We start from the raw sequence: 112,338 nt of genomic DNA, 5'->3' as shown, positions 1-112,338 counted from the left end.
GCGGCCGACGCCGACCCCACGGTGCGAGACCGGTTGTATCGGGCACGGGACCTCGCTGCCGGCCTCGATCCCTACCTCGCCCAGTGCACGACGCCGGAATCGGCTGCGCTGGCCGATCTCGCACACCGAACACGTGAGATCAACTGGGATGCAGAGCCTTCCGGAGGCCGACTGGAGCAGGAAATGCTGTCGGGACATGTCGAAGGTCAACTGCTGAAGTTCCTGGTGCATCTCGCCGGTGCCCACAGGGTGCTCGAGATCGGGATGTTCACCGGGTACTCGGCGCTGGCGATGGCCGAGGCGGTGCCGGATGACGGCACTGTCGTGGCATGCGAGGTCGATCCCGGTGCTGCCCGCTATGCGCGGGAGTGCTTTGATGCATCCCCGGTGGGCCACAAGATCACCATCGAACTGGCGCCGGCGTTGGACACACTGCGGCGCATGGAGAACGCCGGCGCGGCGGCGTTCGACTTCGTGTTCATCGACGCGGACAAGGCCGGCTACCTCAACTACGTGGAGTTCCTCATCGAGAGCACGTTGCTCACGCCGAGGGCGGTGATCGCGGTCGACAACACCCTGATGCAGGGCGAGCCCTACAAGCAGGATGGCACGCGGACGGAGAACGGGGCCGCGATCGCCACATTCAACGCCGCGCTCACCTACGATCCGCGCGTCGAGCAGGTGCTGTTGCCCCTACGCGACGGTGTCACCCTGATCCGGCGGGCACCGGATCGATCAACGTGACCGCCGTTGCGCCCGTGGCGGTTTCCAGTTCGGCCGCGGAGGTGCAGCACCCCCGTCGCAGCGATGCGGGAAAGACCTGCGCAACGCTGCTTGCTCTGCTCGCCACCCTGCCGATCGATCTCGCTCTGGTAGGTCTCGCGCTCCTGCGTCGAGTGCCGGATCCGGCCGGGACTGCGGGCGACGGGCGGACCGTGCTGATCAGTGGCGGCAAGATGACCAAGGCGCTGCAGTTGGCGAGGGCCTTCCATGTCGCCGGGCACCGGGTGGTTCTGATCGAATCGGCGAAGTACCGCCTCACCGGTCACCGTTTCTCCCGGGCGGTGGACGCGTTCCACTGCGTGCCCGAGCCCACTGCGAGCGGATACGCCGAAGCGCTGCTCGACATCGTCCGGCGCGAGCGCGTCGACGTGTTCGTCCCGGTTTCGAGTCCGGCGGCGAGCCTGCACGATGCCCGCGCCCGACGACTGCTCGACGGCGTCTGCGAGGTGGTGCACGCCGACGAAGACATGGTCCGCATGATGGATGACAAGGCTGCGTTCTCGAAAGCCGCTGGCGCCCTGGGCCTGCGGGTGCCCGACTGGCGGCGGATCACCGATCCGCAGCAGGTGGCGGACTTCGACTTCCCCGACGGGCGCAGCTACATCCTGAAGCGGATCGCGTACAACCCGGTGGGGCGCCTGGACCTGACGAGGCTGTCCGCCGAGACTCCGACGAAGAACGCCGAATTCGCCCGTGCGCTGCCCATCTCGGACAGCGATCCGTGGATTCTGCAGGAGTACATCGAGGGCCAGGAGTACTGCACCCACGGGACCGTCAGGTGCGGCAGGCTGCAGGTGTACGGCTGCTGTGAGTCCTCGGCCTCGCAACTGAACTACGCGATGCTGGACAAGCCCGAAATACTCTCGTGGGTGGAGCATTTCGTCGGCGAGGTGGGCGTCACCGGACAGGTCTCCCTGGACTTCATCGAAGCCGCCGACGGCCACGTCTACGCCATCGAGTGCAATCCGCGCACCCACTCGGCGATCACCATGTTCGACAACCACCGGCAGGTCGCGGCGGCCTACCTCGATGACGGCCATCCCATGGTCACGCCGCGGCCCGGCGCCCGCCCGACATATTGGATCTACCAGGAACTCTGGCGGCTGCTGACCCAGCCGGGACGCCGCCGCCACAGGCTGGCGACGATTCTGCGAGGGAAGGACGCGATCTTCACCTGGTGGGATCCGTTGCCCTACCTCATGGTTCACCATGTGCAGATCCCGGTCCTGCTTCTGGGCAATCTACGCAGACGCCGTGGGTGGACCAAGATCGACTTCAACATCGGCAAGCTCGTCGAAGAAGGCGGGGACTAGATGGCGTCGATTCTGCACCTGGTCGGATCTCCGGTGGACGACTTCCACGCCGAACTGTCGCGACTGTACGCGGGCGCGTGCATCGAGGCCCTCTCCGCGCGCACCTCACACACCATGCATGTCGCCTACGTCTCTCCGGACGGGACGTGGCGGTTCCCTGCCGATCTCCGCACCGAGTCGCTGTCAGCAGCAGTCCGGATGACGGCGTCGGAGGCGATCAACCATCTGGGTGTGCTCGGCATCGACGCGGTGGTACCGCAGATGTTCTGCCTGCCCGGAATGACGACCTACCGCGCGCTGTTCGACTTTCTCGGTATCCGATACCTGGGCAACCCGCCGGACGTGATGGCGATCGCGGCCGACAAGGCCAAAACCAGGGCGGTGGTGGCCGCCGCCGGCGTGGCGGTACCCGCCGGGGCGGTGGTGCACCCCGGTGACGACCTGCCGCTGCCGCTGCCGGTCGTCGTGAAACCGGTCGCCGCGGACAACTCCGTCGGGGTGTCGCTCGTCCGGGAACCCGCGGAGTACAAGGCCGCCCTCGACGCCGCCGCCGCGCACAGCGGCGCCGCACTCGTCGAGTCCTACGTGGAACTGGGTCGAGAAGTACGGTGCGGCATCGTGGTCCGCGACGGGGAGATGGTGTGCCTGCCGCTGGAGGAGTACGCGGTCAACCCGGACACCAAACCGATCCGCGGCCGCGACGACAAGTTGGCCCGCGACGGCGCCGGGGAGCTGTATCTGGTTGCCAAGGACGATTCCCGGGCGTGGATCGTCGTCGACGACGAAGCCCTCACCCAGCGGGTGTGGGCGGCGGCCCGGGAGTGTCACATCGCGCTCGGCTGCCGGCACTACAGTCTGTTCGACTTCCGCATCGACCCCGACGGCCGACCCTGGTTCCTGGAGGCAGGGCTGTACTGCTCCTTCGCACCCAGCAGTGTCGTCGCCGTGATGGCCGCAGCCACCGGGATGGGCGTCGCCGACCTCTTTGAACTGGTCCTGGCCGAACTGGGACGGGAGACGCCATGCCTGACATCACCACGATGACTCCAACGGGGGTGCGCATCAACGACTTCCGGGTCGGAGCGCTCGACGAACACGCGGTGGCCGACCTGCGGCGATTGCTGGCCGAACACGGCGTCGTCGTGATGCCGTCACAGGACATCGACGACCGGCGGTTCCTGGAGTTCCTCCGCAGCTTCGGCCCGACGATGTTCACCGTCGGCGAGACGCCGGTCCCCGGATTTCCCGAGCTCAACGTCATCAGCAATGTCGGGCGGACCACGCCGCCGCGATCGACGTTCCACACCGACACCAGCTATGTGCGGAAACCGCCGAGCTACACCGCATTACGGGCCGTCCACGTCCCCGCCCGCGGCGGACACACCCTGTTCACCAACCAGTACACCGCGTACGAGACGTTGCCGGCTGACTTTCGTGACGACCTCGCGGGACGTCACATCACCCACGTGGTCACCGGCCTGGATCTGGGCGCAGACGACGAGACGTCGGCGGTGCATCCGATTGTCCGCGTGCACCCCATCTCGCGGCGCAGATATCTCTACCTCTCCGCGCCCGGCCGTTGTGCACAGGTGAGCGGCATGTCCGCGGAGCAGGCCGGCGTCACCATTGCCCGACTGTTCGAACACTGCACGCACCATGACAACGTCCTGCGCCACGCCTGGGCCCCGGGTGACGTCGTCATGTGGGACAACCGCTGTGTGCTGCACCGCGCCGATCATGACGGCGTCGTCGGTGACCGGGTCTTTCATCGCGGCATGGTCGTTGAGCAGCAATAGCGGGCGCTTCGTCGAAGTCGCCAGTCCTAGAGTGCTTCCCACGTGCCCGGGACCACCATGACCGGCCGCTCGGCCTTGTGCAGTGTGGCCATCGCGACGCTGCCCAGCATGACCTCCCGTGCCATCGAGCGCCCCCGTGATCCCACGACGATCACCGCCGCATCCCGGTCGGCGGCACAGACGATCAGCGCGTCCGCGACGGCATGCGCCCGCAATCCGCGACCCCGTTCGACCCGCAGACGGGTGACCTTCCGGCCGCCCAGGATGTCGGCTTCCACGGGCGGCGGGTCGGTGTCGGTGTCGGTGTCGACGGAGACCAGCAACACGTCGCGCTCCGGGAACAGTCGCGCGGCCGCCGTGAACGCTGCCTCTGCGCCGGGCGAGCCATCCCATCCGACCACCAGCGGCCCGTTCGAGAGGGCGGCGTGCTCCGCGGCCAGCATCGGATGGGGGACGACGACCATCGGGCGTGCGCTGTAGTGCACCACCAGGTCAGACACGCTGCCCAACACCGCATGGGTGCCACCGAGGCCGCGGGAACCGACCACGACGAGGTCGGCATCCACCTCCTCGGCGGCCTGGGCGATCCGCCAGCCCTCCCCGCCCCAGGTCCGTTTCAGCAGCGCCTGCGCGTCCCACCCGGCGGCGCCGGCCAACGTCACGCCCATGGCCACCACCCTCTGGGCCTCGTGCTCACCATCCCGCTCGATCATCGCGACCAGGTCGTCGAGATCCCGGGCGCGGGCGCGTAACCGTCGGCGGACCTTGTCACTGGCGAACGGCGGTACCCACAGATAGGTGACCAGGGCGTGCGCCCCCGGGAACAGCAGCCCCCCTGCTTCGATCGCGGACCCCGATTCGGGTGAGCCGTCGTAACCCATGATCAGGCGGAGCGTCATCGCCGACCTCCTCGACCGTCGATATCGTGAATGATCCTCAGCGTCAATGGTCCTCGGAGTTGCGGGCCACTATCACCGGGATCATTGCCGAGTGCACGACAGCCCGGGCCACCGAACCGAGCAGCATGCCGGTGAAGCCGCCGCGGCCGTGGCTGCCCACGACGATGAGCTGAGCGTTCTGAGCTGCTTCGAGCAGTCGCGGCGCCGGTCGGTCACTGACCACGATCTTGTGGACGGTGACATCGGGGTACCGGTCGTGCCATCCGCCGAGCCGTTCGGAGAGCAGCTCCTGCTCCTGCTCCTCGACATTGCGCCACTCGATCGGCGCGAAGTCCGTCGGTGGAAAGCCCAGAGAACCCATGTCGGTCCACCCGTGCACCGCGACCAGGTCCACTCCGCGCCGGGATGCTTCGTCGAAGGCGATCTCGGTGGCCAGTTCCGAGGCGGGTGACCCGTCGATGCCCACCACCACCGGCGCCGATGCAAGGGGGGTGGGATCGGCATCGTGGATCACCGCGATCGGGCAATGCGCGTGGTGAACCAGGCCGGCGCTGACCGAGCCGAGGAGCGTGCCGGCAACCCCGTCATCGCCGCGGCGGCCCACGACGACCATGGTGGCGGACCTGGACAGGTCGACAAGTGCCGGGATGGTCGGCTTGTGCACCACCTCGGTCGTCACTGACGAGGCCCGGCCAGGTGCCACGGCGTCGACGGCGATCTTGTGAGCCTGTTCGAGGATCCGGGCGGCCTGCTCTTCCTGCATCTGGGAGTAGACCGCCGCCGGGAACGGCGACCACCCCTGCGCGACATAGGTCAGTGGGGCGACGACGTGCACCACCTTGAGCGACGCGCTGTGCATGTCAGCGTCGTGGGCAGCCCACAGGACCGCCGCGGTTGATGAGGGTGAACCGTCCACAGCGACGACGATCCCGCTTTTCTGGGCCATATCGCTGACGTTAGGCAGCGGCGGTCGACACCAGTAGGGGCGTTGGTCCTCAACTCGGGGGCGACGGCGGATCGTGGATGGCACGATGGCGATCTACGGTGGTCCGACGATGAACACACCAGGGAAGGCGGTCGGGTGAACCTCCGCGACGACGATCAATCGGCCGCATCCCGGGATGAACAGGAACCCGACTACCGCTTCACGCTGGCGAACGAGCGGACCTTCCTGGCGTGGATCCGCACCGCGCTGGCGCTGATCGCAGGCGGTATCGCCGTGGTGCAGTTCGTCCCGTCCTTCGGGATACCCGGAGTGCGGCACGGCCTCAGCGTCGTGCTGACGGCCGGGGGCGGACTGTTGGCTGCGCTGGCGGTGCGGCGTTGGCAGCGCGTGCAGACCGCGATGCGGCGCGAAGAGGACCTGCCGACCACGTATGTGCCGCTGCTTCTGGGCGGTGCCATCTTCGCCATCACCGTCGTGGTTCTCGTGATTCTGGTCGTCTGGCCGCCGGGTGGGCGGTGAGGTGTCCCGCCGTGAGCCGTGGAAGCCCGGTCTTCAACCCGAACGCACCCTGTTGTCCTGGGAGAGAACCGCATTCGGTTTCTTGGTCGGCGGCGCCCTTGTACTGCTGCGGGAACACGGACCGCTGGGGCCTGGACGGACGGCGCTTGCGCTGACCGCGACGCTGCTCGCGTTGCTCGTCCTCGCGCTGGGTTACCGGCGATCGCACCACATCAGAGACAGCCCGGTGGTCGCGGGACGAACGGTCATGTCCGCCCCGCGCACCGAGGTCCTGCTGATCGGTGGTGTCACGATCGCGTTCGCCACCGCGATCGTCGTCGTGCTGCTGTACTCCGTGATTCTGGGCTAGCGCACGAGACCCAACTTCTCGGCCTGCTCGAAAGTGTCGTCGACAAGGACCACGGTCCGCTCGGAGCGGTCGATCATCGAGGCGGCGATGGAGGAGCGGTACCCGGAGGCGCAGTGCACCCACACCTCGCCGGCGGGCACCTGGTCGATACGCTCCGCGACCTCGTGCAGGGGGATGTTGAGCGCGCCCGGGATGTGGCCGTCGTCGAACTCGCCACTCTGCCGGACGTCGAGCACAGCGGGTCGGCCGGCGTCGAGTGCCTCGGCGAGATCAGCGAAGTCCGCGACACGATAGGACCGCAACGGCCGTCCGGCCGCGAGCGTGTGGATCTCTCCGACAGCGGATCCTGTCACGTTGTCGACACCGATGCGCACGAGTTCGCGTCGCGCATCGGCGATCTGGTCGACATCCGCGCCGATGAGGGTCAGCGGCGAACCCCACGAGTACAGCCAGCCGAGGTAGGTGACGAAGGACTCCGACAGCTCGAAAGCGACGGTGCCACCGAGGTGTCCGGCCGCAAACGCGGTGCGCTGACGCAGGTCCACCACCCACTCCCCGGCGTCGATACGCCGCCGCAGCTCGTCGGGATCGACCGGTTCCGGCAGTGACAGATCAACCGGGTCAGGTCCCTCGGAGTTGATGACGCCCATGTGCGCGTAGTACGCGGGGTAGGCCGATAGCCCGGCGATCAGCTCGTCGACGTAGCTCTGTTCGTCCTGGGTCAGGGCGGGATTGTCCTGGCGCTGTTCGGCAATGGTGGACGAGTCGCCGCTGGCGGGGGTCGCCGAGCAGAAGCTGCCGAACCCGTGTGTCGGATAGACCGGGGTGTCATCGGGCAGTTCGGCGGCGAGTCGGCGCACCGAGTGGAACTGTGCATGCGTGAGCGCCTCGGTGTGCTCGGTGCCGAGGAGGTCGGTGCGCCCGGTCGTCCCGTGCAACATCGATCCGCCGGTGAATGCGCCGACCACGTTGTCGCCGGCGTCGCGAAGCACATAGCTGACGTGATGGTGGGTGTGACCGGGGGTGTGCATGACCTGCAGTCGAACTGGGCCGGCATCGATGACGTCGCCGTCGACGACGGCACGCCGTCGGTAGCCCACCTCGTCACCGGCGGGCACCACGTACTCGGCGTCGGCGCTCCGGGAGAGCTCGAGGCCGCCGGTCACGTAGTCATTGTGGATGTGTGTCTCCAGCACGTGGGTGATCTTCACCCCCCGCTCGCGGGCGAGGTCGACCACGCGGTCGATGTCGCGTTGCGGATCGATCACGACGGCGATCCCGTCGGCACTGATCAGGTAGCTGCGATCTCCGAGCCCGCTCGTCTCGATGATGGCCACATCGATGTCGCTCCTGTGGTCCGGCACTGTCATCAGCGGTCGGCCCCCAGCGAGTCGAGCGCCGCCCGCAGCTTGGCCGCGGCTTCTTCGGCAACCTCACGAACACCGGGCTCATCGGAGAGTTGGACCATCACCTGAGGATCCATCGCGTCGACGATCACCGCGTCGCCGCCGGCGGTGGTGTCGGCGCGCACGGCGACGTTGCAGGGCAGCAGCAGGCCGATCTGACGGTCGGCGTTCACCGCTCGGTGGGCCAGCGGCGGGTTACAGGCGCCGAGGATCAGGTAGTCCTCGATGTCCTCGCCGAGCTTGGCCTTCAGCGTGGCCTTCATGTCGATCTCGGTCAGCACCCCAAAACCTTGATCCGCCAATGCTTTGCGGGTGCGATCAACAGCGTCTTCGAACGTGGTGTGCAACGTCGTGGACAATGCGTAACTCATGATTTCCTCCTGGTTGTCTGATCAGGCAAGTGCCATGAACAATTTCTCCAGCTCGGCTTCGGTCATCGGTTGCTTACCGTCGTGGGACTCGCCGGTAAGGCATTCCCGCATGCCGGTCGCGACGATCTTGAAGCCGGCCCGGTCCAGCGCGCGCGACACCGCAGCCAGCTGCGTGACGACGTCCTTGCACTCGCGGCCCTGTTCGATCATCGAGATCACTCCGGCCAGCTGGCCCTGGGCCCTGCGAAGCCTGTTGAGCACCGCGGCGATTGCGTCCTCGTCTCCGACCATGGTTGTGTCTCCTCTCTCCGACAGTAGGACCATGGTACCCGTGGGGGTATTCCCGATCGTCCTCATGCGGCCGCCGTTCCAGCGGTGCGGGCGCCGGTGAGGCGACGCAGCGGACAGCGGGCGTAACGCGTGCAGACGAACGTCATCACGGCGGATACCGCGGTGAGCGCCGCGGCGACGAGTCCGACGCTCGGGTGGATCTCCTGGGCCAGGATCACCGAGGACATGGCCAGCACGAACCAGCCGAACGCCTTCCGTAACACCTCGGGGTCGACCTTCGCGGTCAGGCGGGATCCGAGCAGTGCGCCCGCCACGGCGGCGGCGGTCACCGCGAGCGCGACCGTCCAGTTGATCTGGACGCTCGACAGGTATCCGCCCAGACCGGCGAAGGACTTCATGGCGATGACGATGAGCGACGTGCCGACCGCGATCGGCATCGGCAGCCCGCCGAGCAGCGCGAGAGCGGGCACGACCAGGAATCCACCGCCGGCGCCGACCAATCCGGTCACCAAACCGACGATGAGTCCCTCTGCGACGATCTTGGGGACCGGCAAGCGGTGCGATCCTTCGGTGACCTCGACGTTCTTCCGCCCGCGGAGCATCGCGACGGCGGTCGCGACCATCATCACGGCGAAACCGATGAGCAGGACGGTGCCCGGGATGAAGCGCGCCAGTAGACCGCCGCCGAAGGCGCCGGCCATGCCCGCACCGCCGAAGATCAGACCGGTGCGCCACTGCACACGACCGGCCCGTGCGTGCGAGATCGCGCCGATCGCGCTGGTGACGCCGACGACCAGCAGCGAGGTTGCGATGGCCTGTTTGGCGTCCATGCCTGCGACATAGGCCAACAGTGGGACGGTCAGGATCGACCCTCCGCCGCCGAGCAATCCGAGTGCAATGCCGACGAATACGGCAAGGCCGATGGTGAGCGCGATCATGTCGATCAGCTCGCTTTACCCGGGGCGGTCGTGCTGCCGACGAGTTGGGAGACGATCGTGTCGGCGTCGCAGGCCGCGCCGCGGTTGTACGGCAACTTCGACAGCATCATGCCCATCGCGCAGGTGTTGGACAGCGCTGCGAACGTCAGTCCGCCGCCGATCGCCCCGGCCACCCATTTGAGTTTGGGTGCGGCGACACTGCCCAGGATGGCGCTGAGCACGATCGACCCGGCGACCAGACGGACCTGGCGTTCGAGATCCCAGCGTTGCGGGCCGCGGTTGACCGCGAACCCGCGGGATTCCCAGGCGGTGATGCCGCCGTCGAGGATGTGCACATTGGTCAGTCCGGCGTGGCGCAGCGTCTCCTCGGCCTGGCCGGCACGTTGGCCCGAGCGGCAGACCAGGACGACATCTTCGTCGAGGTGCTTGATGATCTCGTCGCGGTGCTCCCGCAGCAGGTCCAGCGGCACGTTGTAGGCGCCGGCGATGTGTGCGGTCTCGAACTCGCCGGGGGTTCGGACGTCGAGCACCCGTGGCGGTGCAGCGGAATCGAGTAGCTCGCTGAGGTTCTGCGAATCGATGGTGGCAGGTGCGGCCATGTCGAGGTCCTTTCGGGGTGGCGTTTCGGCCATAGTGACCGATACCAGGGGGGGTATGTGCTGGCTCCATGATATGCATACCCCTGGGGGTAAACGCAAGCAGGAATATTTATACCCCCGGGGGTACTTGACATACCCACAGGGGTATAGGCACGATGACAGCATCCCCCGCCGAACGAAAGGGCCACCGACATGAAATTCATCCAGTACTACTTGGACTGCCTGTCCCATGCGTCGTACTTGATCGCCGACGAAAAGACCGGACGTGCAATCGTTGTCGATCCCCAGCGCGACGTGGGCGAGTATCTCTCCGACGCCCGGGAGTTCGGTCTCTCGATCGAACTGGTCGTCGAGACCCACTTCCACGCCGACTTCCTGTCCGGCCATCTGGAACTGGCCGAGGCCACCGGCGCCAAGATCGTGTACTCCTCGGTCGCCGAGACCGAGTTCGAGTCGATGGGCGTCGCCGATGGTGAACGCTATTCGCTGGGCGAGGTGACGCTGGAGTTCCGCCACACCCCGGGACACACGCCCGAATCGATGAGCATCGTGGTGTACGAGCACGCCGACGACGAGGTGCCCTACGGCGTGCTGACCGGCGACGCGCTCTTCATCGGCGATGTCGGTCGCCCCGACCTGCTGGCCTCGATCGGCTTCACGCGCGAGGAGCTGGCCGAGAAGCTCTACGACTCGCTGCACAACAAGCTGATGACGCTGCCCGACGCCACTCGCGTGTACCCGGCGCACGGCGCGGGCTCGGCGTGCGGCAAGAACCTGTCGACCGATCTGTGGTCGACGATGGGGGAGCAGAAGGAGACCAACTACGCGTTGCGTGCGCCCGACAAGGCGACGTTCATGAACCTGGTCACCGAAGGTCAGCCGCCGGCGCCGAGTTACTTCGTCTACGACGCGATCCTCAACCGCAAAGACCGCGAACTGCTGGACCAGACCAAGATGCCGACCGCGATGACCTACGAGCAGGTGCTCGAAGCGATCGAGGGTGGCGCGGTTCTGGTGGACGGGCGCGGCCCGGAGGAATTTGCGTTGGGGCACCTGCGCCAGGCGATCAACATCGGTCTGGAGGGCCGCTACGCCGAGTTCGCCGGGTCGGTGCTGCGCTCCGACGTCGACGTCGTGCTGTTCACCGAGCCGGGTCAGGAACTGGAAGGCAAGAACCGGCTCGCCCGGATCGGTTTCGACCGGGTCATCGGCTACCTCGACAAGCCCTTCGAGGTGATGTTCGCCCACCGCGACGACGTGCAGATCGCATCCCGGTTGACGGCCAAGGCGTTCGACCAGCGCGCGTCAGAGCTCGCTGATCTGCAGATCGTCGACGTGCGCAACCCGGGTGAGGTCGAAGCCGGCACCATCCCGGGTGCGATCGCCATCCCCGTCGGCCAGCTGCCGACCCGGCTGGGCGAGCTGGATCCCGCCAAGCCCACGGTGGTGTACTGCGCCGGCGGGTACCGGTCCTCGGTGGCGGCGAGCCTGCTGCGGCAGAACGGATTCGTCGATGTCAGCGACATCCTGGGTGGCTTCGGCGCCTGGGACGACGCCCACCAGAGTGCCTGAGCGGCTGAGGAACCGACCATCGTGAACACGAGACATCAGATCCTCATCGTCGGCGGCGGCAGTGCCGGAATCTCGGTTGCCGCCCGGCTGCTCCGCAAAGGCCACTCCGACGTCGCCGTGATCGAGCCGTCCGACATGCACTACTACCAGCCGCTGTGGACGCTGGTCGGCGGCGGTCAGGCACAGGCGTCGACGACCGCACGGTCGGAGGCGTCGGTGATGCCCAAGGGGGCGACCTGGATCAGGAATGCCGCCGCGACCGTCGATCCCGACAACAACACGGTCACGTGCACCGACGGCGCGACCTACTCCTACGACGTGCTCGTCGTCTGTCCCGGGATCCAGTTGGACTGGAACCGCACCGAGGGCTTGCAGGACGCTCTCGGCACGGACGGTGTGTCCTCGAACTACCGGTACGACCTGGCGCCGCGCACGTGGGAGCACATTCGCGACCTGCGTTCGGGCAGTGCGGTGTTCATGATGCCTTCGGGTCCGATCAAGTGTGCCGGAGCGCCGCAGAAGATCGCGTACCTGGCCAGCGACTACTGGCGGTCCCAAGGAGTGCTCGACGACATCGACGTACACCTGGTGGTGCCGACACCCCGGCTGTTCGGCATCCCGGCGATCGCCGACAGCCTCGACGTCGTCGCAGCGGACTACGGAATCACGGTGCACACCAACGCCGAGGTGACCTCTGTCGACGCGGCGTCGCACAAGGTCGGTGTGACCGGAGTCGGCGAGGGCGGACCCGGCACCATGCTGTCCTATGACGTGCTCCATGCCGTGCCACGTCAGTCCGCGCCGGACTGGATCAAGTCGAGCGTGCTCTCGACCGGGGACGGGGGTGGCTACGTCGAGATCGACAAGCACAGCATGCAACATGTGCGCTATCCCAACGTGTTCAGCCTCGGCGACGCCGGATCGTCACCCAACTCCAAGACCGGAGCGGCGATTCGCAAACAGGCGCCGGTGGTCGTCGACAACATCGAGGCCTTCCTCGAGGGCCGGCCACTGGTCGCCCGCTACAACGGATACGGGTCGTGCCCGATCGTCACGTCGTCGCACTCGATGTTGTTGGCGGAGTTCGACTACGACCTCAACCTCACGCCGTCGTTCCCGTTGATCAACCCGACCAGACCGCACCGGAGCTTTTGGTACCTGAAGAAGTACGGGCTGCCGTTCATGTACTGGAATCTGATGCTCAAAGGTCTCGCCTAGGAAATCTCTACCCGGAGAAAGGACACTGCAATGACAATCAATGCCAAACCCATCAACGCAACGAACATCAACAACCTGACCTACGACGACTTCGAGCCCACGGTAACCGACAATCCGATTGTCCTGGTGGACTTCTGGGCGTCCTGGTGTGGCCCGTGCCGCGCTTTCGCGCCGGTCTTCGAGCGGTCGGCCGCCGCGCATCCGGACGTCGTGCACGCCAAGGTCGACACCCAGGCCGAACGTGACCTGGCCGCCACGCTGGACATCCGCTCCATCCCGACCGTGATGGCGTTCCGTGACGGTGTGCTGGTGTACAGCCAGGCCGGTGCGATGCCGGCGGCGGCACTGGAAGATCTGATCAGCCGCGTGAAAGCACTGGACATGGCGCAGGTCCGCGCCAAGATCGCGGCGCGGAAAGGGTCCGCGTCGGCGTAACGCTTCCGGCCGGTTCGGACACCGTCACATTGATGACAATGGCCAAGCAGCTCCTGCTCATGTACTGCTTGGATGATGCCGTCCGCGCGAAGTAGGAGAGGTCTGACAGTGCGAATCAGGTATGCAGTTGCGGCGCTGGGCGCCACCGTCAGCGTCGCTGCGGGATGCGGCGGTTCCGCGGAGACCACCGAATCGGTGGCTGCGGGAACGGCTCCCACAGTGGCGTCCGAGACGACGGCGAGCGTCGCATCGGTGCCGGCTCAACTCGACTTCGTCGCCCAGACCGTCGGTGGACAGAAGTTCTCCGGACAGACGCTGGCCGGTAAGCCCGCTGTGTTCTGGTTCTGGGCGCCGTGGTGCCCCACCTGTCAGCGAGAGGCACCGGAGGTCGCCGAGGCCGCGCGCGCCAATCCCGACGCAACATTTGTCGGCGTCGCGGCCTTGGATCAGCAGCCTGCGATGCAGGAGTTCGTCGACAGATACGACCTGGACTTCTTCACCAACATCGCCGACATCGACGGCGCGGTATGGCAGCGGTTCGGCGTGACTGCGCAACCGGCCTTTGCGTTCGTCACGGCAGACGGGTCGGTCGACGTCGTGCCCGGCACCCTGGGCGCGCCGGCGCTCAACACCCGGATCTCCACCCTCGTCAACCCCTGATGGACGGAGGAGCCGTCGGGTTCGCCATGGCCGCGGGACTGGTCGCGGCCCTGAATCCGTGCGGCTTCGCGCTTCTGCCGGGATACCTGGCTCTGGTTGTGGCCGGCGAGGGCGGTGCGCCTCCCGGTCGCCTCGCCGCGGTGGGCCGCGCGCTTGCTGCCACGGCGATGATGGCGACCGGCTTTCTGGTCGTCTTCGGATCGTTTGCACTGATCTTGGCGCCCTTCACCGCCGTGATCCAGCAGTACCTGCCGGTCTTCACCGTGGTCATCGGGGCCGTGTTGGTCCTGCTCGGGGCCTGGATGCTCAGCGGCCGGGAGCTGACCCTCGTTCTCCCGAAGGCCCGAAGCGGTGCGCCCACCGCGCGGCTGGGCTCGATGTTCGGCTACGGCGTGGCCTACGCGGTGGCCTCGCTGTCCTGCACGATCGGCCCGTTCCTCGCGGTCACCGGCTCGACCTTCCGGACGGGCTCGATTCTGGACGGGGTCACCGCCTACCTGGCCTATGCCGCAGGCATGGCGTTGCTGGTCGGTGTCCTCGCCACCGCGATCGCGCTGGCGGCCGGGCCGGTCACGAACTGGCTCCGCGGCGCGACAGGCCATCTGAACCGGATCGGCGGTGTGCTGCTGCTCGCGGCCGGTGCGTATGTGGCGTACTACGGCGTGTACGAACTGCGAGTGATCGGCGGTGGGTCGGCCTCGGACCCGCTGATCGAGGCTGCCGCACGGGTGCAGGAAGCGATGTCAGCGGCCGTCGGCGCCATCGGAATCCTGCCGCTGCTGGTGCTTCTCGTCGTGATAATCGGCGCCGCCGGGGTCTTCCGATGGCGCCGAGTCGCCCGCCGTCGGAGGACGACGGCTGCTGAAGGCTGAACCGCACGGGACGGCGATGCGGTAACGCGCACGAAATCTGGTCGCCACGTCCAGGTATCCCGGTCGGCATAACGTTCCGCTGATCCAACGCTGCCAATCGGGGTCCGCGGCGCGGCAGTCGAATCGTGGTGCCGGACCCCTTTTTCGGAGGTACGTATGAAGTCGCTGTCACATCCCGCGGTCCAGATCGGTCTCGCTGCGATCGGCGGCATCCTCTTCGGCCTGCTGGTCGGGGAATGGGCGGCCAATCTGAAGTTCGTCGGCGACATGTTCATCCGGCTGATCCAGATGGCGATCGTGCCACTGGTGATGACGTCGGTGATCGTGGCGACGGGATCGATGACCGGGACGGGCACCGGCAGGATCGCCTTCCGCACGTTCAAGTGGATGCTCGGCTTCTCTTTCGTCGCAGCGGTTCTGGCATGGGCGCTGAGTGTCCTGATCCGGCCCGGCGCGGGAATCGTTTTCGGCGAGGCGGTCGACCCGAGCCTGGAGGGGTCGGTCGACGAGGCTCTGGGTTGGCAGGAGACACTGCTCAACTTCGTCTCGACGAACATCTTCGACGCGATGTCGACGGCGACGATGGTGCCGATCATCGTGTTCTCGCTGTTGTTCGGAGTTGCCCTGCGCACTCAGATCAACAAGACCGGCGACACGCGGGTGCTCACGTTCATCGATCAACTCCAGCAGATCGTGCTCACCATGATCCGATTGGTGATGTACATCGCGCCGCTCGGCGTGTTCTGTCTGTTGGCACCGCTCGCAGGGGATGTCGGCTTTGCGGTGGTGACCACCGCCCTGAAATACCTTGGTACAACGCTGCTCGGGGTGCTGATCCTGTTCGCGCTGTTTGTTGTCGTCGTCACGGCACGTACCCGTCTGAATCCGTGGAAGCTGCCCGGCAAGCTGGCCGAACAGACCGCGATCGCCGTCACCACAACGAGTTCGGCAGTCACCTTCCCCACGGTGCTGAGGAACACCGTCGAAAAGATCGGTGTCAGCCAGAAGGTCGCCAACTTCACGCTGTCGGTGGGGCTGACGATGGGCTCCTACGGGGCGGTGCTGAACTACATGATCGTGGTCATGTTCCTCGCGCAGTCGGGCAACATCGATCTGACCATCGGCCAGATCGTGCTGGGAATGGGCCTGGCGATCCTGCTCAACATGGGCACCGTCACGGTCCCCGGCGGATTCCCGGTGATCGCGATGTTCCTGGCGGCATCACTGGATCTTCCGGTCCAGGCCATCGGTCTGATGATCGCGGTCGACTGGTTCACCGGCATCTTCCGCACCTTCCTCAACGTCAATGGAGACACCTTCGTGGCGATGCTGGTCGCCAACGCCGACGATGAGATCGACCACGATGTGTACAACGGCACGAAGACGGTCACAGCCGAGGACATCGACCTCGAGGAGTACCGCGACGTGATGGCCCGCGCCGACCAGGCCGATTGACCGAAGACCAGGGCACAAAGTCCCTACGCTTGACCGTCGGATGAGACTGGAAGGGCATCGCCAGTTCTGGAAACCTCGAAGGTGTGGACACCACCCTCGTCGTCGTACTGGCCGCCGCGTGGATCATCGTGGGGCTGCTGTCCGGACTCTGGATGGCCCGCCACGGACACGATCCGTTGTGGACGTTGATCGCGGTGGTGTTGGGACCACTGTTCGTCCCCATTGCGATGGAGCGGGTGCAGCGTCGTCCCAGCGTCGCCACGTTCGGCAGTAGAGGAGCCCCGCCCCTCAGATCGGATGCCACTCCCGGATTGCGCGTGTTGGTGGGCTACGACGGGTCGGCCGAGGCTGAACGCGGGCTCGCGACCGCGCTGCGACTCTTTGGGCCGCATTGCGGACTGCTGGTGCTGGCCGAAGTCGTGCACTACGAGACAGCCGAGAACGCCACCCGCACCGACCTCGAGGCGGCCTCAGAGCGCCTGGCCGGTCTGGTGGATGGTGCCGAGATCGTCGGTGTGGTGCACACCGAGGTACTCGCCGGCGCGCCCGGCCCGACGCTACGCGGGTTCGCCGAACAGCAGGACATGGATCTTCTGGTGGTCGGGCGGCGCGGGCAGGGCGTGTCCACCCGTCTGCTGGGAAGTGTCTCGGCCGACATCATCCAGCACTCCAAGGTGCCGGTGCTCGTCATCGAACCGGAGGACGACTCGGGCGGGAAGAGCTGATGGCGGCGCCGGCACCCGTCGCGATGAGCGCGCACCACGGTATGTCGGGCCATGAGGTCGTTCTGCTCTTGGAGACCGATCCGCATCGCGGGCTCAACGGTGACGAGGCCACCGAGCGTGCCCGACGCTTCGGCCTCAACGTGCTCCCCCAACCGGCCGGTGCGGGGCTGCTGGTGCGAATCCTTCGCCAGTTCCACCACCCACTGATCTACGTCCTGCTGGTCGCGGGTGTCGTGACCGCACTGCTGGGTGAGTACGTGGACTCCGCCGTGATCTTCGGTGTGGTGTTCGTCAACGCCGTCGTCGGATACATCCAGGAGTCCAGGGCCGAGGCGGCGCTGCAGAGCCTGCGGGCGATGGTCCACACCGTGGCCAGAGTGGTTCGTGACGGCCGTGAACGCACTGTCGAGTCGGAGCAACTCGTGCCGGGTGACCTGGTGCTCGTCGAAGCAGGCGACAAAGTTCCCGCGGATATCCGGCTGCTTCGCCAGACCGAACTGCGCGTGGACGAGTCGGCGTTGACCGGTGAGTCGGTGTCGGTACCGAAGGACGACGTCGTACTCCCCGACCCGACCGTGGTGGCGGATCGCCGGAACATGGTTCACTCGAGCACCTTGGTGACGGCGGGCACAGGTGCGGGCATCGTGGTGGCCACGGGAGCGGAAACCGAGATCGGGGAGATTCACCGGCTCGTCGGCGCCGCAACGACATTGGCGACCCCACTGACCGCGAAGCTCGCCCAGTTCAGCAAGGTGCTGACCGTGGGAATCCTGGGTCTGGCCGCGCTCACCTTTGCGATCGGACTGTTGCGCAGACAGGACGCCGTGGAGACCTTCACCGCGGCGATCGCGCTCGCCGTCGCGGCGATCCCCGAAGGCCTCCCGGCCGCCGTGACGATCACGCTGGCCATCGGAGTCTCGCGAATGGCCAAGCGCCGGGCGGTTATTCGACGTTTGCCTGCTGTGGAAACCCTCGGCAGCACCACGGTCATCTGCGCCGACAAGACCGGAACCCTCACGGAGAATCAGATGACGGTGCGGGAGATCTGGACGGCCGACGAGTGGGTGCAAGTAACCGGTTCCGGATATGCGGTCGACGGGGTCTTGCTCACGCACGACGGAAGACCGGCGTCGATCGAGACGAACGCCGCGCTGCGATGGACGCTGCTTGCCGGAGCGGCCTGCAACGACGCCGCTCTGACGCGCGCCGGTGAGCGGTGGGACATCGTCGGGGATCCGACCGAAGCGGCCATGCTGGTCGTAGCAGCCAAGGCCGGTCTCACTCCGGAGAGCCGTGCCGAGAGCTTTACCCGAGTCGGGGCGATCCCGTTCAGCTCGGAACGCCAATACATGGCCACCCTGCACAGGTCCGATCGCGACGACGATGTGGTGCTCGTGAAAGGCGCAGTCGAGCGGATGGTCGAACTGTGCAGCACGCAGATGTGTGCTGACGGATCGTGCCGGTCCATCGATCGCCCGGCGGTGCTCGAAGCCGCAGAAGGGCTTGCCGCCAAAGGGCTTCGGGTGTTGGCGATCGGTGTCGGCCCGTCGGGCGACCCTGTTGAGTTCACCGAGAACGCGCTCGTCGGTTCGATGACGCTGACCGGTCTGCAGGCCATGCTCGACCCGCCCCGAGCGGCCGCCACATCGGCGGTGAGCGTATGCCACTCCGCGGGCATCGCGGTGAAGATGATCACGGGTGACAATGCCGGCACCGCCAGCGCGATCGCCGCGGCAGTGGGGGTCCTCGACGACCGCACGGGCACCCACGGAATGGTGTTGACGGGTGCGGATCTCGCCGCGCTGCCGTCCGAGGAGTTCCCCGAAGCGGTTGAGCGGGCGAGTGTCTTCGCCAGAGTCTCGCCAGAGCAGAAGCTGCGACTTGTCGAGGCCTTGCAGGACAAGGGTCACGTCGTCGCGATGACCGGCGACGGCGTCAACGATGCGCCGGCGTTGCGGCAGGCGAACATCGGAGTCGCGATGGGTGCAAGCGGCACCGAGGTCGCCAAGGACGCCGCCGATATGGTGCTCACCGATGACGACTTCGCGACCATCGAGGCGGCGGTCGAGGAGGGCCGGGGAGTCTTCGACAACCTGACCAAGTTCATCACCTGGACCCTGCCCACCAACATCGGTCAGGGCCTGGTGATCGTCACGGCGATCGCGCTGGGGACATCGCTGCCGATCCTGCCGACTCAGATCTTGTGGATCAACATGACCACTGCCGTAGCGCTCGGTCTGATGCTCGCATTCGAGCCGAAAGAGGCGGATGTGATGACCCGGCCGCCGCGCGACCCCGGCCAGTCTCTGCTCACGCGCGCGCTCGTCGGGCGGATTCTGCTGGTGTCGACTCTGCTGGTCGCCGGCGCGTGGTGGCTCTTCGAATGGGAACTGGCCAACGGGGCGACATTGCCCGAAGCGCGTACCGCAGCGATCAACGTGTTCGCGGTCGTCCAGTCGTTCTATCTGTTCAGCTGTCGCTCGTTTACCCACTCCGCATGGCGCATCGGATTCTTCACCAACCACTGGCTCATCGTCGGGGTGGCTACGCAGGCCATCTTGCAGCTCGCGATCACCTACCTGCCTGCGATGAACACGGTGTTCCAGACCGCGCCGCTGGACGTCGGAGTCTGGCTGCGCATCCTGGCGATCGCCGTCGTCGTCAGCGTGGCCGTCGGCGCGGAGAAGTGGCTACGGGCGCGCAGAACGGCCCAATGAAATGGAGAGGAGCTGGAATGGGGGTCGCCGATACGCCGCCCAGGCATATTCTGGTCGCGACCGACTTGTCGCCGTGGGCGGGGATGGCGGTGACCCGAGTCGCCCAACTATCGCGTGAACACGGCTCTGTCTTGACCGCATTGCTCGTGCTGCCGGCCGAAATCGGCGAAGAGAATGCCGATCGTGCGATCAATAGCCTGGAAGCACACCTCGCCGATCACCTTGACGGCGCCCCAGTGGACATCACGATCCGCCGGGGAACGGCGGCCCGCGAGATCGCCAGCGCGGCAGTGGACTGCGGGGCCGACCTGGTGGTCGTCGGGGCGCACGGTGCACATTGGCTGGCCGACGCGTTCTTGGGCAGCACTACCGAAAACCTGGTGCGGATGAGCCCCGTCGCCGTCCTGCTGGTGAAGAAGCCCGCCGAGGGCGCATACCGCAAGGTCGTCCTCGCCGTGGATACCTCCGCGACATCGGCCGATGCCGCCCGGTTCGCCTCGGGGCTGACGCCCGTCGCGGAACACAGCGTCTTCCATGCGTGCACCGTGGTCGGTGAAAACCTGTTGCGGATGAACGGAGTCGGCGAAGAGGAGATCGAGGAACTCCGGCGAACCTCTACCGAAGTGGTCCGCGAACATATCGCGCGACTTGCTGACGCACTGCCCACACCCTTGAAGGAGGTTGTCATCACATCGGGCCACCCCGCGACTCGCCTGGTGGAGGTGTGCCACGCCTACGCTGCCGACCTGGTGGTTGTCGGGACAGGTGCGCGTTCACCGGTGTCGTACGCACTTCTCGGCAGCGTTGCCCAACAGGTGATGCGCCAATCACAATCCGACGTGCTCGTTGTACCGGCAGTGGACGGCTGATCATGGACCTGCACCCATTCACCACGATCGCTGTCATCTTGGCGATCGCCGCCGTCGCCGGGTTGATCGCCACCCGGCTACGTCAACCCCTCATCGTCGCGTTCATTGTCGTAGGCATCGCGGTCGGTCCGGTGGGCACCGGATGGGTATCGGCTGACAGCACGATCGAACTACTGGCAAGGCTCGGCATCGCGATCCTGTTGTTCCTGGTCGGATTGCGGCTCGACCTGCACATGATCCGCAGCACTGGCCCCGTGGCATTGGCGACGGGGCTGGGGCAGGTGCTCTTCACCTCGGTGGTCGGCTTCCTCATCGCCGTGGGGCTCGGCATGGACAGTGTCACTGCGGTCTATGTCGCAGTGGCTCTGACATTTTCGTCGACGATCATCATCGTCAAATTGTTGTCGGACAAACGGGAACTGGACCAGCTGCACGGCCGGATCGCGATCGGCTTCCTGATCGTCCAGGACATCGTCGTGGTCCTGGTGATGATCGCGCTCACCGCCTTCGGGCAGGACACCGGCGATAACCTCGGGCTGGGTATCGCCAGCGTGCTGATCAAGGGTGCAGGCCTGATCGGTGGAACTTGGCTGCTCATGCGCTACATCCTGCCGTGGTTGCTGCCTCACGTTGCAAAGTCCCAAGAGCTCCTGGTGCTGTTCGGTGTGGCTTATGCGACGTCGTTGGCGGCGTTGAGCGAGTGGCTGGGGTTCAGTTCCGAAGTCGGCGCCTTCCTCGCAGGTGTGTCGTTGGCGAGCACCCCATACCGTGAGGCGCTCGGAGCGCGGCTGGTCAGCCTGCGCGACTTCCTGTTGTTGTTCTTCTTCCTCGATCTCGGTGCCCGACTCGAATTCACAGACGCTGCAAGGCAGATCACCGAGGCCGTGATCTTCTCGGCATTCGTGTTGATCGGAAACCCGTTGATCGTCATCGTGATCATGGCGGCGATGCGCTACCCCGTGCGCATCGGCTTCCTCGCAGGGTTGACGGTCGCCCAGATATCGGAGTTCTCGCTGATCCTGGCCGCGCTGGGATTGAGCCTCGGCCATATCACCAGTGCCACCGTCAGTCTGATCACGGTGGTCGGCCTGATCACCATCGCGGGATCGACCTACATGATCATGTACTCCCACCAGCTCTACGACAGGGTGAAACGGTGGCTGGCCGTGTTCGAGCGCAGTGGTAGCAAGGCACCGGAACATGTTGGCGCAGAAGATGAGTACGACGTGATCGTTTTCGGACTCGGTCGATTCGGTAGCCATCTGGCGCGCCGGCTCAGCGCTGCCGGCCACCGCGTGCTCGCGGTCGACTTCGACCCGCACTCGGTGAAGACGAACGACGGTGACGGCGTGACGACGACGTTCGGCAGCGCGGAGGACGTGGACCTTCTGGCGGCTCTGCCGCTGGAGAAGGCGAAGTATGTCGTCAGCGCCATCCCGATGCTGCAAACCAACCTGGCTCTCCTCCACGGCCTTCGTCACCACCAGTACGTCGGCACCATCGCGTTGACCGCCCACACGCCACACGATGCCGCGAAACTGCACGCCACCGGGGTGCACATTGTCCTCGAGCCGTTCTCGGCGGCAGCGCACACGACATCGAACACCCTGCATGACCTACTCATCGGAGAGTCCACTGATCCTGACGACCAAGACAAGGCGCCGTGAGGTCATCAGCCCGGCGTTGGGCTCACTGCGTGGCCGGCACCGCCGCCGGCGTGCGTGTGCACGATGGTTGGGGTTCGGAATCCGCCCTGCTGCATCGTGTTACGCACAGCAGCATCGACCGCAGCCATTCGCTCCTTCTCGACCAGGGCGATCACGCAACCACCGAATCCGCCGCCGGTCATGCGTGCGCCGAACGCACCTGCAAGAGTCGCCGTTTCGGCGATGAGATCGATGTGCTCGGTGGTGATCTGGAAGTCATCACGCATCGAGGTGTGGGACGCGGTCAACAGACGACCCACTTCGACGTAGTCGGGGACAGCGAGCGCATCAACAACATCGAGCACCCGTTGGTTCTCGGTGATGATGTGCCGGGCGCGGCGGGCGTCGCCGGGATGTGAGACCTTCTCCCACGGTGTCGGTTCCCGGTCCTGCACGTCCCGCAGCGAAGCGACACCCAGGTCCGCGGCGGATCGCTCACACGACCTGCGTCGCGCGGCGTACTCACCATCTGCGTGCCGGTGGGTGGCATGGGAGTTGATGAGTAGAAGCGCAACGCCCTGGGAGTCCGGATCAAAAGCCACTGATTCGACTGTGACGCTGCGGAAGTCGATCATCTGGGCCCGTTGCGGTTCGGCGAAGAGTATCGCCAGCTGATCCAGCAGGCCTGTCGGGGCGCCGACGAATTCGTTCTCGGCCCGCTGGGCGATGCGTGCCTGTGCGATCCGGTCCAGCGGTTGCCCCGTGGCGGCGAGGATTGCGCCGAGTGCCGCGCACTCCAGAGCGGCCGACGACGCGAGCCCCGAGCCCATCTCGACACCGCCGGTGACCGCCATCGTGCCGCCGGTGACCGCATGACCTGAGCTCCGCAGCGCCCAGACCACTCCTGCGATGTAGCTTGCCCAGCCGTCGACCTCACCCGGATTCACGTCGAGCGGAAATCTCACCGGGTTGGAGGCGCGGTCGCTACTGACGGTGAGCGAATCGGTGTCGTCGGGGTGGTAGGTGACGACGGTGCGCTCGGGCAGGGCGATCGGCAACGCCAAGCCGTGGTTGTAGTCGGTGTGCTCGCCGATGAGGTTGATCCGGCCGGGCGCCGAATACTCGATGGTGTCTTGGGAGATGGTCACTCTTCCACGCCTCGCAGCATGGCGGCGACGTCCTCCGGCACCACATCGCTGATGAACGCCTCCATCGCCGATTCCGAGGAAGCCAGATACTTCAGCTTGGTGGCGCTGCGTCGGGTCGAGATCACCTCGATGTGGAAGTACCCCTCGCGCTGCGCGTCGGTATCGGAGTACTGGTGCAACGCCGCCATATACGGCAGAGGGGTGGGGTAGAGGCGATCCAGCCGGTTGAGGATATCCAGGTAGATTTCTGTGAAGTCGTCGAGTTCGGCGGCGTCGAGGTCGAGCAGGTTGTGCACGAACCTGTTCGGGTAGATGTGGACCTCGACCGGCCAGCGTGCCGCGAAGGGCACGAAGGCGGTGAAACCGTTGTTGGTGGCGACAACTCGGCTTCCGGCGGCGACCTCCTGCGCCAGGATGTCGGCGAACAAGTTGCTGCCGTGGCTCGTCCGATGGGCCCGCGCCGCCCGAAGCATTCGCTCGGTGCGGGGGGTCAGGTAGGGATAACCGAATATCTGACCGTGCGGATGAGTCAGCGTCACGCCGATCTCCTCGCCGCGGTTCTCGAAACAGAACACCTGCTCGATGCCGGGTCGTGACAGGAGGTCGGCAGTGCGGTGCCGCCATGCCTCGACGACGAGCTGGGCCTGGGGAAAACTCAGGTCCGCGAACGAACTGTGGTGGTCGCTGGAGAAGCAGATGACCTCGCACCGACCGTGACTCGGCGCGGAGACGAAGTCGTCGCCGACCGGCGCCGGAAGAGGGGACCCAGATCCGTCGGCTTCCGACAAGCTCGCGAAGCGATTCTCGAAAACGACGACATCGTAGTCGGTAGCCGGCACCTCACTGGTGAGTCCGGTGGGTCCGGGGCACAGCGGGCACTGGTCTGGCGGCGGCTTGTAGGTGCGCTCTTGGCGAAGCCCGGCGATGACCACCCACTGTTCGGTGCTGCGGTCGAAACGTAACTCCGACTGCGTGGTTGTTCTATCGGGTAGCTGCCGCCGGTCGGCGACAGGACTGCAGCGGTGGCCCGGTAACACGAAGAACAGCTCGTCGCGTCCGTCGGCCAACGTCCACGGCTTCACCTCCGTGGGTGTCATCGCGCCGACTGCTGCCCTTCCTCGTGGAGGCCGGCCCGGCGCAGCGCCAACCAGGGTTGGTGGCGCCGCTCCTGTTCCCGACGTGCGATCTCGGTGGTGACGATCTGCTGATAGCGGTGCACCAGTTGATCTCGTGTCAGCCCGAACTCGGGTAGTACCTCGTCGGCGGGAGGTCCGCCGTAGGGTGCCCAGCTACGCATGAATGTCACGATGTCATGTTCGAAGCGATCCGCGATGCCTCCGCCCGGCATGTCAGGATCCGCCCTTCTTCTTGTTGTAGACGTCGAATCCGACCGCGGCCAGCAGGACCAGTCCTTTGATCACCTGCTGCACGTCGCTGCCGATACCGATCAGCGACATTCCGTTGTTCAGCACACCGAGGACAAAACCGCCGATGATGGCCCCGAACACCGTCCCGACGCCACCGTTGGCCGACGCGCCGCCGATGAACGCGGCGGCGATCGCCTCCAACTCCATCCCGATACCCGCCTGCGGAGTGGCGGAATTCAGTCGCGCGGCGAACAGCAGTCCGGCCAGCGCGGAGAGCAGACCCATGTTCACAAAAACCAGGAACGTCACCCGCTTGGTCTTCACACCGGACAGCCTCGCGGCTGCCACGTTGCCGCCGACCGCGTAGACCTGCCGCCCGAACACGGTCGAGCGCATGACGAAGGCGTAGATGACGAACGCGACCACCAGGACGATGCCGACGACCGGCACCCCTCGATAGCTGGCGAGAAGGAGGGTGAATGCGGCGAGCGCCACGACGATCGCCGCGCACTTCGCGGCGAACCAACCCACCGGCAGGACGTCGAATCCGTAGTGTGACTGCGTCCTTCGCTGTCGAACCTGTTGCCACAGAGCCGCGATCGTGACAACCGCACCGAGGATCATGGTCGGCCAGTGGTAGAGGCTGCTGCCGCCGATCTCGGGAAGGAACCCGCTGCTGACCTGACCGAAACTACTCGGGAAGGGCGCGATCGACTGCCCCTCCAACAGGTACTGGGTTGCCCCGCGGAACACCAGCATCCCGGCCAGCGTCACGATGAACGACGGAATGCCGACGTAGGCGATCCAGAAACCCTGCCACGCGCCGATCAGTGCACCCAGAAGCAGGCAGAGCACCACGGCGACGGGCCAGGGCATGTCGTGGGTGATCATCAACACCGCCGACATGGCGCCGACGAATCCGGCGATGGATCCCACCGACAGATCGATGTGTCCCGAGATGATCACGATGACCATTCCGATCGCGAGGATCAGAATGTAGCCGTTCTGCTGAACGATGTTGGTGACGTTGAGCGGCTTGAGCAGAATGCCGTCGGTCAGAACCTGGAAGAGCAGCACGATCAGGAGCAGCGCGACGACCATGCCGTACTGCCGGAAGTTGCCCTGCAGCGCCGTTCGCAGTCGTGCGACGGGCGAATCCGATGGCGGCGGCGCCGGTGCGTCGGCCGGTGTGCTCACCGTGGGAGAGGCGGTCATCTAAGTGCGTCCCTTCATCATGTAGCGCATCAACGTCTCCTGCGCGGCGTCCTCGCGTGCCACCTCACCGGTGAGACGACCCTCGTTGAGGGTGTATATGCGGTCACACATGCCGATCAGCTCCGGGAGTTCGGAGGAGATCACGATGACCGCCTTTCCCTGCGCAGCAAGAGAATTGATGATCATGTAGATCTCGTACTTGGCACCGACGTCGATGCCGCGGGTGGGTTCGTCGAGGATCAGCACGTCCGGGTCCGCGAAGATCCACTTGCTGAGCACCACCTTCTGCTGGTTGCCGCCCGACAGGTTTCCCGTGGTGGCCTTCACCGACTGCGCCTTGATGCGCATGTCCTTTCGGAACCGCTCGGCGACGACGGTCTCTTCGTGCTCGTTGATGATCGACATCCTGCTCACCTTGGGTAGCGACGCCAGAGTCACGCTGCGGGCGATGTCGTCCATCAGGTTGAGCCCATAGTGCTTTCGGTCCTCGGTGGCGTAGGCGATGCGATGCGCGATTGCTTCAGACACCGTGCGCGTCTGAATCTCTTGTCCATCTTTGAAAACCGTTCCGCCGGCCTTCTTGCCGTAGCTGCGGCCGAAGACACTCATTGCGAGCTCGGTGCGGCCCGCTCCCATCAACCCGGCCAAGCCGACGATCTCACCACGCCGGACGTTGATGGAGACATCGTCGACGACCTTGCGCTGCTGATCGAGTGGGTGGAACACGGTCCAGTCGTTGATGGCGAAGGTGACTTCGCCGATGGGGTGAGTCGACCGCTCCGGGAAGCGGTCGACCATGTCGCGGCCCACCATGCCCCGGATGATGTGCTCTTCGGTGAGCTCATGCTCAACAGCGCGAGTCTCGATGGTGCGGCCATCGCGCAGGATCGTGATGTTGTCGGCGACGCGCATCACCTCATTGAGCTTGTGCGAGATGATGATGCAGGTCAGACCCTGGCCTCTGAGCTCGACGATCAGGTCGAGCAGATGGCGGCTGTCCTCGTCGTTGAGGGCTGCGGTCGGCTCGTCGAGGATGAGTAGCTGCACCTTCTTGGACAGCGCTTTGGCGATCTCGACGAGCTGTTGCTTGCCGACGCCGATGTCGGAGATGCGAGTACGGGGGCTCTCGCTCAGACCCACCCGATCGAGCAGTTGTTGAGCGTGGGTCATGGTCTCGTGCCAGCTGATCACCCCCGCCGAGGCGTGCTCGTTGCCGAGGAAGATGTTCTCGGCGATGGACAGCACCGGGGCCAGTGCGAGTTCCTGGTGGATGATCCCGATGCCGCGGCGTTCACTGGATCGGATGTCCTTGAAATCGCCTGGCCGACCGTCGAAGACGATCTCACCGGAGTAGCTGCCGTGCGGATAGATCCCGCTGAGCACCTTCATCAGCGTCGACTTTCCGGCGCCGTTCTCACCGCAGATCGCGTGGATCTCACCCCGGTGCACGGTCAGGTTGACCTCGGACAAGGCCGTCACGTTGCCGAATCGTTTGGTGATGTCCCGCATCTCGAGTAGTGGCGCGGCGGTGCGGTCCATCAGGCGACCTGTGCCGCGGTGTAGTACCCGGACTCGACGAGGGCGTTCTGGTAGTTGTTCTTGTCCACGCTGACCGGCTCGAGGAGATACGCCGGCACCACCTTCGTCCCATTGTCGTAGGTGTTGGTGTCGTTGACCTCCGGCGAACCGCCGGTGAGCAGCGAATCAGCCATTTGCACGGCGGCTTTCGCGAGCTCGCGGGTGTCCTTGAAGACAGTCTGGGTCTGCTCGCCGGCGATGATCGACTTCACCGACGCCAACTCGGCGTCCTGTCCGGTGACGACCGGCAGCGGATTGGCGGGCGTGCCGTAACCGGAGCTCTTCAACGCGGAGATTATCCCGAGGGACATGCCGTCGTACGGGGACAGCACGGCATCCAACCGACCGCTGGTGTAGGAACGGCTCAGCAGGTTGTCCATCCGTGACTGAGCGAGCCCGCCGTCCCAGCGCAGCGTGGCCACCTGGTCGAACGACGTCTGACCGCTCCTGATGACAAGCTTGCCGCTGTCGATGTAGGGCTGAAGCACGCTCATCGCGCCGTCGAAGAAGAAGGTCGCGTTGTTGTCGTCGGGAGACCCGGCGAATAGTTCGACGGTGAACGGTCCCTCGTTCTGTTCCAGACCGAGGGTGTCGACGATGTAGGACGCCTGCAGGACCCCGACCTGGAAATTGTCGAATGTCGCGTAGTAGTCGACGTTTTCGGACCCACGAATCAACCGGTCGTAGCTGACGACCGGAATGCCGGCATCGGCAGCGCGCTGCAGGGTGTTGGTCAGTGACGAGCCGTCGATGGGTGCGATGACGAGGACCCGGACGCCCTTGGTGATCATGTTCTCGACCTGCGACACCTGGTTCTGCACCACGTCGTCGCCGTACTGCAGGTCGGTCTCGTAGCCGAGCGATTGGAACTGCTCGGCCATGTTGTCCCCGTCGGCGACCCAGCGCTCGGACGACTTGGTCGGCATCGCGATGCCGACGGTGCCCGTGCGCTCGCCACCGCTCTGGGCGGCCTCGGTCGGTGTCGAACGGCCGCAGCCGACGCTGGTGAGTACGGCTACCGCGGCCAGTGCACCCACGACGCGAACAAAGCTCTTGCGCATGAAATCCTCCGGTTTGGCTTGCTCGACATCGCGGATCCCGCGCGGCGGGCCGCAGGTGATGTGAGCGTTAACATCAACGATCTTGTGACTCTCCTCACGGCCTTGTCAAGACTTCACGCCAACAAATGTGAGCGCTAACAAAATCGTTGACAGCGGTTCGATGTGAGCGTTAACATCCGGAAGGTGTAATGCCGGTCACATCGTTTCCCGCATCTTCCGCGGCCTGCCGAACCTGATCCGGCACGGGCTTGAACTGGGCAAACAGACACTATTAAGGAGCAGTCGTGAATAGATTTCTCTCTTCGGTGATCGGCATCGTGACCGTGGGCGCGCTGGCCGCGTGCGGCAGCGGACCCGCCCCGGGCGGCGGTGACGGCGAGGGGTCTGGTGACGGGCAGATCACGATGGGCTTCTCTCAGGTGGGCGCCGAGAGTGGGTGGCGCACCGCGAACACGACGTCCATCCAGGACGCTGCGCAGGACGCCGACATCGACCTCAAATTCTCCGACGCCAACGGCGAGCAGGAGAACCAGATCTCTGCGATCCGCTCGTTCATCCAGCAGCGTGTTGATGTGATCGCGTTCAGCCCGGTGGTGCGCACCGGATGGGACGCCGTCCTGCTGGAAGCCAAAAATGCCGCGATTCCCGTCATCCTCACCGATCGTGCCGTCGACACCCAGGAACCCGACGTCTACAAGACCTTCGTCGGGGCGGACTTCGTCCGGGAAGGGCAGTGGGCGGGCGAGTGGGTGGTCAAGGAGTATGCGTCGGCCCCAGGGCCGGTCAACATCGTTCAACTCGAGGGCACGACCGGTTCGGACCCGGCGATGGAACGCAGTTCGGGCTTCGCCGAGGCGATCGCTGCGGACCCCAAGCTCACGGTGATCTCTTCGCAGACCGGTGATTTCACCCGTTCGGGCGGCAAGCAGGTGATGGAGGCCTTTCTCAAGGCCAACCCGGCGATCGACCTGGTCTTCGCGCAGAACGATGACATGGCGCTCGGGGCGATGGAAGCCATCGAGGCGGCCGGAATGACACCGGGTCAGGACATCAAGATCGTGGCCATCGATGCCACCCGCGACGGTATGCAGGCTCTCGCCGACGGCAAGTTCAATTTCATCGTGGAGTGCAATCCGCTGCTCGGCCCCGAGTTGATGACCTTGGCCGAGAAGGTGGTCGCCGGTGAAGAGGTCCCGACCCGCGTGGTGACCCCGGATGAGACCTTCGACCAGCAGCACGCGGCCGCGGTACTGCCCGATCGCAAGTACTGAAACACGAACCGTTGATGCCGCCCGGACCGGACCCCTTGCGGCCCGGGCGGCATCAACCACTACCTAAGGACTCCTCGATGACAGCACCGGTCTCCGGGCGTAGCGACGCCGCGGTGGTCCAGATGCGCGCGGTCACCATCGACTTCCCGGGTGTGAAGGCCCTCGACGGCGTCGACTTCCGGCTGCTGCCTGGCGAGATCCACGCCCTGATGGGTGAGAACGGCGCCGGCAAATCGACCCTGATTAAAGCGCTCACCGGCGTCTACGACATCGACTCCGGCAGCATCACCGTCGACGGCGTCGAACAGCGCTTCACCGGCCCGCGCCAGGCGCAGGAGTCAGGCATCAGCACCGTCTACCAAGAGGTGAACCTCTGCACCAATCTGACTGTCGCAGAGAACATCCTGTTGGGCCGAGAACCGCGCCGGCTGGGGCGTATCGACTACCGCGCGATGAACCGTCGGGCGGCGGAGCTGCTCGGCGACCTCGATCTGACCATCGATCCCAGCTCAACCCTGGGCGCCCACCCGATCGCCCTTCAGCAGCTTGTCGCGATTGCCCGCGCGACGGCGGTATCTGCGCGGGTGCTGATCCTCGACGAGCCGACGTCGAGCCTCGACGCCGACGAGGTCGCCGAACTGTTCCGCGTGATGCGACGCCTGCGCGACGGTGCCACGGCGATTCTCTTCGTCTCCCATTTCCTCGACCAGGTCTACGAGATATCCGATCGAATGACGGTCCTGCGCAACGGTCGTCTGGTCGGCGAATACCCGACGGCGGCGCTGGACAGAGTGAAGCTGGTGGCCGCGATGCTCGGCCACGAACTCGATCTACTGGAGGAGATCAGGGACACCGTCGCCGCGGACAGCGTCGCTGCCGGTGAGACGATTCTCAGCGCACAGGGCATCGCGCGCCCGCCTGCGGTTCATCCGGTGGACTTCCAGGTTCACCGCGGCGAGGTGGTTGGCCTGGCAGGTCTGCTGGGATCGGGCCGAACCGAGTTGGCGCGCTTGCTCTTCGGTGCCGACCGGGCGAGCAGCGGCCGGGTGACCGTCAACGGCAAGGCGGCGTCGGTGCGTTCCCCGCGCGCCGCGATCGCCAAAGGTTTCGCGTTCTCCTCCGAAGACCGCAAGGGCGAGGGGATCATCGGCGAGCTCACCATCCGCGACAACCTGGTCCTGGCACTGCAGGCCCGACGCGGGTTCGCGCGGCCGCTGTCGAAGAAGACCAAAGACGATCTGGTGGGTCGCTACATGGAGGCCCTCGACATCCGGCCCCGCGATCCGTGGGCGCTGGTGAAGAACCTCAGCGGCGGCAACCAGCAGAAGGTACTGCTTGCGCGGTGGTTGATCACCGAGCCGCAGCTGTTCATCCTCGACGAACCCACCAGGGGCATCGACGTGGGTGCCAAGGCACAGATCCAGAAGCTGGTCGCCGATCTGGCGACCGACGGCATGGGGGTGGTGTTCATCTCCGCTGAGCTCGACGAGGTCGCGCGGATCAGCGATCGGATCGCGGTTCTGCGAGAGGGGCACTGCATCGCCGAGGTCGGCACGGAGTGCACTGTGCGGGAACTGACCGCGCTCATCGCCGGGGGGAGTGAGCAGTGATCAAGAAACTGACCGCGTCACCGCTGGTGTGGCCGGCGTTGGCGCTGGCGGCGCTGCTGGCTGTGAATGTTGTTCTGACACCCAGCTTCCTGAGCATCCGCGTGCAGGACGGCCACCTCTTCGGCAGCCTCATCGACATTCTGCGCAACGGCGCGCCCACCATGCTGGTGGCGCTCGGCATGACACTGGTGATCGCGTCGCGCGGAATCGATCTGTCCGTCGGTGCGGTGGTGGCGGTCAGCGGCGCGCTGGCGTGTGCCCACATCGCTTCAGCCGCGGATCCGGCCGGTGCGGGCACCGTCATCACCGCGATGGGCATCGCACTCGGTGTCGCCGTGGGCCTGGGGCTGTGGAACGGAATGCTGGTCTCGGTGTTCGGGGTCCAGCCGATCATCGCCACGCTGGTCCTGATGACGGCAGGCCGCGGAATCGCGCTGTTCATCACCGACGGCCAGATCGTCACGGTCACCAGCGCACCGTTCAAGGTGCTCGGGGCCGGTTACGCCTTCGGACTACCGGTGGCGATCCTGGTGAGTCTGTCGGTGTTCGTGCTGGTGGGGCTGTTGGTCCGGCGCACCGCGCTGGGCATGCTGCTCGAGTCCGTCGGTATCAACCCCGATGCCAGTCGGCTCGCGGGTGTGCGGTACCGATCGATCGTTTTTGCGGTGTACGTCTTCTGCGCGTTGTGCGCCGGGGTCGCCGGTCTGATGATCGCGTCCAACATCTCGGCAGCCGACGCCAACAACGCGGGGCTGTGGATCGAGATGGACGCCATCCTGGCGGTCGTCATCGGCGGCACATCACTGCTGGGTGGACGGTTCAGTCTGACCGGAACCATCCTGGGCGCCTTGATCATCCAAACTCTGACGACGACGGTGTACACCGTGGGGATCACCCCCGAGACCACGCTGGTGTTCAAAGCGCTGGTGGTCATCGCCGTCTGTCTGCTTCAGGCACCCAAGTTCCGGCAGATGTTCTCGCGGCGCCGATCCCGACCCACCAGCCAACCCGGCAACTCGGCTCCTGGGTCGGCACCGGCAGCGATGCCGCTTTCGATCCCCGAGCCCGCAACCGGACCGACGTCGTCGACGTCCGCGGTGGCGATGAAATGAGCCCAACATGAGCACTCGGACCGCGATGAGACCTCGTGTCGTCGCCACAGACCTGATGCAGCGTGCCCGGGGGCGCTACCTGTCGCCGTTGGCCTCGTTGGTGCTGTTCGTCGTGATGTTCTCCGCGGTCATCACCCGCTACGACTTCGCCAGCCCCGCCCAGGTGTTCCTGAACCTTCTGGTGGACAACGCCTATCTGATCGTGCTCGCGGTCGGGATGACGTTCGTACTCCTCACCGGTGGTATCGACCTGAGCGTGGGTTCGGTGGTGGCGCTGTCCACCGTGATCGTGGCCACCACCTTGCAGGCGGGCTGGCCGATGCCGTTGGCCGTGGGCACCGTGCTGGTGGTGGGACCCACCCTCGGCCTGATGATGGGCCTGGTCATCGAGTATTTCGACGTCCAACCGTTCATCGTCACCCTCGCCGGAATGTTCCTGGCGCGCGGGCTGTGTTACGTGATCAGCGTGGACACGCTGCCGATCAACGATCCGGTGCTCCGTGAGGTCGGGTTGAACTACGTCTATCTCTACGAGGACAAGTTCATCCGCTGGACTGTGGTGATCGCCCTCGCCGTCGTGGTGATCGCCGTTTATGTCCTGCACCAGACCCGTTTCGGCCGCACGGTGTACGCCGTCGGAGGCAACCGGCATTCCGCACAGCTGATGGGGCTCAACGCGTCCCGGTCACGAGTCTCGGTCTACGCGATCAGTGGACTCTGTGCCGCCCTGGCCGGACTGCTGCTGGCGGCCCAGAAGCTGTCCGGATACAGCCTCAACGGTGTCGGTCTGGAGCTCGACGCCATCGCGGCGGCGGTCATCGGTGGTGTGCTGCTCTCCGGCGGCGTCGGCTTCGTGCTCGGCTCGGTGGTCGGGGTGCTCGTGCTGGGCACCATTCAGACTTTCGTCACCGCGGCGAACCTCGACTCGTACTAGACCCGGATCATGACAGGAGTGCTCTTGCTGATATTCGTCCTGGTGCAACGACTAGTGGTGAGGAAGCCCGGATGAGCAGCCAGCCAGCCCAGCCGATCACAGCGAAGCCCGTGATGGCGGACGTCGCACGACTTGCAGGCGTCAGTCACCAAACGGTGTCGCGAGTCATCAACGGATCCGCCAGCATTCGGCCGGAGACGAAGGCCAGAGTCCAGCAGGCCATCGAGGAACTCGGGTACCGACCCAACACGGCCGCCCGGGCCCTGGTGACGCGACGGTCCGGAATCATCGGGATCGTCGGCACCAACAGCGCGCTGTACGGACCCTCGAGCATCCAGCGGTCGGTGCAGGAGGCCGCCCGGGCAGCAGGTTACTTCTCCAGTCTGGTGCCGCTGGCCGAGGTCACCCTGGAGACGCTGCGTGACGCGCTCGATCACCTGGCGCGGCAATCGGTCGAGGCGATCGTGATGATCGCCGCCCAGGAGGACGCGCTGGCGGTCGTGCACTCCGCCGACGCGGGGTTGCCGCTGATCGTCGTCGAAGGCGATCTGTCGGGACGCGGGCTCAGCGTCGGTGTGGACCAGATCGGCGGTGCCCGACAAGCCACCCAGCACCTCATCGAGTTGGGGCACCGGGCCATCGACCACGTTGCCGGACCGATGAACTGGACAGAGGCAAAGGGCCGCTGCACCGGTTACGAGGAAGCGATGCGTGGTGCCGGACTTGCCCCCCGGGAATTCTGGGAGGGGGACTGGACCCCTGCCCGCGGATACGAGATCGGTCGCGAGCTGGTGCGCCGAGGAGAAGCGACAGCCGTTTTCGTGGCCAACGACCAGATGGCCATCGGGGTTCTCCACGCGTTCGCCGAAGCGAGCCTGTCGGTCCCGGGCGACATCAGCGTCGTCGGATTCGACGACATCCCCGAAGCGGGATACCTCAATCCCGCTCTGACCACCGTCCGCCAGGACTTCCAGGCGATCGGTCAGCGCGCGATCGACCTCGTCATGGCGACGCTGGACGGGTCGACTGCCAGTGTGCCGCTCCTGCCCCCTCAACTGATCATCCGTGACAGCACTGCAATGCACGAGGAGGCGCTGTGAGTGGCGAGAAGTACACAGTGGGAGTCGATTTCGGCACCCTTTCAGGTAGGGCACTGGTCGTGCGCGTCAGCGACGGCCGGGAACTCGCCAGTGCCGAGCACTCCTATGCGCACGGTGTGATCACCGAAAGGCTTCCCGGAAGCGAAGTCCGGCTTCCGCCGCAGTGGGCGCTGCAGATGCCTGGCGACTACCTCGATGTGCTGCGCACCGCCGTGCCGGAGGCCGTCGTGCGGGCAGGTGTTGATCCCACTGACATCGTCGGGATCGGTACCGATTTCACGGCCTGCACGATGGTGCCGGTGCGCGCCGATGGAACCCCGCTCTCCGATCTCGAGGAGTTCCACGATCGCCCACATGCCTACGTCAAGCTGTGGCGTCACCATTCCCCTCAGCCTCAGGCCGATCGAATCAATGCCGTTGCCGCACAGCGGCGAGAGTATTGGCTTGCGCGCTACGGCGGGTTGATCTCGAGTGAATGGGAGTTCGCGAAGGCGCTGGAGATCCTCGACGAGGACCCGGCGGTCTACCACGCCATGGACCACTTCGTGGAAGCGGCGGACTGGATCGTCTGGCAGCTGTCGGGCAGTTATGTCCGCAATGCCTGCAGTGCCGGTTACAAAGGAATCCGCCAGGACGGCCGGTATCCGTCCCGGGAGTTTCTCGCATCGGTGCGCCCGGAGTTCGCCGGCTTCGTCACCGACAAACTGGATCACCCGATCGGCCAACTGGGGGAGCGGGCCGGGTATCTGACCGAGCAGGCGGCCCAGTGGACCGGACTGCCGAGCGGGATCCCCGTCGCCGTCGGCAACGTCGACGCCCACGTCACCGTCGCGGCGGCCGACGCGATGGAGTCAGGGCAACTGGTGGCGATCATGGGAACCTCGACCTGCCATGTGATGAACGCCGAGGTGCTGCGTGAGGTGCCCGGGATGTGTGGCGTGGTCGACGGCGGAATAGGAACGGGCAGTTGGGGATACGAAGCAGGGCAGTCAGGGGTCGGAGACATCTTCGGCTGGTTCGTCGACAACTGCGTCCCGGAGAGCCATCAGGTCGAGGCGCGTCGTCGAGATCTGTCGCTTCATGAGTATCTGACCGAGCTTGCCGGTCGCCAACAGGTCGGCGAACACGGACTCGTCGCGCTCGACTGGCACAGCGGAAACCGCTCGGTACTCGTCGATCACGAACTGTCGGGCGTGATGATCGGGCAGACGTTGGCGACCACCTGTGTCGACATGTACCGGGCGCTGCTGGAGGCCACCGCGTTCGGCACCCGGATGATCGTGGAGACGTTCGTCGCCAACGGCGTCCCGGTGACCGAGTTGGTGGTCGCCGGCGGGCTGTTGAAGAACAAGCTACTCATGCAGATCTACGCCGACGCTGTCGGACTGCCTCTGTCGGTGGTGCCGTCCACGCAGGCTCCCGCGCTGGGCTCGGCCATCCACGCCGCAACGGCAGCAGGCGAATTCAGCGATGTGCGCACCGCGGCCAAACAAATGGGCCGGCGGCACCGCAACGCCTACACCCCGATTCCTGCCAATGTTGCTGCCTACGAACAGCTCTACCGCGAGTACGTCACCGCCTACGACTGGTTCGGTCGCGGCAACGACATGATGCGCCGACTCCGGCGTATCGGATCACCGGAAACCGCTATGGAGCCCACCTCATGACCATCACCTCCGATATCGACCGGGTCATCGCCGGACTGCGTCGCCAGGTCTGCGATCTGCATTCGCAACTGACGCACTACGAGCTGGTCATCTGGACAGCCGGTAACGTGTCCGCCCGGGTTCCCGATCAGGATCTGATGGTCATCAAACCCTCAGGTGCCGACTATGACTCGTTGACGCCCGACGACATGGTGGTGTGTGATCTGCACGGCAATCTCATCGACGGGGTTCTCGCCCCGTCATCGGACACCGCTGCTCACGCCTATGTCTATCGCCACATGCCCGAGGTCGGGGGTGTGGTCCACACCCACTCCACTTACGCCACGGCGTGGGCCGCGCGCGGCGAGCCCATCCCGTGCGTACTCACGATGATCGCCGACGAGTTCGGTGGAGACATCCCGGTGGGACCTTTTGCGCTCATCGGCGACGATTCCATCGGCCGTGGCATCGTCGAGGCGTTGCGGTACAGCAGATCCCCGGCGGTGCTGATGCGCAACCACGGCCCGTTCACCATCGGGCGGACTGCTCGCGACGCCGTCAAAGCGGCCGTGATGGTCGAGGATGTGGCACGCACCGTTCACATCAGCCGTCAACTCGGCGCCGCCCCAACGCTGGACGCGGCCGATGTCGCTGCGCTGTTCGAGCGCTATCAGAACGTGTACGGCCAGTCTTCCGACACCCTTCAGGAGAACCAGCGATGATCGCGTCTCGACTCGTCACCAGCCAGGTATGGCTGATCACGGGCAGCCAGTCCATGTATGGGCAGGACATCCTCGACCAGGTCGCGACGCAGTCCCGGCAGATCGCAGAACTCCTCGACGCCGGCTCGGAGATCCCGGTCGAGGTGCGGTGGCTGCCGGTCGTCACCGACTCCGAATCGATCGCACGGGTACTCGGCGAGGCGAACTCCTCCGACGAGTGCATCGGCGTGATCGCCTGGATGCACACGTTCTCGCCGGCGAAGATGTGGATCCGGGGGCTCAAGATGCTGCGCAAGCCGCTGCTGCATCTGCACACCCAGTTCGGTGTCGAGTTGCCCTGGCACAGCATCGACATGGATTTCATGAACCTCAATCAGGCCGCGCACGGCGACCGCGAGTTCGGCTACATCCAGTCTCGGTTGTCGCATTCGCGTAAAACGATCGCCGGGCATGTCAGTGACCCGCGTACCCGAGAACGGATCGGTTCCTGGGTGCGGGCGGCACTGGGTCACGCGGAACTGTCGACTCTCAAGGTCGCCCGGTTCGGGGACAACATGCGCGGCGTCGCTGTCACCGAGGGCGACAAGGTCGAGGCGGAGGCGCATTTCGGCGTATCGGTCGACACCTACGGCGTCAACGACCTGGTGGATGTTGTCGAACGGGTTCGACCCGCCGAGATCGACAAACTGGTTCGCGAGTATGAGAGCACCTACCGGATCGCGGCCGAGTTGCTGCCCGGCGGTGACCGCCATCAGTCATTGCGCAGCGGCGCCCAGATCGAACTCGGCCTGCGAAAGTTTCTGCAGCAGGGGGGATTCAACGCGTTCACCACGAACTTCGAGGACCTCGGCGGCCTGCGCCAGCTTCCCGGTCTGGCTGTCCAGCGATTGATGGCCGATGGCTATGGGTTCGGCGGCGAGGGTGACTGGAAGACGGCGCTGATGCTGCGCACGGTGAAGGTGATGGCCGAAGGCCTTCCCGGCGGCACCTCGTTCATGGAGGACTACACCTACGACCTGACCCCGGGCCACGAGCGTATCCTCGGCGCGCACATGCTCGAGGTCTGCCCGAGCATCGCAGCCGGGACCCCGACGCTGGAGGTGCACCCGCTGTCGATCGGTGGCCGCGACGATCCCGTCCGGCTGCGCTTCACGGCAGCACCGGCCGATGCGGTGATCATCGGCATCTGCGATATGGGGTCACGATTCCGGTTGGTGGCCAACGAGGTTCGTGTCGTCGAGCCGACAGCTGCGCTACCGAATCTCCCAGTCGCCTGCGCGGTATGGGAACCACTGCCGTCGTGGTCCACCTCGGCCGAGGCGTGGCTGATGGCGGGCGCACCACACCACACGGTGATGACCAGCGCGGTCACCACCGAGACGATCGACGACTTCGCCGCGATGACGGACACCGAACTGCTCGTCATCGACAGCGCGACGACGGTGCGCGGCTTCCAGCACGAGTTGAAGTGGAACGACGTCTACCACCATGTCGCCGCGGGACTCTGATCGCCGGGCCCGCTGATGATCGTCGCCCGACTTCACGGCGTCGGTGACCTGAGGGTCGCGACGGAAACCGAACCCGGAGAGGCCCCGCCGGGCTGGTCTATGCTCGCCGTCACCTCGGTCGGAATCTGTGGATCCGATCTGCACTGGTTCGTCGACGGCGGGATCGGCGAGAATCGCATCGACCGGCCTGTCGTGCCTGGCCACGAGTTCGCGGCGGTCGCGATCGCCGGGCCGCACGCGGGGCGCCGGGTGGCCGTCGACCCCGCAATCCCTTGCGGGTCGTGCGAGATGTGCAACGCGGGCCACCACAACCTCTGTCCCAGAGTGCAGTTCGCCGGTCACGGCACCCTCGACGGCGCATTGCAGGAACACCTGGTGTGGCCGGATCACCTGCTGCACCCGCTGCCCGACGACATCAGTGACGACGCCGGTGCCCTGCTCGAGCCGCTGGGCGTCGCCATCCATGCCGTCCGAATCAGCCACCTGCAGCCGGGAGCGGATGTCCTGGTGGTCGGCGGCGGACCCATCGGTGTCCTCGCTGTTCAGGTGGCGCACCGCTCAGGTGCCCGCCGGGTCTTCGTCGTCGAACCGCTGGCACATCGCCGAGCCACCGCGCTTCGCTGGGGTGCCGACGCAGTGTTCTCCCCCGACCACGGTGCGGAAGCGGTGGTGGACGCAACCGACGGACGCGGCGTGGACGTTGTGATCGAGATGGCCGGGACCGACCACGCGATCGAGACGGCAGTGGCTGCCGCTCGACCCGGTGGGCGTATCGCGCTCGGCGGGATCCCGTCGCAGGACACGTCGTCGTTTCCCGCTGCCGCGGCCCGCAGAAAGGGGCTGACGTTTGCGATGGTACGGCGGATGAACGACACCTATGCGCGCGCGATCTCCCTGGCCGCCGACGGGATCGAATTGGACTCGCTGGTCACCCAGCGCCATCCGCTGGTGGACGCGGCGAATGCTTTCAGCAGCGCCGCGGAGCGTCACGGCGACAAAGTGGTGGTCACCGTATCCGGCACGTGAGGGGTGCCGTCCAGCCTCGGTCAGTCATTGTGGCGGTGGTCGGTGGCATAGGCCTTGATGATGGCTGCGGTATCGCCGCCGAGCCGCAGAAACTCCTCGTCGAGAAGTCCGGCCAGGCTGTCCACGGCGGCCGAGATGAGTGCGCCGGCCAGGCGGACCTGTGGGTCTTCGCTGAGATGGGCCTCGTCAGCGAGCTGGGTGGCGTACTCGAGCGAGGATGCCAGCGATGCGTCCGCTTCGAGATCGCGGAAGTAGTACGTCGCGCTGTCCTGGGTGAAGTCGTTCCTGACCTCCACCACCGCGGTGGCGATACCGGTCAGCACATCTGTCGGCACGCACTCGATTCCGAGGGCGGGCAGTGCGCGCCGCGCCTGGCGCAGGGTCGAGAGCTCCAACGCCAGCACCCGCCGGCGGTGAAGGGCGGGGTAGATCTGTAGCACCCAGGACACTGCGGCGGTGAGGAGCATGAACCCGAACAACGCCTCCAGGGGGACGATCACACGAAGCCACGGTGCAGTGGGAACGATGTCGCCGAACCCGAGGGTGCCGATGGTCACCAGCGACACGTAGACCGAGTCGAACACCTTGTGCCGTGCCGCAGGATTGAGTTCCGAGCTGTAGGCGAAGCCCTCCGGCATCAAGGCGTAGTACAGCATCGCCCATCCCAGGACCGCCAGTGCACCCCAGGTCAACACGACCATCGCGATCCCGAGCGGACCCGTCAACGACGCAATCCGCCGATCGGGTGGGAACAACCGCAGCAGCCACCAGACGAACTTCATCACCTGCGGTGCGACGCTGCCGTGGCCGATCGGGTGAAACACATCGCGCATCACCAACAGCACGAAGAAGGATCCGACGACCGCGACTGCCCAGTCCGTCACACACCTCCTCGGTAGACCGTCCGGCCGCACCGACTGCCGTGCACACATCATGCTCCGGCAGTCGCGTCATGGTTCGGGTGTGCGCGATTTCGGCGCGGTGGCACCCGATGACGGTGGGTATGCGCGCCGGAGTCACCAGCTCGTCGGTGCAGGTACCGTCGTCGGTAATCCACACACAGAAAATCGAGGCGCGCCGCGATGTCAGATACGCAGTCGACCGAGGCCAGGCCCGCCGTTGCGCGGCGATCGCGACGGCGATGGTCGCGCCTTGCCGTCGTCTCCACGATCCTGCTGCTGTTGTTCGGGGTGCCGTGGTGGACGCTGGTGTTCGCCGGGACGCAGTGGCCCACCGCGGTGGTCGTAGCCGGCTCCCTGGTCTTCGCGGCCGCGCTTGTGGGACTGCCCGCGATGATGGCGTGGGGCCACGGGCATCGGCACCGGGACTGGGCGGCCGTCATCGCCGACGCTCTGCTCGGTGCGATCTGGGTGCTGTTCGTGTGGTCGGTGCTGTCGCTGCTGCTGCGTCTGGGTATTCTTGTATTCGGCGTCGAAGACCCGCTCAGGGCTCGCCTGGTAGCCGCTGCGATTGTTGTCGTCGTCCCCGTGCTGTTGGTCTGGGGATACGTCGAAGCCATGCGGATTCCGCGGATCAAGAATGTCGACGTCAGGGTCGCCCGGCTCGGCCGGGGACTGGACGGCCTGCGCGTCGTGGTGATCACCGACACCCATTACGGCCCGATCGACCGGGCCCGCTGGTCGGCGTCGGTGACCGAGCGGGTCAACATCCTCGACGCCGACATCGTCTGCCACGTCGGTGATCTCGCCGACGGGACGGTCAGTGTGCGCGAGCACCAGGTTGCTCCGCTGGCAGCCGCGCAGGGCAGGCTCGCCCGGGTGTACGTCACCGGCAACCATGAATACTTCAACGAGGCGCAGGGCTGGTTGGACTACATGGAGCGCATCGGCTGGGATGCACTCCACAATCGGCACATCGTGGTCGAACGTGGCGGCGACAGGCTCGTCGTCGCCGGCGTGGACGACGCGACCGCCAAGGCGTCCGGGATCGACGGCCATGGTGCGAATCTTGATGCAGCTCTGCATGATTCCGACACCACGCTGCCGGTGCTGCTGCTGGCGCACCAGCCCAAGCAGATCACCAGCGCGGCCCGTGCGGGCGTGGATCTACAGATCTCCGGGCATACCCACGGTGGGCAGATCTGGCCGTTCAACTTCCTCGTCCGGCTCGATCAGCCGGTGTTGCACGGTCTGAGCAGCCATGGTGAGCGCACGCAGCTCTACACCAGTCGCGGCAGCGGGTTCTGGGGACCGCCGTTCCGGGTCTTCGCGCCCAGCGAGATCACCGTCCTGACGCTTCGCCAGGGTTGATGGTCAGGGCGTTCGCTCAGGCCTCGAGGCGCGCCCGGATGGCCGATAGTTTCTGTCGCAGTTCGGATTCTGTGATCAGCCCGCGCGTCATCAGCGAATGTGCCAGCGAGACCAGTTGGCTCTCCGGGTAGGGAAGGTCGGAGTACACCGTCGCAGACAGAGCGTCTTCCTCGTCGCGGCGTTCCTTGAAGCTCGGGACCGGGGTGTCACACGCAGCGTGGTCGAGTGCATCACAGAGGCCGTCGAGGCTGGTCTTCCACGGTGGCACGGGGTTTTCCACGCCGTACTTGGCCGCCATCGCCGGCCACACCTGACGACGATCGACGAGGTGCTGCAACACGTCGCTGTCGACGGGCCGGTCCATTGTCAGACGCCGTCCGGGTGCACCGCGGCACGGGTGTCGGTGATGACGTTGGTCGTGACTCCGGCCTTGGGCAGTGCCACGCCGATCAGGCAGTCGCGGGTGATGATCTCGGTCAGCTGATCCTCGGTCCAGTCGTCGGTGCCCTCGGGGCGGATCGGCATGACCATGAACCGGTGCTTCTGGTTGGAGTCCTGCACCCTCACCTCGACATCGTCGGTCAGGTAGAGGCCGAACTCCGCGAGCACCTGACGCGGCCAACGCACCAGGCGCCGACGGTAATTGGGTGTGCGGTACCACTCCGGGGAGTTGCCGAGGATCGGTCGCGGATAACACGAGCACAGGGCACAGACGATCACGTGGTGCACCGTCGGGGTGTCCTCCAGGATCTGGAAGGCCGTGAAATCGCTGGGGGTGCCGAACCCGGTCGGTTCGAGCCAGTCGACGCCGACTTCCTTGCTCGCCGTCATCGGTTCGGCGAGGGCAAGACTCTTGAAATCGGGATCGAGCCAGGCGCGGGCCACCAGACGGGCGGCAGGAGTGGGACCGATCTGCTCGGCGAACTCGGTGAAGCGCCGATGTTCCTCTGCGGTGAAGATGCCCTTCTCGATGCACAATTCGCGCAGGGCGATCTCGAGGATCTCGAAGTCGGTGACCTCGTCGACCATCGGCTTGACGGTGCGGTCGTGGTCGTGGTCGTGCGCTGTCATGTTTCTCCGTTCAGCCGGCCTGCAGCCAGCGCTCGGGAATCTCAGTCCGGAGACTGTCTGTGGCCGGCCCGTTGAAGTCGTTCCACAGTTCGGACATGCGGAACCGGACGACGTAGAACCATTCGGGCTGGGCGTCGGGGATGTCCCACGTCTCGTCCTCGGCGGCCGGGCTTTCGTAGGCCACCGCGGCGATCTCGCCCTTGGCGCCGCGCACGTACTCGGGGGTGCGGGTGTAGAACAGCACCGGCAACTCCCGCACGACGACGGGGTCGCCGACCTTGAACTTCGGTTCGCCGGCCTTGCCCGCATAGACCTGCGGATCGCCTTTGCCCACCGCGTGCACCACGTGACTGTTGCGCTTGACCTGTGTTCCGTCGCCCTCGGACTTGGGGCGCGCCTCGAGGGCCTTTCCCTCGAGTCCGCCGGCGTAACGCTCTTTGACCTCGGCCATCCGCTCGCTGAGTTCGGTGAGGCCGATGTGGTGCTTCTCGATCAGCACACGTGCCACGGACAACAGCCAGCGACCGTAATAGGGAAAGCCGAGATACACCGCACGACCGACGTCGACATTGCCGATCCGCCGCCGCTCCTCGGACAGCCAAATGCCGCGCCAGGCAAGCACTTCGCAGATCACATAGGTCATGTGCTCCCAGTACTCGTAGTCCTTGTTCTCGTACTTCATCGGGGCGTCCGGCTCACCGCCGACGTCGTGCACCGGCTTCATGTAGGCGACGAAACGGTCGTGGTCGAGCAGGTCGGGAGTCGGTGCGTCAGGAAGTTCGGGGTAGGCCGATTTGAGACGCCGACGAGGTCGAGTTGTGCGGCACGTTCAGCGGAGCTACTCATGGACAGACCCTCGCTACGACTTGGCGACCTGACTCTGCAGTATGCGCAGATTAACACCGGTTAACTACCGACCGGCCGATAACTCTCAATCATTCTGTAAGACTGCAGTATTGACGTCGGCGACCATTATTCGCAGATTGCGACAGGACGATGGTCCTATGTCCAGGCTCGCTCGTGCCAGCGCCAGGCGCTGTCAGTGAGGAACTCGGTCAGTGTGCGTGGCGGTCGACCGAGCAGGGATGCCACATCGTCGGTGATCGGTTGGTTCAAGCCCGAGCGGGTCAGGGTGTACACCGCGCTCATGAACACGATGGTGTCCCACCTGACCCCACGCCGACGCAACCGACGGGCGAAGGTGATCAGCCCGGGATCGGTGTAGCGAACGGGGTGGCCCAGCGCCTCGCTGAGCTCGGCCGCAACGTCGTCCATCGTCAGTGCCGCGGGTCCGGTCAGTTCGTAGACGGTGTTCAGATGCCCGCCGGGATCACTCAGGATCCTCGCCGCTACGGCGGCTGCGTCCCGGGCGTCGAGAAACGTGGTCCGCCCGCGGCCGGCCGGGATGAACAACTCACCACGGCTGATGTCGTCGCCGTGTGTCGAGAGGCTGCGGTGCAGATTCTGCATGAAGAAGCTGCATCTGAGGACGGTCCACGTCATCGAACTGCGCCGCAGCGCCGCCTCGACCTTGTAGTGCGGGATGATGCGGGCCCGGTCGGCCCCGAAGACCGAGACGTAGACGACGTGGCGGCACCCCGCCCGCTCCGCTGCGGCGATGAAGGGAATGATCGCTTCGCGCGCCGCCCGGTTGCCGGGTAGGGGGAACAGCAGGAAGAGTCGGTCCACACCGGTCAGCGCAGATTCCCAGGTGGACCGGTCGAAGAAGTCCATCTCGCACGTGTTGACGGTGCCACGCGGCTGAGGTGTCTGACGGCTGGCGACCCGGAACTCGAGGTCCGGCCGGGTGCTGAGCAGATCCACGAGTTCGTGGCCGACATTTCCGGACGGCCCGGTGATCAGCAGCATGCGCTACCAATTTTCACCCGCTCACCTGGTGTAGGCGCGGGGTAGTGGCAGCCCCTGTTCCGCCATAACCGAGCGCAGCCGGGTCGGATAGTCGGTGATGATGCCGTCTGCTCCCGCGTCGATCTGCGCACGCATCGCCGCGGGATCGTTGATCGTCCAGGGGATGACCCTCAGTCCGGCGGCATGCGCCCGATCGACAAAAGCCCGATCGGCGACGAGCTGGAAGCCGGGATCGCCGGGCGTCAATCCCGTGGGCACCGAGTAGCCCGGTGACAGGATGTCGGCACCCACCATGAGCGCGCCGGCGATCGGGTCGGGGACAACAGCCGGGTTTACCCCGGCCAACCACGGGGAGTCCGGAACGTAGGTGGTGTCGTCCCACAACGTCACCAACGGAATGGATGGTTCGGCCGCAGCGACGAGAGGCAGTGCGCGCCAATCGAAGCTCTGGATCTCGACCTGGCCCACCTTTCCTGCTGCGCGCACCGCACCGAGGATCGCGTCGACGAACTCCTGCGGCGACGCCGAGGTGTCCGGATCTTCCGCCTCCACCTTCGTCTCGATGTTGTAGCGGACGTTCGCACCGTAGGCGTCGGTGAGGTCGAACACCTCCGGCAGAGTGGCGATCTTGTTCCCCGGGACCACCTCGGCGGACGGGAAGTCGGCAAGCAGCTTTCCGCAGTCGAGCGTGCGGATCTGTGCCAGCGTCAGATCATGGGTGAACTGTCCGACGTAGGGATACTGGGGATCGTTCGGAAAGGCGGGCGCCGTGTCGGCGCACTTGGTCGGCTCGATCACCGGGTCATGCCACACCAACGGTTCGCCATCCCTGGTGATGACGATGTCGAACTCGAGGGTGCTGACGCCGACCTCGAGTGCTTTGGCGAAGGCGCGCAACGATTCCTCGGTGGTTTCGCCACGCCCACCCCGATGGGCCTGCAGGTCGAAATCGCCTTCGGCGGCCGCCGGTGGTACTCCGGCGATCGTGCCCACCGTGAGCATCAGCAGTAGCAGGGCGATAGCCGGGCGCATGGTGTGACGGTACCCAGCCCGGTTGGCGAATATCACTCGGTTTCGGTGAACATCAGCAGCGGTATCGTCCGCCTGCCTGCGAGGCGCTCGTATCCGGCATAGGAAGGGATGAACTCCTTCGCCAGGTTCCACAACCGTTCCCGATCGGCCCCCGTGACCTCCTGCCCGACGAAGGTGCCGGTGTACCCGCCCGCGGAGATCCGGACCACGGGATTCGCCAGCACGTTGTAGTACCAAGCCGGATGTCGTGAGCCGCCGTAGTTCGATGCCACGACGATGACTCGGCCGCCGTCGGTGAAGTACGTCAGCGGGGTGGTCCGCTGCCTACCGGTCTTGGCGCCGACGCTGACAAGCAGGAGTTCGGGCGTGACCATCGCCGACGACAACCGTCCCCGGCTCAACCGGAGCAGCCGCCGGTCGACACGCGGCGCGACCCGGCGGGCCAGCCACCGTCCCGGGGTGTTGTCCGTCAGCCGGGCTCCGATACGCAACAACGGAGAACCGGCTGTCGGGTCGACTGCGGGTATGCCCATGCACCTGATGTTAGGCAGTGCGGTGTTTCGACCCGCTTCTGCCTGGTTATGGTCACCGGATGGCCATCACCGAAGTCCGCGAAGTAGTCATCGAGGCGCCGCCGGCCGACGTCATGGCCGTGCTGATCGATCTGGAGTCCCTGACCCAGTGGTCATCGGCCCACCAGGAGATCGACATTCTCGAACGTGACGCCGAGGGCCGCCCGCGCAAGGCCCGCCAAGTCGTCAAGATCGTCGGGGTCAGCGACGAGCAGGTACTGGAGTACAGCTTCGAAGACGGGGGCGTCAGCTGGAAACTGGTCAGCTCGGGCCAGCAGCGGGCTCAGCAGGGCCGTTACACACTGACACCGCAGGGAGATTCGTCGACCCTGGTGCGCTTCGAACTGACCGTCGATCTGATCGCGCCGCTTCCCGGCTTTCTGATCAGGAAGGGCGCCAACGGGTTGATGGACACCGCAACCAAAGGACTGCGCAAGCGCACACTGGAGGTCAAGCGCGGGTAGAGCCCGGAGTCTCGGTGCTCAGCCGAATTCCAGCAGGGTGTAGGCGCCGCGGATCTGCTTGGTCGGCTTCAGTTGCCAGAAGGCCGGAAAGAGCCTGCCGAACATCAGGCCCCGGCCGCGCGGCATTGGTAGATCGTGCACGGCGCGCACGCCGGGCACGGTGTTGGCCAGGTCGGCCAGTTGAGCAGCCGACAGGCTGAACGGCATCGGCGGGACCCGATACCGGCGGGAGGCCCGCATCCCCTTCGGCGCGAACTTCTTCACCAGGACCGGGGGCAGGTCGAAGATCATCTGGCCGCCCGGAAAGCGCTTGGCGCACTCGGTGATCAGGCCCATCGACTCGTCGGGCTGCAGATACATCAGCAGCCCCTCGGCAGTGATGAACACGCCGTCGCCGGCATCGACCCGGTCCATCCATGTGTAGTCGAGCGCCGATTGGGCGATGCTCGTGATCCGGGGAGACGGGGGCAAGAGGTTCTGCCGCAGCTCGATGATGGGTGCGAAGTCGACAGTGAGCCAACGGAATTCTGAGTCGGGAAGCGCGGCGTCGAGGCGCCAGAAGCTGGTCTGCAGGCCTTCGGCCAGGGCGACGACAGTGCCGCGCGGATGGTCTGACAGGTACCGGACAGCCGCCCGGTCGAAGGCCAGCGACCGCAGGGCCATCTCCTGGCCCTTGCGGCCGAACTTCGCGAAGTCGAAGTCGATCGAATCAACAAGCCGGATGGCCATCGGATCGTCGATGATGGCGTCGCGATGCCGGGCCTGGTGGGCCCTGCCGTTCAGAGTCAGCAACGCCGTCTCCGAGACCCCGGTGAGGGTGCTGGCGTCGGCTCGGTCACCGTCTGCGTGATTCATCGGCCCAAATCTACGTGTCCGAACGCGTTGCGATTTTCGCTGTATTTCTGATATTCAGAGAATTGGCAGCAGAAGACAATATTTCTGCCAGCATCGACGCCATTCCTGAAAATTCTCAGCAAGTTTGGCGTGACGTGTAATGAATCAATCAGAAAAATGCCTTTGAACTGGGCTTATAGACTCAGTTTATGAAATCGGCGTGAACTCGTGCGGAATCTCACCAATGGTCAATTTGCGGAACTAAACGCCAGTTGTGTTCCGTTCGGACCGTCATGACAGATACCTCGGATTCAACATTCACCAACACGATTCGTGAACCGCGTACGGGGGCTCCCCGCATCGCCGGCACAGGGGTGGCATTGACGCCGCACCGATACTCGCAGGACGAGGTTGTCCGCGAGCTCACCTCGACCATCGAACCGGCCTTCGCACGATTCGCCCGCACCAGCGGCGTCGACCATCGCAGTCTGGCGATGACCCTCGATCGCTATCCGACACTCGCCGGATTCACGGAGGCGAACGGCGTCTACCTCGACGTGGCGTCCGAACTCGGCGAACGGGCGGTGCGCACGGCGTTGGAGGCAGCCAACCTCGACCCGCACGACCTCGACGCCATCGTGACGGTGTCCAGCACAGGCGTGGCGGTCCCCACGATCGACGCGCGAATCGCCTCGCGACTGGGATTGCGGCCGGACGTCAAGCGCCTTCCGCTCTTCGGCCTGGGCTGTGTCGCGGGTGCTGCCGGGCTGGCGCGGGTCCACGACTACCTGCGGGGCTTTCCCGACCACGTCGCGGTGCTCCTGTCGGTGGAGCTGTGCTCCCTGACCCTGCAGCGCGACGACCACTCCATACCCGCGTTGATCGGGGTGTGCCTGTTCGGTGATGGAGCGGCAGCCGTCGTCGCCACTGGGGCTGACCGGGTTCCCGCCGGACCCACCATGACCGGTGGCCCACGCGTGCTCGCCACCCGCAGCAGATTGTTTCCCGACACCGTCGACGTCATGGGCTGGAATGTCAGCGCCAACGGATTCCAGCTGGTGATGTCCCGGGATGTGCCGAGGATGGCACAGGACTACCTCGGCGATGAGGTCGACGACTTCCTCGCCGGCCACGGCCTCACCACCGCTGACGTGTCGGCCTGGATATGCCACCCCGGCGGGCCCAAGGTGCTCGACGCGATGGAGGAAGCGCTTGCCGTGCCCGCCGTGGAGTTCCGCCACAGCTGGCAGTCGATGCGCGACAACGGCAACATCTCCTCGGCCTCGGTGCTCGACGTGCTCAACCGAACCCTCGCCGAGCCCCCGGCCGCGGGGTCGATCGGATTGATGTTGGCCATGGGTCCCGGGTTCAGCTTCGAACTACTCCTGCTGAGCTGGTGAGGGCCCGCGATGTACTACCTGTTCATCCTGTTGGTCGGCGCCGAACGCCTTGTCGAGCTTGCAGTTTCGCGTCGCAACGCTGCATGGTCGTTCGCACACGGAGGTAAAGAATTCGGCCGCGGTCACTACCCGGTGATGGTGGCCATGCACGCGGCATTGTTGCTGTCCTGTGTGGGTGAAGTCGCGTTTCTGCACCGGCCGTTCATTCCCGGGTTGGGGTGGACGATGGTTGCGGTGGTCGCTGCGAGCACCGCGGTGCGATGGTGGTGTGTGTCGGTCCTCGGCGCACACTGGAACCCGCGATTGATCATCGTGCCGGGTGCTCCATTGGTTCGCAACGGCCCCTACCGGTGGGTGCACCACCCGAACTACATGGCGGTCGCCGCTGAGGTGGCGGCTCTCCCGCTGGTTCACTCGGCCTGGGTGACAGCCATCGTGTTCAGCATCGCCAACTCCCTGGTGCTCAACGTCCGCATCCGGGCCGAGGACGCCGCGCTGGGATACGCCTGAACATCATGGAGATGTGATGGACGACAGCGTGAAGACCCTCACGGCGCCAGGAACTCTCGCTTGGCACTGTGATAGCAGTGGCTCGGAGAGTCCCTTGTGGAGGGTGACTTCGATGGGGGCTGAGTCGCCGTCGAGGACAACGTGCACCATGTGGTCGCCTTCCTCGACTGTCAGCGGTGACAGACCGGCGATGCGGTCGTCGCCGGAGGCCCCACGCGCGAAGTACTGTGCGGCCTGCACCGCGTGCGGCAGCGAGGTACGCCCGCGCAGGTACCGGTTGTCCAATCGCCCGTCGTGGTACAGACGGACGAGCCCGGCCGAATCGGTCGAGTCGACCCGCCCGTAACACAGTCCTTCCGGCAGGATGAGCATGGTCGCCGCGAATCGGTCACCACCCAGATGTGAACATTCCCAGGTGATCTGGGGGAATTCAGCGGCGATGGCCGCAGTTGCTCCGCGCCCGCGGACCGCACAGCACTGGTCATGCCTGCCGTGGGCGCAGATCGCCACCAGCGGTTCGGTGGACAGTGTGCCATCGCTGCCGTCCAGCGCAATCTCCAGATAGTCGCGGGGGCCACCGACCTCGCCGGAGTGGACGGCCTCGCTACCCGGCGTGGACCGCGCGATGAACCAGCGCCACCTCGGCGCGGTGGGGCGTCGGCCGTGACGGCGGATCGCCGCAATGCGCATGCCGGCCTTCTCCACCCGCCGGACGATGGCGAGCCCTAGGTCGGGGTCGATGATCGCCGGCGAGTTCAGGAACGCCGAATGTCCCCAGGCGCCGCACAATTCGAGAAGCACCCAGGTGGATCCCGCCGAGGCGGTGCCATACATCGGGTCGTTGCGGGCCAGCGACTGGTCACTGCACGGAGCACGCTTGGGCTCCGTCATCCGTTGTCCGCCGGCAGTGGGCCGCCCCGGTCGGGAATCGGCACCACCACCGCCTCCCGCAGCAGCCTGCGAATCAGCACAGTGGCGTCGGCGCGGTCGAGTCCGGGCAGGCGACCGGCGTCGAATGTGCGGCCGTGGTGCAGTGCCTGCACCGCGTCGGCACAAGAGAGCGGAAACGTCATGGTCCGATCGGGCAGGTGCAGCACGACACGTTCACCGGAACGATCGACGGTTGCGACGAGCCCGTGGCGCCACCGAATCCTCGTGGTGCCGGCGGCTTCTGCCGCCGCGAGCGAGGCAAGGGGGCGGACCGCGACGGGACGTGTCCGGTCGGCGTGCCTTCGGGTCAACCGGGCGGCGGTACCGGTGCTGAGTGCAGAGGCCTCATCGCGAAGGGTGGCCGTCATCTGCGCCATCACCTTCGTCACCGTCGCGATGATCTCGTCCCGATCGGCAGGGTCGCCGCCCATCGGCAGCGACTCCCTGAACTCGGTGACGGTCGCCAGTTGATCGACCACCGCTCGCGCGACGTCGAAGCCCGTCAGGGCCGCCACCCCGATGGTCAGATGAATCGACGTCGTCGCCAGGGCCTGCGCTGAATGCACCCATCCCCGGGGCAGGTACAGCGCGTCCCCAGGTGACAGCACGGCATCGATGACAGGCTCTTCGGCGACCCGGTCCTCGATCGCGCCCCGGTGCTGGGTCCACGGCTGAGAGGGCAGCGGATGAAGGTGCACCGGTGGATGCACGATCCAACGTTTCTGCCCGGCAGTCTGCAGCACGAAGACGTCGTGGACGTCGTAGTGCGGATCGAATCCGCGGTTGGTCGGCGGCGTGATGTAGGCGTTGGCCTGCACGGGATGCCCGAGGTCGTCGACGGCCTGTCGGACGAAGTGGATCAGCGGTGGCCACAGCCGGTGCAGACCCTGGAGCACAATCGTTGCACCGGAGGCGAATTCGCCGAGTACCTTGGCTGAATCCACTTGATCGGTGATCTCTGCGCCGAACCCCGCCGGCCCGAGGTAACAATCCCGGGCCAGCAGGTCGCCCTCCTTGGCGAGGCGGATGAACGGTGCGCGTACCCCGCGTTCGGTGAGCAACTCGTCAACCGAGTCGGCCGAGAGCAGGTCGTCAAAATCGCGGGGCAGCGAACCGGTCCGGCTGAGCAGAGGCTTCCGGCCCCAGTGTTCGGTGGCGAACGTCTGCGGGTCGGTGGCGATGCAGCGGCTCAGCATCGCGGAGCGGTCAGGCGGTTCCGTCGGCGCCGCCGTCGTGGCCTTCGGGGTTGGAGCCGCCGTCAGCGGTTCCCTCTCCGCCTGCGGTTCCGTCGGCGCCGCCGTCGTGGCCTTCGGGGTTGGAGCCGCCGTCAGCGGTTCCCTCTCCGCCTGCGGTTCCGTCGGCGCCGCCGTCGTGGCCTTCGGGGTTGGAGCCGCCGTCGGCGGTTCCCTCGCCTCCGCCGCCTGAGGTGGTGATGTCGTTGTCGTCGAGTGCCATGGTGTTCCTTCCATCGGTCGCACCTGCATCGGTGCCGACTTCGGGCGTCTCGGTGACGACCGCGAAGGGCTGATTGGGCGCCAATGCGTGCGGTGCAGTGTTACCGCCCAATGATCAAACAAAACGCATCGCCACGGGACCGTTTGCCGGCGATGCGTCGGGGCATGCAGTTCACCGCGACGCGATTATCGTTTCGGCGTCGTAGCCAATAAAATCGACCCCGCAATGACCGAAACCGCCACAGGTGTGCCCAAGGCCGACGGGCCTCAGGCAGACCGCATCTCCGCCGAAGCGCGACGGCGCCGAACGTTCGCTGTCATCAGTCATCCCGACGCGGGCAAGTCCACCTTGACCGAGGCGCTGGTGCTTCATGCCAACGCCATCACCCAGGCGGGTGCCATCCACGGCAAGGCCGGTCGCCGCGCCACGGTGTCCGACTGGATGGAGATGGAGAAGGCCCGCGGTATCTCCATCACCTCGACAGCCCTTCAGTTCCCCTACAAGACCCAGACCGGGCAGACCTGCGTCATCAACCTGCTCGACACCCCCGGGCACGCCGACTTCTCCGAAGACACCTACCGCGTCCTGACCGCCGTCGACTGCGCGGTGATGCTCATCGACGCCGCGAAGGGGCTGGAGCCGCAGACGCTCAAGCTCTTCCAGGTCTGCCGACATCGCGGCATCCCGATCATCACGGTGGTCAACAAGTGGGACCGGCCGGGTCGCGACGCGCTGGAGTTGATGGACGAGATCCACGAGCGCATCCAGCTGCAGACCACCCCGTTGACCTGGCCGGTCGGCATCGCCGGTGACTTCAAGGGGGTCCTGGACCGGCGTACCGGCAAGTACATCAAGTACACCCGTACGGCCGGCGGTGCCACCGCCGCTCCCGAGGAACACATCGATGCCTCCCGCGCCCATGAGGTCGCGGGAAGCGACTGGGACAACGCGATGGAGGAGTCCGAGCTGCTGTCCGCCGACGGCGCCGATTTCGACCGGGACTCGTTCCTGCGCTGTACGTCGACACCGGTCCTGTTCACCTCGGCCATCCTCAACTTCGGTGTCAACCAACTCCTCGATGTCCTCGCCCAGCTCGCCCCGTCGCCGAGCGGTCAACTCGACATCGACGGCAACCGGCGGGACGCGACCGCCCCCTTCAGCGCTTTCGTGTTCAAGGTTCAGGCGGGCATGGACTCCGCCCACCGCGACCGGATCGCGTACGCCCGGGTGTGCTCGGGCACGTTCGAACGCGGCGATGTGCTGACCCACGGCTCCACGGGCAAGCCCTTCGTCACCAAGTACGCGCAGTCGGTGTTCGGCCAGCAGCGGTCGACGCTGGACACCGCGTGGCCGGGTGACGTCATCGGCCTGGCCAACGCCGCCGCGCTACGCCCGGGCGACACCCTGTACCGGGACATCGCCGTGCAGTACCCGCCGATTCCGAGCTTCTCCCCGGAGCATTTTGCCGTGGCCAGGGGCACCGATCCGAGCAAACACAAGCAGTTCCGCAAGGGGATCGAGCAGCTGGACCAGGAAGGCGTGATCCAGGTGCTGCGCTCGGACCGGCGCGGTGATCAGGCGCCGGTATTCGCCGCCGTCGGTCCGATGCAGTTCGAGGTGGCCAGCCACCGGATGGCCGCCGAATACAGTGCGCCGATCGAGCTCGAGCCGCTGCCGTACACGGTGGCCCGCGCCGCCGACCCCGACGACGTCGAGCTGCTCCAGAAGCAGGCGTCAGTCGAGGTGTTCACCCGCACCGACGGTGTCGTCCTCGCGGTCTTCTCGACGAAGTGGCGCCTCGAGAACGTCCAGCGGGACAACCCGTCGGTTCAGCTGCGATCGCTGGTGGCCGCAGGGGACTGAGTTCGCCCGGGCCGGGGCAACTGTCCTCAATTTTCCTTGCACGCTCGCTGGGGCGGTCTATATGCTCACTTCATAGTAGAACGATCTATCTAGGAGTGGGCATGCCGACGGTGGAACTGAGCAGCGGGCCGGTCTCGTACGGGGACACCGGCGGCAGCGGACCGGTGTTGGTCTTCTGCCACGGACTCCTGATGGACGGACTGCAATGGCGCAAGGTACTGCCGTTGCTCTCCGGGTACCGCTGCATCACCCCGACGCTGCCCCTCGGAGCGCATACCGTGGCGATGAAACCGGATGCCGACCTCACCCAACTCGGTGTCGCCCGGATCCTGGCCGACTTCCTCGACGCGCTCGACCTCGACGATGTGACGCTGGTGCTCAACGATTGGGGCGGTGGGCAGTTCGTCATCTCAGATGGTCGCGCAGACCGTGTCGGGCGCCTGGTGCTGGCGTCGTGCGAAGCGTTCGACAACTTCCCGCCCAAGCCGGCGCGTCCCGCGGCGATGCTGTGCCGGATCCCCGGCGGCGGCTGGTTGTTCACAAAGATGATGGGCACCAGCTTCTTTCGGCACAATCGCAAGGCCTACGGCGTGTTGAGCAAGCGGGGCGTTCCCGACGAGGTGTACGACCAGTGGTTCCGTCCCGCGACCGAGAACAGGGACATTCGGCGCGACATGGTCAAGTTCTGCACCGGGGCACCCCCGCGCCGGGTGCTCCTGGAGTGGGCGGATCGACTGCCGGCGTTCACCAGACCCGTCTTGCTTCTCTGGGCGCGTGAGGACCTGATGTTCCCGCTCGAACACGCCGAACGGCTCGCGACGACCTTCACGGACTCCACCCTTGTGCTGGTGGACGATTCGCTGACGTTGATCCCGGAGGACCAGCCCGAGAAGTTCGCCGACGCTTTGACCGCGTTCGTCGGCTGACCGATGCGGCAGCACACGAGGTGGGCAGCGGTGATCGCCCTTGTTGCCGGTGGGCTGTGGCCCGCGGCGGCCGCCGGTGCCGACGACTGCACCTGGCCGGCCGCCGAGTTCTCCACCGCCTTCGACGGACTCGGTCCTCCGGGATCCGACTATGTGGCCAGTCCCATCTGCGTCGCCGACGTCGGTCCTGGACTGGCCGGAGCCGACGCCGGCGAGTTCGCGTCCCTCGCAGCCGCCGATATCACCAACGGACTGATGTCACCCGATGAGTTGATGCTGGGCGCTGTGGTCGGCACGCTGGAATCCGGCAGCGCAGAAGAGTATGTCTCTGCCTTGGTGTCACGCCTCGGTCCGGAGGCAGCCCGCGGCACCGTCGAGATCGCCGGGCGCACCGTGCATTTTCTGGACCTCATTCCCGACGGTCCCAGGGGATACGCCTATGGCGAAGGCGCGACCGTCGTCGTCGCCTACGTCCGGCCGTCGCTCGATCCCCCCGCGCACCCTCAGTTGCCTCTGGTGGTCATGAGCGCCGTCGCTGCTGTCATCGAGAAGAACACGACGGGGCCGATTCCGGCCGTGCCCTCACCGATGTCCACCATCAACATGTGGCCGCTCGCCCGGGGCGACTTCGCCAGCTCGACTGATCCGGGCTGGGTCTTCTTCCGCACCGACGACAAGGGCGAACTCGACTACCGCTGCGGCATCGGGCCGAACGGAAGCGTGGCCGGTTGTGATTTCGGCTTTGTGATGGACCACGCGCCGGCCGGCACCAATCAGATCAGCCTCGACTCGTCCGGCACGCACCACCGGCACGCCGACACACCGACGTTCACCCGCCCCGGCGTCGACGTTCTGCCGATGGGGGAACGCATCGAGAACGGACCCGCGGCGTGCACCGTCACCGGTCAGGGCCCGGTGGCCTGCCGACTCGCCGATGGCAGCTACGGCATCCTGCGCTGACCGAGCGCCCTAGCCCATCCGGCCGGCGTCGACGACGCGGATCACCGCCGTGCCTTCCTCGTCTGAGGCCTCCAGGTCCACTTCGACGTCGAAGCCCCAATCATGATCGCCCGCAGGGTCATCCAGGATCTGCCGAATCCGCCACACAGCGGGCTGCCGGTCGATGATCAGCAGCGCCGGGCCGCGGGCGTCGGCGCCGGTGCCCACGTCGTCGTGCTCCTCGAAGTAGTCCCGCACCACGTCCTCCCAGCGCTCGGCAGTCCAGCCGGCGTCGGCGTCCAATTGGCCGAGGTCGTGCCAGCGGCGTCGCGCGAACAACTCGACCCGGCGGAACAACGCGTTGCGCACCATCGCGGTGAAGGCCCGCTCGTTTCCCGTCAACGGCCGCGGGCGGGCAGGCACCGTCACCGGCGCGTCCAGCGGCTGATCCGGGCTGGTCAGCTGTTCCCACTCGTCGAGCAGGCTCGAATCGACCTGGCGCACAAGCTCACCGAGCCACTCCACGATGTCGGTGAGCTCCTCGGTGCGCGCGGCCGCCGGCACGCCGGACCGCAGCGCCTTGAACGCATCGGACAGGTAGCGCAGCACCGCGCCCTCCGAGCGGGTCAGCCCGTAGACGCTGACGTACTCCCGGAAGGTGAAGGCCCGCTCCCACATCTCGCGCACCACGGACTTCGGTGACAACCGCGCATCGGCCGCCCAGGGGTTGCTCTGCAGGTACAGCTCGTAGGTGTGGTGGAGCAGCTCCTCGAGCGGCTTGGGGTAGGTGACGTCGTCGAGGAGCTCGATGCGCTCGTCGTACTCGATTCCCTCGGCCTTCATCGCGGCGACGGCCTCGCCCCTGGCCTTGTTGAGCTGCGCCGCCAGGATCTGACGCGGGTCCTCCAGCGTCGCCTCGATCACCGAGACGATCTCCAGCGCATAGGTTTCCGACGCGGGATCGAGCACACCGACCGCGGCGAGCGCGAACGTCGACAACGGCTGGTTGAGGGCGAAATCAGGAGGCAGATCGACGGTGAGCCGGTAGCGGCCACCGTCGGCGTCGGGTTCTTCCAGTCGTTCCACAACGCCGGCCTGCAGCAGGGAGCGGGCGATGCCGACGGCCTCGCGGACGTGTTGGAGTTGGCGCTTGCGGGGCTCGTGGTTCTCCAGGAGCAGTCGCCGCATCGCGACAAAGGGGTCACCCGGACGATCGACGACGTCGAGAATCATCGCCGTCGACACCCGCATGTTGCTCGTCAGCGGCTCCGGTGTGGCCTCGACGAGCCGGTTCATGGTCGATTCGCTCCACGGCACCATGCCCTCGGGAACCTTGCGGCGCACCAGCTTTCGACGCTTCTTCGGGTCATCGGCGACCTTGGCGAACTGCTTGAGGTTCTCGACTTCGTGATCAGGTGCCTCGACGACGACGGTGCCCGCGGTGTCGTAGCCGGCACGGCCCGCGCGCCCGGCGATCTGGTGGAACTCGCGCGCCTGTAGCAGGCGGGTGCGGATGCCGTCGTACTTCGACAGCGCCGAGAAGACGACCGTCCGGATCGGTACGTTGATGCCGACGCCGAGGGTGTCGGTGCCGCAGATCACCTTGAGCAGGCCCGCCTGCGCCAGTTGTTCGACCAGCCGCCGGTACTTGGGCAGCATCCCGGCGTGGTGCACGCCGATCCCGTGCCTGACGAGCCGTGACAGCGTGGAACCGAAGGCGGTGGAAAACCGGAACGCGCCGATGAGTTCGGCGATCGCGGCCTTCTCGTCCTTGGTGCTGACGTTGATGCTCATGAGGGCCTGCGCCCGCTCCAATGCTGAAGCCTGGGTGAAGTGCACGACGTAGATCGGCGCCTGCCTGGTGTCGAGGAGTTCCTGGATCGTCTCGTGCATCGGCGTCGTCGCATAACTGTGGAACAGCGGGACGGGACGCTCGGCGTTGGCGACCAGGGCCGTCGGCCGTCCGGTGCGACGGGTGAGGTCCTCACGGAGAAACGTGACATCACCGAGCGTGGCCGACATCAGCAGGAACTGGGCCCTCGGCAGTTCCAGCAGCGGCACCTGCCAGGCCCAGCCGCGATCCGGGTCGCCGTAGAAGTGGAACTCGTCCATCACCACGAAGTCGATGTCGGCATCGGCGCCTTCGCGCAACGCGATGTTGGCGAGCACCTCCGCGGTGCAGGCGATGATCGGTGCGTCGGCATTGACCGAGGCGTCGCCGGTCAGCATGCCGACATTGACCGCGCCGAAGACCTCGCACAGAGCAAAGAACTTCTCGCTGACGAGCGCCTTGATCGGCGCGGTGTAGTAGCTCGTGCCCGCCGCCGCCAGCGTCGCGTACAACCCGCCCGTGGCCACCAGCGACTTACCCGAACCGGTCGGCGTCGCGAGGATCACGTTCGCACCGCTGACCAGTTCGATCAGCGCCTCCTCCTGCGCCGGGTACAGCACCGTGCCGTTCGCTTCGGCCCACCCGGCGAACGTTGTGAACAACTCGTCGGGGTCGGCGCTCTGGGCGCGCAGCGAGGACAGGTCGCCCGGGTCATCGAGCAGGGGAGCAGCCTTGGGGGGAGACATCTTGAGGTCCAGCGTGCCGCATGGCCTGCGCTCCCGGGTCAGCGGTGCGGCGAACAGGCCTGTCTAGCGGGTGAAGTTCGCGTTGATCCTCTGCTGTAGATAGTTCTTTGCGCTGATCGGCGGGTACTTGCGCTGCGGTCCGGCGATGGTCACCTCACTGTTGGCCTGTGCGAAGAAGGCGATGCTGTAGCGGGCACCTCGATGGTCGGACGGTCCCGGGCTTCTGACGCGGTGGAAGTTGGAGGGCAGCAGGTCGTCGCTCCAACGCATGAGCATGTCCCCGATATTGCAGGTGATCGCATCCTCGGAGGGATGGACCGAGGTCCATTGCTGGGCTTCGCGCTCCTTGCCCGGACAGACCTGCAGCCCACCTTGCCCGTCGCGTTGGAACAGCAGGGTGAGGCAGTCGAAGTCGGTGTGGGCGCCTGCGCGCCACACCCCGGTCAGATTTGCGTCGGCGGGCAGCGGGAAGTAGTGCAGCAACCGCAGCGTGCTCTGGTACGTCGACGACGCAGGGTCGTGTGCGCGCGTGAAGAAGTCACGCTCGAAGCCCAGCTTGTCCGCGAAGAGCGACAGCAACTCCATGGCCAGCGCCCAGCACTTGCTCTCGAAGTCCAGAACGGTTGCGCGGAAGCACGCGAGCTCGTCGTCCGACGGCCATAGCCCGTCCATGTTCGACAACGTGACCTGGTAGGACTCCTTCTGATCCGGGACTCCGACCGAGGGGCGCACCTGGGTCAGCTGTTCCCAGCCGGAGTTGAACCGTTTTGGCCGTCGCGCTTTCACGTCCTCCGGCAGTGCAAAGAACGCTTCGGCCATCTCGAACGCCGCTCGCACGTCGCCGAGATCGATGCCATGGTCGATCACCTGGAAGAAGCCGATATCGGTTGCCGCACTCCATATCTCGTCGGCCACCTGCGACCGGCGGGAGTCGATGTCGGCCAACGAGATGCGTCGCACCTCCCGGTCGCTTTCGGTGCCCAGAGCGCCCATGGCCCTCTCGCGCTGCAGTTCGGTCATGTCAGTCATGCTGCTGTTGTCCTTACGGTATTCAGTTGGCGGCGATCGACGGATCGCTGAACTGGTTGGTGAACAGGTCCGCCCCGGTCATGTCTGCGGGCACCACGTTGCCGGTGGCGGCAAGGACATCACGGAGGTCCTCGACATTGCGGGCGGTGCGGGCCTCGTCGTAGACGCCGAATGACCCGTCGTCCTCGGCGGCCAGCAGTCCTCGGTCGACCAGCAGTGCGGCGCTGAACGCCGCCTCACCCTGCGAGTACGGCGAATAGGTGTTGTCCTGGGACACCACATCGACGATGACGTCGTTGACCGCTTCCGGCGCGGCAGCGTAGTCGACACCCGACTGCTGGATGATGGGCACCAGCTTCTCCAGGCACGGCGAGAGTTCGGCGAGCTTGTCGGCACGAACCGACATGTTCGACGCGTAGATGTCGTATCCCACGTCCTTGATCAAGCCGTAGGCCACCGGCTTGTTCCAGGCCGGGGTGTCGTTTTCGTAGGTGTAGGGCTCGGAGTTGGCGAAACCCTGCTGCGCCAACGTGGGATCTCCCACGAATCGCGACGGTGCGCCGTCGTAGCCGGTGTCGATCTGGGACTCCTTGAGCAGACCTTTCTGCACCATCCACTGCGGGAAGATCTGATCCTGGGACACGACCACGGTGGCGTCCGTCTTGCCGATGTCGGCGACCGTCGACCACTGCGGGTGCGACTGCGGATCCCACATCAGGATCGCCGGGCTGTACTTCAACAGTGGCGTCACCCCGACGACGGGTTGGTCGGCGGCTGCGGCGATCAACTGGTCGCCGTGCACGATCCCCATCGTCAGCGAGTCGTCGACATAGAGCTGTGACGGCACCGACTGGAATCCGATCGCCGGTCCGCCGGCCTTGAGAGTCAGGTCCACACCGGTGTCCTTTCCGCCGGCGACGAGGGGACCGGTCACCGACTTGTTGTCGGTGTCGACCCGGTACCCGGGACCCAGCATGGCGAATACCGCGCCCATGTCCGACTGTGGCTGCCACTGCAGCTGGATGCCGACGTTCGCCGGGCATACGTCCGCGAGCTGCTGAGCGTCGGCGGCGGATTCGAGCGAGGCCTGTTCAGTGGGTTCTTCGCCGCCGTATGCGCACGCGCTCAACGCGACTGCGACAGTGGTGACGGCTGCCGTCTTCCACAGGACTGATCGGTACATGGGACTCCTCGGTAATCTGGAATGGTCTGGGTGTGGGTCGTCGATCGGTGATTACATGCAATCACGATGCGGATTTCGGCTGTGTTAAATCGCTCCCTCATCTGCGTGATGACGGCGTACTGCAGGGGAAATACGCGATCAGGCGCAAAGTCATTACCTGTGGTTCACGCACAGAAACATTGCCGTAATACATGTAATCAACTCTTGGGGACACATTCTTTGATGAGTCACTACATGTAATACTGCTGAACGATCTACCCTGGAGTCCACAGTGGAGCCCTCCCAGACCATCCGTGACGCCGGCCTGCGTGGCCGCGGCCGACCACCACAGATCGAGTTCACCGACGTATCAAAGCGTTTCGATACCGGAACCGTCGCCGTGGAGCGCACCGACCTTCGGGTCGCACCCGGCGACTTCGTCGCCGTCGTCGGCCCTTCCGGCTGCGGCAAGTCGACGCTGCTGCGGATGGCAGCGGGTCTGGAGAAGCCGAGTGCGGGTACCGTCCGCCTCGACACCGCGTCGGTCGGCTTCATCTTCCAGGAGCCCACCCTGCTTCCGTGGCGCAGTGTGCGAGCCAACGTCGAACTGTGCGCCGAACTCAGCGGCGCCGACCGGGCTCACACGAAGACTATTGCCGCCGAATCGATTTCGGCTGTCGGACTGGAGCAGTTCGCCGAACAACTGCCGAACGCGCTGTCGGGCGGAATGAAGATGCGGGTGTCGATCGCCCGCGCGCTGACCATGTCCCCTGACGTGCTGCTGCTCGACGAGCCGTTCGGTGCGCTCGACGAGATGACCCGTCTGGACATGCAGGTCGAATTGCAGCGCCTGTACACCGAGCGGCGGTTCACCTCGATGTTCGTTACGCACTCGGTATCGGAGGCCGTCTACCTGGCCAACCGGGTCGTCGTGATGACTCCGCGTCCGGGCCGGATCGCCGGAATCGTCGACATCGACTTCGACTATCCACGCCCGGAGATGCTGCGGTTCGAGCCACGGTTCACCGACTACGTGGCCGAGGTGTCGGCGCTGCTGCACGGGAGGGCGTCATGACCGTGCTCGGAACCGCCCTGCAGGCCCCGGCGAGACTGTTCAGCCGCGCCGTCGACGATGTCACGTCGGCGGAGGCCCGAGAGTCGTTGCGAGCCAAACGCATCGGTAGCGCGATCTTCTATCCGCTGTTGTCCCTGGCCGTCGGTCTGGTGGTGTGGTCGATCGTCAGCTACCTTGTGCTCGAACCGCATCGCCGGTTCATGCTGCCGCCACCGGTCGATGTCCTACGCAACTCGTTGCTGGACTGGACACACCTGCAGCCGATGCTGACGGCGCTCTCGGTCACCGCCCAGGTCACCGTCGTCGGGTTCGTCGTCGCCGTCGTCGTGGGTATCGGCACGGGTGTGGTGATGTGCCAGGCTCGTTGGCTGGAGAAGATCATCTACCCGTATGCGGTTGTCATCCAGGTCATTCCGATCCTCGCGATCGTCCCTCTGATCGGGCTGTGGCTCGGCTACGGGATGGCCGCTCGCACGCTGGTGTGTGTGCTCATCGCGGTGTTCCCCATCATCACCAACACCCACTTCGGAATCCGGTCGGTGGACCGCGGCATGCACGAACTGTTCACCATCTCCGGGGCGTCTCGCTGGGACCGACTGGTGAAACTCGAACTGCGCGCGGCGCTGCCGGCGATCTTGACCGGCGTCCGTACCGCCGCCGGTCTGGTGGTCGTCGGCGCCATCATCGGCGACATGTTCTTCGCGAAGGGCCAGCCGGGAATCGGCACGTTGCTCGACGTCTACCGGGGGCGACTGCAGTCCGACGACCTGATCGCCGCGATCGTGCTCGCGTCGATCTTCGGTGTGGTGGTCTTCGCGATCATGGGTGTGGTGACCCGGCTTGCTGTCGGTCGCTGGCACGAATCCGGCCGCCAACTCTGAACGACGAGAGGAAGAAACTCGATGTCCGGGAATTCATTCGACGTGCCCGTGCTGGACGTGAGCCGCTATGTGGCCGGCGGTGACGCCGCCACCGATCCCGACTGCGCACGGGTGGCCGCCGCGCTGGACCGGGCCTGTCGGGAGGTCGGGTTCGTCCAGATCGTCGGTCACGGGATCGATACCGCTGCGCTCACCGACCTGTCGGACGCACTGGACGAATTCTTCGCACTGCCCCTCGCTGTGAAGAAGCAGTACCGCCGTGATCCCGCTGCCAACCGCGGCTACTCGCCGCCGAAGAGCGAATCGCTGAGCATGAGCCTGGGCATCGGTGCCAACCAACTCCACGACTACTACGAGGCCTTCACAGTCGGCACCGAGCGAGCATCCTTCCCGGGGCTGGATCTCCCGGAAGCCAGCTACACGCCGAACAACTGGCCGGACGCCGCCGCGGGGTTCCGGCCGCGGATCGAGCGCTACTTCGCCGAGGCCCAGCAGTTGGCCCGCACGCTGATGACCGCGGTCACCGACGCTCTCGCCCTGCCACGCCACTACTTCGACCCGATGACTGATCACTGCATCGAGGTGCTGAAGATGAACAACTTCGCGCTGCCGGAAGGGGACACCGAGATCACCGGTGAGTTCCAGGGGATGGGGGCCCACACCGACTTCGGCATCCTGACGATCCTGTGGGCCGACCAGGTTCCGGGCCTGCAGGTGCTCGGCCGCGACGGCAGCTGGCACGACGTGGCGCCCGCGGACGGCGCGTTACTCATCAACCTCGGGGACGCGATGGCGCGCTGGACCAACGATCGATGGATGTCGACGGTGCACCGGGTTGATCCTCCGGTGGTGAACGGCCGGATTCGTCGACGTCGCTCGGCGGCCTTCTTCTTCGACGGGAACCACGACGCGGTGCTGGAGGCGCTGCCGGGGACCCTCGCCGACGGAGAAGTCGGATACGAACCGATTACCGTTGCCGAGAACATCGCGATGAAGGTTGCGGGTCTGCGTGCCGGTGTGGCACCACAGGCCACGTTGCGAGAGGCGGCGCGGGTGGCCGCTGCCGCCGAGTAGGGGAGGCATCATGACCGCGTCCGACGGCGCTCTTCTCACCGAGTCTGTGCACAACTCCCTGCAGGAGCTGATCTTCAACGGAGAACTCGCGCCCGGCAGCCCACTGAGCGTGCCCGCCTTGGCCGCCCGGCTCAACGTCAGCCGCACCCCGGTGCGGGAAGCGGTCCAGCAGCTCATCTACGAGGGGTTGGCGACCCACACCCGCAACGCCGGTGCGCGGGTGACCCACCTCGACGACGACGCGGTGAAGGCGGTCTTCGAGGTCCGCGAAGTGCTCGACGGACTCGCGGCGCACAACGCCACGCTGATAGCCACCCGTGCGACCGTCGAGCAGTTGCGCAAGATGGTGCACGTCCAGCAGGAACTTCTCGACGAGCCCGCCGATCGGCATCGTGACGCCAAGCTGGACCTGCAGTTCCACACACTCATCCGGGACAGCGCCCGGAATCGTCCGCTCAGTGATGCGCTGGCCAGGCTGGACGGTCAGTCACACCTGTACCGGTCCGATATGTGGTCCACCGAGCTCAATCGCCGTCTTGCCGTGGGCGAGCACGAGCGCATCGTGGCGGCGATCGAAGCCGGTGACGCCGAGGGCGCCCGTTCAGCGGCGTGTGCCCACGTTGCCGGGCTCTATGTGCGGACCCGACGGATCTAGTCGGTGACGCACACATCGCCGGGGGCGCGGCCGGTGTCCACGCTGCTCGGAGCGACCTTGGCCGATGGTTCGGTGGTCGATGTCCGGGTCGGGCGCGAGGGCGAGCACGCCGTGGTGACCGCCGTCGATCCAGCCGGATCGATCGGGAGCGCACCCACGGCCGACGACGTCGTCGACCTGAGTGGGTATCTGCTCATCACAGCTCCCGCCGAACCGCATGCGCATCTGGACAAGGCGATGTCGTGGGACACGCTGCAGCCGCCACTGGGCGACCTGCATGACGCGATCGCCGCGTGGAAGCGAGGTTCAGCTCAGTTCGACGAGGAGTCGTTCCGGTGCCGGGCGCGTGCCGCAGCCCTCGCGCTGGTCCGCAACGGTACGACGGCGGTGCGAACCCACGTCGACATCCTCGCCGGGGACGACCCGCTGCGGGGAATCCGGGCCGTCGCGGCGGTACGGCGGGAACTGCGCGAACTCATCGACATCGAGATCGTCGCGCTGATCAAGACCTACTCGTCGGCCGATCTGTTGCACGCCGCACTGGATGCCGGTGCCGACCTGGTGGGTGGGTCCCCGCACAGTGCGCCCGATCCGCACGCCGAACTCACCCGATTGCTGGGTGTCGCGGAGGCGCGAGGTGTGGGCACCGACCTGCACACCGATGAGTTCCTCGACGGCGACCACCACACCGTCGGCGCCTACGCGGACCGGGCGGGGCAGTGGCCACCTGATCGGAATCGAACCGCGAGCCACTGCACCAGGCTCGGCACCATGACACGGTCTGAACTGGACGTCCTGGTGCCGCGGATCGCCGGCGCCGGGATGGGCGTGGTCGCCAACCCGATCACCAATCTGTACCTGCAGGGCCGCGACCAACCGGCCGCCACGCCGCGCGGCATCACGGCGATCGAACCGCTGCGCGCCGCCGGGGTGCGTGTTGCGGCGGGTGCCGACAACGTTCGCGACCCGTTCAACCCACTGGGGCGCAGCGACGCCCTGGAGACCGCGATGCTCGCGGTGATCGCCGGTCACCTGCATCCTGATGTCGCGCTGGCGATGGTGACCGAGGAGGCTCGCGCCGTGCTCGGATTACCCGCAGCGGGCCCGTGGGTGGGCGGCTGCGCGGAACTGCTCGCGGTGCGCGGAACCAGCGTGGTCGACGTCATCGCCAATGCCCCGGCCGATCGTGTCGTCATCCACCGCGGAGCGGTGGTGTCCCGCAGCGAAACGCAGACCTGGACCGCGGACCCTCGGCTCAGCGGGACTCGTTGACCACTGTCTGATGGCTGGCGATCCGGAAGTTCTTGCCCGCCCCGGGTTCTGCCGGTTCGACTCCCGTCGCACGTCCACACACCGGACACGCTGCCGCCTCAGCGGCCGGCGGATCGGCGGTGAGTTCGGTGCCACTGCCCTCACACTCGTGTTGCATTGCCGAGTCTCCCGGGGTCAGTCTTCGGCCTTGTCCTTGTCCTTGTCCTTGTCGTCATCGTCGGAGTCGTCTTTCGAGTCGTCCTCCGAGTCGTCCTTCTGGTTGTCGTCCTTGTCGGAGGTGCGCGCCGCCGCGCTACCCACCTCGACCACGGCCCAGTGACTGGGCGAAACGAGTACGGTCCAGTCGCCCTCTGTGCGCCCCATCTTCAGAACGCCGTCGTCGACTTCCCATGCGGTGTCGTCGTCGTACTCGGCCTCTTGTCCATCCGTATACGTCAGTTTGAATGCCATGACGCAGAGTGCCCCGATGGCCCGAGACGAAACCGATGATTGCCGAACCGCATTCGGGGTAGGAGACAGACACACAGTCCGGAGTGGCTGTGCGCAACTGCTATCGGAGGGCTCACGACCATGACCACAGGACCGAACGAAGGCCAGGAACCGACCGTCGACGACGAGGTGCTGGCTCCCGCCACGCCTGGCGCGCAGGCACTGCCGACGGACGACGACAGCGACGAGAAGGAGTCGTAGGCGGCGTTCTCACGTCGAGTTATCCCCAATCGGACCGCCGCTGCCGGCGGTCGCCGAAGCGGTGGCCGCCGAGACGCTGGGTGAGGACCATGTCAGGACGATCCTCACCGTGTTCGACAAGCTCCGTCGGTACCTCGGACAGAAGTCACGGTCTCCGGTCGGGCTGGGCTGGACCGACGGCACCACTCCACCGCGAATCAATCGGGCCCATTCACCCCGACGAACTGCTGCGGCGGCGACCCCTGACACGTGTCGAGAAGTAACCGGTCTCGGATACCGGCACCGGTCGCCTGTCCGCCATCGGGGCGCTCAATCCTGCGCGACAAAAAGTTCATGCACTACCGTCAGCCCTAGTCGAGATCAGGCACCGCACACGCAGAGGGACGAGCTCATGGGAACGCAGACAACAAAGGTGGTGCTCGGGACCGCGGCGATCGTGCTGACTCTGGGGCTGGCCGGGTGTGGTACGGACAGCGCCACGGAGGCAACGACTTCGGAGCAGACCACGACCTCGTCCTCCGCTGAGACGAGCAGCGCCCCAACGAGTACACCTGGGCAGGCGGAGCAACCGGCAACCACCGTCGGCGACTACCTGGACGAAAATGGCATCACCCAGATCATGGTGAGTCGCGGCGACGCCACCGCACCCCAGCTCGATCTGCCGACGCCACCGGGCTGGATGGATGTTGGTCCGAATACACCCAAAGACGCTTACGGAGCGATCGTGCTCGAAAGCGCCGCCGGGGGGCCCAACCCCCCTGTGATCGTCGCAAGCATGGCGCGCCTCAGCGGTGGCGAGGTCGATCCAGCCAGGATCCTGGAACTTGCGCCCAATGCTGTCCGGAATCAGCCGGGCTATGACGGACCCGAGACGGGCAGCCCTGGAACTCTTTCCGGTTTTGACGCGGCCCAGATCGCCGGAACCCTCTACAAAGACGGCCAGTCGGTGTTCGTGGCGCGCAAGACAGTGGTGATACCGGGCACGGACGCGACGTACCTGCTTGCCATCGACGCACAGGGGACCGCCGATCAACAACAGGCATTGCTGGAGGCGATGTCGGTCATAGACGCCGAAACGACGATCCAGCCCTGACTCAGCCGAGGCCTGTCGCGGAAAGGGATTCAGTGACGAACACAGAGCAGTTCTGGCATGCCGCCGAGCGACACATGGTGCGATACGGCGGATCGTTCGTGCCGCGCATCATCACCCGGGCGAAGGGGAGCTACGTCTACGACCAGGACGGAGCCGCGATCCTCGACTTCACCTCCGGGCAGATGAGTTCCGTTCTCGGACACTCGCATCTCGATATCGTGACCACGGTCAGCACGGCGATCTCCACACTCGACCACCTGTACAGCGGAATGCTCAGCGTGCCCGTGGTCGAACTCGCCAAGGCGCTCTGCGCGACTCTGCCCGCGCCGCTGACCAGGATGCTGCTGTTGAGCACCGGTGCGGAGTCCAACGAGGCCGCCATCAAGATGGCGAAGCTCTACACCGGGAAATACGAGATCGTCTCCTTTGATCGGTCCTGGCACGGGATGACATCGGGTGCGGCCTCCGCGACGTTCAGCGCCGGGCGGCGTGGCTACGGCCCCCCGATGCCCGGCAACCTCACGCTGCCGACACCGAATGCCTACCGGTCGCCGTTCCGTCACACCGACGGCAGCTACGACTGGAAGTCCGAACTCGACTACGGTTTTGCGGCCGTCGACGCGCAGTCTTCGGGGAGTCTGGCGGCGTGCCTGGTCGAACCGATTCTGTCCTCCGGCGGGATCATCGAGCCTCCGCCGGGTTACCTGAGTCGTCTGAAGGAACTGTGCGCAGAACGCGACATGCTGTTGATCGTCGACGAGGCCCAGACGGGCGTGGGGCGCACCGGGCAGATGTACGGGTTCGAGCGGGAGGGGATCGTCCCGGACCTGCTCACCCTGTCGAAGACACTCGGCGCGGGACTGCCGGTAGCTGTGGTGCTCACCAGCGATGAGATCGAAAGCGTCTGTCATGAACGAGGTTTCCTCTTCTTCACCACACACGTCTCGGACCCGCTGGCCGCCGCCGTCGCGCTGACCGTCCTCACCGTCGTCGAACGGGACGGTCTGGTTGCCCGCGCAGAGACCCTCGGCCGAACGCTGGCGGAAAGATTGGGCAAGATGCGGGATCGCTACGAACAGGTCGGCGACGTCCGTGGGCGCGGCCTGCTGCAGGGCATCGAGCTGGTCTCGGACAAAGCCAGCAAGGCGCCGGCCGAAACTCTGGGAGCCGAAGTCACCGTCGCGTGCCTGGAACGCGGCTTGCACATGAACATCGTGCAATTGCCCGGCATGGGCGGCATCTTCCGTATCGCGCCACCGTTGACGGTCACCGACGCCGAACTGGATTCCGGCCTGGGCATCCTCGACGACGCACTGGCCGCCGTTCTGGAACGGTGATTGAGCAGGTCTTCGGCGCACGGCCACGCGATATGCACAATGGATCAGGTGACCACCTCGGCTGCTGACGACCCGACACCTGCCGGCCTCTCGCTCGTGGAGAAGGCCTCGCTCACCAGCGGCGCCAACTTCTGGTGGACGAAACCGCTTGAGCGAATCGGAATTCCGTCGATGATGCTGACCGATGGCCCACACGGCCTGCGCAAGCAGCGCGAAGGTGGCGACCACCTCGGCATCGGTGACAGCGTGCCCGCGACCTGTTTTCCGCCTGCAGTGGGCCTCGGCTCCTCGTGGGATGCCGAACTCGTGACCCGGGTGGGCCGGGCCCTCGGTGTCGAGGCGTCGATCGAGGGCGTCGCGGTGCTGCTCGGCCCGGGTATCAACATCAAACGATCGCCGCTGTGCGGCCGCAACTTCGAGTACTTCTCCGAAGACCCGGTGATTGCAGGCCGGTTGGGTGCCGCGCTGATCGACGGTATCCAGTCCCAGGGCGTCGGCGCCTCCCTCAAGCACTTCGCGGCCAACAACCAGGAGACCGATCGGCTGCGGGTCAGCGCCGACGTCGATCCCCGGCCGTTGCGCGAGATCTACCTGCGCGGCTTCGAATACGCCGTCTAGAACGCCCAGCCGTGGACCGTCATGTGCTCCTACAACCGCATCAACGGGGTATACGCGTCCGAGGACCACTGGCTTCTCACCCAGGTTCTCCGCGACCAGTGGGGCTTCGACGGCGTCGTCGTATCGGACTGGGGCGCGGTCAACGACCGTGTCGCCGCGATCGAAGCCGGACTGGACCTCGAGATGCCGTCGTCGAACGGTGTCACCGACGCCCAGATCGTCGAGGCGGTGGAGAACGGATCACTCGACGAGGGCATCGTCGACACCGCGGCGCACCGGATCCTGAGCCTCCTGCGCCGAGCGCTGGACGGGACAGGGTCGGCTGCGGGACCCCTCGACGCCGACGCCCACCACGCCCTCGCCCGGGAGGCCGCCGGCCGGTCGATCGTGCTTCTGAAGAACGACGGCCACGTACTTCCGCTACTGAAGGACACCGACGTCGCCGTCATCGGTGCCTTCGCCGCCGAACCGCGCTATCAGGGGGCTGGTTCGTCGCGGATCAACCCCACACGACTGGACAACGCGCTCGACGGGATCCGGTCCCTGGCTGCCGGAAACATCACGTATGCAGCGGGTTTCAGCACTGCCCCGGATACCGGTGAAGAAGAGTCGGTGCGCCTTCGTCACGAAGCCGTGGAAGCGGCATCGCGAGCCGGCACCGCCGTGGTCTTCCTCGGCCTGCCCTCCGGTCTGGAGTCGGAGGGATACGACCGCGACGACATCGACCTGCCTGCGGGGCAGTTGGCCCTGCTCGATGCCGTGCTCGACGTGAACCCGAACACGATCGTCGTGCTGTCCAACGGTGGAGTCGTCGCACTGCCGTTCGCCGACAGGGCGCCGGCGATCCTCGAAGGCTGGTTGTTGGGGCAAGCGGGCGGCGGTGCGATCGCCGATGTGCTGTTCGGAGACGTCAACCCGTCGGGAAAGCTGACGGAAACCATCCCACTGCGGTTGTCCGACACCCCGGCCCATCTCGATTTTCCGGGCGAGTTCTCCCGCGTCCGCTACGGGGAGGGCTTGTTCGTCGGCTACCGCTGGTATGACGCCCGCGATCTCGACGTCGCCTTCCCCTTCGGCCACGGCCTGTCGTACACGACGTTCGAATACGGTTCTGCCACAGCGGTTGAGAACCGGAGCGGCGATCTGGAGGTGCGAGTTGCAGTGACCAACACCGGGGACAGGTCGGGCCGCGAGATCGTCCAGGTGTACACAGCCCGCACTGGAAGTCGAGTCCAGCGCCCACCACGCGAACTCAAGGCCTTCACCACGGTGGCGCTCGATCCTGGTGAGACCCGCGCCGTCGAGCTGACGGTGCGCCGGAAAGATCTGGCGTACTGGGATGTTCGTGTCGATTCCTGGATCGTCGAAGGCGGTACTTACACCGTCGACGTCGCCGCATCGAGCCGGGACATCCGGTCGTCGGTCGACGTCGAGGTCACCGGCGACGACGTCGCCGTTCCGCTGACACGCCAGTCGTCGATCGGCGACGTACTGGCCCACCCGGTCGGCGGTCCGATGCTGCAGGCCGCGATGGCCTCGATGATGGCCGACGCGTCAGGCGCAGCAGGTGCGATGGCCGAGGACACCGACCTCGCGCGGATGGTCGAATCGTTCCCGATCGGCAGGGTCGCTATGTTCGCTGCGGCCAGCGGCGTGGATCAGACCGCGATCGACGCACTGCTCGCCGCGGCCAACAACCCCTGAGCCTGCTACACGTGCGCAGGTAGCGGGCCGGTGAGGTTCGACGGCCGGCACCACAGTGTCACCGCCAGGGTCAGCACCGCCGCTACCGCGAACGCCGCCTGGACGCTGACCAGGTCGGCGGTGCCGCCCAGCAGGGCTGCCGCGAGCGGGCGCGAGCCGAGGAACCCGACGAGCCACAGCGCCATGATCCGGCCCCGCAACTCTTCGGGCGCACGTTCCTGGACGACGGTGCTCAGACCGGTCATGGCCCAGCCGAAGCCCAGTCCCGCCAACCCGAACCCGGCCATCGCGACGGCGGGTCCGGCCGCGACGGAGAGCACTCCGCAGCCGGCGGCGAGTCCGGCGAGCCCGATGCTCGACACCCGTGCCGACACCATCCGGCCCCGCATCAGCGCGAGTGCCACCATGCCGACCGCCGCGCCGATGCCGAACACCGCTGACAGTGTGCCGACGAGTGTGGCTCCGCCGCCGAGTTCGTCGGCGATCGATGGGGTCAACGTGATCGACGGGTCGGACGCGAACCCGACGGTCGTCACCGCGAGCAGCGCCAGCAGCAGTGGGCGGTCGGCCCAGACGTACTTCAGCGCCGCACGCACCCGGTAGTCCGCGCCGGACCGGCGCTTCGGAGGTGCCGGGAAACGCACGACGAGAAGAAAGATCGTGAACACCAGGTGCAGAGCGGTACTGACGGCGAAGCCGGTCGCCGGGCCGAAATGTGCGGCCAGGTAGGCGCCGGTGGCCGGGCCGACGATGCGCCCGATGGTCATCGGAATGCTGTTGAGTGCCATCGCCGTGGACAGTTCACCGTCACGGATCAGGTTGGGCACGATCGACTGCATCGCCGGTCCGCCCACGACGAAGCCGAAGCCGACGAGGGCGGTCCCGAGGAGGATCGGCACGGCAGCCGACGTTCCCTGCATTCCGGGCTCGAGAAACAGCCACGTCGCCACGAATCCGGACCCGGCGACGCACAACACCCTGCCGAGCAGGATCTGCCGCGCCGGGTTTCCCGTGTCGGCCCACTTGCCGCTGACGGGACTCAGGATCAGCTGCGGTGCGAACTGGACGACACCCACCAGCCCGACCATCAGTGCCGAACGCGTCGCGTCGTACATCACGATCGCCGCGACGATGCCGTGCGTCCACACCGCGACGACGGAGAACATCTTGCCCCAGAAGAGCGCACCGAATACCGGGTCGAACATCAACCCGAGCGCACTGCGAGCGCGCAGCGGAACGGCTGTGGCCTCGGCGGTCACGCGTCCGCCCCATGTTCGAAGCGTTCGGTCAGACGGTCGAGCAGAGCCACCAGGGTGTCGACATCGGTGTCGGGCCAGTCGGCGATCGTCTCGGCGACCAGGTCGCGTCGCCTCTCCGTGACGGTCGCCAGCACCTTGCGGCCGACGTCGGTCAACACCAGCGCGCAGCGACGCTGATCGTCAGGGGCGGAGGTTTTGGTCAGCAATCCCGCTGCGACGACGGCGGCGACGGTGCGACTGGCGGTCGAGTGCTCGATGGCCATGAACTCGGCGACGTCGCGGATGGAGGCCCCGCCTCTGGTGCGTTGGCACTCCTCGACCGCACGCAGCACCCGCAGCGTCGACACGTTCGTCACCGAATCGGCGCCGTCGAGCAGGCGACGACGCCAAGCCGGCCGCTGGCGCGCGAGGTGAATGCGTGTCAGAAGCTCGTCGAGGTGGTCGTAGCGGGACGGCGGCACTTTATATGCATAGCACATACATGTTTGTTGGAGCCTGGCCGGGCCGAGTCAGAATTCTGTCATCACCCGTCTGTGCGCCGGTGTGATAAACACTCCGCTATGTCCGCGCTGAGCTCTGACGTTCACTGAGCGACCTGACATGGACAGCGATGGCCTGCTGATTCCCGGCGAGACGTGCTGGCGTGTGGAGCGTGCCGACCAACTCGCGTGCATCGTCGACGGTGCCGACTACTTCTACCACGTGAAAGCTGCGCTGCTGCGCGCTCAGCGCAGGGTGCTCCTGATCGGGTGGGACTTCGACACCAGGACCAGTTTCGAACGCGGCGGCAAGACACTTCCCGGCCCGAATCAGCTGGGCACCTTCCTGCGCTGGCTGGTGCGCGTGCGGCCCAACCTGGATGTGTATCTCCTGAGGTCGAATCTGCGCCTGCTGCCGGCCTTCGAAGGGCTCTGGGGCGACTTCACCCCGGTGGCTCTGTTGAACTGGCTGACCCGCGAGCGGTTGCAGTTCGCCATCGACGGTGCGCATCCGACCGGTGCCGTCCATCACCAGAAGATCGTGGTCATCGACGATGTGATGGCGTTCTGTGGCGGCATCGACCTCACCCATGACCGCTGGGACACCCGGGAACACCTGGAGAACAACGAATTCCGGGTGGAGGCCGGTAAGCCCTACGGACCCCGGCATGAGGTCGCCGTCGCGGTGAGCGGTGCTGCCGCCCGCGCGTTCGGTGATCAGGCCCGCGAACGGTGGCGGATGGCGACCGGCGAGTACGTGGCACAGGTGGTCGTCGACCACGAGGTCTGGCCGTCGGATCTCCAGCCGATCATGCACAACGTCGACGTCGGGATCATGCGCACCCTGCCGGAATTGGAGAAGCGCAGCGAGGTCCGCGAGGTGGAGGCGCTCAACCTCGCCGCGATAGCGGCCGCCCGCCACACCATCTATCTCGAGAATCAATACCTGGCGTCCCGCACGCTCGCCGAAGCGCTTGCCAAACGGCTGCAGGAACCCGACGGTCCGGAGATCGTGGTCGTGATGCCACGCAATTCGGAGAGCCGTCTCGAAGAGCAGTCCATGGACAGCGCGAGGTACCGTCTCCTGCAATTACTCTGGGCCGTCGACACTCACCAGCGCTTCAGCGTGTACTGGCCGGTGACCGAGGGCGGCACGGCGATCTACGTCCACTCTAAGATCCTCGTCATCGACGATCGTCTGCTGCGCGTCGGTTCGTCGAACCTCAACAACCGCTCGCAGGGATTCGACAGCGAGTGTGATGTGGCCGTGGAAGCAGATCCGGACACCGCCGAATACGACCATGTCCGCGCGACGATCACCTCGGTGCGCGACCATCTGGTCAGCGAGCACCTCGGAGCCTCGGCCGAGGACTTCGAGTGCGCGATGCAGAAACACGGTTCGTTCCTGCAGGCCGTGGAATCGCTTCGCGGAGAAGGACGGACACTGCAGCGGTTCACCGAGGAGACCATCGCCGGTGAGGCCAGCCTGCTGGCCGAGAACGACCTGATGGACCCTGACCGCGTGCCGCGGTCGGTGAGCGACAGCGTTCAGCGCTGGCTCGAAGGGCTGACCAAGAAGCCGCCGAGCATCTGAGTCGGCAGCGTGGGCATCGGATTCTCCGGGTACACCCCCCGAGACGAAGGAGCCAGCTATGGGAAAAGACACCGAACCAGCCACCGAAGCGGCCGACGAACCGAAGGGTGGTCGGCCCGGACCGGCCGACCAAGGCGGCAGCGGCGGCATGGCGACACGGGAGAACGCGGACACCGGAGGCGCGGATGAGTGAGCAGTCCGACGATGCCCGCATCGAGAACGTCGCTCCGGGTGACATCATCTCGCTCGAACTCCCCGAAAGAAATTCCGGTGATGCGCGCGAGTACAAGGTCGTCCACAAGGACGGCGTTCACCAGGATTCGGGCAACTCCGAGGCCGACCCGATGTTCATCGTCACGCTCGAAGGGGACGACGGAGAAACCTTCGACCTCGAGTTGCCCGGCGACAGCGTCGTACACCGGACGCTGGAATCGAAATGGGAATCCGAGCAGAGCCCCACGCCACACGACGGCGGGTGACCGCCCGGGGCGCTGCTCTATGGTCGAGCGGTGACCATCACCTACGACGACGCACTTCGCGACCGGATTCGGGCGAATCTCACAGGTCACGACCGACGGGTGGTGAGCGATCCGACGAAGCGGCACGCGGCCGTCGCCGTTGTGCTCGTCGACTCCGAAGCCGGTGAGGACCGGGTCGACCCGGCGCCGGTGGACGACTGGATCGCCGGACGGCCGATGCCCGACGATCTCGACGGCCGGATGGTCGACGTATCAGGCGGTGCTGCTTTCCTCCTGTGCCGCAGGGCTTCCCGGCTCACGTCCCACGCCGCACAGTGGGCCTTGCCCGGCGGCCGCCTGGATCCCGGCGAAACCGTGGTCGAGGCCGCACTGCGGGAACTCGACGAGGAACTCGGTGTCAGACTTTCCGAGACCACCGTGCTGGGTCTGCTCGACGACTACCCGACGCGGTCCGGCTACGTCATCACCCCCGTCGTGGTGTGGGGAGGTGGCCGCCTCGACCCGGAACCGGCACCTGATGAAGTGGTGGCGGTCTACCGGGTTGGGATGCACCAGTTGCTGCGCGAAGACTCGCCGCGGTTCATCAGCATCCCCGAAAGTCCCCGCCCCGTAGTGCAGGTACCGCTGGGCAATGACCTCATCCACGCGCCGACGGGTGCGGTCCTGCTTCAGCTGCGTTGGCTGGGCCTGGAAGGCAGACATGACTCGGTCGATGGTCTCGAGCAGCCCGTGTTCGCCTGGCGGTAACACACCTCACCCGGTGAGATCGTCGCAGCGCCCGGCCTCGAGTCGGGCCCACTGCGCCGTCGGTCTGCCGTTGAGTCGAAACTCGTCACCGTCCGGGGTGTAACGCTGCGGCCAACCCGCAGGCGAGTCCTCCCAGGTCTCCTGCCGCCCGTACGCGGTGAGGTCCAGCAAGTGGTAGCTCGTCGCACCGGCCTCGGTCCCACGGCCGGTGTTCCAGTACGTCTCGAACACCCGATCGCCGTCCCGCAGATAGCACACGTAGGCGCCGAATTGCCTTCCCGCAAGCAGCTTTTCAGCTGATTCACCGGCGGCGTACCACGGCATCCGCCAGCCCATGAAGTCTCGGTATCGGGCGCTCTCAGCGTAGGGCCCCTGGCAGATGGTCGCGTAGGTGAGATCGCGACTGTGCAGGTAGGACAGTTCCAGCGCGTGCCCGGTGAAGAACGTGCAGCCTTCACACTGCTGCGCGGCGGGTTTACCGTCATGCCACATGTGCAGGTAGACCAGAAGTTGGGTGCGTCCCTCGAACACATCGACGAGCGACACGTCCCCGTCGGCACCGACCAGCGGCATCTGCGCGTCGACCTCGGTCATCGGGAGGCGACGCCTGGCCGCCGCGATCGCATCACCTTCTCGGGTGTGCGCTTTCTCCCTGGTCAGCAGCCGGTCCAGTTCAGCTTGCCATTCGGTCCGGTCGACGACGGTCGGCAGTCGACTGGCAGTGTCCGGGATGTTCACAGTTCGCGCCTCCTGGTGGCAGTGCCGCGTTACGCGGTGGTGAGCAGGTAGACAAGTTCCCGGTGCGGAACTCATCGGTCGGAGACAATGGCCGGGTGGACAGCGGATCACACGAGGGCCATTCACCCGGTGACCATGCCGACGGTGGCCACGGCAACGTCGACGCCATGGCGGTCAGCGCAACGCTGCACTGCCTGACCGGGTGCGCGATCGGCGAGATCCTCGGTCTGATGATCGGGACGGCGCTCGGGTTCTCCACCATCGCGACCATCGCGCTCGCCGTAGGTCTGGCGTTCTTCTTCGGCTACACGCTGTCGACGCTGCCCCTACTGAAGGCGGGGATGGCGCTGGGGAGCGCGCTGACTGTGGTGTTGGCCGCCGACACGCTGTCCATCGCCACGATGGAGATCGTGGACAACGCGGTCATGGCCCTCATCCCCGGAGCGATGGACGCCGGCCTGGTCAATCCGGTGTTCTGGCTGGCGATGATGCTTGCGCTGACCGTCGCCTTCTTCGCGGCGTACCCGGTGAACCGGTATCTGCTGCGACGGGGCAAAGGACATGCGCTGACCCACCAGTATCACGGAGCGGCCGCCCCGGTCACCGGTCCGCGACGGTTCATCCCGTCCCTGAGCACGGGTGCGCTGATCGCCGTGATCGTCGCGTTCATGCTCGGCGGACTCGTGGTGTCCATCGCCGCCGGACTCTGATCCCAGGTGTGGCGGGCGCCTATCAGGCGGGCGACTCTTGGGTGATCGCCTGGTAACTGCGTGCGCTCGCGCGATTGACGGCGGCCCGTGCCAAGCCGAAGATCAGACTCTGCAAGGCAGCCGCGAACAGCACCTTGGCCGTCGACTGACTGAGATCGTCGGGCTCGGGCGGGGGTTGATCCCCGTCGCCCACGCGCTTCCAGATCTGACTGAACAACTTGCTGGCGAGAAGACCACCGGCAACGCTGACCGCCATCGACAGCGGGGTATAGAACATTTTGGGGGACGAGCTCATCTTTCCTGCTTCCTGACGGGTACGGCTAGGCATACCCCGAAGCGGCGATGTGTAACTGCGCATCCGGCGCCGGTCGTCACTTCAGGCAGTTCGCCGCTTCCACGAGCTCGGCCCGCATGTTGCGCTCCATCATGCGCAGTGCCGCCTCGCCGTGCGGACTGGTGTTTACCCGCCACGGCGGCGGGTAAGAAAGCACGCACTGCGGCGCTGATCTCCGGCGCGGCATTGCGGAAGGAGCACCGATGAAAGCAGTTACGTGGCACGGCAGGCGCGATGTGCGGGTGGAAACGGTGCCGGACCCGAAGATCGAAAAGCCCACTGACGCAATCATCGAGGTCACGTCGACGAACATCTGCGGATCGGACCTGCACCTCTACGAAGTGCTGGGTCCCTTCATGAACGAAGGCGACATCCTCGGCCACGAGCCGATGGGCATCGTGCGCGAGGTGGGCAGCGAGGTCGGCGACCTCTCCGTTGGCGACCGGGTGGTGATCCCGTTCCAAATCTCCTGTGGCAGTTGTTACATGTGCGATCACAAGCTGTACACGCAGTGTGAGACCACCCAGGTGCGGGACCAGGGTATGGGGGCTGCGCTGTTCGGATTCTCCGAGCTGTACGGGTCGGTGCCCGGTGGTCAGGCAGAGTTGCTGCGAGTCCCGCAGGCGCAGTTCACCCACATCAAAGTCCCTGAGGGGCCCTCGGATTCGCGGTTCGTCTACCTGTCCGACGTGCTGCCCACCGCGTGGCAGTCAGTGGTCTATGCCGACATCCCGCAGGGCGGCACCGTGACTGTTCTCGGGCTGGGTCCGATCGGGGACATGGCGGCGCGCATCGCGGCTCACCAGGGTTTCGACGTGATCGCCGTCGACAATGTGCCGGAGCGACTCGCCCGCGCGAGTGCTCGCGGGATCCGGACGGTGAACTTCGACGAGGTCGCCTCCACCGTGGGTGATGCGATTCGTGACATGACCGGCGGCCGGGGCACCGATTCGGTGATCGACGCCGTCGGAATGGAGGCGCACGGATCACCTGTCGCCCGGGTCGCGCAGCGGGTCACCGGTCTACTTCCCGACGCGGTGGGCAAGAAGATGATGCAGACGGCCGGCCTCGATTGCCTGGACGCGCTGTACTCGGCGATCGACATCGTCCGCAGGGGCGGCACCATCTCCCTGATCGGTGTGTACGGCGGAACGGCAGATCCGATGCCGATGTTGACGCTGTTCGACAAGCAGGTGACCCTGCGGATGGGACAGGCCAACGTGAAACGCTGGGTCGACGACATCATGCCGCTGTTGACCGACGAGGATCCGTTGGGCGTGGACACGTTCGCCACCCACACGCTGTCACTCGACGAAGCGCCGCACGCCTATGAAATCTTTCAGAAGAAACGGGACGGCGCGGTGAAGGTGATCCTCAAGCCCTGAGGGGCCGGGTTCACTGGCCCAGATCGCGAGTCGTGTCCCCGGTGCTGCGGAACAACACCCGCGCCGCAATCGCCACCGCATGGTCGGCGAATCTCTCGTAGAACCTGCCCAACAGCACCAAGTCGATCGCGGCGGGCACACCGTGTGTCCACTGCGGCGACATCACCGCGACGAAGAGCTTGCGGTGCATGTCGTTCATGGCCTCGTCATCGTCTCGTATCCGGCTGGCGCGCACCGGATCTCCGTCGATGATGACTGACGCTGCGTCCTCGGCCAGGTCGACGGCGAGGCTACCCATCTCCGAGAACTGCCCGACGACGTCGTTCGGCAGGACGGGGTCGGGGTGGCGGCGCCGAACGATACGGGCGATGTGCGCGGCGAGTCCGCCCATCCGGTCGGCATCGGAGGCGATGTGCACGGCCGCGACCACAGCGCGGAGGTCGCTGGCCACCGGCGCCTGCCGGGCCAACAGCGCCAGCGCCGAACGGTCGACATCGCGGCGCAGCGCCGCGAGCACCTCGAGCTCGGTCAGCACCCGTTCCGCTGCTTCGAGATCCACTGTCAGCAGGCCGAGGGTGGCGCGTTGCACGGCTTCACCCGCCAGTTCACACATCCGGGCCAGGTCGGCATTGAGGGCGCGAAGCTGCTGGTGGAACTCGGTGCGCACCCCTACCTCCTCTCCATGCAGCGGACCTAGTACCCCTGTACTCGTGATGTATGCACGTCACAACTGATGGGATTTCCATTGTGGATACCAGGTGCTCCTGAAGCGATGGTGTCACGATGCGACAGAAAGGTGACCCGTGCCGCTGATTGTTGTCGATGGTGTCGCCGGTGGGTAGATGAGATCCGTGCGTGTCGCGACGTTCAACATCCTGCACGGCCGGACGGTGGAAGACGGCGTCGTGGACCGGGACAGGCTGTGGGCCAGTGTGCGCGAGCTCGACGCCGACGTACTCGCCCTTCAAGAAGTCGACCTCGATCAGGACCGCTCGGGCCGGGTCGATCTGACCGCGGTCGCGGCCGATGCAATGGGCGCCGTTGCTCACCGATTCGTTGCGGCCGTCTCCGGGACGCCGGGTGCCACCTGGATGGCGGCCACCGGCGCCGAGCAGCCGGGCACGTCGGCCTACGGCATCGCGTTGCTGTCCCGATTTCCGGCGACCGATTGGCAGGTACTGCGGCTACCGACGATCCGCGCCCGGGTCCCCATGTACCTGCCCGAACCGCACCGCGTCCGGATCGTCAGAGAGGAGCCGAGGGCGGCCGTGATCGCCCAGCTCGACACGCCGTTGGGTCCGCTGACCGTCGCAAACACACATCTGTCATTCATCCCCGGCTGGAACCGCCGTCAACTGCGCCGCCTGGTCAGGATGTTGCACTACCGACCTGGGCCGCATCTGCTGATGGGGGACCTCAACCTCCCTCCGGGCGCGGCGGCGAGATGTTCGCGGATGCGCGCGCTGGCGAGCGCACCGACATTTCCCGCGGCGGCGCCGCAACGTCAGATCGACCACATTCTCACCGATCATCCGGGCCTGCGGGCAAGCGGCGACAGGGCCTTCGCGGCGCCGCTGTCAGACCATCGTCCACTCGTCGTCGACCTGGCCGTGACCGGCGCCGGCTAATTCCCGTCGTTTGACCGGCGAACGTCCGGGTATTGCTGGGTTGGCGCCCTTCCGTTTGCGCGCCAGTGACTTGGAGGAGTTTTCATGGCAGCACGACGAATGGTTCGAGGCGGAGTCGCCGCAGTGCTCGGTGCATGGGCAACGCTCGTCGGGGTGGTCGCGCCGTCAGCGGCAGCGCAGGCGCCGTGCCCCGATGTCGAGGTGATCTTTGCCAGAGGCACCGGGGAGGCCCCGGGTGTCGGCGGCGTCGGACAGGGCTTCGTTGACGCGGTGCGCGCCCAGGCCGGACCGAGGACGGTCGGGGTCTACCCGGTGAATTATCCGGCCGGAAGCAATTTCGACCAACGCGCGGCGTTCAAGGCGACGGTGGTCGATGGAATCCGCGACGCGGGCAACCGAATTCAGACCATGGCGGCCGACTGCCCGGATACCCGGCTGGTTCTGGGAGGGTTCTCCCAGGGGGCCGTGGTCTCCGGTTTCGCAACCTCGGATGTGGTCCCGAGCGACGTGCCGGCGGAGTTGGCGCCGCGGCCGCTGCCACCTGAGGTGGCCGACAACGTCGCCGCTGTCGTGCTCTTCGGGACCCCGTCGGGTGAGTTCCTGAGCAGGTACGGCGCGCCGGCCATCACGATCGGCCCGCTGTACGCCGACAAGACGTTGGAGCTGTGCACCCCCGGTGACACGATCTGCTCCGGTGCACCCGATGGCGGACCGACGTTCGCACACGCGCTGTATGCGGTGAACGGAAGCGTCAACGAGGGCGCCGCCTATGCCGTCGGGCGCTTGTAGGCGGTAGAGACACATCACAGTTGGATAGTGCCCTAACTAATCGGGTACTATCCAACTTGTGTCTGCGCAGGTGACTTCCGATATCGATCCGCTCGCCCTCGAGCGGCAAGTGTGTTTCGCCTTGGCGGTCACCAATCGTGCGGTTCTGGCGGTCTACCGGCCGCTGCTCGAGCCGCTGGGCCTGACGCACCCGCAGTACCTGGTGATGCTCGCGCTGTGGGACAACCAGCGCACTTCCCCGGGTCGCCGGTCACCGCTGTCGGTCAAGCGGATTGCGACGGCGCTGCAGCTGGACTCGGCCACGCTCTCACCCATGCTGAAGCGCCTCGAGGCGTTGGGGCTGATCAGCAGGACCCGTAGCGCCGCCGACGAGCGGTCGACCGATGTCGAGCTGACCGGGGAGGGTACGGCGCTACGGGACCGCGCGCTGGCGGTACCCGGTGCCGTAGTGGCACGCCTCGGTGTCGAGCTCGGCGAGCTCGAGGAGCTGCATCGGGTGCTGACCAGAGTCAACTCCGCCGCGCTCGCAGCCGGCGCTCTGTAGATACTTGAAGACGAAGAACGACAGGGAGCGATCATGGCCACGGACAGACCGTCATTTCTGCAGTACATCGGCTACTCATACGGTCGTCGCCTGCCGGCCTCGATGCGGACCTGGGTGGCCGAGGATCTCGCCGCGCAGGGGGCGGTTCGGCGGCACATGATCCGGATGGCGATCCCGCCGTTCTTCCTGCTCGCTCCGCTGTGGCTGCTGCCGGCGTCGCTGTATGTGCATCTGGAGATGACGGTGCCGATCTACACCTGGAGCCTGTTGATGGCGCTGGCGCTCAACAAGGTGTGGCGTCGCCACCGGCTTGCGCAACACGGTCTCGACCCGAACCTGGTCGACGTGATCAACCGCAAGAAGAAGGCGCACATCGACGAGGACTACGTGCGGCGGTTCGGCCCGCGCCCGCAATCGGCCGAGTGGCAGGCGAACAGCAACCCGTTCCTCTGAGCCGTTCGACAATCGTCAACGAACCTCGACTTCTCCGCGATAGCACTGAATGTAGCTTCTGGACAACAGGATTCAGGTAGCTCAGTTTTCCCCGGACCGATCGCTCAGCCGGAGAACGCGTTCGGGTTCGCCTCGAGGAGCTGCTCGATTTCGGTCTGGGACTCCTGGGCGAGGTCGGAGAGCTCATCGGGCGTCAGGTAGGAGATCTTCGATTCCTCGCCGAGTTCCGCGAGTGTGGCCAGATACTCCTCGTTCTCCAACGACGTCTTCAGCGCGTCGACGAGCGCCTGATAGCGCTCAGGGTTGTTGTCGCGGCACTCTGCCGACGCGAACAAACCGTAGTTGGACGCGTTGGCGGGCAACTCCACGGGGAGTGCCTCGTTGATGGGCGGTGCATCGTTGGTGACCTCGGGCCACTTGTTCTCCGGCTGGGTCACCGCGAGCACCCGGGAGTCGTCGGCGATGGCCAGGCTGTTGAACACCCCGGCGTGGGTGCCGTCGACCTCGCCGCTGACCAAGGCGGTACGCGAGGGACCGCCTCCGTCGTAGCCGATGATGTTCAGATCGATTCCCAATTCGCGTTCCATCTGCAGCAGCGCGATGTAGTTGTTGCTCTGGAGCAGGGAGACGCTCATCTTGACCTGGCCCGGCCGGGCTCCGGCGTCGTCGACGAACTCCTGGATGTTCTGCCACGGTGCATCGTTCATCACGCGGATGATCCCGGGTTCGATGCTGATGCCGCCGATCGGGGCGAAGCTGTCCAGGTCGAAATCCACGTCCTGTGTCATGTAGGAGAACATCAGGTGCGGCACGCCGTGGGTGACGACGCTCGTGCAGTCGGCACCGTCGGTCAGCATCACCTGCGCTCCGATGGCCTGGCCACCGCCTTCGCGGTTCTCCACCTCGGCTGTGGTACCCAGCGCTTCGGCGAAGAACGGTTCGAGTTGGCGGGTCGTGGTGTCGAAGCCGCCACCGGGAGAACTCGGGATGATCCAGCGCACCGGTGCGCCGGAGAAGTCGGAGCCAGAGGATCCTGAGGCGCAACCCGAGAGGGCGAGAGTGAGCGCGGCGCCCGTCGCCAGCATCGTTCGAATGGGAAGACTCGTCATCGTGGCTGTCCGATCGTCGTTGATCTGCTGATTGTTCCGATATAGCCGCATCTTTAGAACCGGCCCGCCAGCTGAAGTGCCCCACCGCCGTGGCGACCTGAAATCGCAGCTCACGCTGGTGGAAAGGCGCACGAGCACACGGAACCCCGGGGTGGTCACGCTCCGCGAGCTCACCGAAGCGTGGGTGGCAAAGCACTGCAGCTAACGGGTTTGAACTTTATGCCGGTACTTATGCCAGTGTCAACCATAATTGCCTACTAAATCGTCGTCAGCCAGTCTGGAAGCTGACGTGATTCTTGTCGGCGTAGTAGCGGGCGAGTTCGGTGTGGTCGAGGCCTGGTACGCCGTAAAACGACTGCGCCTGTTCCACGGATTGGAGCACGGTGGAGAGAATCGGTGCGTAGGCGTCGCACTGCTCGGCGAGTCCACTGCCTATCCGAAGGTCCTTCAGCATGAGATCCAGTGCGAACCTGGAGTCGTAGGAGCCGGGCAGGATGTGCTTCGGGTACTTGACTTCGGTGGCTTGGCTACGTCCGGTGGATGCGTTCAGCACCTCGATCATCACGGTCGGCGGAACGCCGAAATCCACTGCAATGCTCAATATCTCGGCGGCGGCGGCAATGTTGGCAGCCGACAACCAGTTGTTCAGTGCCTTCGCGGCATGTCCGCTGCCGGCAGCGCCGACCTCGAGGACGCGGGAACCCAGCGGCGCGACATGCGCCTTGGCTCGGTTCATCGCGGGAACCGAGCCTCCCATCATGATGGCCAGCGTGCCGTCCTCCGCCTTGGCGACACCGCCGGAGACCGGGGCGTCGACGAAGTCGATGCCGAGTTCGTCGGCGCGGGCCGCAAGCGCACGGGTGCTCGCGGGCTCCGAGGAACCCATGTCGATGATGAGCCCGCCAGAGGGCATCCGGGAGAGGAGGCCCTCACCCAACAGCACTTTCTCCACGACGTCGGTGTTGGGCAGCATCAAGATGACAACATCCACGCAATCCGGCAATTCGCCGAGGTCGGCGAGCACCTCGATGTGGTTGTCCGCAGCCACCCGCCCGGCGGTTTCGGCGGATTTGTCGGAGACGAGCGTGCGTCGAGTGGGTGCGTAGCGGCGCACCATCGGCTCGCCCATCATCCCCAAGCCGATGAACAGGGTCGCCGGGGAGGTGTCGGTCATGAAATTCTCCAATGAGCAGTGGGAAACAGGGTCCATCAACCAAGCAGGACGGACTGGTCAAGATAAGCACGGCACTTTCCGGCGAGCAAGCGCATGTAGACCGCCGTCGAGGTGTTTACAGGTATGTAGATCGCAGCCAGCGGGGACTGTAGATCCGCGAGCCGCACCTGCCCAACTGCGTAAAAGCGTTGTCGGCCCGGATATCAACAGCGTTTCGCGAAGCGGATCCACGACACCCAGATACCAAGCAGGCCGACGACAAAAAAGCCGATACTTCCGCTGTCCCGCCGCGATCAGGGGAGAACACTGACGATCGTCTTGGAGACGGGGTGGGCCGACTCGGACGCGGCGGCCGTTGGTCCGCCGATAGTGACGGCGTACTCGGTTAAAGTTCATCCATGACCGTGTCCGAATTGCCGGACGGTGCCGATCTGCCGAACTATCGCCGACTGGCCCTGCTGCTGGCCGAGGAGATCCAAGCCGGCAAATACGGACCGAACACACCGTTGCCCACCGACACCCAGTTGATGCTCACCTATGACCTCGGACGTCAGACAGTGCGGCGCGCATTTCAGGAGTTGGTCGCGGACGGACTGGTGTACCGGGTTCGAGGCAAGGGAACCTATCCCGCAACGCGGCCCACGAAAGGGCGCGCGGTTCGCTCCACCGGTTCGGTCGAAGCTCTCGAACAATGGGAGGGCACGGAGATGGAGGTCATCTCGCCGGTCGCGTTACAGCGCAATACCGAAGTCGCTGAGCGACTGGAACTCTCGGGTCCGGTCGTGGCCCGATTGACCGTCCGTCGGTGGGTTGAGGGCGAACCGTTCGCTCTGACCGAGATCTTCCTTCCCCCGGAAATCGGCAACAGGCTCGTGTCCGAGGACAAGATCCCCGAAGGCCGGGTCGTGGGCACGATCGTGGCGTCCGTCGGCGCGATGGCGGGTCCGGTGGCCAGCGCCGACGAAACGGTCACCGCGATCGCCGTACCCGATGCGCTGGCCGAATCGCTGCACACGACCGCGGGCCGGCCCGCGCTGCGGGTGGAGCGGGTGTTTCGCAATTCTGCTGGTACACCGCTCGAGATCTCCGTGACGGTGCACGCCTCCGAGAGATATGAGCACCGTCTGTCGATCCACCGCGCCGGGTCCCACCGCATCGGGTGACGCGGTGAGCGGCCGACATCAGTCCGACTGACCCGCACCGCCTTCGTGAACCAGCACACGAGGCTCGATACCGTCGGCACCGACCACCTCGCGCCACGCCTCGACGCCGGCTTGGAAGGCGACGATGCCGGCTTCGGGAAGCGAGATCTCGATGGCCTCGAGGATCTCCTGTGAGCTCACGCCAAGATCGAGGGCGACTCGGATGTGGCTCTGGATGTGGCCCTTCGACGCTCGCATGACTGTCAGGCTGACGATGAAGATCAGCTCTTTGGTCTTGCGGTCGAGGGTCCGCTGGTCCAGGTAGGCGGCACTCACGACGCCGTTCGCAGCCTGCAGCACCGGGAAATCGTGCTTGGCCATGACCTTGTGGTAGTCGAGCACGTAGCCGCGCTTCTCGGCCATGTCGTCGATGTATTCCTGCGGTGTGGTCATTGAATGGATCCTTTCGGGGGCGGTCTGGCTCGACCTGATCGGCCACTGCAGGTAGTCGGGCACCTGAGCTTTGCGTGCATTTCTGTGCCGCCGTGCCATCCGATGTCGGTGGCCGTCGGCGCTGGGTAAGGATAGGCACGGCACTTTCCGCGGCGCAACCTTGCCAGAGGTCAGTCAGGGCGCAGTTGCCCGGGGCGAACCGGGGGGTTGCGGTAGCGCCGACCTATCGCCCGCGGACGCTCAGGCTTCGTCAAAAATCGCCCTGAACTGGGCATTATTGGGCCTCTTGTGCGATCTGGCGGCCACCCCGGCATCGGCTCCCCGGACCTGGGTTCAGCATGGAATGGGTGGCACTAAAAAGCCGCCACTTCGGTTCCCGACGGTCGCGAGCGGCTGTTCGCCGTCACCGGTCGGTGGCCGCTCAGCCGCCGTCGTAGCGCACGCGGGCGAACTCGCGATCCGGGTCCGGCGCGATGTCCTCGGTTTGATCGAAGGCGCGGCCGCGGCGCTCGGCGTCCGGGTTGCCCGTGAACAGACCCGAATCGGCCTGCCGGTCAGTTCGTAGCGGGGCTCCGCCGGCGATGCTCGCGTCACGTCCACTCTGGTGCTCGAGCCGGCGGCGCGGCAGCGCGCCCGGATTCGCACGCTGCAGCCATGCCACCATGCCTTCGCGCACATCACACCGGAGATCGAACAGAGCCCCGGCATTGGGCGCGCTGACCAGCATCCGAACCCGGACGTAGCCGTCGACCGCATCAGTCACCTGCAGGACGCCGACCCGGCCGTCCCACAGCGGGTTGGCCTGCAGCAGCCGGTCCAGTTCGGCCCTCATCTCGTCGAAGGGCACGGTGAAGTCCACGTCGAGTTCCGCGGTGCCGAGCAGTTCGGTGGCGTTGCGTGTCCAGTTCTGGAACGGGGTGGTCGTGAAATAGGTGCACGGGAGCACCAGGCGGCGTTCGTCCCACAGGTGCACGACCACATAGGTCAGCGTGATCTCCTCGATGCGGCCCCACTCGTCCTCCAGCACGACGACGTCGCCCACCCGGATGGCGTCGGAGAAGGCGATCTGGATCCCGGCGAAGGCGGCGCCGAGCGAGGTCTGAGCAGCCAGCCCTGCGACTACCGAGAGCACACCCGCCGACGCGAACAACGTCTTTCCGATGTCGCTGAACGACGGGAACGTCATCAGTGCCGCTGCCCCGCCGAGCACCACGACGATGGCGATGACCAGCCGACGGAGCACCGTGACCTGCGTGCGGATCTTCCGACGGTGCCGGTCGGCGTCGGTCAGGCCGGCGTCGCCGCCGGCGAAGCGGGCGATCACCCGTCGTTCGGCCACCGACGCCAGGCTGGCCAACAGCCAGGTGATCGTCCCGATGAGCACGAGGATCAGGGCGTGATCGAGGAAGGCGCGCCACCCCGAATCGGGTTCGGCGACCCGTCGAAGCACTGCGGAGGCTGCGATCACCATCAGCGTGGCCCGCACCGGGCGGCGGGTCAGCTGTGCGACGTCGTGTAGGACAGCGCTGCGCCGACCGAGCCGCTGGACGGTCCACGACAACCCCAGCCCAATCGCGTAGGCGATCCCCAGAGCCCCGACGATCCATGCCGCGCTGACGACGGGGTGGCCGGTGGGGTCGAACATGTCGGGCATCACAACAGTGCTCCTGAAATGGATGGATCGCGGCGATCAGGGGGTTCTGCGCCAACGAGCGACATCGGTCGCGACACAGGGAAAGCCTTCCCGGTACCGCGTGCGGGCCAAACGCCGCAGGCACCAGATGGCGGCATTGAGAGTGAACTCACAAACGGCGGTTGCGAGCGCCGTCAGTAATCTGGACGCCATGACCAACGCCGGGACGCCGATCGACGGGTTGCTGGCGCGCGCAGGAGGGATCCGGGGACTGGTCTACACCGCGTTGCCGGTCACCACTTTCGCCGTGGTGTCCCCGGCCGCCGGTCTGATCCCGGCGATCGTCGCGGCGCTGTCCGCCGCCGCAGCCGTGCTGGCGTGGCAGGTTCTGCGGCGGGAATCCACCCGGCCGGCGGTGCTCGGCTTCGCCGGTGTCGGCGTGTGCGCGGCCTTCGCCTATGTCACCGGGCAGGCCAAGGACTTCTACCTGCCCGGCATCTGGATGTACCTGGTGATGGCGATCGTGTTCACCACGTCGGTGCTGATCCGCCGGCCGCTGGTCGGCGTGGTCTGGGCCAGGGTCACCGGCCGCGACGACACGTGGCGACGCGTCCCGCGGGTGCGCCTGGCCTTCGACGTCGTCACGATCACGATGGCGGTGGTGTCCTGGACTCGCTTCCTGGTGCAGTACTACCTGTACGACACCGACCAGGAGGGGCTGCTGGCGGCCGCCCGGATCGTGATGGGGTGGCCGGTGTTCGCGGTGACGTCGTCGCTGATCTACCTCGCCATCCGCAGGGCCGTGCGCGCCCTGCCGCGCGCTGCCGTCGCCTGACCGGGCGCTCCCAACGGGTTTGGGCCATGCCGGAGCGGGCATCTTGGAGAAGCGACGCCGGACCGGTGTCGGCAGTCTTCGAGGAGAACCCACGTGACCACTGCTTACACAGACTTCGATGCACCTGAGGTGCCGGTTGGGATCTATCCCCCGCAACAGGATTCGCACCTGCTGATCGACGCGATCGTCGACGCGGGGCTGGCGTCGGGAGCGCGGGTAGCGGATCTCTGTACCGGAAGCGGCGTGGTGGCGATCGCGGCGGCTGAGGCCGGTGCGGCAGAGGTCACCGCTTTCGACATCTGCCCGAAGGCCGTGCGGTATGCCCGCGCCAGCGCGTCGGCCGCAGGCGTCAGCGTGCAGGTGCATCGCGGGTCATGGTCGCGCGCAGAGGAATTCGGGCCCTACGACCTGGTCGTGTCCAACCCTCCCTACGTGCCCCACGGGCCGGCCGACGACACCGACGCCATCCCGTCCACGGCCGGGCCCGCCCGAGCCTGGAACGCCGGCAGCGACGGGCGCAGCGTGCTCGACCCGCTGTGCGACGCCGCACCCTTGCTGGTCGATGGAGGTGGCACCCTGCTGGTGGTCCAGTCGGAATGCTCGAACGTGGAGTCCACGCTGTCAGCCCTGCGCGCCCACGGCATGCACGTCGACATCGTCGCCCAGCAGTACATCCCGTTCGGCCCGGTGATGTCGGCGCGCGCGCAGTGGTTGACGCGTACCGGCCTGCTGCAGCCGGGACGCCAGGAGGAGAGGATCGTGGTGATCCGGGCAGACGCGCCGTGACCGGCGAACCGCGGCTGGTCCGCGTCGTCCCGGCCGGGCCGGTGATGGTGGAAGGTCCGGTCCGCATCGAGATGCCCGACGGCAGCATCGTGGAGTCCGACCGCTTCATGGTGGCGATCTGTGCGTGTCGACGGTCCAAGACATACCCGCTGTGCGACACGAGCCATCGCCGAAAAGTCAGTCCAGGGAACGCCGCAGCGAAGAACGGCCCTCCTGCCAGCACTGCATGAGGTGGTCGGCGAGCCGGTTCTCGACCACGTCGAAGGCGCGGATCCCGAACACCACATCGTGGTCGAGTTGTGGTTCGCGGGCCACCAGGTCTCCCACCACATCTGTGCGGACCACCTGTTCGTGGACGGCGTCGGCCTCCACGTGTTCCAGATAGAAATCGCGGCAATCGTCAGGCGCGCCAAGGCGTTCGAGGGCCTGCGCCATGCGGCGTGAGCCGGGGGGCGAGGTGACCTCGGTGGCGGCGAAATGCCCGACCGAACAACCACGAAGCCGCCGGTGCAGTCCGAACATCGACATCACGTTCACCACGGCTAGCGTCGCGCCGGGCACGTCGTTGAGGTAACCCAGATAGGACGTGTCGAGATCTGCACCGGCCATCAGGTCGGCGAACAGCTGTTGATGCAGCCGGGCGCCCCTGCCGCCGCCGAACTCGTCGTACTCGACGGCGACGAACGACGCCTTGGCCTGACCGGTGAGCCGGGGAATGGTCCACGCGTGCGGATCCCCCTCCTTGAGGTGGTACAGCGACCGGTGGGCGAAATACTCCCGCATCTGCTCCCAGGTGCCCTCGTCGCGCAGGTGATACGACGGTCCGGTACCCCCGACGGGCTCCACACACAATGCATCCAACTCGGCCGTGGCGGTGGCGCCCTCGTCGATCTCGCCGACATCCTCGGTCACCGCGTCCAGGACCAGCTCTTCGAGCCGACCGCGCAGGTGCAACAGACCCGGATTCCATTCCCAGCCGGCGTCGACGTCGGCGAACCCGCGGTAGTGCAGCTCGTAACAGATGTAGAGCGCAAGTTGCACGTCGACGCCGTAGGGATCGGCATCGGCGAAGGATGTTGCGACCCGGTTCAGTTGATGGAGCGGGGCGCGCTCGGACAGCAGATCGAGCACCGACATCGAGATCGGTCCGCGGGGCTCGGGCAACACAGGTTGCACCAGGATGGGCATCACGATCGGGTAGTACCCGGCAGGATCACCACCAAACCGGCCCGACCAGCGACTCCCGCGCGTACCCGAAGGTTCCCGAACTACACCTCTGAGAAAGGTTTCTCACATTGCCGACATCGGGGCTATGGAGTGCGCGTCGACGGGTAACCGACAGTCAGGCGCAGCCATGCGCTGACCGAAACTCTATTAGATCAAGGGGTGCAACCTAAAAATGGCAACACCAATCACACCGACCACCGTGACCACCGCGACCCTGCTCACGCAGTTGCGCAGCCTGCTGGACCTGACGCATACGGAGATCCAGGTCGCCGAAACCCGTGTGGTGCAGGCTCGCACCGACGCGGTCCGTACCGAACTGCAGCAGAACGCGGACAACGCCCGAATCCGGGCCGAGGCCATCGAGAAGGCGATCCGCGATCTCGGCGGATATCCCGACGTGATCGGCCCGTTCCTGGGCCGTGCCGCCGCGGCTGTGAAGGCGCTGACCGAGCAGGCCGAACCCTTCGACGAGGCACTTCTCGGTGACCTCGCCCTCGAGGGTCAGCTGCTCGACCGGTCCCGCTACGTCAAGGCCCTCGCCGTCGCCGCCAAGCACAAGGACGTCGAAGCGCTCGCCACCCGTCTGATCACCGCGCACACCGCTACGGTGGATTGGCTGACCACCGTCCTCGCCGAAGACGCCCTCGGTGGCCCGGCCGCACTGCGGCGGACCCCGATGCAGGCCGCCGCTGGATTCGCCGTCAAGTTCGTCAACCTGCCGTTGACTTGGTCCACCCGTCGGGCCGAACGTGCCGCGGAGGCCCTCCGGTCGGTGCGACCCGCAGTCAGCGATCTCGTCGATCGTGGTGCACGTACCAGTGACATCGCCACCAAGGCGCTTGTCGGAGCACGTGATTCGGCCCTGGAAACCGCTGAGCGGATCGCCCGCGAGCAGGGCGCCGGTCAGGCTGCGGATGCCATCCACGCGGCGCGTAGCGCCACCGGCATCCTCGACGCGTCCGAGCTCCCCATCGCCGGATACGACGAGCTCAATGTCAACGAAGCCGTCAGTGCCATCAAGGAACTCACCGATCCCACCGACATCCGGGTGATCGTGGCGTACGAGGAAGCCAACAAGGAGCGGCAGCGCGTCGTCTCCGCCGCGCAGACGCGGCTGGCCGCGATCGCACAGGAGGTCGTCGGCATCAGCTGATACTGAGGCTGATCCACCGATCAACAAGCCGGCGCAGGTGTCTGACACCTGCGCCGGTTCTGTTGTGCGGCAGAGACTATGCGCTGCTCCGGCGGGCGATCTGCTGCTTGATCTTCTCGGGCAGGGCATCCGCCGGCGCCAGGGTGGGCAGAAGGTCGGGCTCGAGCATCAGCGCGCGGAACACGGTGCCGATCGTCACCGAGTGATCCGGACGGTCGAGGACCTCGATCTGATCACCTGCGCGCATGGTCCCCGGCTCGATCACCCGGAAGTACGCGCCGGGCAGTTTCGCGGCGGTGAACGTCTTGATCCACCCCGGAATGTCCAGCCAGGTGGAGAACGTCTTGCACGGCGTCCGCGGACTCGTGACCTCGAGGATCAGGCCGTCGGTTCCTACGGCCCATCGTTCGCCGACCAGGCATTCGGTGAGATCCACACCGGAGGTCGTGATGTTCTCCCCGAACATCCCGTTGGTCAGCTCCCGCTCCAGCCGAGATTGCCAGCCGTCGAGATCCTCACGCGCATAGGCATATACAGCCTGATCGTCGCCACCGTGGTGCCGTGAATTGCAGACCGAGTCACCCACGACGCCGCTGCCGAGGCCACCTTTCCTGGGGCCGGGGGCACGAACCTCGAGCGGCTCGTCACTGGGACGCTTGTTGATGCCGGTCCGCAGCCCACCGAGATCAGCGGGCGCCTGAGCCGTGTTCACCGTCAACACCGAAGCCATACCGAAGGTTAACCGAGCGGCCGTCGTGCTACAGACCGGCCAGGTCGTCGGGAACGTCGACACCGTACTGCCGGAGTACGTCCAATGGCACGGTCTCCAGGGTGCGCTCGTGCGTGCAGGCCAACACCACCGGGCAGGCGTAGCCGTCCTCGTGTGCTCGCAGCCAGTTCAGGGCGGTCACACACCAGCGATCGCCGGGAGCCAACCCGGGGAACCGGTAGGCGGGCATGGGGGTCGACAGGTCGTTGCCGATCGAGCGCTGGTGCTCGAGGAACTCCGTCGTCACCACCGCGCAGATGGTGTGCCGACCGAGGTCCTCATCGCCGGTGCTGCAGCACCCGTCGCGATAGAAACCGGTCAGCGGTTCGGTGCCGCACGGATCCAGTGGTGCGCCCAGCACGTTCAGTTCGGGGATCGCGCGTTCAGCCATGACGCCAGTATGCGATCAGATGCTCAACCTGCGGTAGCGCTGCAGCCGCCGGACGCCCTGCGCGGACGCCACGCCGGTGACCGGGGCCAGTGCCGATTTCAACCGGTCCCGGACGTTGTCGGTGTCCAGCCCCATCCCGATCGCGACCAGACAGTTGGCGTTCGTGCCGCCTGGGGCCGTACCTCTTGGGGCGGCGGCGATGTGTACCGACGGGCCCACGACGTTGACGACGTAGACACGGGTGGTGCTGCGGTAGCGCACCGCGACGGTGCCCTTGATCCGGTACACGCCCGCCGGGGGATGCTCCAGGACGTCGATGACGGCGCCGGGGTCCACACACCCGTCGCCGACCACCGTGACGGAATCCGCGTGGACGTGGTCGTGGTCGTCTGCGTGGGGCGTGAGGTTCTCGGTGTCGACGAGCAATTCGCGGAACGTGAGTTGGCCCGTCTCCTCACCGGCGACGGTCACGTCGTAGAGCAGCGCAGGGTCGATCCGCCCCGCCGTCGCGCCGACCACCTGTGCGTGCGGGTTGCATTCGCGGACCCTGTTCTCGATGCGCTGCAGCGCCGCCGTGCGGTCGCCGTCGGCGACCTGGTCGAGCTTGTTGACGACCACCAGCGTCGCGGCGCCGTAGCGAGCCGGTGGAGTGGGGTCGCGATCCACGGTGTCGAAGTGGGTGGCGGCATCGAGCACGTCGACGACCCCACCCGGCCGGACGTTGTCGACCCCGCTGAAGCGGATGATGCGGGAGATCGCTACGGGATCGGCCAGACCGCTGGCCTCGACGATGATGGCGTCGAGCCGCAGCTTGGGGTCCGCCAGACGGGCCAGCGCAACATCGAGGCCGCCGTCGTCGGGCAGGCAGCAGATGCACCCACCGGCGATCGACGCCGGCTCGTCCACCTGCCCGGTCACCAGCGCGGCGTCGACGTTGAGCTCACCGAAATCGTTGATCACCACCCCGATCCGCGCCAGGGGACTGCGCAGCACGTGGTTGAGCAACGTCGTCTTGCCGGCGCCGAGATAGCCGGTCAGCGCGATGACGGGAACCGCTTGCACACCCGATCCTTCTGTTCAGCGGAAGCCGGCGGCCCCGCCGTCGACCATGATCGTCTGCGCGGTGACGAACGACGAATCGTCGCCCAGCAGGAAGCACACCACCGGTCCGATGTCGGAGCCCACGTCGCCCAGGCGCCCCATCGGAACACCGCGCAGGGTGCGTTCGTAGCTCTCCGGGGCCAGCTCGCGCCACATGCTGATGCTCTCTGTCTCGGCGAACGGGCAGACCACGTTGACCCGGATGTTGAGCCGTCCCCATTCCAGCGCAGCCACTTTCGACATCCCCCGGATCGCTTCCTTGGCCGCCGCGTAGGCGCCGAACTTAGGCTTGCCCACGGTGCCCGAACCCGATCCGAGGTTGACGATGCTTCCGCCGCCGTTGTCGGCGAACACCGGGTACGCCGCCTGCATCAGCTCGAAGGTCGCGCGTGGGCCGACGTCGAAGACGAGGTCGTAGTCCTCGCGGGTGATGGCCTGGAACGGCTTCGGCTCGTTGGTGGCGATGGCGTTGTTGACCAGACCGTGCAGTCCGCCGAACGTGGTGAGCGCCGAGTCCACGATGCGATTCGCGCAGTCACGGTCTCTCAGGTCGGCGACCAGCACGTCCACTGAACCGCCCGCCGCCCGAAGGCCTTCCGCGGTCCGGGTGAGCATGCCCTCGTCGCGGTCGACGAGCAGCACCGACGCGCGCCGCTCGATCAGTGCGGTCGAGATGCCCTTACCGACACCTCGGGCCGCCCCGGTCACGATCACCACCTTGCCGTCCACGCTCGCCACCGTAGCCACCGCCGGTTCCTGACACGCCGAAGGGCCGGGCCTGATCGGGGAATCAGGCCCGGCCCCCGGGCACGGTTATCTGGTCAGGTCAGGGTGCGGGGATGGTCGCGCAGCCCAGACCGGGGATGCAACCGCTCGCTCCACCCGGTCCTGCGGTGCCACTCGGGCCACCGGGGATCGCGCCGGTCGCGCCTTCCGGTCCTGCGGCACCGCTGACGCCACCGGGGTTGGTGCTTCCGCTGACGCCACCGGGGCCGGCTTCACCGACAGGTCCACCGGGAATCGCGCCTGCCGCACCACCGGGTCCGGCTTCGCCCACCGGGCCACCGGGAACGGCAGCACTGGCCCCGCCCGGACCAGCCTCAGCGGCCGGACCTCCGGGGTTGGTGCTGCCGCTCACGCCGCCGGGACCTGCCACGCCGGCCGGACCGCCGGGGATGGCACCTGAGGCACCGCCGGGGCCAGCAACGCCACCGGGGCCGCCCGGGATCGCGCCAGCTGCGCCGCCGGGTCCGGCAACGCCGCCGGGGCCACCGGGGATCGTGCCCGCAGCGCCGTCGGGACCCACGTAGCACGGGGCACCGTCGGCATTGACGCACGCCGGCGGGGGCGGCGGGGGCGGCGGGTTGGTGTTGAAGGGGCTCTGCGCAAAGGCCATGGGAGCGGTCGCGATGGCGGTCGCAGCGGCACCCGCGAAGAGCAAGGATCCGAGGGTTCGAGGTGAAGAAGTCTTGTTTCGCATGACGGTTCAATTGCCCGCGGAGACAAAAATAAAACACCTGAGTCAGGAAAATTTCCTAAGTGGTCTAACGAAGCCCGCGCGCGGTGGTGGCAAGCTGGCTGAATGGGACTGCTCTTCCGCCTGGCCGAGTTACTCATCGTGCTCGTGCCGCTGGCCGGTGTGGGCTACGCCACGTTCAGGGCCATCACGTCAGCGCGGGGGCGTCGGTCAGCAGAGCTGCCGTCGACGCCGGAGTCGCCGTCCGCGCCGCCGCCGCGGTCAGACGGCGACGCCGCGCAGCGCCGCGTGATCTCCCGGACGGTCGAAGAGCACGATCGGACCGACACCCGCTGGCTGGAGTACGAACTCGACGTCGCCAAGCTGCTCGACTATCCGCTGATGACCGATATGCGCGACCCACTCACCGAGCGTTTCCACCGCGCCAAGCTCCGCTCGGATTTCCTGCGGCCCGCCGACGTGTCCGACCTGCTCGCCGACCGCGACGCTGCCCGCGAGTACATCGACGCGGTCCAGGAGTACGTCACCGCATTCGATGTCGCCGAGGGCGAGGCGATCAGGCGCAGCCGCAGCTACTTCTCCCGAGAGGAGCAGGAGCGCCTCGCCCGCGCACAACGGCTGCTGCGGGTATCGACCGACAACGCGGCGACGTCGCAGGAACGCGAACGGGCCTACCACCTGGCGCGGCGCGAACTCGACGGCCTGATCGTGCTGCCCGAACGCGCCCGGGTCGCACTCGAGCGCGGCATCTCCGGCGAACTCGGCAGTTAGGCGCCGGCAGCGTCGGCGACGTCCAGGGCACGGTCCAGGATTTCCAGGCCCTCGCGCGCCAACTCCTCGGTGATGATGCACGGCGGCACCACATGGATGCGGTTGTAGTTCGCGAACGGCAGCAGCCCGGTCTTCTTGCACTCCGCGATCACCGCGTTCATCGCGGCACTGGAGCTGCCGTACGGGGCGAGCGGTTCGCGGGTTTCCTGATCGGCCACCAACTCGACCGCCCAGAAGACGCCCGCACCGCGCACCTCGCCAACGCAGCTGTGCCGGTCGGCCATCTCGCGCAGGGTGGGTCCGATCACCTCGCTGCCGATTCGTGCGGCGTTCTCGACGATGCCCTCGTCGGCCATCGCGTTGATCGTCGCGACGGCGGCGGCGGTCGCCAGCGGATGGCCGGAGTACGTCAACCCGCCCGGATACGCACGATGGGCGAAGGTGTCCGCAATCGCCGGGCTGATCGCCACCCCACCGAGCGGCACGTAGCCGGAGTTGACGCCCTTGGCGAAGGTCAGCAGGTCCGGTGTGACGTCGAAATGGTCGATGGAGAACCATTTTCCGCTGCGGCCGAAGCCCGCCATCACCTCGTCGGCGATGAAGATGATGCCGTATTCGTCGCACAGCGCCCGCACTCCGGCGATGTAGCCGGGCGGCGGGACCATGATGCCGGCGGTGCCGGGTATGGACTCGAGGATGATCGCCGCGATGGTCGACGGCCCCTCCATGCGGATGGTCTCGTGCAGATGATCGAGCGCGCGCTCGGTCTCTTCGGCTTCGGTGGTGGCATGGAAGCGCGACCGGTAGAGGAACGGCCCGAAGAAGTGCACAACGCCGGCATTGCCGTGATCGTTGGGCCAGCGCCGCGGATCGCCGGTCAGGTTGATCGCGGTCTCCGTGCCGCCGTGATACGAGCGGTAGCGGGCCAACACCTTGTAGCGGCCGGTGTGCAGCCGGGCCATCCGAACCGCATGCTCGACTGCATCGGCGCCGCCGTTGGTGAAGAAGATCTTGTTGAGCTCACCGGGGGTGCGCTCGGCGATCAGCCGTGCGGCTTCGGAGCGGGCGTCATTGGCGTGCTGCGGCGCTACCGTGCACAGCTTCGCCGCCTGATCGGCAATGGCGGCAACAACTTTGGGGTGCTGGTGGCCGATGTTGGTGTTCACCAGCATCGACGAGAAATCGAGAAGCCGATTGCCGTCACCGTCCCAGACGTGGCATCCGTCGGACGCCACGATCGTCATCGGGGAGATGTCGGCCTGGGCGGACCACGAATGGAACACGTGGGCGCGATCGAGCTCGTAGGTGCGAGCGGCCTCGGCGCGGGCCGCTTCCACGCTCAGGCCATTGGGCAGCGTTGTTTCGTCGAGCGTTGTTTCGTCGAGCGCAGTCATGACAGTGGAGACCTATCTAGTTGATGCCACGCGAGAGTACGAATTGTGACGGGCTCTCCCGGTCGATGTGTCACAAACCGTACTCCCGAGGGCGCGATTCAGGCGTTTTGGGGGAAGCCGAGGTTGATGCCGCCGTGGCTGGGGTCGAGCCAGCGGCTGGTGATGGCTTTCTGGCGGGTGAAGAACTGGACGCCGTCCATGCCGTGGGCGTGGCTGTCGCCGAACAGCGAGGCTTTCCAGCCGCCGAAGCTGTAGTAGGCCATCGGCACGGGGATCGGCACGTTGATGCCGATCATGCCGACCTGCACCTCGTTCTGGAATCGTCGGGCCGCGCCGCCGTCGTTGGTGAAGATCGCGGTGCCGTTGCCGTAGGGGTTGGCGTTGATCAGGTCCAGGGCTTCGTCGTAGGTCTCGACGCGCACGACCGAGAGGACGGGGCCGAAGATTTCGTCGGTGTAGACGCTCATCTCGGGGGTCACCTGGTCGATCAGGGTGGGGCCGAGCCAGAAACCCTCAGCGCCGCCGTTGGGTGTGACGGTGCGGCCGTCGACGACGATCTTGGCGCCGTCGTTCTCGCCGGCGTCGATGTAGGAGGCGACTTTGTCGCGGTGGGCCTTGGTCACCAGCGGGCCCATGTCGGAGTCTTGGGTGCCGTCGCCGATCTTCAGCGGTGTGGTGCGTTCGGCGATCTTGGCGACCAGGTCATCGGCGATGGGGCCGACCGCGACACAGGCCGAGATGGCCATGCAGCGTTCACCGGCGGAGCCGAAGCCGGCGTTGACCATGGCGTCGGCGGCCAGGTCCAGGTCGGCGTCGGGCAGGATCACGGCGTGGTTCTTCGCGCCGCCGAGAGCTTGGACGCGTTTCCCGGCGGCGGTGCCGGTGGCGTAGACGTACTGGGCGATCGGGGTGGACCCGACAAAGCTGACCGACTTGACCTTCGGGTTGGTCAGCAGTTCGTCGACGGCGGTTTTGTCGCCCTGCAGGACGTTGAAGACGCCTGCGGGCAGGCCGGCTTCGGCCCACAGTTTGGCGATCCACAGCGAGGCGGTGGGGTCTTTCTCCGAGGGCTTGAGGACGACGGTGTTGCCGGTGGCGATCGCGACGGGGAAGAACCACATGGGCACCATCGCGGGGAAGTTGAACGGGGAGATGACGCCGACCACGCCGAGCGGTTGGCGGATCGAGTAGACGTCGACTTTGGTGGAGGCGTTCTCGGTGAAGCCGCCTTTCAAGAGGTGGGGGATGCCGCAGGCGAATTCGACGACTTCCTGGCCGCGGGACACTTCGCCCAGGGCGTCGGAGACGACTTTGCCGTGTTCGGCGGTGATGATCTCGGCGAGCTCGCCTTTGCGGTCGTTGAGCAGCTCCCGAAACTTGAACAGCACCTGGGTGCGTTTGGCCAGGCTGGTGTCGCGCCAGGCGGGGAACGCCGCCGCCGCGGCGTCGATCACCGTCTGCGCATCGGCGACAGTGGCCAACGCCACCTGCCCGGTCACCTCACCGGTCGCCGGGTTCGTCACCGGCGCAGTCGCGCTGCCCGTTCCCGCGAACTCCTTGTTGTCCACCCAATGAGAAATAGTCTGCATGCCACTCAGTGTGCGGCTGAATACTCCATGGGCGGCGTGACAGAATGACTCCGATTTCGCTGATTGCATTACATTGTGTCAATGACGCTGACGGTAGGTGAAGTCATCGCGCTGCCGGTTGTGCAGGCCGGTGACCCCGAGGTGCTCTCCGCGCGCCGGTGGGACGAGCCTCTCCGTTGGGTCCACGGCAGCGACTTGGCGGATCTGTCCGCGCTGCTGCAGGGCGGGGAGTTGGTGTTGACAACAGGGTCCGCCCTTGCGAGATCTCCGCGAAAGTACCTGCAACGCTTGGCTTCCGCCGGGGCGATCGGAGTGGTTGTCGAGTTGGGAAGCCAGGTGCCGCAACTTCCGGGAAATGCCGCGCCGATCGCCGAGGAGCTCGACCTTGCGCTCGTGGTGCTGCACCGTGCCATCCGGTTCGTCGAGGTGACCGAGGCCGTGCACCGCCGGATCGTCGCCGAACAATACGAGGAGGTCGCCTTCGACCGCCGCGTCCACGAAACCTTCACCGAGCTCAGCATGCGACGGGCATCGGTCGGGGGGATCGTGGACGCCGCAGCCAGGATGCTCGATGAACCCGTTGTGTTGGAGGATCTTTCACATCGTGCGCTGGCGGTTTCCGCGAATGCCGACGCCTCCGCGCTGCAGGACTGGGAGCGCCGATCGCGGCGCAGCCCCGGAACCGGAGCCGACGCCGAGGCATGGGCGGTGACCGCGGTCGGCCCCCGCTCGGAGGAATGGGGTCGGTTGGTCGTACCACGCCCTCCCGCCGACTCCGGCCGCGCGACCAGGGTTCTCGAGCGCGCGGCGGCCGCACTCGCCATGCACCGCATGATCGAGCGAGACCGGTCAGGGCTGCAGCAGCAGGCCCAGAGCGGACTCATCGACGACGTGCGTCGAGGCAGGGTCACCGAGGAACGTGAGGCCGCAGCCCGGGCGCACGCGCTGGGGCTTCGGGCGTGCGCGTTCTACCTTCCGGCCGTGATCAGGGTCGAACGGCGACGGCGGTCCGGGGATCCCGTCGCCACCCACCGGCGCAACGTCGCACTGCTCGACGCCGTCGCGCACACCGTCAACGCCGCGGGCCATACCGGGCTCTTTGCACTACAGGGTGACGGCGAGGTCGGTGTGGTTCTCGCGCTCAAGGACACCAGGGCTGCCGTGGCATCAAAAGCTCTGACCGCGCTTGGTGAGGCGCTTCGCCGCGAGGTGCAACGTGTGGACGCCGCCGAAGGTTCGGTGCTGGCGCTGGCCGCCGATGTGGGCACGGTGACCGATGCCATCGTAGGACTGGCCGAGGCCGCACACATCGCCGAAGTGGCCATCTCCATGGGGGATTCCCGGCCCTACTTCCGCGCCGCGGACACCAGGCTACGAGGTCTGGTGACGCTGTTGCGCGACGACAGGCGGGTGCAGCAGTTTGCCGAGACAGAGCTCAAATCACTACTGGCAGAAGATGACCGAGGTGATCTTTCCAACGTCGCGGTGCTGCGTGTCTATCTGGCCGAGGCCGGGAACAAGGTGGCGGTCGCCGAACGCCTGCACATCAGCCGCCCTGCGCTCTACAAGCGGCTGGCCGTCATCCGGGAACGTCTCGGTGTGGACCTCGACGACGGTGAATCGCGAACGTCGCTGCATGTCGCACTGCTTGTCCTCGATGCGCGAACTTCTTGACGTCAGCGCAGCGAGGCCTTCTCCAGATCGCCGAGCGCATCACCGGTGTAGACCGCGAGTCGCTGCAGGTGCGGAAGCGCGTCGCGGCACCCGACGAAGCCGAAGTTCATCGTCTCGGCGTAGCTCTGCAGCGTGATGTTGAGCGCCATCCCGTGAATCGGAATGGACACCGGGAACGTGGCTTCCAGTCGGGAACCGTTGAAGTACAACGGTTCCCGAGGTCCGGGCACGTTCGACACACACAGGTTGAACGTGTACGGCCACGGCGTCTGCAGGCCCGTCAGGGCACCTGCGACCTGACCGCCGGCAGGCGCCAGCAGCGCGGCGGTGTAGGCGATGATCGCCGTGGGGGACATCGTCTGCAGCTGCGCCTTCGACGCCCGGGTGGCCGCGGTGATCTTCTCCAGTCGCTCGACCGGATCCTCGATGTCGGTGCCCATCGGCGCGAGGATGGCTCCCACCGCATTGCCGCCGCCCTCGTCGCCCTTGGGTCGCACGTTGACCGGAAGGAACGCGATCAGCGAGCGGTCGGGCAGCTTGTCGAAGTCGGTGAGGAACTTGCGCAGACCCCCGCCGATGATCGCCAGTGCCACGTCGTTGATCGTCGAGCCGTGCTGGGAGCTCACCGCGCGCAGCCGATCGAATTCGTACTGCTGGGTGGCGAATCGGCGGTTGCGACTGATCCGTGCGTTGAGGATGCTGTGCGGCGCCGACGCCGAACCGGCGATCTGTGCGTACTCGCCGTCGCGGCGGATCTGGGTCTTGACGATCGCGTTGGTCAGATCGACCGCCGAGCTGACCCCGCCGGCGACCTGGGAGCCGAACCCGCCGAGCGCCCGCAACGTGGACGTGAGCAGGTTCGTCGGCGCCGCGGGCGCGCGGTGCTCGCGTTTGGGCATGGGGGTGTTGAAGAACATCCGGGTGTCGCGCGATTCGGGGTCCGTCGTGAGGCTGCGCGCCAGCATCCGCATCGCGCTGTAACCGTCGACGAGCGCATGGTGGATCTTCATGTACAGCGCGAACCGTCCGCCCTCGAGCCCTTCGATGACGTGGATCTCCCACGGGGGACGTGTCAGGTCGAGATGGTTGCTGTGCAGCCGGGAGACCAGGATGCCCAGCTCCCGTTCGTCACCCGGGCTGGCGAGCGCCGACCGGCGGACGTGGTAGTCGAAATCGAAGTCGGTATCGGTCACCCAGCTGTGCACCGGGCTGAACTGGAGTCGCGGGTGCGCGAGTTTGCGGTTCCACGGCGCCATCACCTCTTGGCGCCTCGCCTCGTCGATCATCTTCCGCAGGTAGTCACGCGGCGCGTCTGCGGGCGGCGTGAACGGTAGAAGCCCGGCGACGTGCATCTTCGAACTCGACGTCTCGCCGTAGATGAAGATCAGGTCCTGTAGCCCAAGACGGACACTGTTGGCGCTCAAGGGTTCTCCTGTTGCTGAAAATGCCTATTGCTGAAAAGTGCATTGTGGTGTCCGCCACAGTACGCGCGTACGGGTCAGGTGCCGCAGAATGTTCGAAACGAGGCGCTGAACTCCTTCTCGGCGGGCTCGGCGTAGCGCTCCAGCCCGGGGCGTTCCTCGAACGGGGAACCGACTGCGACGAGTAACTGGCGCAGCGGCGCCAGGTCGCCGACAGTGGCCGCGGTCAGCGCCTCCTCGACGAGATGGTTGCGCGGAATGTAGACCGGGTTCACCCGATCCATCGCGTCCGCGTCCGGCCCCAGCGCGCGCCATCGTGCGGACCAGTCGTCGAACGCGGCGAGGTCGATGAACTCGCCGCGGACCGGTTCGGCATCACCGCGGGCCGCGCGGCTGAGCCGGCGATAGAACGAGGTGTGGTCGACCCGGCTCTGCTGCATCTGCGTGAGCAGCTCCTCGACCAGCGGGGCCACCACCTCGGCCGGGGCGTCGGCGACCCCCAGCTTGGCGCGCATGCCCGCCGACCAGACCTGCTCGTAGCGACCCTGGAAGCCGCCCAGCGATGCCTCGGCCAGCGCGATGGCCGTCTCCGTGTCATCGGTCAGCAGGGGCAGCAGCGCCTCGGCGAACCGCGCCAGGTTCCACACCGCGATCCCGGGCTGGTTGCCGTAGGCGTACCGGCCCCAGCTGTCGATCGAGCTGAACACCGTCTCCGGGTCGAAACCCTCCATGAACGCGCACGGTCCGTAGTCGATGGTCTCGCCCGAAATCGTCATGTTGTCGGTGTTCATCACCCCGTGGATGAAGCCGACGAGCATCCACCGGGCGATCAGGTCGGCCTGCACCGAGATGACGGCCTCCAGCAGCGCCAGGTAGCTGTTGTCGGCGTCGGCCGCGTGCGGATGGTGCCGGGCGATCGCGTGGTCGGCCAGCCGACGAAGGAGTCCGAGGTCTCCGGTGGACTGGGAGATGGCGGACGCGTACTGGAACGAGCCGACGCGCAGATGGCTGTCGGCCACCCGGGCGAGCACGGCCCCGGGCAGCACCGTCTCCCGGTTCACCGAGCGGCCGGTGGCGACGACCGCGAGGGCGCGGGTGGTGGGGATGTGCAGCGCGTGCATCGCCTCGCTGATGACGTACTCACGCACCATGGGTCCGACCGCGGCGAGCCCGTCGCCGCCCCGGGCGAACGGCGTCCGTCCCGAGCCCTTCAAGTGCAGGTCGCGGATCCTGCCGGAGGCGTCGACGAGCTCCCCGAGCAACAGCGCGCGGCCGTCCCCGAGGCGGGGGACGAACCCCCCGAACTGGTGACCGGCGTAGGCCTGTGCGACGGGTGTGGCGTCATCCGGGAGTGCCGTGCCCACCAGCAGTCCCAGGCCTTCGGGGCTGCGCAGCCATGCCGGGTCGAGACCGAGTTCTGCCGCCAGCGCGTCGTTGATCGCCACAGGCGTCGGTTCCGGTGCGGCTTCGGCTTTCCAGCCCACCGCCAACTCCGGGAGTTCGCGGGCGAATCGGTCGTGAAGCGCGAGGGTCACCACCCCAACCAGACTACGGAGGCGGCTGGATCACCGCGATTGCGTCGACTCCGTCCTTGATCGTGAAGCGGCGCTCGCTCTCCTCGAACACCAACGTGCCCGACGGATCCGCGTACGCGCCGCTCTGCGGCAGGATCAGGGCGCGCTGCCCCGGCGCGACGTCGGCTGTCTGCAGCGCCGACGTCGACGGCGTGATCTGTTCGATGCGATCCTCGGCCGCCTGCCAGACCAGCGGCGGATAGCTCTCCGGCCGGTCACACCGCCACATCGCCAGGCTCAGTTTCGGCAATCCGGTGGCGGGCCACCACAGCTTGGGCACCCGGGACCCGGTGTCGGTGTCCGGACCTGCCACGTCGAAGGTCTGCTGGTCGCCGGCGGCGTCGGACACCACGACGGCCGCGGTCCCGCAGTTGCTGTCCGTGCTGCGGTACAGCGCGTACGCCAGCGAGGCCCCGTCGGGGCTGAGCCGGGCCACCGACACCGGTGAGTTCGCGTCGGCCAGGCCGAGTGGTGCCGGTGCCCCCGGACCACGCACCGCGTAGAGGGTGTCCGGGCCGCCGAACGGAGACGGCGGCGCTTCGACGCGTGCGATGACCGAAGTGCCGCCACGGGCGACGATCAGCCGCGGCTCACCGGGGCGCACCCCGGCGACCGGCGGCAGGTCGACCGTCTGCAGCAGCGCGGGCTGTGAGTCCGGATCCGCCAGATCGAGCTGCATCAGCCGATTCGGCTGCTCCCACCAGACGATCGAGCTCGGTCCGGTGGTTCCCAGCACCGGGCCCACCGGGACCGTCCGGGTGGACCCCTCCTGAGAGGCCACGTCCAGTGTGGCGACCTGATTGTCGGTGGTGCGCGCGAACACGAACCGGCCGTCTTCGGTGGTGATCAGGTCGTTGGAGGCCTCGAAGCTGCCGGGAGCCGTCGCGATCACGCTTGTTCCGTCGACGAGGCCGATCTCGTCGGCCGCCCGGTAAGCCAGCAGTGGGCCGGTGGGTTGCGACGGAGTCGTCGTGGGGTCGAACGGGGAACTCGGGCGCGGGGTGGACACGGAGGTGGTGCCGGGGGCGGGTTGGACGCCGGTGCAGCCGGTCGCGGCGAGGCCGATGACGGCCAGGGTCGCCACCAGGGTTTTGGGTGTGGTGAATCTCTGCAGAATCTTCATAGGGCTCCGTTCCATGAAAGCCCACCCGCCGGTGTGGTGTCGCCAGGGGTCGTCCGCGGTGGGCCCGGGAGCCGCCCGGTCGGTATGGTGATTTCTCTCCGGTGGCGGGGGAAGAGGCTGATGAGGTCGATGTCAGCCGATCGCCGGACAATCCGATGTCAGATGTGGAGCAACGCTGTGAGCCTGAACACCATCGCTCTGGAATTGGTGCCGCCGAACGTCGAACAGGGCCGAGAGCGGGCACTCGAGGACGCCGAGAAGGTGCTGCGGTGTTCGGCCGAAGCCGGCCTGGCCGGGAGAGTCCGCCACGTGATGATCCCCGGGATGATCGAAGAGGACGACGATCGGCCCATCGAGATGAAGCCGAAGCTCGATGTCCTGGAGTTCTGGTCGATGATCAAGCCCGAGCTGCCGGGAATCAACGGACTGTGCACCCAGGTCACCGCGTTCATGGACGAACCGACGCTGCGGTCTCGGCTGACCGAACTGGGCGACAGCGGGTTCGACGGGATCGCGTTCGTCGGTGTGCCGCGCACCCTCAGCGACGGGGAGGGTTCCGGCGTCGCGCCCACCGATGCGTTGTCGCTGTTCGACAACGTCATCAGCAACCGCGGCGTCATCCTGATCCCGACGCGCGACGGTGAACAGGGCCGCTTCGAGTTCAAGTGCAACCGGGGCGCCACCTACGGCATGACCCAGTTGCTGTACTCGGACACGATCGTCGAGTTCCTCACCGAGTTCGCCAGGACCACCGAGCACCGGCCGGAGATCCTGCTGTCGTTCGGCTTCGTGCCCAAGCTCGAGACCAAGGTCAACCTGATCAACTGGCTGATCCAGGACCCGGGGAACGCGGCCGTTGCCGCCGAGCAGGAGTTCGTGAGGACACTCGCGGGCAGCGAACCGGATCTGCGGCGCAAGCTGATGCTCGATCTGTACAAACGGGTCATCGACGGCGTCGGCGCGCTCGGCTTCCCACTGAGCATCCACTTCGAGGCCACCTACGGTGTCAACACGCCGGCCTTCCAGACCTTCGCCGACATGCTGGAGTACTGGTCGCCCGACCGCCCGTAGCTCAGCCTCAGAAGGCGAGCACCGGAACGGCGACGCAGATCGCCAGCATGCCGGTCGCGTTGACGAACAGGTTGCGGCCGAAGTCGCGGGCGGCGATGTGCATGCCGATGGCGGCGACGAAGTACCCGATCAGCGCCGCGCAGGTCAGCGCGGCCAGGTAGGGGACCCAGAGCCCGGCGAGCAGCCCCGCTGCCGCGGCGAATTTGATGACCGGCATCAGCCACCACCAGCGGCGCGGCCAGCGCACCGCCTCGAAGCACTCGGCGATGAAGGCGGCCGGTTTCACGCACAGCAGGCCGTCGCCGAACTGAATGACGGCGAGGACGAGCACGGGCCACGTCGGGTCGGGAAGGGAGAACGTCATGTCCAGTAGACGAGACGGTCAGCGAGATTGTGACGGCTGCGGTACAACGACGTGATGAGTTCGGCGCCCGAGAGGGGTCTACTCCCGGTATGAGGCCACCTCGCGCATTCGTCCGGCGGACCGGGGCGCTGCTCGCCGTGGGTTCGGCTGCGCTGCACGGGGCGGCACTCGGCCCGGGCGTCACTCCGTGGCTCGCGGCGCTGACGGTGGTGATGCTCGCCGGCTGCCTGTACTGCGCCTACGAGCTCGTGACCCGCGACAGTGTGCGCGCCTGGGTGCTGGTCGCGCTGATGAACCTCGGGATGGTCGCGGTGCACCTGCCGCTGACCGGAGCCCACCACCACGGCGCGCACCCGGGGGTGCCTGCGGCAGTGCCGACGGCGATGGAGTTGGCCACCGTTGTCGCGATCGCCGAGATCCTGCTCGCGGCGGCGGTGCTGTTCGTCCGCACCCGTGCTCTGGCGCCGGAGGTCATCGCGCCGTGTCAGAGTGGACGTCATGACGCAGGCGGAAACACCGGTCGGCCGGTTGGGCGCGACGTCGATCGACTGCCCGAATCCCGCTGAGTTGGCGGACTTCTACTCCCGTCTGCTCGGCATGCGGCGCCTCATCGAAACGCCCGACGGCGGGGTCGTCGCGATCACCGACGGCGCCCACATCCTGGCGATGATGCGCGTCGACGACCACGTCGCGCCGACGTGGCCCGAACCCGGCCAACACCAGCAGATGCACCTCGACGTGTCCGTCACCGACCTCGACGACGCGGTCGTCAGAGCCGAGGGTCTGGGTGCGCGGCAGGCGGGACACCAGGCGCAACCGGCGCTGTGGCGGGTCATGCTCGACCCGGCCGGGCACCCGTTCTGCCTGACGACGGTCGGAGCGGACTGACGAACGCCGACACACGCGCCCTTCGCGCGCGGCTCGACGGGTTGACGATCCGCGACGCCGCCCGGCTGGGCCGCAGGCTCAGACAGCTCAGGTCGCCCAGCCCCGAGCAGCTCGACAAGCTCGCCCAGCAGTTCACCGCAGCCGAGGCGCTTGTTGCGACGCGCACCGCCGCGGTCCCGCCGATCAGCTATCCGGACCTTCCCGTCAGCCAGCAGCGCGGCGAGCTTGCCGCGGCCATCGCCGAACACCAGGTCGTGGTGGTCGCCGGTGCGACGGGTTCAGGCAAGACCACCCAGCTGCCGAAGATCTGCCTCGAGCTCGGCCGCGGCATCCGCGGCACCATCGGCCACACCCAACCGCGCCGGCTGGCCGCGCGCACCGTCGCGCAGCGCATCGCCGACGAACTGGGCACCCCGCTCGGCGAGGCGGTGGGATACACGGTGCGCTTCACCGACCAGGTCAGCGATCGCACGCTGGTCAAGCTGATGACCGACGGCATCCTGCTCGCCGAGATCCAGCGGGACCGTCGGCTGCTGCGGTACGACACCCTGATCCTCGACGAGGCACACGAGCGCAGCCTCAACATCGACTTCCTGCTCGGATACCTTCGCGAGCTGCTGCCGCGCCGGCCCGACCTGAAGGTCATCGTGACCTCGGCGACGATCGAGCCGGAGCGCTTCGCGGCGCACTTCTCGGGGGCGCCGATCGTCGAGGTGTCGGGTCGCACGTATCCGGTCGAAATACGTTATCGGCCTTTGGAAGTCGCTGTTCCTCAACAAGACGACGAGGATCCCGACGACCCCGACCACGAGGTCGTCCGCACCGAGTTGCGCGATCCGACCGAAGCGATCGTCGATGCGGTCACCGAGCTGGCGACCGAACCTGCCGGTGACGTGCTGGTGTTCCTGTCGGGTGAGCGGGAGATCCGCGACACTGCTGAGGCCCTTCGTGGCGCTTTCGACCAGAACACCGAGGTGCTGCCGCTGTACGCGCGGCTGGCGACAGCCGAGCAGCAGAAGGTCTTCGCGCCCAGCCGTGCGGCACGGCGCATCGTGCTGGCCACCAACGTCGCCGAGACGTCGTTGACCGTGCCCGGCATCCGCTACGTCGTCGATCCCGGCACCGCCCGGATCTCGCGCTACAGCCGCCGAACGAAGGTGCAGCGCCTGCCGATCGAGCCGATCTCCCAGGCGTCGGCCCAGCAGCGCGCCGGGCGCTGCGGTCGGACGGCCCCGGGTGTCTGCATCCGGCTCTACACCGAAGCCGACTTCGACTCCCGGCCGCGCTACACCGATCCCGAACTGCTGCGCACCAACCTCGCCGCGGTGATCCTGCAGATGGCTGCGCTGGATCTCGGTGAGGTGGCGGACTTTCCGTTTCTCGATCCGCCCGAGGCGCGCAGCATCCGCGACGGTGTGAGCCTGCTGCAGGAACTCGGCGCGTTCGATCACGCAGGGGCACTGACCGCCACCGGTCGCCGGTTGGCTCAGATCCCGGTTGATCCACGGCTGGGCCGGATGCTGCTGCAGGCGGACGCCGAGGGGTGTGTGCGCGAAATGCTGGTGCTCGTCGCGGCGCTGTCGATCCCGGATCCGCGCGAGCGACCCGCCGACAAAGAGGAGGCGGCCCGCCAGAAGCACGCCCGGTTCGCCGACGAGCACTCCGACTTCGTGTCGTTCCTGAACCTGTGGAGCTACCTCGGCGAGCAGCGGAAAGAACGCTCCGGCAGCTCCTTTCGCCGGATGTGCCGCGACGAGTTCCTGCACTACCTGCGGATCCGCGAATGGCAGGATCTGGTCGGGCAGCTGCGCAGCATCTGCCGGGATCTCGGTATCCGGGAACAAGACGCTGCCGCGGAACCCGCGCGGGTGCACGCCGCGCTGACCGCGGGATTGCTGTCGCACATCGGTTTGCGCGAGGGCGACGCCCGCGACTCCCGGATCTTCCAGGGCGCGCGCAACACCAAGTTCGTGCTGGCACCCGGTTCGGTGCTGTCCAGGCGTCCACCGCGCTGGGTCGTCGTCGCGGACCTGGTCGAGACCAGCAGGCTCTACGGACGCACCGCGGCACGCATCGAACCGGAAACCGTCGAGCACGTCGCCGAGCACCTGGTGCAGCGGACCTACAGCGAGCCGCACTGGGATCCGAAGCGGGGCGCGGTGATGGCCTTCGAACGGGTGACGCTCTACGGTCTTCCGATCGTGGCCCGGCGTCGCATCGGTTACGACAAGGTCGACCCCGAGATCTCCCGGGAGTTGTTCATCCGCCACGCCCTGGTTCAGGGCGAGTGGGAGACCCGGCACCATTTCTTCAGGGACAACACCCGATTGCGGGCAGAGCTCGCCGAGCTGGAGGAGCGGGCCCGACGGCGCGATCTGCTCGTCGGTGACGACGAGGTGTACACGTTCTACGACGCGCGCGTCCCCGCCGACGTCGTCTCGGTCCGGCACTTCGACGGCTGGTGGCGCAAACAGCGGCAGCGCACACCGGATCTGCTCACGCTGGGCCGCGACGACCTGCTGCGGTCTGAGGAGGACAACAACAACCCGGAGAGCTGGAAGTCGGGTGACCTGACGCTGCCGCTGTCCTACCGGTTCGAACCGGGAGCCTTCGATGACGGGGTGACCGTGCATGTCCCGGTCGACGTGCTCGCGCGTGTGGGCGGCGACGAGTTCGCCTGGCAGGTGCCGGCCCTGCGTGAGGAACTGCTCACCGCGCTGATCAAATCGCTGCCGAAAGACCTGCGGCGCAACTTCGTTCCGGCTCCCGACACCGCTCGGGCGTTGCTGGGGGTGCTCTCACCGGAGGACAGCGGGTCGCTGCTGGACGCGGTGCAGCGCGAACTGCGGCGGATGTCGGGGATTCTGGTCCCTGTCGACGCGTTTGATCTCGACAAGCTGCCGGCGCACCTGCGTGTCACCTTCGCCGTCGAAGCAGAGGACGGCTCTGTGGTGGCGCGGGGCAAGAGTCTCGACGAACTGCAGAACACCCTTGCGGCGCCGGTGCGCCAAGCGGTGGCCGCCGCAGTGGCCAATGGGCTCGAGCGGTCCGGTCTGCGTGACTGGCCCGACGCCCTGGACGAGCTGCCCCGCATGGTGGAGAGCAAGGCCGCGTCGGGGCACACCGTCCGCGGATATCCGGCATTCGTCGATCAGGGTGCGGCCGTGGACATCCGGGTGTTCGCGACGGAGGTCGAGCAGGCAGCAGCCGCGGCAGCGGGCAGCCGCCGACTGCTGCGCCTTGCCGGTCCGTCGGTCGCCAAACCCGTCGAGCGGGGACTCGATCTGCGGGCCAAGCTGATACTGGGCAACAATCCGGACGGGTCACTGTCAGCCCTGCTCGACGACTGCGCCGACGCCGCGGCTGCCCAGATCGTCGCGGAGCCGGTGTGGACCAAGGCTGAGTTCACCTCGGCCCGAACACGATTGGCGAGCTCCCTGGTGTCGACCACCCTTGACGTGGTGCGCCGAGTGGAGAAGGTGCTCGCCGCGTGGCACGACGTCCAGATCGCCCTGCCCGACGCGCCGAATCCCCAGCAGGCCGACGCGATCGCCGACATCCGCGCCCAGCTGGCCCGGTTGATGGCGCCGGGTTTCGTGGCGGTCACCGGAGTCGTTCGCCTCGGTGACCTCGCGCGCTATCTGACCGCGGTGAGCCGGCGTCTGGAACGATTGCCGCACGCGCTGACCGCCGACCGGGAACGGATGGTGCGGGTGGCCGCAGTGCAGAGCGCCTACGACCAACTCGTCTCGGCGCTGTCACCGGCACGCGCCGCTTCTGCCGATGTCCGCGACATCGCCTGGCTGATCGAGGAATTGAGGGTCAGCCTGTGGGCGCAGCAACTGGGTACCGCGCGCCCGGTCAGTGAACAGCGGATCTACCGCGCGCTGGATGCGGTCCACGACTAGTCACCTGAGGTCGGCGATCCGGGCAACGGTCAGGGCCGAGGTCAGTTGGAGCAGGTCGCGTGGGAGTGACAGGGAAAGTCCGGTGAGCTCTTCGACCCGCCTCATCCGCTGCTGAATCGTGTTGGGATGCAGATGCAGTGCCGCCGCTGCGGCCCGTCGATCGAGGCCGGCGTCGAGGTAGACCCGCGCGGTGCGGACGAGCTCGGTCGATCGGGTGCGGTCGTAGTCGACGACACGGCCGAGCACGGAGTGGGCGAACTCGCGCAGCCGCCGCGGATCGTCGAGCTGCAACAGAAGATGATCGATCGTGACCTCGTTCATGTTGATCACCGTGGTTGACGCGACGTCGGCCGCAAGATCGAGTGCGCCCCGCAGGGTGCGAAAGGACTCCGGCAGCTGTGACACCTCTGCGATGGCCGATACCGCCGCGACCGCGTAGTCGACGATCTCTGTCGCAGTGAGCATTTCGACCAGCGTGGTGGCGAGATCGACCACGGAGGCACCTCCGTGGGCCTGCGGGTCCGACGGGCAGACCAGCACCAGGTCACCGCCGAATACGGCCACCAGCGGACGGGGTCTGACCTCGGCGGCGAACCGATCGGTGACGGTCAGGACCCGTTCCGCAGTGGGTCGGCCGTCTCGGGCACGGTGTTCCGGCCACCGGACGGTGACGAGTGTCTGCTCGCCCGACAGGTCCCAGCCCAGGCGACGGGCCCGGTCGAGAAAGGTTCCGATTCCCCCGGGGCCGGTCGTCAGCAGATCGGCCACCAGAGATCCGCGGAGCCGCTGCTCCACCTCTGCTGCGGTTCGTGCCCGCAGCAGTTCCAGCGCGGTGACGACGGCGGCGTGCTCGATCGCGCGAATGTCGAGGCTTGACAGCGTGTCCGGTGCGGCATCGATGTGGATGCGTGCCACCACCATTCCGTCGAGGACCACACCGGCCACGCTGTGCCCGTCGGCTCCGACCACCGTCCCGGAACTGATCCGGTCGTCGATTCCTGCGGGAAGGCCGATCGACCCGTCGGCGATCCAGCCCGCGGTTGCCAGGCGTTCGCCGTAGACGTCCTCGATCATCACCGCCTGTCCGAGCAGCTCGGCCAGTGCGTCTGCGACCCCCACCACCCCCTCGCCCCGCAACGCCGTGGCCATCAGCAGGCCGTGCACCTCGTCGGCCCGGCGGAGCTCCCGGATGG

At 66.4% G+C, this 112,338-nt stretch carries 110 protein-coding genes and 2 pseudogenes (2 of these 112 cut by a window edge); 61 read left to right on the top strand and 51 right to left on the bottom strand.

What is annotated here, in order from left to right; translation table 11 throughout:
* The 4 genes in view from ABDC78_RS28540 to ABDC78_RS28525 are tightly spaced (each overlapping or abutting the next) and all read left to right on the top strand, a layout consistent with a single transcriptional unit that may run on beyond the window.
* A protein-coding gene (locus ABDC78_RS28540) for a class I SAM-dependent methyltransferase (protein WP_347133263.1) crosses the window boundary here: on the top strand, positions 1–744 show its 3' portion. Its footprint begins 57 nt before the window's first position; the window shows 744 of its 801 coding nt (coding positions 58–801); its start codon lies off the left edge, out of view; the stop codon is at positions 742–744.
* Positions 741–2,096, top strand: a complete 1,356-nt coding sequence (locus ABDC78_RS28535; RefSeq protein WP_347133262.1) for an ATP-grasp enzyme — start codon at positions 741–743, stop codon at positions 2,094–2,096. The genes ABDC78_RS28540 and ABDC78_RS28535 overlap by 4 nt, the downstream gene beginning before the upstream one ends.
* Positions 2,097–3,140: a D-alanine--D-alanine ligase gene (locus ABDC78_RS28530; protein WP_178358150.1), complete on the top strand. Its 1,044-nt coding sequence runs from the start codon at positions 2,097–2,099 to the stop codon at positions 3,138–3,140.
* Positions 3,119–3,892 carry a TauD/TfdA family dioxygenase gene (locus ABDC78_RS28525; RefSeq protein ID WP_256735968.1) on the top strand — a complete coding sequence of 258 codons (774 nt, stop codon included), beginning with the start codon at positions 3,119–3,121 and terminating at the stop codon, positions 3,890–3,892. The genes ABDC78_RS28530 and ABDC78_RS28525 overlap by 22 nt, the downstream gene beginning before the upstream one ends.
* A 26-nt stretch (positions 3,893–3,918) precedes the next feature.
* Here the strand turns inward: ABDC78_RS28525 and ABDC78_RS28520 are convergent, their stop codons facing one another.
* Both ABDC78_RS28520 and ABDC78_RS28515 read right to left on the bottom strand, forming a co-directional pair.
* Positions 3,919–4,791: a universal stress protein gene (locus tag ABDC78_RS28520; RefSeq protein ID WP_178358151.1), complete on the bottom strand. Its 873-nt coding sequence runs from the start codon at positions 4,789–4,791 to the stop codon at positions 3,919–3,921.
* Between the two features lie 43 nt (positions 4,792–4,834).
* On the bottom strand, positions 4,835–5,737 hold the full coding sequence (locus ABDC78_RS28515; RefSeq protein ID WP_178358152.1) for a universal stress protein: 903 nt from the start codon (positions 5,735–5,737) through the stop codon (positions 4,835–4,837).
* Between the two features lie 135 nt (positions 5,738–5,872).
* On the opposite strand from ABDC78_RS28515, the gene ABDC78_RS28510 reads away from it, so the two are divergent.
* Together ABDC78_RS28510 and ABDC78_RS28505 are read left to right on the top strand one after the other, a co-directional pair.
* Positions 5,873–6,256 carry a DUF202 domain-containing protein gene (locus tag ABDC78_RS28510; protein WP_178358153.1) on the top strand — a complete coding sequence of 128 codons (384 nt, stop codon included), beginning with the start codon at positions 5,873–5,875 and terminating at the stop codon, positions 6,254–6,256.
* 1 nt (position 6,257) lies between these two features.
* On the top strand, positions 6,258–6,605 hold the full coding sequence (locus tag ABDC78_RS28505; protein WP_178358154.1) for a DUF202 domain-containing protein: 348 nt from the start codon (positions 6,258–6,260) through the stop codon (positions 6,603–6,605).
* Here the strand turns inward: ABDC78_RS28505 and ABDC78_RS28500 are convergent.
* The 5 genes from ABDC78_RS28500 to ABDC78_RS28480 form a co-directional block, all read right to left on the bottom strand.
* Positions 6,602–7,948, bottom strand: coding sequence for an MBL fold metallo-hydrolase (locus tag ABDC78_RS28500; RefSeq protein ID WP_178358261.1), 1,347 nt, complete (start codon positions 7,946–7,948; stop codon positions 6,602–6,604). The two genes, ABDC78_RS28505 and ABDC78_RS28500, sit on opposite strands and share 4 nt — an antisense overlap.
* A 26-nt stretch (positions 7,949–7,974) precedes the next feature.
* On the bottom strand, positions 7,975–8,382 hold the full coding sequence (locus ABDC78_RS28495) for a DUF302 domain-containing protein (RefSeq protein ID WP_178358155.1): 408 nt from the start codon (positions 8,380–8,382) through the stop codon (positions 7,975–7,977).
* Between the two features lie 21 nt (positions 8,383–8,403).
* On the bottom strand, positions 8,404–8,673 hold the full coding sequence (locus ABDC78_RS28490; protein ID WP_178358156.1) for a metal-sensitive transcriptional regulator: 270 nt from the start codon (positions 8,671–8,673) through the stop codon (positions 8,404–8,406).
* A gap of 62 nt (positions 8,674–8,735) precedes the next feature.
* On the bottom strand, positions 8,736–9,611 hold the full coding sequence (locus ABDC78_RS28485; protein WP_178358157.1) for a sulfite exporter TauE/SafE family protein: 876 nt from the start codon (positions 9,609–9,611) through the stop codon (positions 8,736–8,738).
* Positions 9,612–9,616: 5 nt separating this feature from the next.
* Entirely contained in the window at positions 9,617–10,210 is a 594-nt protein-coding gene (locus ABDC78_RS28480) for a rhodanese-like domain-containing protein (RefSeq protein WP_178358158.1), read from the bottom strand.
* Positions 10,211–10,402: 192 nt separating this feature from the next.
* Between ABDC78_RS28480 and ABDC78_RS28475 the strand changes: the two genes are divergently transcribed.
* The 10 genes from ABDC78_RS28475 (at position 10,403) to ABDC78_RS28430 (ending at position 22,400) form a co-directional block, all read left to right on the top strand.
* Positions 10,403–11,782, top strand: a complete 1,380-nt coding sequence (locus ABDC78_RS28475) for a rhodanese-like domain-containing protein (RefSeq protein ID WP_178358159.1) — start codon at positions 10,403–10,405, stop codon at positions 11,780–11,782.
* Between the two features lie 18 nt (positions 11,783–11,800).
* Complete coding sequence (locus tag ABDC78_RS28470; RefSeq protein ID WP_178358262.1) at positions 11,801–13,000, top strand: FAD/NAD(P)-binding oxidoreductase; 1,200 nt, start codon at positions 11,801–11,803, stop codon at positions 12,998–13,000.
* Between the two features lie 30 nt (positions 13,001–13,030).
* Positions 13,031–13,435, top strand: coding sequence for a thioredoxin (gene trxA / locus ABDC78_RS28465; protein WP_178358160.1), 405 nt, complete (start codon positions 13,031–13,033; stop codon positions 13,433–13,435).
* Positions 13,436–13,510: 75 nt separating this feature from the next.
* Positions 13,511–14,095, top strand: a complete 585-nt coding sequence (locus ABDC78_RS28460) for a redoxin family protein (RefSeq protein ID WP_178358263.1) — start codon at positions 13,511–13,513, stop codon at positions 14,093–14,095.
* Positions 14,092–14,967 (top strand): cytochrome c biogenesis CcdA family protein, encoded by an 876-nt coding sequence (locus tag ABDC78_RS28455; protein ID WP_178358264.1) that lies wholly within the window; start codon positions 14,092–14,094, stop codon positions 14,965–14,967. Before ABDC78_RS28460 ends, ABDC78_RS28455 begins: the two co-directional genes overlap by 4 nt.
* A gap of 156 nt (positions 14,968–15,123) precedes the next feature.
* Positions 15,124–16,422, top strand: a complete 1,299-nt coding sequence (locus ABDC78_RS28450) for a dicarboxylate/amino acid:cation symporter (RefSeq protein ID WP_178358161.1) — start codon at positions 15,124–15,126, stop codon at positions 16,420–16,422.
* Positions 16,423–16,505: 83 nt separating this feature from the next.
* Complete coding sequence (locus tag ABDC78_RS28445; protein WP_347133261.1) at positions 16,506–17,147, top strand: universal stress protein; 642 nt, start codon at positions 16,506–16,508, stop codon at positions 17,145–17,147.
* Complete coding sequence (locus ABDC78_RS28440; RefSeq protein WP_178358162.1) at positions 17,147–19,864, top strand: HAD-IC family P-type ATPase; 2,718 nt, start codon at positions 17,147–17,149, stop codon at positions 19,862–19,864. Before ABDC78_RS28445 ends, ABDC78_RS28440 begins: the two co-directional genes overlap by 1 nt.
* A gap of 17 nt (positions 19,865–19,881) precedes the next feature.
* Positions 19,882–20,733, top strand: coding sequence for a universal stress protein (locus ABDC78_RS28435; RefSeq protein WP_178358163.1), 852 nt, complete (start codon positions 19,882–19,884; stop codon positions 20,731–20,733).
* A gap of 2 nt (positions 20,734–20,735) precedes the next feature.
* Positions 20,736–22,400: a cation:proton antiporter family protein gene (locus ABDC78_RS28430; RefSeq protein WP_178358164.1), complete on the top strand. Its 1,665-nt coding sequence runs from the start codon at positions 20,736–20,738 to the stop codon at positions 22,398–22,400.
* Positions 22,401–22,405: 5 nt separating this feature from the next.
* On the opposite strand, the gene ABDC78_RS28425 is transcribed toward ABDC78_RS28430, so the two are convergent.
* From ABDC78_RS28425 to chvE, 6 genes are read right to left on the bottom strand one after another with little or no spacing between them, the layout of a single operon-like run.
* Positions 22,406–23,527, bottom strand: coding sequence for a galactokinase (locus ABDC78_RS28425; RefSeq protein ID WP_178358165.1), 1,122 nt, complete (start codon positions 23,525–23,527; stop codon positions 22,406–22,408).
* On the bottom strand, positions 23,524–24,624 hold the full coding sequence (gene galT / locus ABDC78_RS28420; protein WP_178358166.1) for a galactose-1-phosphate uridylyltransferase: 1,101 nt from the start codon (positions 24,622–24,624) through the stop codon (positions 23,524–23,526). The genes ABDC78_RS28425 and galT overlap by 4 nt, the downstream gene beginning before the upstream one ends.
* Positions 24,621–24,824 carry a hypothetical protein gene (locus ABDC78_RS28415; RefSeq protein ID WP_178358167.1) on the bottom strand — a complete coding sequence of 68 codons (204 nt, stop codon included), beginning with the start codon at positions 24,822–24,824 and terminating at the stop codon, positions 24,621–24,623. The genes galT and ABDC78_RS28415 overlap by 4 nt, the downstream gene beginning before the upstream one ends.
* 52 nt (positions 24,825–24,876) lie before the next feature.
* Positions 24,877–26,109, bottom strand: coding sequence for a multiple monosaccharide ABC transporter permease (gene mmsB, locus ABDC78_RS28410; protein ID WP_178358168.1), 1,233 nt, complete (start codon positions 26,107–26,109; stop codon positions 24,877–24,879).
* Entirely contained in the window at positions 26,110–27,648 is a 1,539-nt protein-coding gene (gene mmsA, locus ABDC78_RS28405; protein WP_178358169.1) for a multiple monosaccharide ABC transporter ATP-binding protein, read from the bottom strand.
* Positions 27,648–28,748 (bottom strand): multiple monosaccharide ABC transporter substrate-binding protein, encoded by a 1,101-nt coding sequence (gene chvE / locus ABDC78_RS28400; RefSeq protein WP_178358170.1) that lies wholly within the window; start codon positions 28,746–28,748, stop codon positions 27,648–27,650. The genes mmsA and chvE overlap by 1 nt, the downstream gene beginning before the upstream one ends.
* 284 nt (positions 28,749–29,032) lie before the next feature.
* Here chvE and ABDC78_RS28395 point away from each other — a divergent pair, with 284 nt between their 5' ends.
* The 9 genes from ABDC78_RS28395 to ABDC78_RS28355 all read left to right on the top strand — a co-directional run bounded on the left by ABDC78_RS28395 (position 29,033) and on the right by ABDC78_RS28355 (position 39,677).
* Positions 29,033–30,019 (top strand): ABC transporter substrate-binding protein, encoded by a 987-nt coding sequence (locus tag ABDC78_RS28395; protein WP_178358171.1) that lies wholly within the window; start codon positions 29,033–29,035, stop codon positions 30,017–30,019.
* A gap of 77 nt (positions 30,020–30,096) precedes the next feature.
* Positions 30,097–31,629: a sugar ABC transporter ATP-binding protein gene (locus ABDC78_RS28390; protein WP_256735969.1), complete on the top strand. Its 1,533-nt coding sequence runs from the start codon at positions 30,097–30,099 to the stop codon at positions 31,627–31,629.
* The gene (locus tag ABDC78_RS28385) at positions 31,626–32,741 is read left to right on the top strand and encodes an ABC transporter permease (protein ID WP_178358172.1); all 1,116 of its coding nucleotides are present in this window, start codon (positions 31,626–31,628) and stop codon (positions 32,739–32,741) included. The genes ABDC78_RS28390 and ABDC78_RS28385 overlap by 4 nt, the downstream gene beginning before the upstream one ends.
* A gap of 7 nt (positions 32,742–32,748) precedes the next feature.
* Positions 32,749–33,675 carry a sugar ABC transporter permease YjfF gene (locus ABDC78_RS28380; RefSeq protein WP_256735970.1) on the top strand — a complete coding sequence of 309 codons (927 nt, stop codon included), beginning with the start codon at positions 32,749–32,751 and terminating at the stop codon, positions 33,673–33,675.
* A gap of 71 nt (positions 33,676–33,746) precedes the next feature.
* Positions 33,747–34,775, top strand: a complete 1,029-nt coding sequence (locus tag ABDC78_RS28375; protein ID WP_178358173.1) for a LacI family DNA-binding transcriptional regulator — start codon at positions 33,747–33,749, stop codon at positions 34,773–34,775.
* Complete coding sequence (gene araB, locus ABDC78_RS28370) at positions 34,772–36,442, top strand: ribulokinase (protein ID WP_178358174.1); 1,671 nt, start codon at positions 34,772–34,774, stop codon at positions 36,440–36,442. The genes ABDC78_RS28375 and araB overlap by 4 nt, the downstream gene beginning before the upstream one ends.
* Positions 36,439–37,143: an L-ribulose-5-phosphate 4-epimerase gene (locus ABDC78_RS28365; RefSeq protein WP_178358175.1), complete on the top strand. Its 705-nt coding sequence runs from the start codon at positions 36,439–36,441 to the stop codon at positions 37,141–37,143. The genes araB and ABDC78_RS28365 overlap by 4 nt, the downstream gene beginning before the upstream one ends.
* Complete coding sequence (gene araA, locus ABDC78_RS28360; RefSeq protein WP_178358176.1) at positions 37,140–38,651, top strand: L-arabinose isomerase; 1,512 nt, start codon at positions 37,140–37,142, stop codon at positions 38,649–38,651. The genes ABDC78_RS28365 and araA overlap by 4 nt, the downstream gene beginning before the upstream one ends.
* 15 nt (positions 38,652–38,666) lie before the next feature.
* Positions 38,667–39,677, top strand: a complete 1,011-nt coding sequence (locus tag ABDC78_RS28355) for a zinc-binding dehydrogenase (RefSeq protein ID WP_347133260.1) — start codon at positions 38,667–38,669, stop codon at positions 39,675–39,677.
* 20 nt (positions 39,678–39,697) lie between these two features.
* On the opposite strand, the gene ABDC78_RS28350 is transcribed toward ABDC78_RS28355, so the two are convergent.
* Complete coding sequence (locus ABDC78_RS28350; RefSeq protein WP_347133259.1) at positions 39,698–40,561, bottom strand: potassium channel family protein; 864 nt, start codon at positions 40,559–40,561, stop codon at positions 39,698–39,700.
* A gap of 198 nt (positions 40,562–40,759) precedes the next feature.
* Here ABDC78_RS28350 and ABDC78_RS28345 point away from each other — a divergent pair, with 198 nt between their 5' ends.
* On the top strand, positions 40,760–41,947 hold the full coding sequence (locus tag ABDC78_RS28345; RefSeq protein ID WP_178358178.1) for a metallophosphoesterase: 1,188 nt from the start codon (positions 40,760–40,762) through the stop codon (positions 41,945–41,947).
* 16 nt (positions 41,948–41,963) lie between these two features.
* Here ABDC78_RS28345 and ABDC78_RS28340 read toward each other — a convergent pair whose 3' ends face one another.
* From ABDC78_RS28340 to ABDC78_RS28315, 6 genes and pseudogenes are all read right to left on the bottom strand, one after another.
* Positions 41,964–42,311, bottom strand: coding sequence for a thiocyanate hydrolase (locus tag ABDC78_RS28340; protein ID WP_178358179.1), 348 nt, complete (start codon positions 42,309–42,311; stop codon positions 41,964–41,966).
* A gap of 2 nt (positions 42,312–42,313) precedes the next feature.
* Entirely contained in the window at positions 42,314–43,018 is a 705-nt protein-coding gene (gene scnC / locus ABDC78_RS28335) for a thiocyanate hydrolase subunit gamma (RefSeq protein WP_178358180.1), read from the bottom strand.
* Positions 43,019–43,028: 10 nt separating this feature from the next.
* A pseudogene (locus ABDC78_RS28330) lies at positions 43,029–43,864 on the bottom strand (SH3-like domain-containing protein).
* Positions 43,865–44,020: 156 nt separating this feature from the next.
* The gene (locus ABDC78_RS28325) at positions 44,021–44,887 is read right to left on the bottom strand and encodes an NmrA family NAD(P)-binding protein (protein ID WP_178358181.1); all 867 of its coding nucleotides are present in this window, start codon (positions 44,885–44,887) and stop codon (positions 44,021–44,023) included.
* A 21-nt stretch (positions 44,888–44,908) separates the two neighbouring features.
* The gene (locus ABDC78_RS28320) at positions 44,909–45,889 is read right to left on the bottom strand and encodes a glycerophosphodiester phosphodiesterase family protein (protein ID WP_256735991.1); all 981 of its coding nucleotides are present in this window, start codon (positions 45,887–45,889) and stop codon (positions 44,909–44,911) included.
* A gap of 62 nt (positions 45,890–45,951) precedes the next feature.
* On the bottom strand, positions 45,952–46,452 hold the full coding sequence (locus ABDC78_RS28315) for a nitroreductase/quinone reductase family protein (RefSeq protein WP_178358183.1): 501 nt from the start codon (positions 46,450–46,452) through the stop codon (positions 45,952–45,954).
* A 59-nt stretch (positions 46,453–46,511) separates the two neighbouring features.
* On the opposite strand from ABDC78_RS28315, the gene ABDC78_RS28310 reads away from it, so the two are divergent.
* A complete protein-coding gene (locus ABDC78_RS28310) occupies positions 46,512–46,955 on the top strand; it encodes an SRPBCC family protein (protein ID WP_178358184.1) in 444 nt (147 codons plus the stop codon).
* A gap of 18 nt (positions 46,956–46,973) precedes the next feature.
* On the opposite strand, the gene ABDC78_RS28305 is transcribed toward ABDC78_RS28310, so the two are convergent.
* On the bottom strand, positions 46,974–47,810 hold the full coding sequence (locus tag ABDC78_RS28305; protein WP_178358185.1) for a class I SAM-dependent methyltransferase: 837 nt from the start codon (positions 47,808–47,810) through the stop codon (positions 46,974–46,976).
* 272 nt (positions 47,811–48,082) lie between these two features.
* Between ABDC78_RS28305 and ABDC78_RS28300 the strand changes: the two genes are divergently transcribed.
* Both ABDC78_RS28300 and ABDC78_RS28295 read left to right on the top strand, forming a co-directional pair.
* On the top strand, positions 48,083–49,189 hold the full coding sequence (locus ABDC78_RS28300) for a 3-oxoacyl-[acyl-carrier-protein] synthase III C-terminal domain-containing protein (RefSeq protein WP_178358186.1): 1,107 nt from the start codon (positions 48,083–48,085) through the stop codon (positions 49,187–49,189).
* 9 nt (positions 49,190–49,198) lie between these two features.
* Entirely contained in the window at positions 49,199–49,699 is a 501-nt protein-coding gene (locus tag ABDC78_RS28295) for an isoprenylcysteine carboxyl methyltransferase family protein (RefSeq protein ID WP_178358187.1), read from the top strand.
* Positions 49,700–49,702: 3 nt separating this feature from the next.
* Here the strand turns inward: ABDC78_RS28295 and ABDC78_RS28290 are convergent, their stop codons facing one another.
* The 3 genes from ABDC78_RS28290 to ABDC78_RS28280 are packed head-to-tail and all read right to left on the bottom strand — an operon-like array spanning position 49,703 to position 52,084.
* The gene (locus ABDC78_RS28290) at positions 49,703–50,590 is read right to left on the bottom strand and encodes a sucrase ferredoxin (RefSeq protein WP_178358188.1); all 888 of its coding nucleotides are present in this window, start codon (positions 50,588–50,590) and stop codon (positions 49,703–49,705) included.
* Positions 50,587–51,825 (bottom strand): cupin domain-containing protein, encoded by a 1,239-nt coding sequence (locus tag ABDC78_RS28285; RefSeq protein WP_178358189.1) that lies wholly within the window; start codon positions 51,823–51,825, stop codon positions 50,587–50,589. The genes ABDC78_RS28290 and ABDC78_RS28285 overlap by 4 nt, the downstream gene beginning before the upstream one ends.
* A gap of 10 nt (positions 51,826–51,835) precedes the next feature.
* Positions 51,836–52,084 carry a BatC protein gene (locus tag ABDC78_RS28280; RefSeq protein ID WP_178358268.1) on the bottom strand — a complete coding sequence of 83 codons (249 nt, stop codon included), beginning with the start codon at positions 52,082–52,084 and terminating at the stop codon, positions 51,836–51,838.
* A gap of 225 nt (positions 52,085–52,309) precedes the next feature.
* Between ABDC78_RS28280 and ABDC78_RS28275 the strand changes: the two genes are divergently transcribed.
* The 3 genes from ABDC78_RS28275 (at position 52,310) to ABDC78_RS28265 (ending at position 55,833) form a co-directional block, all read left to right on the top strand.
* Positions 52,310–53,947, top strand: a complete 1,638-nt coding sequence (locus ABDC78_RS28275; protein ID WP_178358190.1) for a peptide chain release factor 3 — start codon at positions 52,310–52,312, stop codon at positions 53,945–53,947.
* A gap of 101 nt (positions 53,948–54,048) precedes the next feature.
* Positions 54,049–54,873, top strand: coding sequence for an alpha/beta hydrolase (locus tag ABDC78_RS28270; RefSeq protein ID WP_178358191.1), 825 nt, complete (start codon positions 54,049–54,051; stop codon positions 54,871–54,873).
* Positions 54,874–54,903: 30 nt separating this feature from the next.
* A complete protein-coding gene (locus ABDC78_RS28265) occupies positions 54,904–55,833 on the top strand; it encodes a hypothetical protein (protein WP_178358192.1) in 930 nt (309 codons plus the stop codon).
* A gap of 9 nt (positions 55,834–55,842) precedes the next feature.
* Here the strand turns inward: ABDC78_RS28265 and ABDC78_RS28260 are convergent, their stop codons facing one another.
* The 3 genes from ABDC78_RS28260 to ABDC78_RS28250 all read right to left on the bottom strand — a co-directional run bounded on the left by ABDC78_RS28260 (position 55,843) and on the right by ABDC78_RS28250 (position 60,601).
* Entirely contained in the window at positions 55,843–58,389 is a 2,547-nt protein-coding gene (locus ABDC78_RS28260) for a DEAD/DEAH box helicase (RefSeq protein ID WP_178358193.1), read from the bottom strand.
* A gap of 63 nt (positions 58,390–58,452) precedes the next feature.
* A complete protein-coding gene (locus ABDC78_RS28255) occupies positions 58,453–59,418 on the bottom strand; it encodes an isopenicillin N synthase family oxygenase (RefSeq protein WP_178358194.1) in 966 nt (321 codons plus the stop codon).
* A 22-nt stretch (positions 59,419–59,440) separates the two neighbouring features.
* Positions 59,441–60,601: a nitrate ABC transporter substrate-binding protein gene (locus ABDC78_RS28250; protein ID WP_178358195.1), complete on the bottom strand. Its 1,161-nt coding sequence runs from the start codon at positions 60,599–60,601 to the stop codon at positions 59,441–59,443.
* Positions 60,602–60,890: 289 nt separating this feature from the next.
* Between ABDC78_RS28250 and ABDC78_RS28245 the strand changes: the two genes are divergently transcribed.
* Genes ABDC78_RS28245 through ABDC78_RS28225 form a run of 5 tightly spaced genes read left to right on the top strand, consistent with a single transcriptional unit; the run spans position 60,891 to position 65,537 of the window.
* Entirely contained in the window at positions 60,891–61,655 is a 765-nt protein-coding gene (locus ABDC78_RS28245) for an ABC transporter ATP-binding protein (RefSeq protein ID WP_347133548.1), read from the top strand.
* The gene (locus ABDC78_RS28240; RefSeq protein ID WP_178358197.1) at positions 61,652–62,536 is read left to right on the top strand and encodes an ABC transporter permease subunit; all 885 of its coding nucleotides are present in this window, start codon (positions 61,652–61,654) and stop codon (positions 62,534–62,536) included. Before ABDC78_RS28245 ends, ABDC78_RS28240 begins: the two co-directional genes overlap by 4 nt.
* Positions 62,537–62,557: 21 nt before the next feature.
* A complete protein-coding gene (locus tag ABDC78_RS28235; RefSeq protein WP_178358198.1) occupies positions 62,558–63,610 on the top strand; it encodes an isopenicillin N synthase family oxygenase in 1,053 nt (350 codons plus the stop codon).
* A gap of 10 nt (positions 63,611–63,620) precedes the next feature.
* Positions 63,621–64,265, top strand: a complete 645-nt coding sequence (locus tag ABDC78_RS28230; protein ID WP_178358199.1) for a GntR family transcriptional regulator — start codon at positions 63,621–63,623, stop codon at positions 64,263–64,265.
* 3 nt (positions 64,266–64,268) lie between these two features.
* Positions 64,269–65,537 (top strand): cytosine deaminase, encoded by a 1,269-nt coding sequence (locus ABDC78_RS28225; protein WP_347133258.1) that lies wholly within the window; start codon positions 64,269–64,271, stop codon positions 65,535–65,537.
* Here ABDC78_RS28225 and ABDC78_RS28220 read toward each other — a convergent pair.
* Both ABDC78_RS28220 and ABDC78_RS28215 read right to left on the bottom strand, forming a co-directional pair.
* Positions 65,521–65,694 (bottom strand): hypothetical protein, encoded by a 174-nt coding sequence (locus tag ABDC78_RS28220; protein WP_178358200.1) that lies wholly within the window; start codon positions 65,692–65,694, stop codon positions 65,521–65,523. The two genes, ABDC78_RS28225 and ABDC78_RS28220, sit on opposite strands and share 17 nt — an antisense overlap.
* Positions 65,695–65,711: 17 nt before the next feature.
* On the bottom strand, positions 65,712–65,987 hold the full coding sequence (locus tag ABDC78_RS28215; RefSeq protein ID WP_178358201.1) for a hypothetical protein: 276 nt from the start codon (positions 65,985–65,987) through the stop codon (positions 65,712–65,714).
* Between the two features lie 631 nt (positions 65,988–66,618).
* Between ABDC78_RS28215 and ABDC78_RS28210 the strand changes: the two genes are divergently transcribed.
* The 3 genes and pseudogenes from ABDC78_RS28210 (at position 66,619) to ABDC78_RS28200 (ending at position 70,979) form a co-directional block, all read left to right on the top strand.
* The gene (locus ABDC78_RS28210) at positions 66,619–67,320 is read left to right on the top strand and encodes an LpqN/LpqT family lipoprotein (RefSeq protein ID WP_178358202.1); all 702 of its coding nucleotides are present in this window, start codon (positions 66,619–66,621) and stop codon (positions 67,318–67,320) included.
* 74 nt (positions 67,321–67,394) lie between these two features.
* On the top strand, positions 67,395–68,657 hold the full coding sequence (locus tag ABDC78_RS28205; protein ID WP_178358270.1) for an aspartate aminotransferase family protein: 1,263 nt from the start codon (positions 67,395–67,397) through the stop codon (positions 68,655–68,657).
* A gap of 39 nt (positions 68,658–68,696) precedes the next feature.
* Positions 68,697–70,979, top strand: a pseudogene (locus tag ABDC78_RS28200) (glycoside hydrolase family 3 C-terminal domain-containing protein).
* A 5-nt stretch (positions 70,980–70,984) separates the two neighbouring features.
* On the opposite strand, the gene ABDC78_RS28195 reads toward ABDC78_RS28200, so the two are convergent.
* Together ABDC78_RS28195 and ABDC78_RS28190 are read right to left on the bottom strand one after the other, a co-directional pair.
* A complete protein-coding gene (locus ABDC78_RS28195) occupies positions 70,985–72,238 on the bottom strand; it encodes an MFS transporter (RefSeq protein ID WP_178358203.1) in 1,254 nt (417 codons plus the stop codon).
* Positions 72,235–72,717, bottom strand: coding sequence for a MarR family winged helix-turn-helix transcriptional regulator (locus tag ABDC78_RS28190; RefSeq protein ID WP_178358204.1), 483 nt, complete (start codon positions 72,715–72,717; stop codon positions 72,235–72,237). The genes ABDC78_RS28195 and ABDC78_RS28190 overlap by 4 nt, the downstream gene beginning before the upstream one ends.
* A 121-nt stretch (positions 72,718–72,838) precedes the next feature.
* On the opposite strand from ABDC78_RS28190, the gene ABDC78_RS28185 reads away from it, so the two are divergent.
* The 4 genes from ABDC78_RS28185 to ABDC78_RS28170 are packed head-to-tail and all read left to right on the top strand — an operon-like array spanning position 72,839 to position 75,537.
* On the top strand, positions 72,839–74,311 hold the full coding sequence (locus ABDC78_RS28185) for a phospholipase D-like domain-containing protein (protein ID WP_178358205.1): 1,473 nt from the start codon (positions 72,839–72,841) through the stop codon (positions 74,309–74,311).
* 58 nt (positions 74,312–74,369) lie between these two features.
* The gene (locus ABDC78_RS28180; RefSeq protein WP_256735973.1) at positions 74,370–74,504 is read left to right on the top strand and encodes a hypothetical protein; all 135 of its coding nucleotides are present in this window, start codon (positions 74,370–74,372) and stop codon (positions 74,502–74,504) included.
* Positions 74,497–74,790, top strand: a complete 294-nt coding sequence (locus ABDC78_RS28175; protein ID WP_178358206.1) for a hypothetical protein — start codon at positions 74,497–74,499, stop codon at positions 74,788–74,790. The genes ABDC78_RS28180 and ABDC78_RS28175 overlap by 8 nt, the downstream gene beginning before the upstream one ends.
* A 30-nt stretch (positions 74,791–74,820) precedes the next feature.
* Entirely contained in the window at positions 74,821–75,537 is a 717-nt protein-coding gene (locus ABDC78_RS28170; RefSeq protein WP_178358207.1) for a CoA pyrophosphatase, read from the top strand.
* A gap of 6 nt (positions 75,538–75,543) precedes the next feature.
* Here ABDC78_RS28170 and ABDC78_RS28165 read toward each other — a convergent pair whose 3' ends face one another.
* Positions 75,544–76,275 (bottom strand): DUF899 family protein, encoded by a 732-nt coding sequence (locus ABDC78_RS28165; RefSeq protein ID WP_347133257.1) that lies wholly within the window; start codon positions 76,273–76,275, stop codon positions 75,544–75,546.
* A gap of 95 nt (positions 76,276–76,370) precedes the next feature.
* Between ABDC78_RS28165 and ABDC78_RS28160 the strand changes: the two genes are divergently transcribed.
* Positions 76,371–76,985, top strand: coding sequence for a DUF4396 domain-containing protein (locus tag ABDC78_RS28160; RefSeq protein WP_347133256.1), 615 nt, complete (start codon positions 76,371–76,373; stop codon positions 76,983–76,985).
* A gap of 22 nt (positions 76,986–77,007) precedes the next feature.
* Here the strand turns inward: ABDC78_RS28160 and ABDC78_RS28155 are convergent, their stop codons facing one another.
* Entirely contained in the window at positions 77,008–77,280 is a 273-nt protein-coding gene (locus ABDC78_RS28155) for a DUF4235 domain-containing protein (protein ID WP_178358209.1), read from the bottom strand.
* Between the two features lie 242 nt (positions 77,281–77,522).
* Between ABDC78_RS28155 and ABDC78_RS28150 the strand changes: the two genes are divergently transcribed.
* Positions 77,523–78,704 (top strand): zinc-dependent alcohol dehydrogenase, encoded by a 1,182-nt coding sequence (locus ABDC78_RS28150; RefSeq protein ID WP_178358210.1) that lies wholly within the window; start codon positions 77,523–77,525, stop codon positions 78,702–78,704.
* Between the two features lie 10 nt (positions 78,705–78,714).
* Here the strand turns inward: ABDC78_RS28150 and phoU are convergent, their stop codons facing one another.
* On the bottom strand, positions 78,715–79,371 hold the full coding sequence (gene phoU / locus ABDC78_RS28145; protein ID WP_178358211.1) for a phosphate signaling complex protein PhoU: 657 nt from the start codon (positions 79,369–79,371) through the stop codon (positions 78,715–78,717).
* Positions 79,372–79,555: 184 nt separating this feature from the next.
* On the opposite strand from phoU, the gene ABDC78_RS28140 reads away from it, so the two are divergent.
* The 4 genes from ABDC78_RS28140 (at position 79,556) to ABDC78_RS28125 (ending at position 82,118) form a co-directional block, all read left to right on the top strand.
* Positions 79,556–80,332, top strand: coding sequence for an endonuclease/exonuclease/phosphatase family protein (locus tag ABDC78_RS28140; protein WP_178358272.1), 777 nt, complete (start codon positions 79,556–79,558; stop codon positions 80,330–80,332).
* Between the two features lie 84 nt (positions 80,333–80,416).
* A complete protein-coding gene (locus tag ABDC78_RS28135; protein WP_178358212.1) occupies positions 80,417–81,121 on the top strand; it encodes a cutinase family protein in 705 nt (234 codons plus the stop codon).
* A gap of 58 nt (positions 81,122–81,179) precedes the next feature.
* Complete coding sequence (locus ABDC78_RS28130; RefSeq protein WP_178358213.1) at positions 81,180–81,665, top strand: MarR family transcriptional regulator; 486 nt, start codon at positions 81,180–81,182, stop codon at positions 81,663–81,665.
* 33 nt (positions 81,666–81,698) lie between these two features.
* Positions 81,699–82,118 carry a DUF5313 domain-containing protein gene (locus ABDC78_RS28125; RefSeq protein WP_178358214.1) on the top strand — a complete coding sequence of 140 codons (420 nt, stop codon included), beginning with the start codon at positions 81,699–81,701 and terminating at the stop codon, positions 82,116–82,118.
* 104 nt (positions 82,119–82,222) lie between these two features.
* Here ABDC78_RS28125 and ABDC78_RS28120 read toward each other — a convergent pair whose 3' ends face one another.
* Complete coding sequence (locus tag ABDC78_RS28120) at positions 82,223–83,203, bottom strand: tripartite tricarboxylate transporter substrate binding protein (RefSeq protein ID WP_347133255.1); 981 nt, start codon at positions 83,201–83,203, stop codon at positions 82,223–82,225.
* A 292-nt stretch (positions 83,204–83,495) separates the two neighbouring features.
* Positions 83,496–84,401, bottom strand: a complete 906-nt coding sequence (locus tag ABDC78_RS28115) for an NAD(P)-dependent oxidoreductase (RefSeq protein ID WP_178358216.1) — start codon at positions 84,399–84,401, stop codon at positions 83,496–83,498.
* Positions 84,402–84,799: 398 nt separating this feature from the next.
* Between ABDC78_RS28115 and ABDC78_RS28110 the strand changes: the two genes are divergently transcribed.
* The gene (locus tag ABDC78_RS28110) at positions 84,800–85,564 is read left to right on the top strand and encodes a GntR family transcriptional regulator (RefSeq protein ID WP_178358217.1); all 765 of its coding nucleotides are present in this window, start codon (positions 84,800–84,802) and stop codon (positions 85,562–85,564) included.
* 18 nt (positions 85,565–85,582) lie between these two features.
* Here the strand turns inward: ABDC78_RS28110 and ABDC78_RS28105 are convergent, their stop codons facing one another.
* The gene (locus ABDC78_RS28105) at positions 85,583–85,996 is read right to left on the bottom strand and encodes a carboxymuconolactone decarboxylase family protein (RefSeq protein WP_178358218.1); all 414 of its coding nucleotides are present in this window, start codon (positions 85,994–85,996) and stop codon (positions 85,583–85,585) included.
* A 421-nt stretch (positions 85,997–86,417) separates the two neighbouring features.
* On the bottom strand, positions 86,418–87,650 hold the full coding sequence (locus tag ABDC78_RS28100; protein ID WP_178358219.1) for a mechanosensitive ion channel domain-containing protein: 1,233 nt from the start codon (positions 87,648–87,650) through the stop codon (positions 86,418–86,420).
* Between the two features lie 190 nt (positions 87,651–87,840).
* Here ABDC78_RS28100 and ABDC78_RS28095 point away from each other — a divergent pair, with 190 nt between their 5' ends.
* From ABDC78_RS28095 to ABDC78_RS28085, 3 genes are all read left to right on the top strand, one after another.
* Entirely contained in the window at positions 87,841–88,464 is a 624-nt protein-coding gene (locus ABDC78_RS28095; protein WP_178358220.1) for a DUF3159 domain-containing protein, read from the top strand.
* Between the two features lie 93 nt (positions 88,465–88,557).
* The gene (locus tag ABDC78_RS28090) at positions 88,558–89,250 is read left to right on the top strand and encodes a HemK2/MTQ2 family protein methyltransferase (RefSeq protein ID WP_178358221.1); all 693 of its coding nucleotides are present in this window, start codon (positions 88,558–88,560) and stop codon (positions 89,248–89,250) included.
* A 44-nt stretch (positions 89,251–89,294) separates the two neighbouring features.
* Positions 89,295–89,480: a CDGSH iron-sulfur domain-containing protein gene (locus tag ABDC78_RS28085; protein WP_178358273.1), complete on the top strand. Its 186-nt coding sequence runs from the start codon at positions 89,295–89,297 to the stop codon at positions 89,478–89,480.
* On the opposite strand, the gene ABDC78_RS28080 is transcribed toward ABDC78_RS28085, so the two are convergent.
* Entirely contained in the window at positions 89,428–90,438 is a 1,011-nt protein-coding gene (locus tag ABDC78_RS28080; RefSeq protein ID WP_178358222.1) for an iron-containing redox enzyme family protein, read from the bottom strand. The genes ABDC78_RS28085 and ABDC78_RS28080 overlap by 53 nt on opposite strands.
* A gap of 211 nt (positions 90,439–90,649) precedes the next feature.
* Here ABDC78_RS28080 and ABDC78_RS28075 point away from each other — a divergent pair, with 211 nt between their 5' ends.
* Complete coding sequence (locus ABDC78_RS28075; RefSeq protein ID WP_178358223.1) at positions 90,650–91,630, top strand: ferritin-like domain-containing protein; 981 nt, start codon at positions 90,650–90,652, stop codon at positions 91,628–91,630.
* Between the two features lie 76 nt (positions 91,631–91,706).
* Here the strand turns inward: ABDC78_RS28075 and ABDC78_RS28070 are convergent, their stop codons facing one another.
* The 5 genes from ABDC78_RS28070 to ABDC78_RS28050 all read right to left on the bottom strand — a co-directional run bounded on the left by ABDC78_RS28070 (position 91,707) and on the right by ABDC78_RS28050 (position 95,332).
* Positions 91,707–92,360, bottom strand: coding sequence for an MOSC domain-containing protein (locus ABDC78_RS28070; RefSeq protein WP_178358224.1), 654 nt, complete (start codon positions 92,358–92,360; stop codon positions 91,707–91,709).
* Between the two features lie 28 nt (positions 92,361–92,388).
* A complete protein-coding gene (locus ABDC78_RS28065) occupies positions 92,389–92,790 on the bottom strand; it encodes a DUF2237 domain-containing protein (protein WP_178358225.1) in 402 nt (133 codons plus the stop codon).
* A gap of 15 nt (positions 92,791–92,805) precedes the next feature.
* Entirely contained in the window at positions 92,806–93,852 is a 1,047-nt protein-coding gene (locus ABDC78_RS28060) for a GTP-binding protein (RefSeq protein ID WP_178358226.1), read from the bottom strand.
* A gap of 15 nt (positions 93,853–93,867) precedes the next feature.
* Positions 93,868–94,629 carry an SDR family NAD(P)-dependent oxidoreductase gene (locus tag ABDC78_RS28055; protein WP_178358227.1) on the bottom strand — a complete coding sequence of 254 codons (762 nt, stop codon included), beginning with the start codon at positions 94,627–94,629 and terminating at the stop codon, positions 93,868–93,870.
* A gap of 88 nt (positions 94,630–94,717) precedes the next feature.
* On the bottom strand, positions 94,718–95,332 hold the full coding sequence (locus tag ABDC78_RS28050) for a hypothetical protein (RefSeq protein ID WP_256735974.1): 615 nt from the start codon (positions 95,330–95,332) through the stop codon (positions 94,718–94,720).
* A 141-nt stretch (positions 95,333–95,473) separates the two neighbouring features.
* On the opposite strand from ABDC78_RS28050, the gene ABDC78_RS28045 reads away from it, so the two are divergent.
* Positions 95,474–96,139 (top strand): hypothetical protein, encoded by a 666-nt coding sequence (locus tag ABDC78_RS28045; RefSeq protein ID WP_178358229.1) that lies wholly within the window; start codon positions 95,474–95,476, stop codon positions 96,137–96,139.
* Here the strand turns inward: ABDC78_RS28045 and ABDC78_RS28040 are convergent.
* Positions 96,136–97,533, bottom strand: a complete 1,398-nt coding sequence (locus ABDC78_RS28040) for an aspartate aminotransferase family protein (protein WP_178358230.1) — start codon at positions 97,531–97,533, stop codon at positions 96,136–96,138. The genes ABDC78_RS28045 and ABDC78_RS28040 overlap by 4 nt on opposite strands.
* A 98-nt stretch (positions 97,534–97,631) precedes the next feature.
* Positions 97,632–99,122 (bottom strand): CoA-acylating methylmalonate-semialdehyde dehydrogenase, encoded by a 1,491-nt coding sequence (locus ABDC78_RS28035; protein WP_178358231.1) that lies wholly within the window; start codon positions 99,120–99,122, stop codon positions 97,632–97,634.
* Positions 99,123–99,203: 81 nt separating this feature from the next.
* Here ABDC78_RS28035 and ABDC78_RS28030 point away from each other — a divergent pair, with 81 nt between their 5' ends.
* On the top strand, positions 99,204–100,796 hold the full coding sequence (locus ABDC78_RS28030; RefSeq protein WP_178358232.1) for a PucR family transcriptional regulator: 1,593 nt from the start codon (positions 99,204–99,206) through the stop codon (positions 100,794–100,796).
* A 2-nt stretch (positions 100,797–100,798) separates the two neighbouring features.
* Here ABDC78_RS28030 and ABDC78_RS28025 read toward each other — a convergent pair whose 3' ends face one another.
* From ABDC78_RS28025 to ABDC78_RS28015, 3 genes are all read right to left on the bottom strand, one after another.
* On the bottom strand, positions 100,799–102,220 hold the full coding sequence (locus tag ABDC78_RS28025; RefSeq protein WP_178358233.1) for a wax ester/triacylglycerol synthase family O-acyltransferase: 1,422 nt from the start codon (positions 102,218–102,220) through the stop codon (positions 100,799–100,801).
* A 74-nt stretch (positions 102,221–102,294) separates the two neighbouring features.
* On the bottom strand, positions 102,295–103,752 hold the full coding sequence (locus ABDC78_RS28020) for a protein adenylyltransferase SelO (protein WP_178358274.1): 1,458 nt from the start codon (positions 103,750–103,752) through the stop codon (positions 102,295–102,297).
* 13 nt (positions 103,753–103,765) lie between these two features.
* On the bottom strand, positions 103,766–104,914 hold the full coding sequence (locus ABDC78_RS28015; protein WP_178358234.1) for a hypothetical protein: 1,149 nt from the start codon (positions 104,912–104,914) through the stop codon (positions 103,766–103,768).
* 177 nt (positions 104,915–105,091) lie between these two features.
* On the opposite strand from ABDC78_RS28015, the gene ABDC78_RS28010 reads away from it, so the two are divergent.
* Positions 105,092–105,985, top strand: coding sequence for a mycobacterial-type methylenetetrahydrofolate reductase (locus ABDC78_RS28010; protein ID WP_178358235.1), 894 nt, complete (start codon positions 105,092–105,094; stop codon positions 105,983–105,985).
* A gap of 7 nt (positions 105,986–105,992) precedes the next feature.
* On the opposite strand, the gene ABDC78_RS28005 is transcribed toward ABDC78_RS28010, so the two are convergent.
* Positions 105,993–106,349 carry a DoxX family protein gene (locus ABDC78_RS28005; RefSeq protein WP_178358236.1) on the bottom strand — a complete coding sequence of 119 codons (357 nt, stop codon included), beginning with the start codon at positions 106,347–106,349 and terminating at the stop codon, positions 105,993–105,995.
* Between the two features lie 89 nt (positions 106,350–106,438).
* On the opposite strand from ABDC78_RS28005, the gene ABDC78_RS28000 reads away from it, so the two are divergent.
* The 3 genes from ABDC78_RS28000 to hrpA are packed head-to-tail and all read left to right on the top strand — an operon-like array spanning position 106,439 to position 111,145.
* Entirely contained in the window at positions 106,439–106,915 is a 477-nt protein-coding gene (locus tag ABDC78_RS28000; protein ID WP_178358237.1) for a hypothetical protein, read from the top strand.
* Complete coding sequence (locus ABDC78_RS27995; RefSeq protein ID WP_178358238.1) at positions 106,848–107,237, top strand: VOC family protein; 390 nt, start codon at positions 106,848–106,850, stop codon at positions 107,235–107,237. Before ABDC78_RS28000 ends, ABDC78_RS27995 begins: the two co-directional genes overlap by 68 nt.
* Before the next feature lie 41 nt (positions 107,238–107,278).
* Positions 107,279–111,145, top strand: a complete 3,867-nt coding sequence (hrpA, locus tag ABDC78_RS27990; protein WP_347133254.1) for an ATP-dependent RNA helicase HrpA — start codon at positions 107,279–107,281, stop codon at positions 111,143–111,145.
* Here hrpA and ABDC78_RS27985 read toward each other — a convergent pair whose 3' ends face one another.
* Positions 111,146–112,338 carry the 3' portion of a GAF domain-containing protein gene (locus ABDC78_RS27985; protein ID WP_178358239.1) on the bottom strand. Its footprint extends 571 nt past the window's final position, so 1,193 of the gene's 1,764 nt are visible here — the last part of the coding sequence; the start codon falls outside the window, past its right edge; it ends in the stop codon at positions 111,146–111,148.

The sequence above is a fragment of the Mycobacterium sp. DL genome, assembly GCF_039729195.1.
In the GTDB taxonomy this organism is placed as follows: Bacteria; Actinomycetota; Actinomycetes; order Mycobacteriales; family Mycobacteriaceae; genus Mycobacterium; species Mycobacterium hippocampi_A.
This window is presented reverse-complemented; position numbering and strand designations above follow the sequence as displayed.

What these genes read in the sequence shown, in the direction of transcription:
- ABDC78_RS28345 (WP_178358178.1), top strand. Translation starts at nt 40,760, where the DNA reads ATGTCAGATACGCAGTCGACCGAGGCCAGGCCCGCCGTTGCGCGGCGA.
- mmsA (WP_178358169.1), bottom strand. Translation starts at nt 27,648, where the DNA reads ATGGACCGCACCGCCGCGCCACTACTCGAGATGCGGGACATCACCAAA.
- ABDC78_RS28115 (WP_178358216.1), bottom strand. Translation starts at nt 84,401, where the DNA reads ATGACCGACACCTCCCCGGCGACCCTGTTCATCGGCTTGGGGATGATG.
- ABDC78_RS28325 (WP_178358181.1), bottom strand. Translation starts at nt 44,887, where the DNA reads ATGCTGCTGATCACCGGGCCGTCCGGAAATGTCGGCCACGAACTCGTG.
- ABDC78_RS28190 (WP_178358204.1), bottom strand. Translation starts at nt 72,717, where the DNA reads ATGTGCTATGCATATAAAGTGCCGCCGTCCCGCTACGACCACCTCGAC.
- ABDC78_RS28390 (WP_256735969.1), top strand. Translation starts at nt 30,097, where the DNA reads ATGACAGCACCGGTCTCCGGGCGTAGCGACGCCGCGGTGGTCCAGATG.
- ABDC78_RS28175 (WP_178358206.1), top strand. Translation starts at nt 74,497, where the DNA reads ATGAGTGAGCAGTCCGACGATGCCCGCATCGAGAACGTCGCTCCGGGT.
- ABDC78_RS28450 (WP_178358161.1), top strand. Translation starts at nt 15,124, where the DNA reads ATGAAGTCGCTGTCACATCCCGCGGTCCAGATCGGTCTCGCTGCGATC.
- ABDC78_RS28035 (WP_178358231.1), bottom strand. Translation starts at nt 99,122, where the DNA reads ATGCAGACTATTTCTCATTGGGTGGACAACAAGGAGTTCGCGGGAACG.
- ABDC78_RS28485 (WP_178358157.1), bottom strand. Translation starts at nt 9,611, where the DNA reads ATGATCGCGCTCACCATCGGCCTTGCCGTATTCGTCGGCATTGCACTC.
- ABDC78_RS28380 (WP_256735970.1), top strand. Translation starts at nt 32,749, where the DNA reads ATGAGCACTCGGACCGCGATGAGACCTCGTGTCGTCGCCACAGACCTG.
- ABDC78_RS28075 (WP_178358223.1), top strand. Translation starts at nt 90,650, where the DNA reads ATGGCAACACCAATCACACCGACCACCGTGACCACCGCGACCCTGCTC.
- ABDC78_RS28005 (WP_178358236.1), bottom strand. Translation starts at nt 106,349, where the DNA reads ATGACGTTCTCCCTTCCCGACCCGACGTGGCCCGTGCTCGTCCTCGCC.
- araA (WP_178358176.1), top strand. Translation starts at nt 37,140, where the DNA reads ATGATCGCGTCTCGACTCGTCACCAGCCAGGTATGGCTGATCACGGGC.
- ABDC78_RS28490 (WP_178358156.1), bottom strand. Translation starts at nt 8,673, where the DNA reads ATGGTCGGAGACGAGGACGCAATCGCCGCGGTGCTCAACAGGCTTCGC.
- ABDC78_RS28180 (WP_256735973.1), top strand. Translation starts at nt 74,370, where the DNA reads ATGGGAAAAGACACCGAACCAGCCACCGAAGCGGCCGACGAACCGAAG.
- ABDC78_RS28435 (WP_178358163.1), top strand. Translation starts at nt 19,882, where the DNA reads ATGGGGGTCGCCGATACGCCGCCCAGGCATATTCTGGTCGCGACCGAC.
- ABDC78_RS28520 (WP_178358151.1), bottom strand. Translation starts at nt 4,791, where the DNA reads ATGACGCTCCGCCTGATCATGGGTTACGACGGCTCACCCGAATCGGGG.
- ABDC78_RS28120 (WP_347133255.1), bottom strand. Translation starts at nt 83,203, where the DNA reads ATGCTGGCGACGGGCGCCGCGCTCACTCTCGCCCTCTCGGGTTGCGCC.
- ABDC78_RS28150 (WP_178358210.1), top strand. Translation starts at nt 77,523, where the DNA reads ATGAAAGCAGTTACGTGGCACGGCAGGCGCGATGTGCGGGTGGAAACG.
- ABDC78_RS28430 (WP_178358164.1), top strand. Translation starts at nt 20,736, where the DNA reads ATGGACCTGCACCCATTCACCACGATCGCTGTCATCTTGGCGATCGCC.
- ABDC78_RS28000 (WP_178358237.1), top strand. Translation starts at nt 106,439, where the DNA reads ATGAGGCCACCTCGCGCATTCGTCCGGCGGACCGGGGCGCTGCTCGCC.
- ABDC78_RS28480 (WP_178358158.1), bottom strand. Translation starts at nt 10,210, where the DNA reads ATGGCCGCACCTGCCACCATCGATTCGCAGAACCTCAGCGAGCTACTC.
- ABDC78_RS28340 (WP_178358179.1), bottom strand. Translation starts at nt 42,311, where the DNA reads ATGGACCGGCCCGTCGACAGCGACGTGTTGCAGCACCTCGTCGATCGT.
- ABDC78_RS28220 (WP_178358200.1), bottom strand. Translation starts at nt 65,694, where the DNA reads ATGCAACACGAGTGTGAGGGCAGTGGCACCGAACTCACCGCCGATCCG.
- galT (WP_178358166.1), bottom strand. Translation starts at nt 24,624, where the DNA reads ATGACACCCACGGAGGTGAAGCCGTGGACGTTGGCCGACGGACGCGAC.
- ABDC78_RS28215 (WP_178358201.1), bottom strand. Translation starts at nt 65,987, where the DNA reads ATGGCATTCAAACTGACGTATACGGATGGACAAGAGGCCGAGTACGAC.
- ABDC78_RS28495 (WP_178358155.1), bottom strand. Translation starts at nt 8,382, where the DNA reads ATGAGTTACGCATTGTCCACGACGTTGCACACCACGTTCGAAGACGCT.
- ABDC78_RS28275 (WP_178358190.1), top strand. Translation starts at nt 52,310, where the DNA reads ATGACCGAAACCGCCACAGGTGTGCCCAAGGCCGACGGGCCTCAGGCA.
- ABDC78_RS28085 (WP_178358273.1), top strand. Translation starts at nt 89,295, where the DNA reads ATGGTGGAAGGTCCGGTCCGCATCGAGATGCCCGACGGCAGCATCGTG.
- ABDC78_RS28250 (WP_178358195.1), bottom strand. Translation starts at nt 60,601, where the DNA reads ATGTACCGATCAGTCCTGTGGAAGACGGCAGCCGTCACCACTGTCGCA.
- ABDC78_RS28260 (WP_178358193.1), bottom strand. Translation starts at nt 58,389, where the DNA reads ATGTCTCCCCCCAAGGCTGCTCCCCTGCTCGATGACCCGGGCGACCTG.
- ABDC78_RS28030 (WP_178358232.1), top strand. Translation starts at nt 99,204, where the DNA reads ATGACGCTGACGGTAGGTGAAGTCATCGCGCTGCCGGTTGTGCAGGCC.
- ABDC78_RS28105 (WP_178358218.1), bottom strand. Translation starts at nt 85,996, where the DNA reads ATGACCACACCGCAGGAATACATCGACGACATGGCCGAGAAGCGCGGC.
- ABDC78_RS28080 (WP_178358222.1), bottom strand. Translation starts at nt 90,438, where the DNA reads ATGCCCATCCTGGTGCAACCTGTGTTGCCCGAGCCCCGCGGACCGATC.
- ABDC78_RS28255 (WP_178358194.1), bottom strand. Translation starts at nt 59,418, where the DNA reads ATGACTGACATGACCGAACTGCAGCGCGAGAGGGCCATGGGCGCTCTG.
- ABDC78_RS28110 (WP_178358217.1), top strand. Translation starts at nt 84,800, where the DNA reads ATGACCGTGTCCGAATTGCCGGACGGTGCCGATCTGCCGAACTATCGC.
- ABDC78_RS28305 (WP_178358185.1), bottom strand. Translation starts at nt 47,810, where the DNA reads ATGAATCACGCAGACGGTGACCGAGCCGACGCCAGCACCCTCACCGGG.
- ABDC78_RS28320 (WP_256735991.1), bottom strand. Translation starts at nt 45,889, where the DNA reads ATGCTCACGGTGGGCACGATCGCCGGAGTACCACCGGCGGCCGCCGAA.
- ABDC78_RS28205 (WP_178358270.1), top strand. Translation starts at nt 67,395, where the DNA reads ATGGTGCGATACGGCGGATCGTTCGTGCCGCGCATCATCACCCGGGCG.
- ABDC78_RS28460 (WP_178358263.1), top strand. Translation starts at nt 13,511, where the DNA reads ATGCCGTCCGCGCGAAGTAGGAGAGGTCTGACAGTGCGAATCAGGTAT.
- ABDC78_RS28315 (WP_178358183.1), bottom strand. Translation starts at nt 46,452, where the DNA reads ATGGGCATACCCGCAGTCGACCCGACAGCCGGTTCTCCGTTGTTGCGT.
- trxA (WP_178358160.1), top strand. Translation starts at nt 13,031, where the DNA reads ATGACAATCAATGCCAAACCCATCAACGCAACGAACATCAACAACCTG.
- ABDC78_RS28270 (WP_178358191.1), top strand. Translation starts at nt 54,049, where the DNA reads ATGCCGACGGTGGAACTGAGCAGCGGGCCGGTCTCGTACGGGGACACC.
- chvE (WP_178358170.1), bottom strand. Translation starts at nt 28,748, where the DNA reads ATGCGCAAGAGCTTTGTTCGCGTCGTGGGTGCACTGGCCGCGGTAGCC.
- ABDC78_RS28280 (WP_178358268.1), bottom strand. Translation starts at nt 52,084, where the DNA reads ATGGCACTCGACGACAACGACATCACCACCTCAGGCGGCGGAGGCGAG.
- ABDC78_RS28155 (WP_178358209.1), bottom strand. Translation starts at nt 77,280, where the DNA reads ATGAGCTCGTCCCCCAAAATGTTCTATACCCCGCTGTCGATGGCGGTC.
- ABDC78_RS28355 (WP_347133260.1), top strand. Translation starts at nt 38,667, where the DNA reads ATGATCGTCGCCCGACTTCACGGCGTCGGTGACCTGAGGGTCGCGACG.
- ABDC78_RS28185 (WP_178358205.1), top strand. Translation starts at nt 72,839, where the DNA reads ATGGACAGCGATGGCCTGCTGATTCCCGGCGAGACGTGCTGGCGTGTG.
- ABDC78_RS27995 (WP_178358238.1), top strand. Translation starts at nt 106,848, where the DNA reads ATGACGCAGGCGGAAACACCGGTCGGCCGGTTGGGCGCGACGTCGATC.
- ABDC78_RS28295 (WP_178358187.1), top strand. Translation starts at nt 49,199, where the DNA reads ATGTACTACCTGTTCATCCTGTTGGTCGGCGCCGAACGCCTTGTCGAG.
- scnC (WP_178358180.1), bottom strand. Translation starts at nt 43,018, where the DNA reads ATGACAGCGCACGACCACGACCACGACCGCACCGTCAAGCCGATGGTC.
- ABDC78_RS28310 (WP_178358184.1), top strand. Translation starts at nt 46,512, where the DNA reads ATGGCCATCACCGAAGTCCGCGAAGTAGTCATCGAGGCGCCGCCGGCC.
- mmsB (WP_178358168.1), bottom strand. Translation starts at nt 26,109, where the DNA reads ATGACCGCCTCTCCCACGGTGAGCACACCGGCCGACGCACCGGCGCCG.
- ABDC78_RS28100 (WP_178358219.1), bottom strand. Translation starts at nt 87,650, where the DNA reads ATGCCCGACATGTTCGACCCCACCGGCCACCCCGTCGTCAGCGCGGCA.
- ABDC78_RS28375 (WP_178358173.1), top strand. Translation starts at nt 33,747, where the DNA reads ATGAGCAGCCAGCCAGCCCAGCCGATCACAGCGAAGCCCGTGATGGCG.
- ABDC78_RS28365 (WP_178358175.1), top strand. Translation starts at nt 36,439, where the DNA reads ATGACCATCACCTCCGATATCGACCGGGTCATCGCCGGACTGCGTCGC.
- ABDC78_RS28525 (WP_256735968.1), top strand. Translation starts at nt 3,119, where the DNA reads ATGCCTGACATCACCACGATGACTCCAACGGGGGTGCGCATCAACGAC.
- ABDC78_RS28300 (WP_178358186.1), top strand. Translation starts at nt 48,083, where the DNA reads ATGACAGATACCTCGGATTCAACATTCACCAACACGATTCGTGAACCG.
- ABDC78_RS28230 (WP_178358199.1), top strand. Translation starts at nt 63,621, where the DNA reads ATGACCGCGTCCGACGGCGCTCTTCTCACCGAGTCTGTGCACAACTCC.
- ABDC78_RS28240 (WP_178358197.1), top strand. Translation starts at nt 61,652, where the DNA reads ATGACCGTGCTCGGAACCGCCCTGCAGGCCCCGGCGAGACTGTTCAGC.
- ABDC78_RS28095 (WP_178358220.1), top strand. Translation starts at nt 87,841, where the DNA reads ATGACCAACGCCGGGACGCCGATCGACGGGTTGCTGGCGCGCGCAGGA.
- ABDC78_RS28045 (WP_178358229.1), top strand. Translation starts at nt 95,474, where the DNA reads ATGGGACTGCTCTTCCGCCTGGCCGAGTTACTCATCGTGCTCGTGCCG.
- ABDC78_RS28290 (WP_178358188.1), bottom strand. Translation starts at nt 50,590, where the DNA reads ATGACGGAGCCCAAGCGTGCTCCGTGCAGTGACCAGTCGCTGGCCCGC.
- ABDC78_RS28415 (WP_178358167.1), bottom strand. Translation starts at nt 24,824, where the DNA reads ATGCGTAGCTGGGCACCCTACGGCGGACCTCCCGCCGACGAGGTACTA.
- ABDC78_RS28125 (WP_178358214.1), top strand. Translation starts at nt 81,699, where the DNA reads ATGGCCACGGACAGACCGTCATTTCTGCAGTACATCGGCTACTCATAC.
- ABDC78_RS28135 (WP_178358212.1), top strand. Translation starts at nt 80,417, where the DNA reads ATGGCAGCACGACGAATGGTTCGAGGCGGAGTCGCCGCAGTGCTCGGT.
- ABDC78_RS28285 (WP_178358189.1), bottom strand. Translation starts at nt 51,825, where the DNA reads ATGCTGAGCCGCTGCATCGCCACCGACCCGCAGACGTTCGCCACCGAA.
- ABDC78_RS28515 (WP_178358152.1), bottom strand. Translation starts at nt 5,737, where the DNA reads ATGGCCCAGAAAAGCGGGATCGTCGTCGCTGTGGACGGTTCACCCTCA.
- ABDC78_RS28015 (WP_178358234.1), bottom strand. Translation starts at nt 104,914, where the DNA reads ATGAAGATTCTGCAGAGATTCACCACACCCAAAACCCTGGTGGCGACC.
- ABDC78_RS28070 (WP_178358224.1), bottom strand. Translation starts at nt 92,360, where the DNA reads ATGGCTTCGGTGTTGACGGTGAACACGGCTCAGGCGCCCGCTGATCTC.
- ABDC78_RS28475 (WP_178358159.1), top strand. Translation starts at nt 10,403, where the DNA reads ATGAAATTCATCCAGTACTACTTGGACTGCCTGTCCCATGCGTCGTAC.
- ABDC78_RS28530 (WP_178358150.1), top strand. Translation starts at nt 2,097, where the DNA reads ATGGCGTCGATTCTGCACCTGGTCGGATCTCCGGTGGACGACTTCCAC.
- ABDC78_RS28040 (WP_178358230.1), bottom strand. Translation starts at nt 97,533, where the DNA reads ATGACTGCGCTCGACGAAACAACGCTCGACGAAACAACGCTGCCCAAT.
- ABDC78_RS28210 (WP_178358202.1), top strand. Translation starts at nt 66,619, where the DNA reads ATGGGAACGCAGACAACAAAGGTGGTGCTCGGGACCGCGGCGATCGTG.
- ABDC78_RS28065 (WP_178358225.1), bottom strand. Translation starts at nt 92,790, where the DNA reads ATGGCTGAACGCGCGATCCCCGAACTGAACGTGCTGGGCGCACCACTG.
- ABDC78_RS28440 (WP_178358162.1), top strand. Translation starts at nt 17,147, where the DNA reads ATGGCGGCGCCGGCACCCGTCGCGATGAGCGCGCACCACGGTATGTCG.
- ABDC78_RS28235 (WP_178358198.1), top strand. Translation starts at nt 62,558, where the DNA reads ATGTCCGGGAATTCATTCGACGTGCCCGTGCTGGACGTGAGCCGCTAT.